The organism is Micromonospora sp. CNZ303 (assembly GCF_004345505.1).
In genome coordinates this window covers 331,153-426,532 of sequence record NZ_SLVT01000002.1, presented here as the reverse complement: position 1 = coordinate 426,532, position 95,380 = coordinate 331,153, and the positions used below count along the sequence as shown (strand labels likewise).

At 73.3% G+C, this 95,380-nt stretch carries 85 protein-coding genes, 1 tRNA gene and 4 pseudogenes (1 of these 90 cut by a window edge); 56 read left to right on the top strand and 34 right to left on the bottom strand.

The genetic code is table 11. The features are described 5' to 3' along the window. A partial coding sequence (locus tag EV374_RS05290) for an SseB family protein (RefSeq protein ID WP_486485592.1) occupies nt 1–1,421 on the top strand: 1,421 nt, incomplete at its 5' end. Then, on the top strand, nt 1,418–1,783 hold the full coding sequence (locus EV374_RS05285) for a hypothetical protein (RefSeq protein ID WP_101413782.1): 366 nt from the start codon (nt 1,418–1,420) through the stop codon (nt 1,781–1,783). The genes EV374_RS05290 and EV374_RS05285, both read left to right, overlap by 4 nt. 1 nt (nt 1,784) lies before the next feature. Here EV374_RS05285 and EV374_RS05280 read toward each other — a convergent pair whose 3' ends face one another. The 4 genes from EV374_RS05280 to acs all read right to left on the bottom strand — a co-directional run bounded on the left by EV374_RS05280 (nt 1,785) and on the right by acs (nt 10,699). Continuing rightward, nucleotides 1,785–2,717, bottom strand: a complete 933-nt coding sequence (locus EV374_RS05280) for an alpha/beta fold hydrolase (protein WP_132232074.1) — start codon at nt 2,715–2,717, stop codon at nt 1,785–1,787. A 139-nt stretch (nt 2,718–2,856) separates the two neighbouring features. Beyond that, nucleotides 2,857–5,253 (bottom strand): immune inhibitor A domain-containing protein, encoded by a 2,397-nt coding sequence (locus EV374_RS05275; RefSeq protein WP_132232450.1) that lies wholly within the window; start codon nt 5,251–5,253, stop codon nt 2,857–2,859. 425 nt (nt 5,254–5,678) lie between these two features. After that, a complete protein-coding gene (locus tag EV374_RS05270) occupies nt 5,679–8,468 on the bottom strand; it encodes an immune inhibitor A domain-containing protein (protein WP_132232072.1) in 2,790 nt (929 codons plus the stop codon). A gap of 266 nt (nt 8,469–8,734) precedes the next feature. Further along, nucleotides 8,735–10,699, bottom strand: coding sequence for an acetate--CoA ligase (gene acs, locus EV374_RS05265; protein ID WP_132232070.1), 1,965 nt, complete (start codon nt 10,697–10,699; stop codon nt 8,735–8,737). 256 nt (nt 10,700–10,955) lie between these two features. Between acs and EV374_RS05260 the strand changes: the two genes are divergently transcribed. Further along, nucleotides 10,956–11,702 carry an oxidoreductase gene (locus EV374_RS05260; protein ID WP_132232068.1) on the top strand — a complete coding sequence of 249 codons (747 nt, stop codon included), beginning with the start codon at nt 10,956–10,958 and terminating at the stop codon, nt 11,700–11,702. 196 nt (nt 11,703–11,898) lie between these two features. On the opposite strand, the gene EV374_RS05255 is transcribed toward EV374_RS05260, so the two are convergent. After that, the gene (locus EV374_RS05255) at nt 11,899–12,705 is read right to left on the bottom strand and encodes an HAD family hydrolase (RefSeq protein ID WP_089002404.1); all 807 of its coding nucleotides are present in this window, start codon (nt 12,703–12,705) and stop codon (nt 11,899–11,901) included. A 571-nt stretch (nt 12,706–13,276) separates the two neighbouring features. Beyond that, on the bottom strand, nt 13,277–13,657 hold the full coding sequence (locus EV374_RS05250) for a VOC family protein (protein WP_132232066.1): 381 nt from the start codon (nt 13,655–13,657) through the stop codon (nt 13,277–13,279). Nucleotides 13,658–13,900: 243 nt separating this feature from the next. Here EV374_RS05250 and ssd point away from each other — a divergent pair, with 243 nt between their 5' ends. The 7 genes and pseudogenes from ssd to EV374_RS05215 all read left to right on the top strand — a co-directional run bounded on the left by ssd (nt 13,901) and on the right by EV374_RS05215 (nt 19,588). After that, nucleotides 13,901–15,004: a septum site-determining protein Ssd gene (gene ssd, locus EV374_RS05245; protein WP_132232064.1), complete on the top strand. Its 1,104-nt coding sequence runs from the start codon at nt 13,901–13,903 to the stop codon at nt 15,002–15,004. Continuing rightward, on the top strand, nt 15,001–16,212 hold the full coding sequence (locus EV374_RS05240) for a TadA family conjugal transfer-associated ATPase (protein WP_132232062.1): 1,212 nt from the start codon (nt 15,001–15,003) through the stop codon (nt 16,210–16,212). The genes ssd and EV374_RS05240 overlap by 4 nt, the downstream gene beginning before the upstream one ends. Before the next feature lie 500 nt (nt 16,213–16,712). Next, nucleotides 16,713–17,609, top strand: a pseudogene (locus EV374_RS05235) (hypothetical protein); the annotation flags it as partial. Between the two features lie 56 nt (nt 17,610–17,665). Beyond that, nucleotides 17,666–18,397 carry a type II secretion system F family protein gene (locus EV374_RS05230; RefSeq protein ID WP_132232446.1) on the top strand — a complete coding sequence of 244 codons (732 nt, stop codon included), beginning with the start codon at nt 17,666–17,668 and terminating at the stop codon, nt 18,395–18,397. A gap of 23 nt (nt 18,398–18,420) precedes the next feature. Further along, complete coding sequence (locus EV374_RS05225; protein WP_076470820.1) at nt 18,421–18,588, top strand: DUF4244 domain-containing protein; 168 nt, start codon at nt 18,421–18,423, stop codon at nt 18,586–18,588. Next, nucleotides 18,585–19,013 (top strand): TadE family type IV pilus minor pilin, encoded by a 429-nt coding sequence (locus tag EV374_RS05220; RefSeq protein WP_486485591.1) that lies wholly within the window; start codon nt 18,585–18,587, stop codon nt 19,011–19,013. Before EV374_RS05225 ends, EV374_RS05220 begins: the two co-directional genes overlap by 4 nt. Before the next feature lie 131 nt (nt 19,014–19,144). Beyond that, a complete protein-coding gene (locus EV374_RS05215) occupies nt 19,145–19,588 on the top strand; it encodes an Rv3654c family TadE-like protein (RefSeq protein ID WP_132232444.1) in 444 nt (147 codons plus the stop codon). A gap of 77 nt (nt 19,589–19,665) precedes the next feature. Here the strand turns inward: EV374_RS05215 and EV374_RS05210 are convergent, their stop codons facing one another. The 3 genes and pseudogenes from EV374_RS05210 to EV374_RS05200 form a co-directional block, all read right to left on the bottom strand. Next, nucleotides 19,666–20,244 (bottom strand): LURP-one-related family protein, encoded by a 579-nt coding sequence (locus EV374_RS05210; protein ID WP_132232060.1) that lies wholly within the window; start codon nt 20,242–20,244, stop codon nt 19,666–19,668. A 397-nt stretch (nt 20,245–20,641) separates the two neighbouring features. Further along, nucleotides 20,642–20,848, bottom strand: coding sequence for a hypothetical protein (locus EV374_RS05205; RefSeq protein ID WP_132232058.1), 207 nt, complete (start codon nt 20,846–20,848; stop codon nt 20,642–20,644). 384 nt (nt 20,849–21,232) lie between these two features. Next, a pseudogene (locus tag EV374_RS05200) lies at nt 21,233–23,611 on the bottom strand (DEAD/DEAH box helicase); the annotation flags it as partial. Between the two features lie 132 nt (nt 23,612–23,743). Between EV374_RS05200 and EV374_RS05195 the strand changes: the two are divergent. From EV374_RS05195 to EV374_RS05165, 7 genes are all read left to right on the top strand, one after another. After that, nucleotides 23,744–24,100 (top strand): anti-sigma factor antagonist, encoded by a 357-nt coding sequence (locus EV374_RS05195; RefSeq protein ID WP_132232056.1) that lies wholly within the window; start codon nt 23,744–23,746, stop codon nt 24,098–24,100. Further along, entirely contained in the window at nt 24,100–24,534 is a 435-nt protein-coding gene (locus EV374_RS05190) for an ATP-binding protein (protein ID WP_132232054.1), read from the top strand. Before EV374_RS05195 ends, EV374_RS05190 begins: the two co-directional genes overlap by 1 nt. Before the next feature lie 345 nt (nt 24,535–24,879). Further along, nucleotides 24,880–27,234, top strand: a complete 2,355-nt coding sequence (locus EV374_RS05185; RefSeq protein WP_132232052.1) for a sodium-translocating pyrophosphatase — start codon at nt 24,880–24,882, stop codon at nt 27,232–27,234. A 115-nt stretch (nt 27,235–27,349) separates the two neighbouring features. Then, nucleotides 27,350–27,892 carry a hypothetical protein gene (locus EV374_RS05180; RefSeq protein ID WP_132232050.1) on the top strand — a complete coding sequence of 181 codons (543 nt, stop codon included), beginning with the start codon at nt 27,350–27,352 and terminating at the stop codon, nt 27,890–27,892. After that, entirely contained in the window at nt 27,883–28,593 is a 711-nt protein-coding gene (locus EV374_RS05175; RefSeq protein WP_486485590.1) for a hypothetical protein, read from the top strand. Before EV374_RS05180 ends, EV374_RS05175 begins: the two co-directional genes overlap by 10 nt. A 344-nt stretch (nt 28,594–28,937) precedes the next feature. Further along, nucleotides 28,938–31,766 carry a type I DNA topoisomerase gene (gene topA, locus EV374_RS05170; RefSeq protein ID WP_132232048.1) on the top strand — a complete coding sequence of 943 codons (2,829 nt, stop codon included), beginning with the start codon at nt 28,938–28,940 and terminating at the stop codon, nt 31,764–31,766. A gap of 142 nt (nt 31,767–31,908) precedes the next feature. Beyond that, nucleotides 31,909–32,871 (top strand): DUF559 domain-containing protein, encoded by a 963-nt coding sequence (locus EV374_RS05165; RefSeq protein WP_486485589.1) that lies wholly within the window; start codon nt 31,909–31,911, stop codon nt 32,869–32,871. A 128-nt stretch (nt 32,872–32,999) separates the two neighbouring features. Here EV374_RS05165 and EV374_RS05160 read toward each other — a convergent pair whose 3' ends face one another. Next, a complete protein-coding gene (locus EV374_RS05160) occupies nt 33,000–34,316 on the bottom strand; it encodes a D-arabinono-1,4-lactone oxidase (RefSeq protein WP_132232046.1) in 1,317 nt (438 codons plus the stop codon). Between the two features lie 222 nt (nt 34,317–34,538). On the opposite strand from EV374_RS05160, the gene EV374_RS05155 reads away from it, so the two are divergent. After that, nucleotides 34,539–35,111 (top strand): TetR/AcrR family transcriptional regulator, encoded by a 573-nt coding sequence (locus EV374_RS05155; RefSeq protein WP_132232438.1) that lies wholly within the window; start codon nt 34,539–34,541, stop codon nt 35,109–35,111. Between the two features lie 61 nt (nt 35,112–35,172). Here EV374_RS05155 and EV374_RS05150 read toward each other — a convergent pair whose 3' ends face one another. Then, complete coding sequence (locus tag EV374_RS05150; protein ID WP_132232044.1) at nt 35,173–36,381, bottom strand: alanine racemase; 1,209 nt, start codon at nt 36,379–36,381, stop codon at nt 35,173–35,175. A 331-nt stretch (nt 36,382–36,712) separates the two neighbouring features. Here EV374_RS05150 and tmk point away from each other — a divergent pair, with 331 nt between their 5' ends. From tmk to EV374_RS05120, 6 genes are all read left to right on the top strand, one after another. After that, complete coding sequence (gene tmk / locus EV374_RS05145) at nt 36,713–38,776, top strand: dTMP kinase (protein ID WP_486485606.1); 2,064 nt, start codon at nt 36,713–36,715, stop codon at nt 38,774–38,776. Then, nucleotides 38,776–40,047: a DNA polymerase III subunit delta' gene (locus tag EV374_RS05140; RefSeq protein WP_132232042.1), complete on the top strand. Its 1,272-nt coding sequence runs from the start codon at nt 38,776–38,778 to the stop codon at nt 40,045–40,047. Before tmk ends, EV374_RS05140 begins: the two co-directional genes overlap by 1 nt. A gap of 182 nt (nt 40,048–40,229) precedes the next feature. Further along, the gene (locus EV374_RS05135; RefSeq protein WP_132232040.1) at nt 40,230–40,559 is read left to right on the top strand and encodes a YbaB/EbfC family nucleoid-associated protein; all 330 of its coding nucleotides are present in this window, start codon (nt 40,230–40,232) and stop codon (nt 40,557–40,559) included. Nucleotide 40,560: 1 nt separating this feature from the next. Next, nucleotides 40,561–40,866 (top strand): hypothetical protein, encoded by a 306-nt coding sequence (locus tag EV374_RS05130; protein ID WP_132232038.1) that lies wholly within the window; start codon nt 40,561–40,563, stop codon nt 40,864–40,866. Then, complete coding sequence (locus EV374_RS05125) at nt 40,866–41,552, top strand: hypothetical protein (protein WP_132232036.1); 687 nt, start codon at nt 40,866–40,868, stop codon at nt 41,550–41,552. The genes EV374_RS05130 and EV374_RS05125 overlap by 1 nt, the downstream gene beginning before the upstream one ends. A gap of 80 nt (nt 41,553–41,632) precedes the next feature. Further along, a complete protein-coding gene (locus tag EV374_RS05120; RefSeq protein WP_132232034.1) occupies nt 41,633–42,493 on the top strand; it encodes a regulatory iron-sulfur-containing complex subunit RicT in 861 nt (286 codons plus the stop codon). A gap of 98 nt (nt 42,494–42,591) precedes the next feature. On the opposite strand, the gene EV374_RS05115 is transcribed toward EV374_RS05120, so the two are convergent. Continuing rightward, the gene (locus EV374_RS05115; protein ID WP_132232032.1) at nt 42,592–46,557 is read right to left on the bottom strand and encodes a S8 family serine peptidase; all 3,966 of its coding nucleotides are present in this window, start codon (nt 46,555–46,557) and stop codon (nt 42,592–42,594) included. A 239-nt stretch (nt 46,558–46,796) separates the two neighbouring features. On the opposite strand from EV374_RS05115, the gene EV374_RS05110 reads away from it, so the two are divergent. Together EV374_RS05110 and EV374_RS05105 are read left to right on the top strand one after the other, a co-directional pair. Beyond that, nucleotides 46,797–47,777, top strand: coding sequence for a helix-turn-helix transcriptional regulator (locus EV374_RS05110; protein ID WP_132232030.1), 981 nt, complete (start codon nt 46,797–46,799; stop codon nt 47,775–47,777). Next, nucleotides 47,765–48,763, top strand: coding sequence for a transcriptional regulator (locus EV374_RS05105; protein WP_132232028.1), 999 nt, complete (start codon nt 47,765–47,767; stop codon nt 48,761–48,763). The genes EV374_RS05110 and EV374_RS05105 overlap by 13 nt, the downstream gene beginning before the upstream one ends. 43 nt (nt 48,764–48,806) lie before the next feature. On the opposite strand, the gene EV374_RS05100 is transcribed toward EV374_RS05105, so the two are convergent. Next, nucleotides 48,807–50,684, bottom strand: a complete 1,878-nt coding sequence (locus tag EV374_RS05100; protein WP_486485605.1) for a metallophosphoesterase family protein — start codon at nt 50,682–50,684, stop codon at nt 48,807–48,809. A 4-nt stretch (nt 50,685–50,688) separates the two neighbouring features. Here EV374_RS05100 and EV374_RS05095 point away from each other — a divergent pair. The 4 genes from EV374_RS05095 to EV374_RS05080 all read left to right on the top strand — a co-directional run bounded on the left by EV374_RS05095 (nt 50,689) and on the right by EV374_RS05080 (nt 52,494). Beyond that, nucleotides 50,689–50,762: transfer RNA gene (locus tag EV374_RS05095), tRNA-Thr, on the top strand. 207 nt (nt 50,763–50,969) lie between these two features. Beyond that, a complete protein-coding gene (locus EV374_RS05090; protein WP_132232026.1) occupies nt 50,970–51,347 on the top strand; it encodes a hypothetical protein in 378 nt (125 codons plus the stop codon). A gap of 112 nt (nt 51,348–51,459) precedes the next feature. After that, on the top strand, nt 51,460–51,996 hold the full coding sequence (locus EV374_RS05085) for a DUF4240 domain-containing protein (protein WP_132232024.1): 537 nt from the start codon (nt 51,460–51,462) through the stop codon (nt 51,994–51,996). A gap of 93 nt (nt 51,997–52,089) precedes the next feature. After that, entirely contained in the window at nt 52,090–52,494 is a 405-nt protein-coding gene (locus EV374_RS05080) for a VOC family protein (protein ID WP_132232022.1), read from the top strand. A 393-nt stretch (nt 52,495–52,887) separates the two neighbouring features. Here the strand turns inward: EV374_RS05080 and EV374_RS33235 are convergent. From EV374_RS33235 to EV374_RS05060, 4 genes and pseudogenes are all read right to left on the bottom strand, one after another. Next, nucleotides 52,888–53,337 (bottom strand): annotated as a pseudogene (locus EV374_RS33235) (SRPBCC family protein); the annotation flags it as partial. A 147-nt stretch (nt 53,338–53,484) separates the two neighbouring features. Further along, nucleotides 53,485–54,777 (bottom strand): MFS transporter, encoded by a 1,293-nt coding sequence (locus EV374_RS05070; protein WP_486485588.1) that lies wholly within the window; start codon nt 54,775–54,777, stop codon nt 53,485–53,487. Beyond that, the gene (locus tag EV374_RS05065; protein WP_486485587.1) at nt 54,774–55,532 is read right to left on the bottom strand and encodes a winged helix-turn-helix domain-containing protein; all 759 of its coding nucleotides are present in this window, start codon (nt 55,530–55,532) and stop codon (nt 54,774–54,776) included. Before EV374_RS05065 ends, EV374_RS05070 begins: the two co-directional genes overlap by 4 nt. A gap of 106 nt (nt 55,533–55,638) precedes the next feature. Further along, nucleotides 55,639–56,256: a pyridoxamine 5'-phosphate oxidase family protein gene (locus EV374_RS05060; RefSeq protein WP_132232018.1), complete on the bottom strand. Its 618-nt coding sequence runs from the start codon at nt 56,254–56,256 to the stop codon at nt 55,639–55,641. A gap of 166 nt (nt 56,257–56,422) precedes the next feature. Between EV374_RS05060 and EV374_RS05055 the strand changes: the two genes are divergently transcribed. Genes EV374_RS05055 through EV374_RS05045 form a run of 3 tightly spaced genes read left to right on the top strand, consistent with a single transcriptional unit; the run spans nt 56,423 to nt 58,645 of the window. Further along, nucleotides 56,423–56,929: a DUF2231 domain-containing protein gene (locus tag EV374_RS05055; RefSeq protein ID WP_132232016.1), complete on the top strand. Its 507-nt coding sequence runs from the start codon at nt 56,423–56,425 to the stop codon at nt 56,927–56,929. Between the two features lie 37 nt (nt 56,930–56,966). Next, nucleotides 56,967–57,515 carry an Hsp20/alpha crystallin family protein gene (locus tag EV374_RS05050; RefSeq protein ID WP_132232014.1) on the top strand — a complete coding sequence of 183 codons (549 nt, stop codon included), beginning with the start codon at nt 56,967–56,969 and terminating at the stop codon, nt 57,513–57,515. A gap of 8 nt (nt 57,516–57,523) precedes the next feature. After that, nucleotides 57,524–58,645: a glycosyltransferase family 9 protein gene (locus EV374_RS05045; RefSeq protein ID WP_132232012.1), complete on the top strand. Its 1,122-nt coding sequence runs from the start codon at nt 57,524–57,526 to the stop codon at nt 58,643–58,645. A gap of 27 nt (nt 58,646–58,672) precedes the next feature. Here the strand turns inward: EV374_RS05045 and EV374_RS05040 are convergent, their stop codons facing one another. Beyond that, complete coding sequence (locus EV374_RS05040) at nt 58,673–59,551, bottom strand: glycosyltransferase family 2 protein (RefSeq protein WP_132232010.1); 879 nt, start codon at nt 59,549–59,551, stop codon at nt 58,673–58,675. Next, the gene (gene rfaE2 / locus EV374_RS05035) at nt 59,548–61,341 is read right to left on the bottom strand and encodes a D-glycero-beta-D-manno-heptose 1-phosphate adenylyltransferase (protein ID WP_132232008.1); all 1,794 of its coding nucleotides are present in this window, start codon (nt 61,339–61,341) and stop codon (nt 59,548–59,550) included. The genes EV374_RS05040 and rfaE2 overlap by 4 nt, the downstream gene beginning before the upstream one ends. Nucleotides 61,342–61,456: 115 nt before the next feature. Between rfaE2 and EV374_RS05030 the strand changes: the two genes are divergently transcribed. Continuing rightward, nucleotides 61,457–62,017, top strand: coding sequence for a type 1 glutamine amidotransferase domain-containing protein (locus EV374_RS05030; protein WP_132232006.1), 561 nt, complete (start codon nt 61,457–61,459; stop codon nt 62,015–62,017). Between the two features lie 108 nt (nt 62,018–62,125). Next, nucleotides 62,126–63,793: an MDR family MFS transporter gene (locus tag EV374_RS05025; protein WP_132232004.1), complete on the top strand. Its 1,668-nt coding sequence runs from the start codon at nt 62,126–62,128 to the stop codon at nt 63,791–63,793. 79 nt (nt 63,794–63,872) lie between these two features. On the opposite strand, the gene EV374_RS05020 is transcribed toward EV374_RS05025, so the two are convergent. Further along, the gene (locus EV374_RS05020) at nt 63,873–64,364 is read right to left on the bottom strand and encodes an NUDIX hydrolase (protein WP_132232002.1); all 492 of its coding nucleotides are present in this window, start codon (nt 64,362–64,364) and stop codon (nt 63,873–63,875) included. Nucleotides 64,365–64,447: 83 nt separating this feature from the next. Between EV374_RS05020 and EV374_RS05015 the strand changes: the two genes are divergently transcribed. Further along, the gene (locus EV374_RS05015; RefSeq protein WP_132232000.1) at nt 64,448–66,097 is read left to right on the top strand and encodes a fatty acid--CoA ligase; all 1,650 of its coding nucleotides are present in this window, start codon (nt 64,448–64,450) and stop codon (nt 66,095–66,097) included. A 200-nt stretch (nt 66,098–66,297) separates the two neighbouring features. Here the strand turns inward: EV374_RS05015 and EV374_RS05010 are convergent, their stop codons facing one another. From EV374_RS05010 to ku, 8 genes and pseudogenes are all read right to left on the bottom strand, one after another. Then, on the bottom strand, nt 66,298–67,314 hold the full coding sequence (locus tag EV374_RS05010; RefSeq protein WP_132231998.1) for an NADPH:quinone reductase: 1,017 nt from the start codon (nt 67,312–67,314) through the stop codon (nt 66,298–66,300). Nucleotides 67,315–67,474: 160 nt separating this feature from the next. Then, nucleotides 67,475–68,128 carry an HAD family hydrolase gene (locus tag EV374_RS05005; RefSeq protein ID WP_132231996.1) on the bottom strand — a complete coding sequence of 218 codons (654 nt, stop codon included), beginning with the start codon at nt 68,126–68,128 and terminating at the stop codon, nt 67,475–67,477. A 46-nt stretch (nt 68,129–68,174) separates the two neighbouring features. Further along, complete coding sequence (locus tag EV374_RS05000; RefSeq protein WP_132231994.1) at nt 68,175–69,065, bottom strand: SCO6745 family protein; 891 nt, start codon at nt 69,063–69,065, stop codon at nt 68,175–68,177. A gap of 172 nt (nt 69,066–69,237) precedes the next feature. Then, nucleotides 69,238–69,925: pseudogene (locus EV374_RS04995) on the bottom strand (FKBP-type peptidyl-prolyl cis-trans isomerase). A gap of 88 nt (nt 69,926–70,013) precedes the next feature. Continuing rightward, on the bottom strand, nt 70,014–70,658 hold the full coding sequence (locus EV374_RS04990) for a DUF4241 domain-containing protein (RefSeq protein WP_132231990.1): 645 nt from the start codon (nt 70,656–70,658) through the stop codon (nt 70,014–70,016). An 82-nt stretch (nt 70,659–70,740) separates the two neighbouring features. Next, complete coding sequence (gene trxA / locus EV374_RS04985) at nt 70,741–71,088, bottom strand: thioredoxin (RefSeq protein ID WP_132231988.1); 348 nt, start codon at nt 71,086–71,088, stop codon at nt 70,741–70,743. Next, nucleotides 71,058–71,450: a MerR family transcriptional regulator gene (locus tag EV374_RS04980; RefSeq protein WP_132231986.1), complete on the bottom strand. Its 393-nt coding sequence runs from the start codon at nt 71,448–71,450 to the stop codon at nt 71,058–71,060. Before EV374_RS04980 ends, trxA begins: the two co-directional genes overlap by 31 nt. A gap of 91 nt (nt 71,451–71,541) precedes the next feature. Next, nucleotides 71,542–72,558, bottom strand: coding sequence for a non-homologous end joining protein Ku (gene ku, locus EV374_RS04975; RefSeq protein ID WP_132231984.1), 1,017 nt, complete (start codon nt 72,556–72,558; stop codon nt 71,542–71,544). Between the two features lie 85 nt (nt 72,559–72,643). Here ku and ligD (EV374_RS04970) point away from each other — a divergent pair, with 85 nt between their 5' ends. From ligD (EV374_RS04970) to EV374_RS04960, 3 genes are all read left to right on the top strand, one after another. Then, complete coding sequence (ligD, locus tag EV374_RS04970) at nt 72,644–73,585, top strand: non-homologous end-joining DNA ligase (protein ID WP_132232430.1); 942 nt, start codon at nt 72,644–72,646, stop codon at nt 73,583–73,585. Further along, entirely contained in the window at nt 73,575–74,489 is a 915-nt protein-coding gene (ligD, locus tag EV374_RS04965) for a non-homologous end-joining DNA ligase (protein ID WP_132231982.1), read from the top strand. The genes ligD (EV374_RS04970) and ligD (EV374_RS04965) overlap by 11 nt, the downstream gene beginning before the upstream one ends. Nucleotides 74,490–74,659: 170 nt before the next feature. Continuing rightward, nucleotides 74,660–76,642 (top strand): family 43 glycosylhydrolase, encoded by a 1,983-nt coding sequence (locus EV374_RS04960; RefSeq protein WP_132231980.1) that lies wholly within the window; start codon nt 74,660–74,662, stop codon nt 76,640–76,642. A gap of 106 nt (nt 76,643–76,748) precedes the next feature. Here the strand turns inward: EV374_RS04960 and EV374_RS04955 are convergent, their stop codons facing one another. Continuing rightward, nucleotides 76,749–77,909, bottom strand: a complete 1,161-nt coding sequence (locus EV374_RS04955; protein ID WP_132231978.1) for a hypothetical protein — start codon at nt 77,907–77,909, stop codon at nt 76,749–76,751. Nucleotides 77,910–78,156: 247 nt separating this feature from the next. Here EV374_RS04955 and EV374_RS04950 point away from each other — a divergent pair, with 247 nt between their 5' ends. From EV374_RS04950 to EV374_RS04940, 3 genes are all read left to right on the top strand, one after another. Continuing rightward, complete coding sequence (locus EV374_RS04950) at nt 78,157–78,921, top strand: TIGR03089 family protein (RefSeq protein WP_486485586.1); 765 nt, start codon at nt 78,157–78,159, stop codon at nt 78,919–78,921. Then, nucleotides 78,922–79,518 (top strand): dihydrofolate reductase family protein, encoded by a 597-nt coding sequence (locus EV374_RS04945; protein ID WP_132231976.1) that lies wholly within the window; start codon nt 78,922–78,924, stop codon nt 79,516–79,518. It abuts the gene before it with no gap. A 252-nt stretch (nt 79,519–79,770) separates the two neighbouring features. Beyond that, nucleotides 79,771–80,730, top strand: coding sequence for a zinc metalloprotease (locus EV374_RS04940; RefSeq protein ID WP_132231974.1), 960 nt, complete (start codon nt 79,771–79,773; stop codon nt 80,728–80,730). Nucleotides 80,731–80,816: 86 nt separating this feature from the next. On the opposite strand, the gene EV374_RS04935 is transcribed toward EV374_RS04940, so the two are convergent. Beyond that, nucleotides 80,817–81,302, bottom strand: coding sequence for a carboxymuconolactone decarboxylase family protein (locus EV374_RS04935; protein ID WP_132231972.1), 486 nt, complete (start codon nt 81,300–81,302; stop codon nt 80,817–80,819). Between the two features lie 167 nt (nt 81,303–81,469). Here EV374_RS04935 and EV374_RS04930 point away from each other — a divergent pair, with 167 nt between their 5' ends. After that, nucleotides 81,470–82,384 carry an RNA polymerase sigma-70 factor gene (locus EV374_RS04930; RefSeq protein ID WP_132231970.1) on the top strand — a complete coding sequence of 305 codons (915 nt, stop codon included), beginning with the start codon at nt 81,470–81,472 and terminating at the stop codon, nt 82,382–82,384. Nucleotides 82,385–82,446: 62 nt separating this feature from the next. Next, nucleotides 82,447–82,941, top strand: coding sequence for a hypothetical protein (locus tag EV374_RS04925; RefSeq protein ID WP_132231968.1), 495 nt, complete (start codon nt 82,447–82,449; stop codon nt 82,939–82,941). A 63-nt stretch (nt 82,942–83,004) separates the two neighbouring features. Here the strand turns inward: EV374_RS04925 and EV374_RS04920 are convergent, their stop codons facing one another. Next, a complete protein-coding gene (locus EV374_RS04920; RefSeq protein ID WP_132231966.1) occupies nt 83,005–83,265 on the bottom strand; it encodes a hypothetical protein in 261 nt (86 codons plus the stop codon). A 69-nt stretch (nt 83,266–83,334) separates the two neighbouring features. Between EV374_RS04920 and EV374_RS04915 the strand changes: the two genes are divergently transcribed. The 7 genes from EV374_RS04915 (at nt 83,335) to EV374_RS04885 (ending at nt 86,625) form a co-directional block, all read left to right on the top strand. Then, on the top strand, nt 83,335–83,544 hold the full coding sequence (locus EV374_RS04915) for a winged helix-turn-helix domain-containing protein (protein ID WP_132231964.1): 210 nt from the start codon (nt 83,335–83,337) through the stop codon (nt 83,542–83,544). A 171-nt stretch (nt 83,545–83,715) separates the two neighbouring features. Further along, a complete protein-coding gene (locus tag EV374_RS04910) occupies nt 83,716–84,264 on the top strand; it encodes a carboxymuconolactone decarboxylase family protein (RefSeq protein ID WP_132232426.1) in 549 nt (182 codons plus the stop codon). A 91-nt stretch (nt 84,265–84,355) separates the two neighbouring features. Continuing rightward, entirely contained in the window at nt 84,356–84,904 is a 549-nt protein-coding gene (locus EV374_RS04905; RefSeq protein ID WP_132231962.1) for a carboxymuconolactone decarboxylase family protein, read from the top strand. An 82-nt stretch (nt 84,905–84,986) separates the two neighbouring features. Further along, on the top strand, nt 84,987–85,520 hold the full coding sequence (locus tag EV374_RS04900; protein WP_132231960.1) for a hypothetical protein: 534 nt from the start codon (nt 84,987–84,989) through the stop codon (nt 85,518–85,520). Nucleotides 85,521–85,629: 109 nt separating this feature from the next. Next, nucleotides 85,630–85,875 carry a toxin HicA gene (locus EV374_RS04895; RefSeq protein WP_486485585.1) on the top strand — a complete coding sequence of 82 codons (246 nt, stop codon included), beginning with the start codon at nt 85,630–85,632 and terminating at the stop codon, nt 85,873–85,875. Further along, nucleotides 85,875–86,219, top strand: coding sequence for a type II toxin-antitoxin system HicB family antitoxin (locus EV374_RS04890; protein WP_132232422.1), 345 nt, complete (start codon nt 85,875–85,877; stop codon nt 86,217–86,219). Before EV374_RS04895 ends, EV374_RS04890 begins: the two co-directional genes overlap by 1 nt. A 52-nt stretch (nt 86,220–86,271) precedes the next feature. Further along, nucleotides 86,272–86,625, top strand: coding sequence for a hypothetical protein (locus EV374_RS04885; protein ID WP_132231958.1), 354 nt, complete (start codon nt 86,272–86,274; stop codon nt 86,623–86,625). 80 nt (nt 86,626–86,705) lie between these two features. On the opposite strand, the gene EV374_RS04880 is transcribed toward EV374_RS04885, so the two are convergent. Continuing rightward, nucleotides 86,706–88,385: a DNA repair helicase XPB gene (locus tag EV374_RS04880; RefSeq protein WP_132231956.1), complete on the bottom strand. Its 1,680-nt coding sequence runs from the start codon at nt 88,383–88,385 to the stop codon at nt 86,706–86,708. Between the two features lie 175 nt (nt 88,386–88,560). On the opposite strand from EV374_RS04880, the gene EV374_RS04875 reads away from it, so the two are divergent. Together EV374_RS04875 and EV374_RS04870 are read left to right on the top strand one after the other, a co-directional pair. Continuing rightward, nucleotides 88,561–89,454: a L,D-transpeptidase family protein gene (locus tag EV374_RS04875; protein ID WP_132231955.1), complete on the top strand. Its 894-nt coding sequence runs from the start codon at nt 88,561–88,563 to the stop codon at nt 89,452–89,454. 129 nt (nt 89,455–89,583) lie between these two features. Beyond that, nucleotides 89,584–89,832: a hypothetical protein gene (locus EV374_RS04870; RefSeq protein ID WP_132231954.1), complete on the top strand. Its 249-nt coding sequence runs from the start codon at nt 89,584–89,586 to the stop codon at nt 89,830–89,832. 10 nt (nt 89,833–89,842) lie between these two features. On the opposite strand, the gene EV374_RS04865 is transcribed toward EV374_RS04870, so the two are convergent. Further along, complete coding sequence (locus EV374_RS04865; RefSeq protein WP_132231952.1) at nt 89,843–92,323, bottom strand: helicase-associated domain-containing protein; 2,481 nt, start codon at nt 92,321–92,323, stop codon at nt 89,843–89,845. Nucleotides 92,324–92,408: 85 nt separating this feature from the next. On the opposite strand from EV374_RS04865, the gene EV374_RS04860 reads away from it, so the two are divergent. Both EV374_RS04860 and EV374_RS04855 read left to right on the top strand, forming a co-directional pair. Then, the gene (locus EV374_RS04860) at nt 92,409–93,032 is read left to right on the top strand and encodes an HAD family hydrolase (protein WP_132231950.1); all 624 of its coding nucleotides are present in this window, start codon (nt 92,409–92,411) and stop codon (nt 93,030–93,032) included. Nucleotides 93,033–93,066: 34 nt separating this feature from the next. Further along, a complete protein-coding gene (locus tag EV374_RS04855) occupies nt 93,067–93,453 on the top strand; it encodes a cold-shock protein (protein WP_132231948.1) in 387 nt (128 codons plus the stop codon). On the opposite strand, the gene EV374_RS04850 is transcribed toward EV374_RS04855, so the two are convergent. Continuing rightward, on the bottom strand, nt 93,414–94,280 hold the full coding sequence (locus tag EV374_RS04850) for a 1,4-dihydroxy-6-naphtoate synthase (RefSeq protein WP_132231946.1): 867 nt from the start codon (nt 94,278–94,280) through the stop codon (nt 93,414–93,416). The two genes, EV374_RS04855 and EV374_RS04850, sit on opposite strands and share 40 nt — an antisense overlap. Nucleotides 94,281–94,804: 524 nt before the next feature. On the opposite strand from EV374_RS04850, the gene EV374_RS04845 reads away from it, so the two are divergent. Beyond that, a protein-coding gene (locus EV374_RS04845) for a GNAT family N-acetyltransferase (protein ID WP_486485584.1) crosses the window boundary here: on the top strand, nt 94,805–95,380 show its 5' portion. 318 nt of this gene lie beyond the right edge of the window; only the first 576 of its 894 coding nucleotides appear in the window; its start codon is at nt 94,805–94,807; the stop codon falls past the right edge of the window.

Below are 95,380 nucleotides of genomic sequence, written 5' to 3'. Positions count from 1 at the left end.
CGGTGTCTCTGGATCCGACCGTGTCCCTGGATCGGACGCAGCCGGTGGCGTCGGGCGACGCGACGGTGTCTCTGGATCCGACCGTGTCCCTGGATCGGACGCAGCCGGTGGCGTCGGGCGACGCGACGGTGTCTCTGGATCCGACCGTGTCCCTGGATCCGACCGTTGCCCTCGATCCCGGGCCGCCTGCCGACGCGGCGTGGCCCGGGGACCCGACCGTGTCCCTCGGAGCCGGGCCGCCCGCCGACGCGTGGTCCGGGGATCCGACGGTGCCGACCGGCATCGCCGCGCCCGCACCGGCGACGGACGGCGCCGCCCGGCAGGGGGCCGCGACCTACGCCGGCGTTCCCGACGCCGGGCCGGTGGAGGACCCCGGTCCGTCGGTCGCCGGCGAGCCGGTCACCGCGCCCCTGACCGGGATCGCGGACGTGGCGTCGGATACCGGTCCCGTGCCGGTCGGCTTCGAGCCGGCCAACGAGGTCGAGGAGAACCTGCTCGACGCCGCCGGTGCCGGCAGCACCGACACCTTCCTGTCCACCCTGCTGCTGGCCCGCGTGCTGCTGCCGGTGGCGGCAGACTCCGCGCCGGGCAGCCGGCCCGGCGAGCCCGGCTTCGTCTGGCGTACGGAGGAACTCGACGGCGAGACGTTCGTGGTGGTGCACACCTCGCCGGAGCGGCTCGCCGACCACACCGACGCGACCGTCGAGACCATCGAGGTGAAGTTCGTCCAGTTGATCCGCCGCTGGCCGGACGAGTCCTGGTCGTTCGCGGTCAACCCGGGCACCCCGGTCGGGGCGAAGCTGCCCGGTGAGCAGATCGTCGGGCTGGCCAACTGGGCGGCGGAGGTGGGGCTCGGCGACGACATCGAGACCGAGCCGCCCGCCGCCGAGGAACCGGTGAGCCGCCCCCGCTACGCCCCGCCCGCGCCCGATCCGGCGCGCCCCATCGTGATGCAGAAGGCGGTCGCGCCCAGCCAGCTCGCGTACTACCTGGAGCGGGGCTACGACCGGGTCTCCGGCTTCGTGCACCGGGCCGGCGAGCTGGCCCACCTCAACACCCCGGCGCAGCTGCACGACGCGCTCGGCCTGGGCTACCCCGATTCCCCCTTCGCCCGCGACGCCGGCGAGATCTACGTGCTGCGCTGGCCGGCGCACCGGCCGAGCCTCTACCGCATCCCGTACGGGGGGCAGAACGAGGCCGCCATGCGGGCCATGGAGGGCTGGGTCATCGAGCGCCCGCCGTTCCGGGGCAACGGGTTCGCGCCGGGCGAGAGCAGCGACGTGGTGGCGGAGTTCAAGGTGGACAGCGCCCGGCTGCCGCACGGCGCGCAGCTGTGGCGGATCGGCGCGGACGGCACCGAACGGGTGGTCGCCATCCTCGACACGGACGCGCTGCGGTGGCGACAGGTCGGTGAGCAGTGACGCGCGACGGCTACGTGGCCCGCTGGAAGGGCCGGGAATACCAGGCGAGCCCGGACGGCGACGACGTCCGGCTCTACCAGCCGGAGCCGGGCGAGGGCTTCGAGGAGATCCGCCCCGGCCGCTACGTCCGGGTGTTGCCGGCCACCGAGCTCGACGACCTGGCGTACGTGCGGACCACCTGCACCTGGCAGGGGCAGCCGTTCATCGTCCTCGGCGAGCACGACGGCTGGCTGCGGGTGGAGTACACGGGCGGACGCTGGCCGGTGGCCCGGGCGATGGGGCTGGAGGTCTTCGACTTCGGCGTCTATCAGGGCTGGGCGCCCGCCGCGGAGGTCGCCGACCTGCGCGAGCAGCGGGTTTGACTCAGGACTTCGCCCAGCGCAGGACCTCGCCCAGCACCAGGTCGCCGGCCTCCACGTGCGGGAAGTGCCCGATGTCGTCCAGGAGCCGCCACTCGTAGGGCGCCACCACGTACCGGCCGGAGCCCTGGGCGGTACGCGGCAGGGAAGCCTCGTCGAGCGCGCCGTGCAGCTGGAGGGTCGGCGTGATCAGCGGCTTCTGCATCAGCCGGACGAAGCGGTAGCCGTGCAGGCGGAGCACCGAGCGGAACGCCCAGCGGTAGCCCTCCAGGGCGCAGAACGCCGCCTGCGGGATGCGCATGGCCTCCCGGCACCGCTGGGCGTACGCCTCGAAGCCCGGCCCCTCGACCCAGCGCGGCCCGCCCCAGCGACGCAGCATCTCCTCGACGGCCGCCGCGTCGTCGCGGGTCAGCACGTGCTCGTAGCGGGGCAGCTGGAACTTCAGGGTGGGCGTGGCGGCGGCGAACTGCCCGCGCGGGTCGGCGAAGATCGCGGCCCGCAGCCGCAGCGGGTGGGGGGCGCCGAGCACCACCAGCCGCCGGACCAGCGACGGGTGGAACGAGGCCACCGTCCACGCGATCATGCCGCCGACGCCGGTGCCGACCACGGTGGCGGAGCGTTCGCCGAGCGCCCGGATCAGGCCGGCGACGTCGGCCGCTAGGGTGTAGCCGTCGTACCCCCGGGGCGGCTTGTCGCTGGCGCCGTAGCCGCGCAGGTCGACCGCGACGGCCCGGAAGCCGGCGTCGGCGACGGCCGGCAGCATCTCGTGCCAGGCCCACCAGTGCTCGGGGAAGCCGTGCAGGAAGAGCACCATCGGGCCGGTGCCGGCCTCCACCACGTGGAAGCGACTGCCGTTGGCGCCGACGAACCGGTGCGTCCACGGCCCCTCGGTGAGGACGCAGGACTCGTCGACGGGCCCGCCGCGCTGCTCGGTCATGGCAGACAGCCTAGGACCCCGGTGCCGGTCATCTCCGACGCCGACCCCACGGGCGGCCGGGAGCGCCCGTGGAAAGGGCGATGCCCGGGCAGGTGGCCTGCCCGGGCATCGCGTGGTGCTGGTGGTGCGGGATCAGCGATCAGGAGATGCGGATCTTGGTGTTGTTGCCGTCCTTCTCCAGAACCTTGATCTTGGTGCCGGTGGCCGGGAGCTTGACGCCGTGGTTCGGCAGCTCCGGGAACCAGTACTGCTGGGTGTCGTCGAACAGCGGCTGCGCCGCCTGGCCACGGATGTACTGCGGCTGGCTGTTGAGGTGCAGCGTGAACGAGTCGGCCTTCTTCAGGCTGAACGGCGCGTCGTAGACCTGGACGCGGGCCCGCCAGGGCTGGCCGGTCAGGTTGTAGATCGGCCGCGGGTGCGCGTCGATGATCAGGTTGCGACCCTCACCCGGGTGCGCGAACGTGTCGTTGTCCGCCCAGCGGGTGTTCCAGTAGGAGATCAGCAGACCCTCCTGGTACGCGTAGTGGTCCACGTAGTCCGGGCGGGTGTTCGAGTAGCCGAAGAAGTACGGGCCGGTCTTCAGGTACTTGTCGTACGAGATGTACTGCCGGGTGCCCGCGATGTAGTAGTTGTCGTAGGCCTTGGTGTAGCTCTTCTCGGCGGTCTCGAAGCCACCGGCGAGCGTCCAGCCCGCGGCGCCGGTCTCGGCGCCGTCGGAGAGGACGGTCTGGCCGTCGGCCGTCACGGTGATCGCGTCACCGTAGAAGCCACCCTCGGAGACGCCGCCGTCGGTCTGGTAGCGCAGCCGGAACTGCGCGACCTTGCCCGCCGCCACGTCCATGGGGATGTTGACGTCGACCCACTCGCCGCCGCTGCTGCCGTCCAGCGCGTAGCGACCGGCGGAGATCTCCTTGAGCGGCTGGCCGTTGGCCGTGCCGGGCAGGGTCACCCAGGACTGGCCGCCGTCCAGCGACGCCTCGAAGAACAGGTAGTCGTAGTCGGCCTCGATGTTGTAGCGGCCCTTCATCGACAGGGCCGCCGACGACTTCCCGGTGAAGTCCAGGGTCCGGGTCATCGTGCTGTTGAGGTCGTCCGCGTTGCCGGAGAAGAACTGCTTGGTGCCCTCGAAGGGCGCGCCGTGCTCGAACGTGTAGTCACGCTTCGGGAGCACCACGACGACGGCCTGCGCCTCGTCGCTGTTGTACTCCTGCGGGCCGAGGGTCATGGTCCGCTTCTGTCCCGCGACGACCACCTCGTAGTCGAGCCAGCCGAGCTGGAGCTTGTTCCACGCGCCGAGGTCGCCGCCACGGTCACCGATGCCGGCGTCGGTCTTGGCGCCGAGCCGGCTCTGGGCCATCAGGGTCCAGTGCTCGTTGTTGTTGTCCCCACCACTGGTGACGTTGTAGTCGTCCGGCAGACCGAGGTCGTGCGCGTACTCGTGGTAGAAGACGCTCCGGCCACCGTTCTCCGGCTGGATGGTGTAGTCACCGATCCAGAGGCCGGTGTTGCCGATCTGGGTGCCGCCGAGCGGGTTGCCGACCGGGCCGGTCGAGCCCTGGTCGGACGCGAAGGCGTACCAGCGGTGGCTCCAGATGGCGTCCTCGCCCTGGTACGGGTCGCCGTCGGCCTCGTCGCCACCGGAGTGGACGATCTGGAAGTGGTCGATGTAGCCGTCGGGCTCGTTGAAGTTGCCGTCGCCGTCGTGGTCGTACCGGTCCCACTGGTCCATCGCCGACAGGTCGGCGGCGATCTGGGCGTCGGTCTGGCCCTTGGCCTTCTGGCTGGCGACCCACTGGTTGGCGGCGTCGCGGACCAGCGCCCAGGTGTTGGTGCAGACGTTCGAGGCGCACGGGTAGCCGCCGGAGCGGCCGTAGCGGGCCTCGTTGTACTGGACCTTCACCCAGTCGGTGACGACGCCGTCGACGCTGTAGCGACCCGAGGACTGGGCCTCGTAGTACTGCTTCACCGACTCGTCACCGGGGTTGGTGCCGAAGTAGAGCTTGCGGTAGTAGTCGGCGTTGTAGTCCGCCTGCCACACCGTGGAGTTGTCGACCGCCCGGTTGGGCTGCGGGATCTCGTTGTGCAGCGGCCCGTCGAACCGGGTCGGGCCCGCGGTGTCCGGGTCGGTGTCCTGGTCCGGGTAGCTCGGGTGCCGGTCGTTGCCGAACTCGGCCAGGATGACGAAGATCTGGTCGGTCTTCTCCCGGGAGAGCTCGACGTACTGGTCCTCGGTCTGGGTGGCGGCGTTGGCCCGGGTCGAGCGGGCGGCAGCCCCCTCGGCCTGGCTCTTGCCGACCTTGACGACCGTGCTGCCGTTGATCTTCTGCGGCTTGGACCGGCCGGAGAGGACGTCGCTCAGGCCCTTCTGGCGCAGGGCGCGACGCTTGTCCTCCATCGGGTTCGGCAGGTCGTGGTCGACATGGGCTGGCTCGGCGACCGACGGAGCGGCCGTCGGCAACTTCGGCTGCGGCGCGGCGGTGGCGGACGAACCGAACGCCAGTCCCGTCGCCGTCAGCGAAAGCCCGAGCAGACCCACTGCGACTTTGCGCACGTGGTACCTCCGGTTTGAGGGAACCGGCCCAACGGGGGTACGGGCCGGTGCTACCGATCCCACTAGTGGGACCAATGGTGAACATAGACACTCGTGTGACCGGTGGGAAGATGCATGCGTCGATTTGTTGCAAAGTTTTGTTGGGAATGCTTTTCACCGTCACATCCCGGCTGTTCACCAACGCGGTGAGCAGGGTGAACGGCCCCACCTGGGGACAAAGAGACGGTTTTCGATAAGCGTGATCGCGTAACGGAAAAGTGGGGCGGCGGCGTGCCCGTCGGCCGTCCCATGGATGGTCCGGCGGGCCTTTACGACCGCCGGCGACGTGTACACGCGGCGGGGCCCGCCCGGGGAGCACGGGTGCTCTCCGGACGGGCCCCGCCCGTTTCTCCGCTCGGCCGACCCTCGGGTCAGTTCCTCGCGGGGGTGACGTACACCGTGGCGTACGAGTTGTCCCGGGCGGTGCGCTTGATGGTGATGGTCACGCCGTAGGACACGCCCTGGTCGCCGGGGTTCCCGGTGCCCAGCACGATGCCGCTGCCCAGGCTGACCCCGTAGTAGGACGTCGCCGGCGTACCGTCCGGGTTGGTGACCCGGGTCGTGTACGGCGCGTTGCCCTTCGACGGGATGACCACGGAGGCGTCGTTGTCCCGCGCGTACGGCGAGCCGTCACGCATCTCGATGCCCGGGTACCAGGTCTTCGCGTCGGTGAAGCCCTTCACGGGCGCCTGCGGACCGAAGCTGGTGCAGTACTCGCTGTACGGCTCGTCCGCCGCCTCCAGGCACTCCTTGAAGGGGTACGTGGGCTTCAACGAGAAGGCCGCGTTGGCGGACTGCGGGCGGCTGGGCAGGTTGTCCAGCACCGACGGGTCCTTCACGGCCGCCTCGCCCTTGCGGCGGTACGGGTCGAAGTGCGAGTCGACGATCAGCAGACCGCCCTTGGCGCCGTAGCTGGGCAGCGCGGTCATCTGCGCCGTGGTGTGGTTGACGTCGCCCCGCTCCGTGTCCCGGTACCAGACCAGCATGCCCGGGGCGTTGTAGGAGACCCGGTCGACCTTCCACGCGTCGCGCGAGTAGATCGTGTCGTAGGTGTACTTGAGGCCCTTGTCGAAGCCGTCGAAGTTGCGCCACTCGGCCAGGTAGTAGTGCGCCTGGGTCGAGGTGCCGGTGTCGATGTGCCAGCCCTGGCCGGTGGTGTCGACGAAGCTGCCGACGGTCGCCGTCCAGCCGTTGGCCCCGCCCTCGACGTCGTCGCTCCACGTGGTGGCGCCGCCGCCGGTCACCGAGAAGTCGTCGGCGAACCAGCCGCGCTCCGCGAACGCCTCGTCCGTGGCGTAGCGGAGCCGGACCTGCACCGTCTGCCCGGCGTACGCCGACAGGTCGACGTAGTCGTGCCGCCAGCCGTGCGTGTCGCCGGTGAGGCCGTACTTCTTGTTGCCGAAGTCCACCATTCGGCCGTTCGGGTCGGCGTAGCCGTCGTTCGTGGTGACGAGGTTGCCGGCCGCGTCGTAGACCTTCTGCTCGGTCCAGGTGGTGCCGCCGTCGGTGGAGAGCTCGACGAAGCCGTAGTCCCAGTCGGCCTCGATGACGTAGTTGCTCCACATCCAGAACTTGACGTCGGCCGCCGCCGGCACGGCCACCTGCCGGGTGATCCTGACGTCCGCCCAGTCCTGGTCGGCGCCGGAGTACCACATGTTCGCGCCGCTGTGCGGCGTGGCGAGCGTGATGACCTTGTCCGGCAGGTCGATCTTGATGCCGTCCTGGGTGCCGCGCGGGGTCCGCGAGGTCTGGCCGAGCTGCACCGCGCGCGGGTCCGAGCCGGGCGCGAGGGTCAGCGGGTCGGCCCAGCCGAGCACCCACTTGTCCCACAGGCCCATGTGCGTCGGCAGCGCCTGGAAGATCTCCCCGGAGTGCGAACCCGAGGCCATCAGGTCCCAGAAGTCCACGTCGGAGTCGGCGTTGCCGGAGGTGTCGTAGAGGTCCGGCAGACCCAGGTCGTGGCCGAACTCGTGGGCGAAGACGCCGACACCGGCGTCCTCCGGCTGCACGATGTAGTTCGAGACCTGGAGGTTGGTGCCGGGGATGGTGTAGCCGCCGGTCACCGTCGACGAGTGCGCCCAGACGGCGTACGTGCCCTCGGCGCCGCCGCCGCGGGACTTGCCCTGGCCGGCGTGCACCAGCACCAGGTGGTCGATCACGCCGTCCGGCTCGAAGAGGTTGCCGTCGCCGTCGCGGTCGCCCTGGTCCTCGATGTCGTAGTCGGCCCACGGGAAGTTCGGGTCCGCCTGCGCGAGGGCGTCGATCGCGTCGGTGGCGAGCCGGCCCGCGCCCTGCGGGTTGTCCGGGTGGCCGTTCATCGACTGCTGGCGGCCGGGGACCCAGTTGCCGTTCTCGTCCTGGAAGCAGCGCGAGGCCGCGTACCAGCCCTCGGAGTGCGGCACGGTGATCCACGGGCTGGCCTGCCCGTCGACCGTGTACGCGCCCTTGGACATCTCCAGGTACATGTTGTGCATCGTGCGGCCGGTCAGGTCGATGCCCCGCCTGCCGTCGGGGCCCTTCAGGTCCTTGCGGACCCGCTCGGTGATGCCCTTCTTGGAGTAGAGCATCTTGTCGTAGTGGGTGGGCGAGAAGTCCGGCACCCACATCGAGTTGTTGTCCTCGTGGGGCAGGTTCGCCGGGTTCGGGATCCTGTTGTGCTTCGGCCCGTTCTGCACGGTGCCGGGGACGCAGGTCCGGTCCTCGAAGACCGTCCTGGGGACCATGACGCCGGTGAAGTCGTCGTTGGCCTGGTCGTTGAACTCCACCAGCAGGGTGAGCAGCTTGGCGGTCTGGGTGCTCGGGGCCTTCTTGATCTGGCGCGGGCTCTTGCCCGTCTTCATCGCCTTGGCCTCGTGCTTCGCCAACTGCTCGGCCGCGACCGGGTTGCCCCGGGCGTACTTGCGGTCGTAGGCGCGCGCCTCTTCGACCGCCGGGGCGTAGACGCCGCCCTTGCCCTTGACCTCGCGGCCGCCGCTGTCCGGCTGGACGGCGGGCTCGGCGTAGTTGATGTAGTGCTCGTCCGCGCCGATCGTGGCTCGGGCGGGGCCGGGCTCCGCCGCCGCCGCGCCACCGGTCACGGTCAGTGACGAGGCGGCGAGGGCGATGGCGGGCAGCGCGACGAGCAGGCGTCGACGCGACCCGGATTGCGTGTTTCTGTTCATGCCGCTCCGTTTCTCGGGCATGGGGAGGAGGATGTCGGTCGGCCTTGATCGATGTGACGTCCATCGAACCGACTCGACTCGCGTGAACCTAAATCAGAAAACAGGGGAGCGACAGGGGTCGACGTCTCCCTGTGACCGTTCAGCTTCACGCGGCTCACCCGACCGACCGATGTGACAGCGCGCATCCGGCCGGTCGTACACCCGTAAGAAACGACGATGGGTGACGGTCCGCGAGGGACCGCCACCCATCGGGGCGTACGCCTGCGTCAGTCCTCGTCGGACTTGCCGCCGCCCATGCCGGACGAGATCAGGTCCATCACGGACGAGTCCTGGAGCGTGGTGACGTCGCCGAGCGAGCGGTTCTCCGCCACGTCCCGCAGCAGCCGGCGCATGATCTTGCCGGAGCGGGTCTTCGGCAGCTCCGGCACCAGCATGATCTGCCGGGGCTTGGCGATCGGGCCGAGCGTCTTCGCCACGTGGTTGCGCAACTCGGCGATGAGCCTCTCACCGGCGTCGCCCGCCGTGTCCGTGGTGCCGCGCGGGATGGCGAACGCGACGATGGCCTGCCCGGTGGTCGGGTCGGTCGCGCCGACCACCGCCGCCTCGGCCACCGACGGGTGGGAGACCAGCGCCGACTCCACCTCGGTGGTGGAAATGTTGTGCCCGGACACCAGCATCACGTCGTCGACACGGCCCAGCAGCCAGATGTGCCCGTCGTCGTCCTTCTTCGCCCCGTCCCCGGCGAAGTACATGCCCTCGAAGCGCGACCAGTACGTCTCGATGAACCGGTCGTCGTCGCCCCAGATGGTGCGCAGCATCGACGGCCACGGCTCGCGCAGCACCAGGTAGCCACCGCCGCCGTTCGGCACCGACTGGCCCTGGTCGTCGACCACGTCGGCGACGATCCCGGGCAGCGGCGTCATCGCGGAGCCGGGCTTGGCCGCCGTCACGCCCGGCAGCGGCGAGATCATGATCGCCCCGGTCTCGGTCTGCCACCAGGTGTCCACGATGGGCAGCTCACCCCCGCCGACGTGCTGCCGGTACCACATCCACGCCTCGGGGTTGATCGGCTCACCCACGCTGCCCAGCAGCCGCAGCGAGGACAGGTCGTAACCGGCCGGGATGTCCTCGCCCCACTTCATCATCGTGCGGATGAGCGTCGGGGCGGTGTAGAGGATGCTGACCTTGTACTTGTCGACGATCTCCCAGAACCGGCCCTTGTGCGGGGTGTCCGGGGTGCCCTCGTACATGACCTGGGTGGCGCCGTTGGAGAGCGGCCCGTAGACGATGTAGGAGTGCCCCGTCACCCAGCCGATGTCGGCGGTGCACCAGTAGACGTCGGTCTCCGGCTTCAGGTCGAAGACCGCGTGCTGCGTGTACGACGTCTGGGTCAGGTAGCCGCCGGTCGTGTGCAGGATGCCCTTCGGGCGGGCCGTGGTGCCGCTGGTGTAGAGGATGAACAGCGGGTGCTCGGCGTCGAACGGCTGCGCGGCGTGCTCGGCCGGGGCGGTCTCGACCGTCTCGTGCCACCAGCGGTCCCTGCCCGACCAGGCCACCTCCTCGCCGGTGCGGCGCACCACCAGCACGTGCTCGACCGACGGGCAGTTCGCCACCGCCTCGTCCACGGTCGGCTTCAGCGCCGACGGCTTGCCCCGGCGGTAGCCACCGTCGGCGGTGATCACCACCTTCGCGCTGGCGTCCTGGATCCGGTTGGTCAGCGCGTCGGCCGAGAAGCCGCCGAAGACCACGCTGTGCGTGGCGCCGATCCGCGCGCAGGCCAGCATCGCGACCGCCGCCTCCGGCACCATCGGCAGGTAGATCGCCACCCGGTCGCCGGCGGTGACGCCCAGGTCGGTCAGCGCGTTCGCCGCCTGACAGGTCAGCCGGTGCAGGTCGGCGTACGTGATGGTCCGGGTGTCGCCCGGCTCGCCCTCCCAGTGGATGGCGACCTTGTCGCCCAGCCCGGCCTCGACGTGCCGGTCCAGGCAGTTGTACGCCACGTTGAGCTGCCCGCCGACGAACCACTTCGCGAACGGCGGCTTCGACCAGTCGAGCACCTGGTCCCACTGCCGCGCCCAGGTCAGCCGCCCGGCCTGCCGCTCCCAGAACGCCAACCGGTCGGCGTCCGCGTCCGCGTACGCGTCGGCGGTGACGTTGGCGTTCGCGGCGAGTTCGGCTGGCGGGGGGAACTGGCGCGTCTCGTTCAGCAGATTGGCCAATGCCTCGCTCATGCCGTACTCCCTCGTCGCTCGGGTGACCTGCGTCTCTCTAGGGCACGAGGTTAGTCGGGGCGGCCGGCACGGGCGACCGCCGGTCCGGCCGACACGTGCCGAGCGGCCCCCACCGCGCGCCGGACGGCGACGCGGGCCGCCGCCTCGACGCCATTTGTCCGGACAGGCTCGCCGGCCGGACGATCGCGGGGGTGGCGGTGGTCGCTTCCGGGCGGCTCGTCGGCGGGGCGCGCCGGGCAGTCGATAGCGTGACGGGGTGACCGCTGACCCGCTCGCCCCGCTGCTCGCGCTCGCCGACGTCGCCCCCGCCGTCGAGCGGGCCCGCGAGCGCTTCGACCAGGCCCTGGGGCACCGCGCGCTGCGCCGGCACGGCGGCCAGGTCGCGGCCGAGGTCAGCCTCCGGTCCGCGGTGGCCAGCGCCGCCCTGGAGGGGTACGCCCGCGAGCGCGAGGCGGTCCGCGCCGGGACGGTGACCGAGCCGGTGGTGCAGGGCGCGCTGCGGGTCGCCGGGGCGCTGCCGGGGCTGTCCGAGCTCTGGCCGAAGGCGCCCCGCCAGGCGCTGGCCAGGCTGCACGTGCTCGCCGCCCGCGACATCGTCGGCGAGGCCGAGCTGGGCCGTCCGGTGGCCGACCCGGTCGTCGCCGCCCGGCTGGACGGGCTGGCCGGGCTCGTCGCCGGCGGCACGAAGGTCTCGCCGCTGGTGCTGGCCGCCGTCGTACACGGGGAGTTGCTGAACCTTCGTCCCTTCGCCGGGCCGTCCGGGGTGGTGGCCCGGGGCGCCGCCCGCCTGGTGCTGCTGTCCAGCGGGCTGGACCCGCGCGGCCTGCTCGCCGTGGACGTCGGTCACCACGAGCGCGAACCGGAGTACGTCGGCTCGGCCGGCGCCTTCGCCACCGGGACCCCGGACGGGCTGCGCTCCTGGCTGCGCCACTACATGGCGGCGGTGGAGGTCGGCGCGGACCAGCTCACCACCATCGGCGACGAGGTCCTCGCGGCGGCCTGAGCTGGCCGGCGCCGGCCCGTCCACGGGCCGCGCGCGGTCGCCAGGTCGGGGCGGTCGCCGGCCTCGCGGCTCGGGCGGACGGGCTCAGGTGGTCCCGCGCGGTCGCCGGGCCGGGCGGCCGCCGCGGCTCGGGCAGGCGGGCGCTCAGGTGGTCGCGCCCCTTCGCCGGGCCGGGCTGGCGCCGGCTCGGGTGGGATCAGGCGGGTGCGGGGGCGGTGCGGGTGCGGCGGTGCCGGCCGTACCAGGCGATGCCGATGGCCACGCCCACACCCACGCCCAGCGCCGCGGCGGCGACCGGGACGGCCGGGCGCTCGCGCAGCCGCCGCCCCAGCGGGATCGGGTGCCGGAACTCCAGCACCGGCCAGGAGTTCTCGACCGCGAGCCGGCGCAGCTGCCGGTCCGGGTTGACCACCGAGGGATGGCCGACGCACTCCAGCAGCGGCCGATCGCTGTACGAGTCGGAGTAGGCGTACGAGTCGGCCAGGTCGTAGCCGCGCTCGGCGGCCAGCTCGCCGACGGCGTCGACCTTGCTCGGGCCGGCCGCGTAGAACTCGACCTCGCCGCTGTAGCGGCCGTCGACCACGCCCATCCGGGTGGCGATCACGTCGGTGATCCCGAGCAGCACGCCGATCGGCCGGACCATCTCCTCACCGGAGGCGGAGACCAGGACGACGTCCCGGCCGGCGGCCTGGTGCTCCTCGATCAGGGCGGCGGCCTCGGCGTACACGTAAGGGTTGATCAGCTCGTGCAGCGTCTCCGCGACGATCTGGCGGACCTGTTCCACCTGCCAGCCCTTGCAGAGCGCGGCGAGGTAGTCCCTGGTCCTGGCCATGGTCTGCTCGTCGGTGCCGCCCAGCCGGAACATCAGCTGCGCGTACGCCGACTTGACCACGTCACGCCGGGTGATCAGGCCGTCCCGGTAGAACGGCCGACCGAACGCCAGGGCGCTCGACTTGGCGATGACGGTCTTGTCCAGATCGAAGAAAGCGGCACTTCGGCCCACGGCGCGAAAGTCTAGCCGGATGGTCTATGGTCGGCGGGTGCCCGGGGCCCGGCGACCCCTCGGACCTGCGGGCCGACCCTCCGCCACCCTCGCTCATCGTGATGATGGTCACACTCTGCGAACATTATTTTGCAGGGAGTGGAGGAGACGCCACTCGACGTATACAGGTTCGCTCAGGCAGACTTGTTGATGCGATGAGTGTTCACATCTCGTACGACAGGCAGACCCTCGGCGGTTGCACCCCCCGTGACCGCTGAGTGGGTTCGGCTCGACCCCCCCGGAGCCGAACCTTCGACGACCCCCGTCTCCCCCCGACGGGGGTCGTCCCTTTCCGGCGGCGGCGCTTCTACGCAGGTCATAGATCCTCTCCGCCACCGTTGAGGCCGCTCATCTGAGGGCTAGTTCAGGGCCGGAGGCGACGAAGCCGCCGACGTTGTCGGGGTCCGACAGAGGAGCCGTCCGGGACGTGCTCATAACGATTGAGTGTCGTTGACGTCGGTTCGTCGCCTGCTCGCTGCGACGGCCGGCGAGCGGGCTCGCCTGGTTGCCTCTCGGCGTGCCGGTACGTGTGTCACGGCCAGGTTCTGGCCTCGGCGTCGAAGACCTCCGGCCGGCTCTCCACCGGCAGCACGCAGACCAGATGCCCACCGGGTACGCGCAGCACCTGGCACTCCTGCCACCGCGCGACCCGCGTGGCACCGAGGGCGACCAGGCGAGCCGTCTCGGCCTCGACGTCGTCGGTCTCGAAGTCGAGGTGGAATCGGGGCTCGTCGTCGACCTCCTGCACGGCGGTGACCAGCCCGGGCAGGGCGTCGTGCAGGCCGATGAACTGCGGGTACGACGGGTCGGGCTCGGCTGGGACGCCCAGGGCTCCCGACCAGAAGGCCGCCGCGCGGGCAGCCTCCGCACGAGGGGTGTCGATCAGGATGGCGTACACGCGACTGCGATGCATGCAGCGCAGGCTATCGATTCGTACGGTCTGTTGAATGCCCGCGCCGCCCCGGCGGTAGGCGGGGTGTTCGGGAGCTGGGAGGCGCTGTGATCCGCCCGGGGCCATAGCAGATCGACTCGCCCGGCGGGCGTTGTCCACAGGGCGCGCGGTTGTCCACAGGCTGTGGGGACGGGGCGGCGTTCGGGGTGGCGTCGGAGCAGGGTCTCGGATCAGCAACCCCGAGCCCGACCGCTGGAGGCCGCGATGCCACCCCGTACCTCCGTCCCGCCGCACCGGCCCCGGCCGCTGCTCGTCACCTCGGACGGCGACCTGCTCGACGACCTGCTGCGGCTCGCCGCGGCGGGCGGAGTCGAGGTGGAACTCGCCGCCGACCCCGCTGCGGCCCGCACTCGCTGGCTGCCGGCCCCGCTCGTGCTGGTCGGCGCCGACCAGGCCCAGCACTGCCTGCGGGCGCGGCTGCCGCAGCGGCCCCGGATGGTGCTGGTCGGGCGGTCCGGGGAGCTCGATCCCGGCTGGCAGGTCGCCGAGCTGATCGGCGCCGAGCACGTGGCGACGCTGCCCGCCGCCGAGCCCTGGCTGGTCGACCGGTTCGCCGAGTGCGGGCCGGAGGGCGTCGAGCGGGGCGGCGCCCGGATCGTCGCGGTCCTGGGCGGGCGGGGCGGCGCCGGGGCGAGCATCCTGGCGGGCGGGCTCGCCGTCACGGGCGCCAGGGCCCGGCTGCGTACCCTGCTCGTCGACGCCGACCCGCTCGGCGGCGGGCTCGATCTGGTGCTCGGCTGGGAGCAGTTGGAAGGGCTGCGCTGGCCGGCGCTGACCGGCGCCGACGGCCGGGTGGACGCGCCGGCGCTGGTACGGGCCCTGCCGAGCCGGGGCGACCTGGTGGTGCTCTCCTGGGACCGGGGCGACCTGCTCGCCCTCCCCGCCCAGGCGATGGCGGCGACCGTCGACGCCGCCCGGCGGGGCCGGGACCTCGTGGTGGTCGATCTGCCCCGGCAGCTGGACGACGCGGCCGTGACCGCGCTGCAGGCGGCGGACCAGGTCTACGTGGTGGTCCCGGCCGAGTTGCGGGCCACCGCCGCGGCGGCCCGGGTGGTGGCGGCCGCCGCCCCGCACTGCACCGCGATGTCGGTGATCGTGCGCGGTCCGGCACCGGGCCGCCTGGGAGCGGCGGAGGTGGCCCGGGCGCTTGGGCTGCCGTTGGCCGGCACGCTGCGCCCGGAACCGGCGCTGGCTCGCGGGTTGGAGCGGGGCGAGGCGCCGGCCGCGCACGGCCGAGGCCCGCTGGCGGCGCTCTGCCAGCGGATCGTCGCCGAACTGACCGGCGCGCCGGCGGCGGGTGCGGCATGACCGGGCCGTCCGAGGGCGACACCCTCGCCGCCCGGGTGCGACAGCGCATGGCCGCCGCGGCGACGCCGGTCACCGCCGCCGCGATCGTTTCTGCCGTACGGGCGGAGCCCACCGCCGCCGTCCTCGGCGACACCGCCGTGCTGCGGATGGCCGTCCAGGTGCACGACGACCTGGTGGGAGCCGGTCCGCTCGCCCCGTTGCTGGCCGACCCGGAGGTCACCGACGTGCTGGTCAACGGCGTCCGGGTCTGGGTCGACCGGGGGCGGGGTCTGCACCAGGTCGCGGTGCCGATCGGCACGGTGGACGACGTACGCCGGCTCGCGCAGCGGCTCGCCGCCAGCGCCGGTCGGCGGCTCGACGACGGTTCCCCGTACGCGGATGCCCGGCTTCCCGACGGCACCCGGCTGCACGCCGTGCTGCCGCCGGTGGCGACCGACGGGCCCTACCTGTCCCTGCGGACCTTCCGGCAACGGCCCTTCACTCTCGACGAGTTGGTGAGCCGGGGGACGGTGCCCAGGCCGGTGGCGCCGGTGCTCTCCGCCGTGGTGGCGGCCCGGCTGGCGTACCTGGTGACGGGCGGCACCGGCTCCGGCAAGACGACCTTGCTGAACACGCTGCTCGGACTGGTCCCCGCCACCGAACGGATCGTGCTGGTGGAGGACGCGGCCGAGCTGCATCCCCAGCACCCGCACGTCGTCGGGTTGCAGGCGAGGACGGCCAACGTGGAGGGCTCCGGCGCGGTCGGGCTGACCGACCTCGTGCGGCAGGCCCTGCGGATGCGGCCCGACCGACTGGTGGTCGGCGAGTGCCGGGGCGGGGAGGTGGTCGACCTGCTCGCCGCCCTGAACACCGGCCACGACGGCGGAGCCGGCACCCTGCACGCCAACGCCCCGTCGGACGTGCCGGCGCGGCTGGAGGCCCTCGGGATGCTCGGCGGACTGCCCCGTGCCGCGCTCCACGCCCAGGTGGCCGCCGCACTCCAGGTGCTGCTCCAGGTGCGCCGGAACACCGAGGGGCGCGTACTGGAATCGGTCTGCCTGCTCCTGCCGGAGGGCCCGGACCGGCTGGTTACGGCGGTTCCCGCCTGGGTACGCGGGCGAGGGCCTGACCGCGCCGCCCAGGCGCTCGCCGACCTGCTGCGGGAGCGGGCCGTACCGGTTCCGCCGGTTCTGACCGAGCCGTGGCCCGGATCGGCGGGACCGAAGTGACCGCCCCGTACGCGCTGGTGGCGCTGCTCTCGGTCCTGGTGACGGCGGTGCTGGTGGCCGGGGCGGTGCGTGGTGGCCGGATCCGGCGGGGCGTGCTTGCCACCGGCGTCGGCGGGAGCGCGCGTTCCGGCGGGGAGGACCCGCTCGTCGCCTGGGTCACCGAGCTGCGCCAGACACCCGGTCGGGGCGTGGACGGCACGGCGGCGCACACCGGCGAGGGTGTTCCTCGCCCGCCGGCCGTCGCTCGTCGCGACCCGCGCGACGAGTCCCGGGCTCGGCTCCGGCAGTCGCCGGCAGGCCCGGACGTCCCGGCCAGCGGGGCTCCCGGAAGTGGGCGCGAGCCAGCGGCCTCGGCCACCGACCTTGACCTGCGCCTTGACGACCACCCGAGCGCCGAGGCGTTCGGCGGGGATCGGTGGGCGTCACGGGACGTGGCCGACCGGTCGCCCTGGCCCTGGGCGGCCGGAGACGACCGTGGCGTTGGGCGAGAAGGGGATGGCGGTCCTCGGCTGACGCGACCTGTGGGCCCGACCCGACCCGAGCGCCACCTCGCCCACCGGGACACGCCGCGCGGTGGCGGAGACCCCGGTCGGGTCCGGCCACCCGGTCGGCGGGACGCCCGGCGACCCGGCGGCACGCCCGCCCCGGCGGCTACCCCGCCGCGCCGGCCCGGCGCGGTGACCGATCCGCCCGGCGAGGGGCGCCGACCGGGGTGGCTCCGGCCGGACGCGCTGGCGGCGTCCCCGAGGCGCACCCTGCTGTTCGCCGCGTCGGCCGGCGCCGGGGTCGGGCTGCTGCTGGCCGGTCCGGTCGCGGCGGTGGCCGTCGGCGCCTACGGCACCCTGGCCGCTCGCGCGCTGCTCCGACGCAGGGACGGCCGGTACGCCGTCCGGGCCCGGCGGCACCGGCTGGACCAGCTCTGCGGGCTGGCCGCGGACCTCCGGGCCGGCCTGCCGGTACCGGTCGCCGCCGAACGGCTCACCCCCGGCCCGGCGGGAACCGATCGCGGATCCCCGGGCGGCGACGCGGCGGCCCGCGACGAGCGGGGCGGGGCGGGGCGCCTGGATCGACTGGCCCGCGCGGCCGTACGCCTCGCCGACCAGACGGGTGCGCCGCTGGCGGAGTTGCTGGAGCGGGTCGAGGCGGACGCCCGCTCGACCGACCGTGGACTGGCTGCGGCGGAGGCCCAGGCGGCCGGGGCACGGGCCACCGCTCTGCTGCTCGCCGCCCTGCCGCTCGGCGGCATCGGGCTCGGCTACGGCATCGGCGTCGATCCGGTGGCGGTGCTGCTGCACACCCCCGTCGGTGGTGCGTGCGCGGTCGTCGCCATCGCGCTCCAGGTCGCGGGACTGTTCTGGGCCGAGCGGCTCGGCGCGTCGCCGGGACGGGTGAGCTGATGCCCCGGATGGCGCTGGCAGTGGGCTTCGTGGCGGCGGCGGTCCTGCTCGCCGCGATGCTCGCGGCGGGGCGGCGGCCCCTGCGCCGGCTGCGCGCGCTGCGCCGGGCGCCGGTCGGCGTGCACCCGGCCGCCTCGCTCCGCCGAGCGGTCGGTCCCGACGACGACCCGACCGGTGGCGTCCCGCCTCGGCGTCGGCCGGACGCCATCCGCGTCGCATCCGGTCTGGGCGGCGTGGCCGTCGCCGTGATCGTCGGCGGCTGGCCCGGGGTGGTGGCGGCCGTGCCGACGACGCTGCTGCTCGACCGGCTGCTTCGTCGGATCGAGCCCCCGGCCGTGCGGAACCGGCGGCTGCGCGAGGCGGCCGATCTTCCGCTCGCCGCCGACCTGCTGGCGGCGGCCATGCGGGCGGGAGCGCCCGTGGACCGGTCGATCCTGGCCGTGGCCGGGGCGCTCGACGGGCCGCTCGCCGCCCGGCTCGCCCGGGTCGGCCGGTTGCTGCGGCTCGGCGGTGGCCCCGAGGAGGCATGGGCTCCGCTCGCGCCGGTGCCGGGGGCCGAGCGGCTGACGGCCGCCGTGCTTCGCAGCGCGAACAGCGGAGCCGCGCTGGCCGGTGCGCTGACCCGACTCGCCGACGACCTCCGCGCCGACCGCTCCACGGCCGCGGAGGCGGCCGCCCGCCGCGCCGGCGTGCTCATCGTCCTGCCGCTGGGGCTCTGCTTCCTGCCGGCCTTCATTCTCGCCGGCCTGGTGCCGGTGATCGTCGCCGTCCTCGGTGACGTGCTCTGACCAGTTCGAGAAAGGACAGGAACATGCGCAAACTGCTCGCCCGCCTGCGCGGGGACGCCGGTATGAACACCGCCGAGTACGCCGTCGGCACCCTAGCCGCGGTCGCCTTCGCCGGGATCCTGCTGAAGGTGCTGACCTCCGGCAACGTGCAGTCCGCGTTGACCGCCGTCATCGACCGGGCGCTCAAGTGACCGGGCGCCGGCCGGTCGGCCGTGACCGGGGTTCCTTCACCGCCGAACTGGCGGCCGGCCTGCCGGCGCTCCTGCTGCTCCTGCTCGCCGGGCTCTCGGCCGTCAACGCCGTCGGCACGAGAGCGGGTTGCCTGCACGCGGCCCGGGAGGCGGCACTGGCTGCCTCCCGGGGCGCCGACGGGGCGGCCGCTGCCAGCCGGGCGGCGCCGCCGGGAGCGGAGGTGACCGTCACCGTCGACGGTCAGCGGGTCGTCGCCACCGTCCGGGCGCCCGTACGCGCGCTCGGCTCCCGGCTGCCCCGGATCTCCGTAGCGGCGACGGCGGTCGCGGCGGTGGAACCCGGTGTCGTGGGGACGGACGCCGTGGGGCCCGGTGTTGCGGAGCCTGCGCCTCCGGGCGTCGAGCCGGCGGAGGAAGGACCGTGACGGGACGGACCGGAGGCCGCTACCGGCAGAACCCTGACCGGCAGAACCCTGACCGGCAGGGCGACGGGAGTGGCTGGCCCGGCTGGCCCGCGACCCTTACCGAGGTGGAAGTCCGTGAGAGCGCGGCGGGAGTGCGGGGAAGCGCGACGGTGGGGCGTGAGGACGCGGTGGCAGCGCGGTGGCAGCGCAGGGGGAGCGCGGCGGGAGGGCCGCGAAGTGCGGCGGGGCGGGCGGGGGAGCGTGGTGGGGCGACCGTCTGCCTGCTCGCCGTGGGGCTGGCTTTCGTCATGGTCGGGTTGTTCGGTGCCGCCGTCGGCGCGGCCCGGACGGCCCGGCAGCAGGCCCGGGTGGCGGCGGACTTCGGCGCGCTGGCCGGTGCCGGCGAGGCACTCCTGGGCGAGCCGGCGGCCTGCGGCCGGGCTGCCGAGATCACCGCCGCCAACGGTGGCCGGCTGCTCGCCTGTCGACTCGACGGCCTCGACATCCTGGTGACCGCAGAGGTGGCCGTCACCCCGCTGCCCGGCCTGGCGCGGGTCGCGGCGGCCAGCGCCCGCGCCGGCCCGGTCCGTGGCTGAGCGGCCAGGATGTCGGGCAGCACCTCCAACACCGACCGGGCCGGGGCGACGGGAGTCGGCACCCCGACCCGGGTGGATCAGCGTCCCTGGAGGGCGTCGAGGGCGACGGCCATCGCGATCACGAGGCGGCGGTCGACCTGCGGGTTGTGGATCTGGACGACGTACCGGTCGCGCAGGCCCCACTGCTTGATGACGGAGAAGACCGGCTGACCGCCCGCGACGAAGTCGAAGTGGTAGGGCAGCCAGGACAGCGAGTCGACGAACCGGCGCAGCAGCGCCACCGGCATGCTGCGCTCCTGGCCGGTGACCTGCGGCAGGCCGGCCTGCTCGACGTGCCAGGTGGACCGCAGCAGGGACTGGGCGAAGTCCTTGCGGAACAGGCCGATCGGGTTGCCGGCGTGGTCGGTCACGTCGTACGTGGCACCGATGTCGAGGCGCTGGCGGGCCTTGAACCCGAGCAGGGGCTGCTGCTTCGAGTCGTCGGTGTAGATCGTCACCTGCTCCTTGAAGGCGAGCCGCTTCTGCTGGGCGAACGCCAGCAGGCCGCCTTCGGAGCCGTCCGGTGCCACGGCGTGGACCTCGTACTGGTTCACCATCATCCGGAGCCGTTGCCGGATGTGGAACTGCTGCTGGGCCTGCAAGTTCTCGAGTTGCATGGGTTCTCCTTCGAGGGGTCGCCGGAGTGTCGCACAGCTTCACCCGTGCCGCCGCCGACAGGTCACGCGTCCCTTCCCGCAGGCTACGCGGCCCGTCCTGCCAGCACACGGCGGTTCCCGCCGGCCTCCGCTACCCCGCCCGGCTCCTGCCTCGCTGCCCGACCCGTACCGTGCCGGCCCGGCGGCGCCGTCCGACGGGCAACCCCGCGACGGCGGCGCCCGTCGTGGTCGGTTCCTCCCCGGGCCGGCAACCCCACGACGGCCGCGTCCGCCGTGGTCGGTTCCTCCCCGGGCCGGCAACCACCACCAACCCCGGGAACCCTGCCGCGCCCCGACCCCGCAGCCCCGCCCCGAGCGGAACCCGGCTGCGGCCATGCTTGTGCGGTGCGGAGCGGGTTCATCGGCCTCCGTCGACCGTGGCCTTGAGCGCCCACGCGTTCAGGACCTGGTGGATGCTGCGCAGCCGCTCGTTGATCTGCTCCAGGCGCTCGGCCTGCGCCAGGCTGGCCAGCGCGGTGCCCAGGGCGATCTGCTGGTCGGGAGTGAGTTCCTCCTGGTTGATCGTGTAGAGCAGGTCGACGGTCTCGGCGATGGTGTCGGCCACGACTCCTCCTTCGACGGGAAGCACGGCAAGGGTCCGCGAGCAGCGATGGAAGCGCTCCCACGTATTCGTTTTGCCCCGAGCGAAGGGTTTCTATGCCTGTCTTCCACCACCCGGGACGGGGGCGGCCTCCGAGCCGGTCTCCACCACCCGGGACGGGGCGCCACCCGGACCTCCGGGGCCGCCCGGGGCGGCGTCGTCGGGAGCGACGCGTTCCCCCGGGACCATAGGCCCGCCCGGAGGCACGGCGTCCCGAACCGCACCGCGTCCCGGAACCGCGACATCGCCGCCGGTCGAGCTGACGGACGCAACCCCGGCCGAGCCGCCAGACGGGCTGACGGACGGAGCGCCGGGCGAGGCGCCGGCCAGGCGGGGTGCCGGTACGCCGTCGGGCAGGTTCGCGAGCACCACGTCCAGCACCTTGACGGCGTCCGGCTTGGAGAGCGGGTTGTTGCCGTTGCCGCACTTCGGGGACTGCACGCAGGACGGGCAGCCCGCCTCGCAGCCGCACTCCGCGATCGCGTCGCGGGTGGCCCGCAGCCAGGCTGCCGCCGTCCCGTACGCGCGCTCGGCGAAGCCCGCCCCACCCGGGTGCCCGTCGTAGACGAAGACCGTCGGGGCCTCGGTGTCCGGGTGCGCCGCCGTCGACAGTCCGCCGATGTCCCAGCGGTCGCAGGTCGCGGTGAGCGGCAGCAGACCGATCGCGGCGTGCTCGGCGGCGTGCAGCGCGCCCGGCACGTCGGCGGGTTCCACGTCGGCGGCCGTCAGGGACTGCGGCGACAGGGTGAACCAGACCGCGACGGTACGCAGTTCCCGGGCCGGCAGGTCCAGCGGGCGGGTGTCGATGACCTCGCCGGTGGCGATCCGTCGCCGCTGGTACGACACCACCTGACTGGTCACGTCGACCTCGCCGAGGAAGAGCCCGACGGGGCCGGCGTCCACGTACGAGCGGACCGACACCACCGACAGCGAGGTGACGTCGCGGGCGTGGGTGGACCAGTCCGGCTCCTCGGGGTGCACCAGCGCGCATCCGTCGGCCAGGTCGAGCGAGTCGACCACGTGGGAGACGCCCTGGTGCAGGTAGACCGCGCCGGGGTGGAGCAGGAAGTGCGACGAGCCGCCGTCGACGGTGCCGAGCAGCCGACCGGTCGCCGCCTCCACCACGCAGACCGGCGCGCCGCCCTCGCCGCGCAGGTCCACCTCCGGCCGCTCCCGGTGCCGCCAGTACCAGCCGGTCGGCCGCTGCCGCAGCGCCCCCGCCGCCACCAGTTGGTCCACCGCCTCCTTCGCCCCGTCACCGAAGAGCGCCAGGTCGTCGGGGGTCAGCGGCGCCTCGACCGCGGCGCAGGCGAGCTGCGGTGCCAGCACGTACGGGTTGGCCGGGTCGAGCACGGTCGCCTCCACCGGCCGTCCGAACACCGCCTCGGGATGGTGCACGAGATAGGTGTCGAGCGGGTCGTCCCGGGCGACCAGCACGGCGAGCGCCTCCTGCCCGGAGCGCCCCGCCCGGCCGGCCTGCTGCCACAGGGAGGCGCGGGTGCCCGGGTAGCCGCAGATCAGCACCGCGTCGAGGCCGACCAGGTCGACGCCCAGCTCCAGCGCGTTGGTCGAGGCCAGCCCGAGCAGGTCGCCGTGCAGCAGCGCCCGTTCCAGTTCGCGTCGCTCCTCGCGCAGGTAGCCGGCCCGGTAGGCGGCCACCCGGTCGCCGAGCCCGGGCACCGCCTCGTCGAGGGAACGGCGGGCGTTCGCCGCGACCACCTCGGCGCCGCGCCGGGAACGTACGAAGGCCAGGGTGCGTACCCCCTCGGCGACCGTGTCGGCGAGCAGGTCGGCCGTCTCCCGCAGCGCCGACCGGCGGACCTGGGTGAGGTCCGCCTGCTGGTCGGCGGCGGAGTCCCGTGGCAGCAGCGGCGGCTCCCAGAGCGCGAACGTCACCCCGCCGCGGGGCGAGGTGTCCTCGGTGACGGCGGTTACGGGCAGCCCGGTGAGCCGTCCGGCGGCCGTCGCCGGGTCGCCGGACGTGGCCGAGGCCAGTACGAAGACGGGTGTGCTGCGGAACCGGGCGCACTGCCGCCGCAGCCGGCGCAGCACGTGCGCGACGTGCGAGCCGAAGACCCCCCGGTAGGTGTGGCACTCGTCGATCACCACGTACGTGAGCCGGCGCAGGAAACCGGACCACTGGGCGTGCCCGGGCAGGATGCCGTGGTGCAGCATGTCGGGGTTGGTCAGCACGAACCGGGAGTGCTTGCGGATCCACTCCCGTTCGGCGCGCGGGGTGTCGCCGTCGTAACAGGCGGGGCGTACCCCCTCCAGCTCCAGCGCGGCGACGGCGCGCAACTGGTCGGCGGCGAGCGCCTTCGTCGGCGCCAGGTAGAGCACGGTGGCCCGGGGGTCGGCGAGCAGGGTGGCCAGCGCGGGAAGCTGGTAGGCCAGGGACTTGCCGGACGCGGTGCCCGTGGCCACCACGACGTGCCGGCCGTCGTACGCCAGGGTGGCCGCCTCCGCCTGGTGCCGCCAGGGCGCGATCACGCCGCGTCGGGCGAGCGCCGCGCGCAGTTCCTCCGGTGCCCAGTCCGGCCACGGGGCGGGCTCGCCGGCCCGTGCCGGCACCCGCTCGACGTGGGTGACCGGGTCGGCGCCGGCGCGGGCGCGCAGCCGGCCCAGCAGGTCGGCGGGCGCCGGGCCGGAGTGGTCGGGCGACGGCTTCAGGTCGTGGCGCGGCGCCGGGTACGCCGAGCTGGAGCCGTCGGTGGTCACGTCCTGCACTCTCGCACTGGTGTTCGGAGATGGAAAGCGGGGGCCCGGGGTAAGGGGAGGCTCCGCCGGTGAGCAGAGCCGGTCTCCGGCGGGGATGGTTAGATGCCCAGGAGAGTTTACGGCTCTTGCGAGGGAGGACCGATGGAGCTGTCGCTGGCGACCCGCACCGTGGGCGAGCACACGGTGCTCGAAGTCGGCGGTGAGGTGGACGTCTACACCGCGCCCCGGCTACGGGAACGGCTCCTCGAGCTGATCGACGGTGGGGCCTGTCACGTCGTGGTCGACCTGGGCCGGGTGGACTTCCTCGACTCCACCGGGCTGGGCGTGCTGGTCGGTGCGCTCAAGCGGCTGCGCGCCGCCAGCGGCTCGTTCGCCCTGGTCTGCGACAAGGAGCCGCTGCTCAAGATCTTCCGGATCACCGCGCTCGACCAGGTCTTCCCGCTGCATCCCACGGTCGACGCGGCGGTCGGCACCGACCCGGCCGGCACCGGCGTCTGATGGCCACGGTCAAGCTCTCCTTCTCGCCGGCCCCGGTGCACGTGCGCACCGCGCGCCTGGTCGGCGTGGCGGTCGCCCGGCGGGCCGGGGTCCGCGAGGAGCTGCTGGACGAGGTACGGCTGGCCATCGGCGAGGCGTGCACCCGCGCGGTCGCCCTGCACCGCCAGTACGGCGTGTCCGAGCCCGTGCTCGTCGAGATGTCCGACACTGGCGCGTACGCGGTGCGCGTCGTCGACCGCGCGCCGATCGAGGCCGGTCTCGGCCTGGCGGCGCTCAACGCCGACCAGCTCGCCAACGAGTCGCTCGACGAGGACGACCTCACCACCGGCGTGGGCTTCGCGCTGCTGGCCGGTTTCGTCGAGGACCTCCAGGTGCGCCCGGTCGACGAGGGCATCGGCACCGAGGTGCGGATGGTCTGGCCCGTCGGCCGGTGAGCTGATCTTCCACCGCCCTCGCCGAGGGCGTCGTACGCCGTGAGAGGCCGTGTCCCGCCGGGGCGCGGCCTCATTGGCATGGATGGGCTCCTATATCAGATTTTTCCTCATAACACAGCGACGAAGATCATCACGGCGCGGTGCCCCCTCGGTGTGACCTCCAACACTGTGGAGGGCTAGAGTACGCGAGTTGTCAGCAAGTGATCCATCCCGCGGCCAGCGGGAACGGTTGTTCATCGCTGGTCCGGCCGGGGTGGAGTGGCGCGCGCTTGCGACTCCGCATCCAGGCGCCGGGTCGGTGCGTCTCCACCGGCCGGCGCGAGCGTTCGGTACAGGAGGACACAGATGTCCGACACCTTGGCCGCCGAGGGCGGCGGGATCTCCCTCACCGGAAACAACGTCACGTACGTCGTCATCGCCGCGGTCATCGCGCTGGTGGCGCTCGCCTTCGCCGGCGCGCTGACGAAGGCCGTACTGGCCGCCGGCAAGGGCACCAACAAAATGCAGGAGATCTCCGGCGCGGTCCAGGAGGGCGCCTCGGCCTACCTGCTCCGGCAGTTCCGGACCCTGGCGATCTTCGTGGTCATCGCCGTGGTGCTGCTCTTCCTGCTGCCGGTGCACGGCACCGACGGCAGCGAAGTGGCGGTGAAGATCGGCCGGTCCGTCTTCTTCGTCGTGGGCGCGCTGTTCAGCGCGTTCATCGGCGGCGCCGGCATGTGGCTGGCCACCCGCGCCAACCTGCGGGTCGCCGCCGCCGCCCGGGAGCGCGAAGGCGGCCGGGAGGCCGCGATGAAGATCGCCTTCCGCACCGGTGGCGTGGTCGGCTTCCTCACCGTCGGCCTCGGCCTCTTCGGCGCCGCGCTGGTCGTGCTGTTCTACCGCAGCGACGCGCCGACCGTGCTGGAGGGCTTCGGCTTCGGCGCCGCGCTGCTCGCCATGTTCATGCGGGTCGGCGGCGGCATCTTCACCAAGGCCGCCGACGTCGGCGCCGACCTGGTCGGCAAGGTCGAGCAGGGCATCCCCGAGGACGACCCGCGCAACGCCGCCACCATCGCCGACAACGTGGGCGACAACGTCGGTGACTGCGCCGGCATGGCCGCCGACCTCTTCGAGTCGTACGCGGTCACCCTGGTCGCCGCGCTGATCCTCGGCCGCGCCGCCTTCGGCGAGCAGGGCCTGGTCTTCCCGCTGATCGTCTCCACCATCGGCGTGCTCATCGCGATCGTCGGCGTCTTCGTCACCCGGCTGCGCGCCTCCGACCGCAACGCCCTGACCGCGATCAACCGGGCCTTCTACATCTCGGCGGTGCTCTCCGCGGTGCTGGTGGCGATCGCCACGTATGCGTACCTGCCGGCCACCTTCGCCGAGCTGGAGGGCGGGCTGACCGACCTCGACGAGAACCCGCGGGTGGTCGCCATCGGCGCGGTCGTCATCGGCATCGTGCTGGCGGCGGCGATCCAGGCGCTGACCGGCTACTTCACCGAGACCAACCGGCGCCCGGTGCAGGACATCGGCAAGAGCTCCCAGACGGGCGCCGCCACCGTCATCCTCGCCGGCATCAGCATCGGCCTGGAGTCGGCGGTCTACTCGGCGCTGCTCATCGGTGCCGGCGTGTTCGGTGCGTTCCTGCTCGGCGGCAGCTCCATCACGCTGTCCCTGTTCGCCGTGGCGATGGCCGGCATCGGCCTGCTCACCACGGTCGGCGTGATCGTCGCCATGGACACCTTCGGCCCGATCTCCGACAACGCCCAGGGCATCGCCGAGATGTCCGGTGACATCGACGAGCACGGCGCCCGGACGCTCACCGAGCTCGACGCGGTCGGCAACACCACCAAGGCGATCACCAAGGGCATCGCGATCGCCACGGCGGTGCTCGCCGCTACGGCGCTGTTCGGCTCGTACACCGACACGCTGCGCACCGCGTACTCGGACGCCGGGGTGGGTGACGTTGGCACCGAGATCCTCAACTCGCTGAACGTGGCGAACCCGCGCAACCTGGTCGGCCTGATCATCGGCGCGGCGGTGGTGTTCCTCTTCTCCGGCCTGGCCATCAACGCGGTCTCCCGCTCGGCGGGCGCGGTCGTGATGGAGGTACGCCGGCAGTTCCGCGAGCTGCCCGGCATCATGGACGGCACCCAGCGCCCCGAGTACGGCAAGGTCGTCGACATCTGCACCCGGGACGCGCAGCGCGAGCTGATGACCCCCGGTCTGCTCGCCATCCTCGCGCCGATCGCGGTGGGCTTCGGCCTCGGGCCGGGCGCGCTGGCGGCGTACCTGGCCGGTGCGATCGGCGCCGGCACGCTGATGGCGGTCTTCCTGTCCAACTCCGGCGGCGCCTGGGACAACGCCAAGAAGCTCGTCGAGGACGGCGCGTACGGCGGCAAGGGCTCCGAGTCGCACGCCGCCACGGTCATCGGCGACACCGTCGGCGACCCGTTCAAGGACACCGCCGGCCCGGCGATCAACCCGCTGATCAAGGTGATGAACCTGGTCTCGCTGCTGATCGCGCCGGCCGTGGTGGCCTGGAGCGTGGGTGACGAGCGGAACACCGCCCTGCGGGTGGGGATCGCCGTGGCAGCGACGCTGATCATCGCCGCGGCGGTGGTGTTCAGCAAGCGCAAGGGCGTGGCCATGTCCGACGCCGACTCCGGCACGGGCGCGGGCAGCCCGGACCAGCGGCCCGAGACGGTCAACGCCTGATCCGTCCGGCATCGGAGGTCCCCGGTCGGCCCGCGCGGTCGGCCGGGGACCACCCCGTGCCACCCGGCAAACCTGTCCGGTGCCCGGACTCGACAGAGGCCGTACGCTGCAACGCATGCGCACGTGCCGGGCGGCAGCCGCCGGAAAGCTCACGGTGGTCCTGGCCACGCTCGTTCTCGTGCTCGCCGGATGCGGCGGCGGCCCCAACTCCCGGTCGTGGGCGGCGTCGGTCTGCTCCGCGCTCACCCCGTGGCGGGCCGAGATCAGCAAGCTGACCAGCAGCACCGACCAGCAGATGACCGCCCAGACCACCCCGGCGCAGGCGAAGGAGAACCTGGTGCGGCTCTTCGGCGGCGCGGAGCAGGCCAGCGAGACCGCCCGGCGCAAGGTCGAGGAGGCCGGCGTCCCGGACGCCGAGCGCGGCGAGGAGGTCTCGGCGGGCTTCCAGGCCTCGCTGGCGAAGGTGCGCGACGCGTACGGCAGGGCCCGCGACACCATCGACGGGCTGGGCACCGGCCAGCCCACCGTCTTCTACGACGGCGTCCGGGCCGCCGTGGACACCCTGAACAAGGAGTACGACGCCAGCGCGCTCGACACCAGCCAGCTCAACTCCGAGGAGTTGAAACGCGCCTTCGACGAGGTGCCGGAGTGTCGCTGAGCGGGACCGGTGACCCGTCGGGCGGCGAAGTGCTGCCGGTGCTCTTCCCGGCCCCCACGGACCGGGTCGCGCCGGTCGCCCGCCGACCCGTACCGCCCCCGCCGGCCGACGCCGACGAGTCCGCCCGGCAGCTGACCTTCTTCGGCGCGGAGGCGGCGGACCCGTCCATCGCCGATCTCGCCGGGCTGCTGGCCGGCCCGGGCGAGGCGGTCCGGATGGGCGGCACGGCCCGGCTCTCGATCGTGGTCGACGCGGCCTGGCGGGTGCACGTCCTCGTCGCCGAGCTGGCGCTGCGCGGGGTGGCGGCCACCTGGGAGGCGACCGCCGACGGGCGGCACGCGGTGCGCACCTCGTACGCCCGCACGCTGAAGCCGCTCGCGGCGGCCTGGCTGCGCGGTACGGGCAAGCGCCCGCCCGCCGGCTTCCACCTCAACGGGCGGCGGCTGCGGCTCTGGCTCGCCGCGGCGGGGGCCGCCGAGCCGTCCGGCTTCCTGCTCCGGCTCGGCGCCGCCGACGAGGAGTGCTGGGGGCCGGTCGGCGGGGCGCTCGACGCGGTCGGCCTGGCCGGGGCGCTGCTCGGGCCCGGCGAGGGCGGGCCCGCGTACCGGATCACCGGCCGGCGGCGGCTCGCCCGCCTGTCCGAGCTGGTGGGCGACCCGCCGCCCGCCGCCCCCGCGACCGACTGGCCGGCCCGCTCCTGACCGCCCGCCGGCGCCCGCCTCGTCGCGCCGGTCGGGCCTGTCCGATGAGGGACAACAAGTGCGCAATTTCGCGGAAAACAGCCGGGTGACGCCTCGGCCGAGGGTCCGCCATCGTCACAGTGTCCCGCCCGGCGGCACACGCACGGTGTACGGTGGCGCCGTCCGGCACGCCCCGCCGCCGGCGGAGAAAGAGGCCGCCCCGCCGGGACGGTTTGCCGCCCGCGAAACCCGAAACGCGGGCGGCGCGTTACGTTGGACATCCGGGCCGCCGGGGGTCGGCGGGCCGAAAGTGGCCCCGAACCGGGCGCCGGTGGCTGCGAGCAGGAGTGAGGTCGGGGAGAGACGTGCCGAGCAACGCTGGAACCACCCGTCTGGTCATCGTCGAGTCACCGGCGAAGGCCAAGACGATCTCGGGCTATCTCGGCCCGGGGTACGTCGTGGAGGCCAGCTTCGGCCACGTCCGGGACCTCCCGCGCAACGCCGCCGACGTGCCGGCCAAGTACAAGGGCGAGTCGTGGGCCCGGCTCGGGGTGGACGTCGACAACGGCTTCCACGCTCTCTACGTGGTCTCCGCCGACCGCAAGCAGCAGATCAGCAAGCTGGTGAAGCTGGCCAAGGAGGTCGACGAGATCTTCCTGGCGACGGATGAGGACCGCGAGGGCGAGGCGATCGCCTGGCACCTGGTGGAGACGCTCAAGCCGAAGGTGCCAGTCAAGCGGATGGTCTTCCACGAGATCACCAAGCCGGCCATCCAGGCCGCGGTGGCCAACCCCCGCGAGATCGACCGGGACCTGGTCGACGCCCAGGAGGCCCGGCGCATCCTCGACCGCCTCTACGGCTACGAGGTCTCGCCCGTGCTGTGGAAGAAGGTCATGCCGAAGCTCTCGGCGGGCCGGGTGCAGTCCGTGGCGACGCGGATCGTGGTGGAGCGCGAGCGGCAGCGGATGGCCTTCCGCACGGCGGAGTACTGGGACATTCTGGCCACCCTGGCCGTGGCGGACGCCGGCGAGGGGCCCCGCAACTTCAACGCCACCCTGGTCGCGCTGAACGGCGACCGGATCGCCACCGGCAAGGACTTCGAGCCGACCACCGGCCGGGTGAAGGCCGGCGCGGGCGTGGTGCACCTCGACGCCGGCGGCGCCCGGGGCCTCGCGGCCCGCTTGGAGGGCCGGCCGTTCACCGTCACCCGGGTCGAGGAGAAGCCCTACCGCCGCCGCCCGTACGCGCCGTTCATCACCTCGACCCTCCAGCAGGAGGCGGCCCGCAAGCTGCGGTTCTCGTCGCAGCAGACGATGCGCACCGCGCAGCGGCTCTACGAGAACGGCTACATCACCTACATGCGTACCGACTCGGTGAACCTGTCGGAGACCGCCATCGCGGCGGCCCGCCGGCAGATCGTCGAGCTGTACGGCGAGCGCAGCGTGCCGCCGGAGCCGCGCCGTTACACCGGCAAGGTGAAGAACGCGCAGGAGGCGCACGAGGCGATCCGCCCGGCGGGGGACAACTTCCGCACCCCGGGCGACGTGGCCAAGGAGCTCTCCGCCGAGGAGTTCAAGCTCTACGAGCTGATCTGGCGGCGCACCATCGCCTCGCAGATGACCGACGCCGTCGGCTCCAGCGTCTCGGTGCGCATCCGCGCCGTCTCCTCCGCCCAGGAGGAGGCCGACTTCGGCGCGACCGGCAAGACCATCACCGACCCGGGCTTCCTGCGGGCGTACGTCGAGTCCAGCGACGACGAGAACGCCGAGGCCGAGGACGCCGAGCGTCGCCTGCCCAACCTGGTCAAGGGCCAGCCGCTCACCGCTGACGAGCTGGCCGCGCAGGGCCACCACACCCAGCCACCGTCGCGCTACACCGAGGCGTCGCTGGTGAAGGCACTGGAGGAGCTGGGCATCGGCCGCCCGTCGACGTACGCGTCGATCATGCAGACGATCCAGGACCGCGGTTACGTGACCAAGCGCGGCCAGGCGATGATCCCGACCTTCCTGGCCTTCGCCGTGATCGGCCTGCTGGAGCGGCACTACCCGCGCCTGATCGACTACGACTTCACCGCCAGCATGGAGAACGAGCTGGACGAGATCGCCGGTGGCGACCACGCCGCCGTCGACTTCCTCACCGCGTTCTACTTCGGCAGCGCCAACGGCGCCGGTGACCAGGACATCGCCCGCTCGGGCGGGCTGAAGAAGCTGGTCACCGAGAACCTCAACGAGATCGACGCGCGCAGCGTCAACTCGATCCCGCTGTTCACCGACGACGAGGGCCGCGAGGTCGTCGTGCGGGTGGGCCGCTACGGGCCGTACCTCCAGCGGGCGGTGCCGGGCGAGCAGCAGGCGCCGGCCGCCGAGGGCGAGGAGGGCGGCGGTCAGGGCGACCGGGCCCCGATCCCCGAGGGGCTGGCGCCGGACGAACTGACCCCGGAGAAGGTGCACGAGCTGTTCCTCGGCGGCGGGGGCGAGCGCAAGCTCGGCGACGACCCGGCCACCGGTGAGCCGATCCTGCTCAAGTCGGGCCGCTTCGGCCCGTACGTGGCCAGCGGCGAGCGCAAGTCGTCGCTGCTGCGCTCGCAGTCGCCGGACTCGCTGACCTTCGACGAGGCGCTGAAGCTGCTCAGCCTGCCCCGGCTGATCGGGGTGGCCCCGGACGGCACCGAGGTCCTCGCGAACAACGGCCGCTACGGCCCGTACGTCAAGCAGGGTGACGAGTTCCGCTCGCTGGACTCCGAAGAGAAGATGTTCACCGTCACGCTGGACGAGGCGCTGGCTCTGCTGGCCGCCCCGAAGGCCCGCCAGCGCCGGGCCGCCGCGCCGCCGCTGCGGGAGATGGGCGTCGACCCGCTGACGGAGAAGCCGTTGGTCATCAAGGACGGCCGGTTCGGCCCGTACGTCACCGACGGCGAGACGAACGCGTCGCTGCGGCGCGGCCAGACCCCGGAGGCGTTGACCATCGAGGAGGCCTCCGAGATGCTCGCCGAGAAGCGGGCGAAGGGACCGGCGCCGAAGAAGAAGGCCGCCGCGAAGAAGGCGCCCGCCAAGAAGGCCACGGCGGCGAAGAAGACGGCTGCGGCGAGCAAGTCGACGGCGGCGAAGAAGACCACGACGGCCAAGGCCACCACCGCCAGGAAGACCCCGGCGAAGAAGGCGGCCCCCCGAAAGGCCACCACCAGCCCCGACTGACACCCGGCTCGCTCGCCGGCTGGCGGTCGCCGCAAGAGATCTTGGCAGGTCCAGGCCCCTCGAAGGGCCACCGTCTGCCAAGATCTTTTGCGTTGTCCACAGGGGCGGCGCGTGGCGGTGCCGCGTGGGCAGGGTGGAGGGCGTGAGACCGCGCTTCACGCAATCCCCGGCGGCCCTGGGCCGGGCGGTGCCTGGCGACGACGCCGACGAGTTGACCTGGCTGCTCTTTCGGCAGGACGAGGTGATCAGCCTCGACCAGGCGCTGCGACACCTGTCCCACAAGGCGATCCGGCACCGGGTGACCAGCAGACGGTGGCGACACGTCCACCGTGCCGTCTTCGTGGCCCACAACGGGCCGATCGGTCCCGCCCAGCTCCGGTGGATCGCGGTGCTGGCTGCCGGGCCGGGCGCGGTGCTCGGTGGGCTCACCGCCGCCCAGGCGGGAGGGCTGCGCGGTTTCTCGGACCTGGCGATCCACCTCCTGCTGCCGGCTGGCCGGCGGCGAGAGCTGCCGCAACGAGTGGTGGCGCACCGGACGACCCATCTGCCGGAGCGGGACGTGCTCGCGGTCGGGCAGCCACGTCGGACGATGCCCGCCCGGTCGGTCGTGGACGCGGCGCAGTGGGCGCGTACCGACGCGGAGGCCCGGGCGATCGTCGCGGCAGGCTTCCAGCAACGGATCGTGTGCGAGGAGGAGTTGCGCGAGGTCCTCGACCGGATGCCGCGGTTGCGTCGCCGGAAACTGATCCTGAGCGTCGCCACGGACGCGGGCGGCGGGGCGCACTCCCTGGCCGAGTTGGACTTCCTGACTCTGACGCGCCGCGCCGCGCTGCCCGAACCCACTCGGCAGAAGATCAGGTACGACGCCACAGGACGGCGCCGCTACCTCGACGCGTACTTCGAGGAGTGGAGGGTGCACGTCGAGATCGACGGCGGTCAGCATCTCGACCCGCGTGCGGCCTGGGCCGACATGCGCCGTCAGAACGACCTGTGGGCCGACGGGGATCGCGTCCTCCGATTCCCGTCCTGGGCCCTCCGCGCCCACCCGGCCGAGGTCATCGCCCAACTCCGTACGGCACTGCGCAGAGCGGGCTGGCCGGGCTGACGCACGCAGCGAGATCTTGGCAGCTCCCAGCCCCTCCAGGGGCCGCCTCTTGCCAAGATCGCGGCGCTCGCTCTCGCGAGCGGCGCTCGCCCGCAGGCGGCGGCCGAGTGGGGTCGGGTGGGGGTGGGTCAGCCGAGGATTCGGGTGAGGTGGGGGTTGGTGAAGAGGTGGTGGGGGTCCAGGCGGGCGCGTAGCGCCTGGAAGTCGGCCCAGCGGGGGTAGGCCGTCGCGAGCGACTCCGCGTCGCGCCAGTGCAGCTTGCCCCAGTGGGGCCGGCCGCCCAGGCTCGCGGCGACCTGCTCGAAGGCCCGGAAGTACGGCTCGTACGGCATGCCGACGAACTGGTGGACGGCCACGTACGCCGACTCGCGCCCGTAGCCGTGGGAGAGCCAGATGTCGTCGGCGGCGGTGAAGCGCACCTCGACCGGGAAGAGCACCTTGAACGGCAGCCCGTCGACGATCCGCCGCAGCGCGTCGAGCGCCTCGGGCAGGGCGTCGCGCGGCAGGGCGTACTCCATCTCCATGAAGCGGACCCGGCGCGGGGTGCAGAAGACCTGGTCGGAGCGGCCGGTGTAGCGGCGTTCGGTGAGCGCGCGGGCGGAGACGGCGCTGATGCCGCGGGCGAGCGCCGGCACGGCGCGGCCGAGCCGGCAGGCCCCGGCGAAGACGGTGTTGGACAGGAACTCGTCGTCCAGCCAGCCGCGCCACCGGGGCAGTGGCCGGTCGTCGTCGGGCACCCGGTCGTTGGCCTTGACCTGCACGCGGGCGGTGTACGGGAACCAGTAGAACTCGACGTGGTCGTGCCTGTCGATCAGCTCGGGCAGCTCGTCGAGCACGGCCGCCAGCGGCGCCGGTCGCTCGTGGGCGCGCAGCACGAAGGCGTCCACGCAGCGCAGGGTCACCTCGACGAGCACCCCGAGCGCGCCCAGCGACACCCGGGCGGCGGCGAAGACGTCGGGGTGCTCGTCGGCGGAGCAGCGCAGCACCTCGCCGGTGCCGGTGACGAGGGTGAGCGCCTCGACGAACGTCGACAGGCAGCCGTAGGCGGCGCCGGTGCCGTGGGTGCCGGTGGAGATCGCGCCGGCGATCGTCTGCGCGTCGATGTCGCCCAGGTTGGGTAGTGCCAGGCCGTGTGCGGCGAGCAGTTCGTTGAGTGCGCGCAGGGTGATCCCGGCCGGTACGGTGACCAGTCGACGGTCGGCGTCGACGCGTACCCCGGTGTCCAGGTGGGTCAGTTCCATGCGTCGTCCGTCGGTGATCGCGACGCCGGTGAAGGAGTGGCCGCTGCCCACCGCCCGGATCCGGTCCCCGGCCGTCGCGGCGGCGCGGACGGCCTCGGTGACGTCGGCGAGGGATGCGGGGCGCAGGATGGTGGTGGCGGTGGCGCGTTGGTTGCCGGCCCAGTTGGACCAGGCTGCCAGGGTGGGCGGTGCGGTACCGGCCATGCGCACTCCTCCACATGAATGTGAACTGACTTCATATCAGCAACGTTGTCGCAGGTAAATACCGCAATCGAGGTTTGCTCGTTGTACCGGTAGTCACGAACCCGTGACGTGCAGATATGTTCATCCGTCGAAGGGGGGTGGCGAGTGTCCACACCAGCCGCCACAGCCGGGCCGCTGCGCCGCGTACCGGTGCAGGGTCGAAGTGTCGCACGGGTCCAGCGGATGCTGGACGCCTGTGCAGAACTCGTCGACGAGGTGGGGTACGAGGGTCTGACCACGACCCTGCTCGCCGAGCGTGCCGAGGTGGCGATCGGGTCGGTCTACCAGTTCTTCCCGGACAAGCGGGCGATCGTGCAGGCGCTGACCCTGCGCACGATGGAGTCCTACCTCCAGCGGCTCGACGAGCGGTTCGCCTCCGACGACCTGACCCACTGGTGGGACGGGGTCGACGCGGGCATCGACGAGTACATCACGATGCACCGCACCGTTCCGGGCTTCCGTACCCTGCACTTCGGCGACGTGGTCGACCTGCATCTGCTCGACGAGCAGCGGGACAACAACGGCGTGATCGCGGACCAGTTGGCCCGCGTACTCGCCGAGCGCTTCGGGCTCGACGTCCCCGACCTCCGGTTCCACCTGGAGATCGCCGTGGAGGCGGCCGACGCGCTGATCAAGTTGGCGTTCCGCCGGCTGCCCGAGGGCGACGACCGGGTCCTGGTCGAGGCGAAGGCGCTGATCCGGGAGTACCTGCACCGCCAGGTCGACGCCCCGGCCGAGGCCAACCAGTCCGGCTGACCAGGGCCGCGCCGGCACCCGGACCGGGCGGGGCCGGCCCGGGGTGCGCCGGGCGCGTGGATCAGAGGAAGGCGTGGCCCTCACCCCGGTAGGTGGGCACGGTGGTCACGACCGCATCCCCCTCGACCAGGTGCAACTCGTTGACGTGCTCGCACAGCTCGCCGGCCTTCGCGTGCCGGAACCAGACCCGGTCGCCGACCCGCAGCGCGTCGGCCGCCGCGCCGGCCAGCGGGGTCTGCACCTCGCCGGCCCCCTCGGTGCCGATCAGCTTGAGGCCCGCCGGCAGCCACGGCCGGGGCAGCCGGCTGTCCTCGGCCGGGCCGGAGGCGGTCCAGCCGCCGCCGAGGACGGTGGCAAGGCCGGGCCCCGGGCGGCGGACCACCGCGCAGGCGAAGGCCGCCGCGGGGGTGGGGCGCCAGGCGCGGTACGCGTCGAACAGCGTCGGCCCGTACAGGCCCGATCCCGCGGTGACCTCGGTGACCGCGGGGTCGGCGCTGGTCGCGGCCACGCTGCCGGTGCCGCCGCCGTTGACGAACTCCAGGTCGGCGTGTTCGCGTACGGCGGCCACCGCCGCGCCCCGGCGGGCCAGCAGCTCGCGGTACGACCCGCGCTGGGCCAGCCGGATCGCGGAGCCGAGCACCGCCCGTCCGGGCGGCGCGTCGCCGAGGCCGGCGATCTGTGCCTCGTACGCCATCAGACCGACCAGCCGGAAGCCGGCGCGGGCCGCGACGGTGGCGGCGAGCGCGCCGGCGGCCCGGGCGCTGTGCACCGGCGAGCGGCGCACCCCGACGTGCACCCGCCCGCCCAGCGGTCGCCAGGAGGCGTCCAGGTCGAGGCAGACCCGCAGCTCGGGGCGGCGCCCGGGCGGGCACACGGCGTCGACGAGGTCGAGCTGGTCGGTGCCGTCGATCATCAGCGTGACGGCCGCGGCGAGCGCCGGGTCGGCGGCGAGCGCGGCGAGCGCCCCCCGGTCGGCCGTGGGGTACGCCACCAGCGCGTCGTCGGTCACGCCGGCGCGGACCAGCCAGAGCGCCTCGGGCAGGGTGAAGGCCATCACGCCCCGCCAGCCGGGACGCCCCAGCGCCCGGCCGATCAGGTCCCGGGCGCGGACCGACTTGCTGGCGATCCGGACCGGCTTGCCGGCGGCCCGTTCTGCCAGCGCGGCGGCGTTGCCGTCGAAGGCCGCGAGGTCGACGACGGCGTACGGCGGGTCGAGGTGCGCGGTCGCCCGGTCGAGGCGGTCACGAATTTTGTCGCTTTCGATGGCCACGTGTGCACGCTAACTGTCTGGGAGGCAATGCGAAATACCCTCGCGTCTGTCCGGGCTGCGGGCGGTGGCCGCGGCGGCCTAGGCTCGGCGAACAGGAGAATGTCGCGGCGGGGTGGGTCCCCGCCGGGTCTAGAGTGTTCCACCGGGACTGCCCAGCGATGGGCCGGCACGTGGAGGTACGGCCATCGAAAGCCAGTTCAACGGCGAGTCGCCCGGCGTGTCGTCGTCCTCGACCAAGCCCGGCGGCGCCGAGAAGCCCGGCCCGGACCACTCCGGCTACGCCGCCATCCGCTCGGTGCTGCGGATCACCCCGTTCCGCCGGCTCTGGATCGTGCTCGGCGCGGCCTCCTTCGGCGACTGGTTCGGCCTGCTCGCCACCAGCGTCTTCGCCGCCTCCCAGGTCGAGGGCAGCACCGCTCAGGGCGCCGCGTTCGGTGGCGTGATCGCCATCCGGCTGCTGCCGGCGCTGGTGCTCGGCCCGGTCGCCGGCGTGTTCGCCGACCGGTTCGACCGGCGCTGGACCATGGTCATCTGCGACGTGCTGCGCTTCCTGCTCTTCGCCTCGATCCCGCTGGTCGCGCTGCTCGGGGCGAGCGGGCCGGTCGTGGTCGGCTGGGCGGCGATCGCCACCTTCCTGATCGAGTCGATCACGCTGCTGTGGATCCCGGCCAAGGAGGCCGCGGTCCCCAACCTGATCCCGCGCGCCCGGCTGGAGGCCGCCAACCAGCTCACGCTGATCACCACGTACGGCCTCACCCCCATCCTCGCCGCGCTGATCCTCGCCGCGCTCGACGGCATCGTGCGGGGGGCCACCGGGGGCTCGACGCCGGACTGGGCCGCGCCGGCCGACCTGGCGCTCTGGTTCAACGCGTTCTCCCGGCTGGCCACCGCGCTGGTGGTGGCGTACGGCATCAAGGAGATCAGCCAGGGGCAGTCCGCCGAGACGGACCGCACCGAGCAGAGCATGATGCGCCAGTTCAAGGAGGGCTGGCGCTACATCGGCCAGACCCCGCTGGTCCGCGGCCTGGTGCTCGGCATCTTCGGCGCGTTCGCCGGCGGCGGCATCGTGATCGGCACCGCCAAGTTCTTCGCCACCTCGCTCGGCGCCGGTGACGCCGCCTTCTACCTGCTCTTCGGCGCCATCTTCGTCGGCCTCGCGCTCGGCATCGGGCTCGGCCCGATGATCGTCAAGGAGATGTCCCGGCGGCGTTGGTTCGGCATGAGCATCGTGCTGGCCAGCGCCTCGGTGATGGCCTTGGCCTTCGCCATCCACCTCTCCATGGCGATGGTCGGCGCGATCCTCGTCGGCGCGGGCGCCGGCATGGCCTTCCTCTCCGGCACCACCCTGCTCGGCGGGGAGATCGCCGACGAGGTGCGCGGCCGGGTCTTCGCGGTGGTGCAGATCGGCACCCGGCTGGTGCTGATCCTCGCGATCGGCCTCAGCAGTCTGCTCGCCGGCGTCGGCGGCTCGCGCCGGCTGGAGCTGGCCGACCTGGGCGTGTCGATCTCCTCGACCCGACTGCTGCTGCTCGCCGCCGGTGCCGCCGGCATCTTCGCCGGCATCAGCGCGTTCGGGCAGATGGACGACAAGAAGGGCGTTCCCGTCCTGGCCGACCTCTGGGGCTCGATCCGGGGCCGCCCGCTGATGCCGGCCGAGCCGTTCGTCTCCGCCGGCCTCTTCGTGGTCTTCGAGGGCGGCGAGGGCGCCGGCAAGTCCACCCAGCTCGCCGCGCTCGCCGAGCGGCTGCGCGGGCAGGGGCGCGACGTGGTGGTGACCCGCGAGCCGGGGGCCACCGCCGTCGGCGAGCGGATCCGGTCGCTGCTGCTCGGCGCGCCCGGCTCCGACGTACCGTCGCCGCGTGCCGAGGCGCTGCTCTACGCCGCCGACCGGGCGCACCACGTGGCCACCGTCGTCCGGCCGGCGCTCGTCCGGGGCGCGGTCGTGATCAGCGACCGGTACGTCGACTCGTCCCTGGCGTACCAGGGGGCGGGGCGGACGCTCCCCGTCGACGAGGTCTCCTGGCTCTCGTCGTGGGCCACCGGCGGGCTCAAGCCCGACCTGGTGGTGCTGCTGGACGTCGAACCGCACACCGGCCTGGCCCGGGTGGCGGCGCGCGCCGAGGCGGCCGACCACCTGGAGGCCGAGTCCGTCGCCTTCCACGAGCGGGTCCGCTACGCCTTCCTCGACCTCGCCGCCGCCGACCCGAAGCGCTACCTGGTGCTCGACGCGTCCCGCCCGGTCGAGGAGATCACCGGGCAGGTGACCCGGCGGGTCGAGGAGATGTTCGGCGCCCCCGGCGGCATCGTGCACCCGCGTCCCGCGCACGGGCCGGACACGTCGGTGCAGCCGGAGTTATCCGAATCGGAGCTGGTACCGATGGAGCACCGGACCTGATGCCCGACGTCTTCGCCGACCTGGTCGGGCAGGACGAGGCGGTCGACACGCTGCGCCGGGCCGCCGCCGCGGCGTCCGCCGTGCTGCGCGCCGCCGCCCCGCCCACGACCGACGCCGCCGGGGACGGGCTCGACGCGCTCGCCGACGAGTCCGACGGCGGTCCGCCGGCAGCCGCCGTCGACGCGGGGGCGGGGATGACGCACGCCTGGATCTTCACCGGGCCGCCCGGGTCGGGCCGGTCGGTGGCGGCGCGGGCCTTCGCCGCCGCCCTCCAGTGCGCGTACGGCACCGGCTGCGGCGGGTGCCCCGGCTGCCACACCACGATGACCGGCACCCACGCCGACGTCCGGATGGTGGTGCCGGACGGGCTCTCCATCGGCGTCAACGAGATGCGGGCGCTGGTGCTGCGCGCCGCCAGCACCCCGTCGGGCGGGCGCTGGCAGGTGGTGGTCATCGAAGACGCGGACCGGCTCACCGAGGCGGCCGGCAACGCGCTGCTCAAGGCCATCGAGGAGCCGCCGCCGCGGACGGTCTTCCTGCTCTGCGCCCCGTCGACCCATCCGGACGACATCTCGGTGACCATCCGGTCGCGCTGCCGGGTCGTACCGCTGGTGCAGCCGGCGCCGGAGGCGGTGGCCGAGGTGCTGGCGCGCCGCGACGGTGTCGCGCCCGACGTGGCGCGGTGGGCCGCGGCGGCGGCGCAGGGGCACGTGGGGCGGGCCCGCCGGCTGGCCCGCGACCCGGAGGCGCGCACGCGCCGGGAGGCCGTGCTCGCGGTGCCGCGCCGGCTGACCGGCGTGGGTGCCGCCTTCGACGCGGCGTCGGCGCTGATCGAGGCGGCCGAGGCGGAGGCCGAGGCGTCCGTGGCGGAGGCCGCCGCGGCCGAGCGGGCGGCGCTGGAGACCGCGCTCGGCGCCGGTGGCACCGGGCGGGGGGCGGCCGGTGCGATGCGGGGCGCCGCCGGGCAGCTGAAGGACCTGGAGAAGCGGCAGAAGTCCCGGGCCACCCGGGCGCAGCGGGACGCGCTGGACCGGGCGCTGGTCGACCTGGCCGGCTTCTACCGCGACGCGCTCACCATGGCGCTGCGTGCCCCCGTCGCGCCGGTGCACACGGACACCGCCGCGCTGGCCGGGGCGGGCGCGCAGAAGTGGGAGGCCGAGGGAGCGCTGCGCCGCCTGGAGGCGGTGCTGGAGTGCCGGGCGGCGATCGAGGCGAACGTCAAGCCCCGGATCGCCGTCGAGGCGATGATGCTCTCGCTCTGGAAGGGCTGAGCCCGCCGACCGATCCGCCCAAGCTGGGGCCTCGGCGGTCGACCCCGCCCCCGGGGTCCCGGCGGCCGGACCGGTTGTCCACAGGCATCGACAGGCGCAATTGCTGTGCGGTACGGTCCGGTGTGCCGCCGTGACGGTGGCGGCACGCACAGTGATTTTCCTGTTCCGGGAGGGGTCCGCCGATGCCGCGGGGGGAGATCGACGAGGCCTGGATCGAGGAGGCGGTGCGGCGCTACCGCCGGATCGAGTCCCTCCAGACCGAGTTCGACCAGGCGGTGTCGACCGTCGAGGTCACCGTGCGATCGCCCGACGGGCTGGTCGAGGTGGTGGTCACCGCCGGCGGGCGGATCACCGACGTGCGCTTCCTGGGCCCGCTGCACACCCGCAACCCCCGCGACGTCGCAAGCTCGGTGCAGGCGGCGGTCACCGCGGCGGCCGACGCCGCCCAGTGGGCCCGGGAGAAGCTGCACAACGAGACCTTCGCCGCCTACCGGCCGCTGGCGGGAGCCTGAGATGGAGAGCCTGCGCGCCCTCGCCGCCCGGCTCGACGAGGCGAGCGAGACCATGACCGCCGTGTCCCGCACGGTCACCGCCGGCGACCCGGCGCAGGCCGCGTTCGGCGTCGACGCCCCCGGCCGGCCCGGGGAGATCGGGCGGGCCCTGCACCGGCAGTGGACCGCCGCCACCGGCGACCGGGCCCGGGAGGCGCACGTCGCCGCCCAGCGGCTGGCCGCCGCCGCGGCGGCCGTGCGGGCCGCCGCCGACCACTACGCGGACGTCGACCGCGCCGCGCGCCACCGGCTGACCGGGGAGGCGTGATGGACGCGCTGGACCGGCTCGCCGAGCCCGGCCTCGACCTGCTCCGCCGGGTCGACACGCTGCTCGCCGCAGGGGCCCCCGAGGGGCACCGCGTGTGGCCGCTGCTGCGCCGGATGCAGGTGCTTCCCGGCGAGGCCGTCCGCAACTTCCTCGACCTGCACCCGGCGCCGCTGGCCGCCGCCGGCCACACCGCGCGCCGCCTGATGCGGGGCTACGACGACGCCTGCGCCGTGCTGACCGACCCGGTGCTCTGGTCCGGCCCCGCCGCGTCGTCCTACGGGCAGGCCCGGGCAGCCCTGCTGCGACACCTCGACGAGGGGCCGGAGAGCCTGGTCGGCCGGCTGGAATCGACGGCCGGCTACGCCGACGCGCTCGCCGACTGGGTCGAAGGCAGCCGGCTCGCACTGGCCCGGGCGCTCGCCGACGTCCTCCGGTGTGCCGAGGCGGTGACCGTGGTCGCCGCGACGTCGACGCCGGGCGGCGCACCGGGGCACCGGGCTGCCGCCGGTCCGGGCGGGAGCGAGGCCGCCGAGATCGCCGCGCGGGTGCTGGCGGTGCTCAGCGTCGCGTACGACGGGGCCGAGACCCTGCTGCGCCAGTGGGCGCCGAGCCTCGCCGAGTCCCGCTGGCGGGCGCCGGTGGTCGACCGCCCCCGCTACGACACCCCCACCCGCATCGGCTGGTGACGGACCCGGGTGCACGCGCGGTAGCCGGATGGCGACTGCTGGCCCGGCCGCCCCGGCCCGCGCGTCGTAGGGTGTGAGGCATGGGCATGCTCTGCGCGGTCAGCTTCCAGCGGTACGGGCGCCTCTACTACCTGGATCCGGGCGAGCTGCGTCCCCAGGTCGGCGACAAGGTGCTGGTGCCGACCGACGACGGGCCCGAGGTGGCCGAGTGCGTCTGGGCGGCGCAGTGGGTCACCGAGGAGACCGAGGGCTTCCCCCGGCTGGCCGGCCTGGCCGGCGAGGACGACCTGCGTCGCGACGAGACGGTACGCCGCCGCAAGGCCGAGGCCAAGGTCGCGGCGAAGCGGCTGATCCGGGAGCACGCCCTGCCGATGAAGGTGGTGGCGATCGACCACGTGCTGGGCGCCGCCGAGGGTGGCGGCGAGCGGAGCACCATCTACTTCACCGCCCCGCACCGGGTGGACTTCCGCGCGCTGGTCCGGGACCTCGGCGCCACCCTGCACTGCCGGGTCGAGCTGCGACAGCTCTCCGCCCGGGACTCGGCGCGGGTGCAGGGCGGCATCGGCTCCTGCGGCCGGGACCTCTGCTGTGCCACCTTCCTCACCGACTTCGAGCCGGTCACCATCCGGATGGCGAAGGACCAGGACCTGCCGCTCAACCCGCTGCGCATCTCGGGAGCGTGCGGCCGGCTGATGTGCTGCCTGAAGTACGAGCACCCGCTCTACCAGCGGTTCCAGGAGTCCGCCCCGGCGGTGGGCAGTCGGGTGACGACGCCCGAGGGCCCGGGCCGGGTGGTGGGGCACAGCGTGCCACGCGACGCGGTGACCGTACGCATGGACGCGGACGGCTCCCGGTGTTCCTGCTCGCGCGCTTCGGTCTGCGGGCCGCGGCAGGCCTACGAGAGCCGTGACCAGTCGGTCGTGGAAGCCGAGGAGAGGTGACTGGCCCCGCCTGACGGGCTGACGTGCGCTCGACGTGAAAAGAGGGTCGCCCCCCGCGTCGGGAGACGCGGAGGGCGACCAGGGTGCGGGGGAGAGGCCTACCGGACGTCGGTGAGGCCGTAGGCGCGGTCGATGGTCTGCACGACGCGGTTGCCCGAGCGGTCCCAGGCCTCGGTGCGCACGGAGACCGCCCCGGTGGTCTTCGCCAGCTTCGGGTGCACGACCAGCGCGTGGTAGCTGCCGCCGAGACCTGGCACGACCACCGCCTGCTTCCAGGTGGCCCCGTCGTCGTACGACACCCAGGTACGCAGCCCGGCGATCCGGGGCGCGTTCGGCGCGGCGTGCGGCGTGACCTCGAACCGGTACGCCCGCCCGGCCTGCGTGGTGTCGGTGAGCGACAGGTCGAAGTCGTGCTCGAGCTGGATCAACGGCTGCCAGTCGCACGCGCCCGTGCCGATGTTGATCTGCGCGGTGTAGCACTGCGCCGGCTCCCGTACCGTGCCGGTCGCGCCGGCCGAGCGGAACGTCCAGTCGGTGGCGATCCGCTTCGCCAGCGTCTGCCCGGAGAACCGGTCCTCGCGGACGGTCCGCAGGGTGTATTGGCCCGGCTCCGGAGACACCGTCCAGTGCAGGAAGTTCCCCCCGCGGCCCGGCGGCGGGTTCGGGGTGATCCGGACGCCGTCCCGTTCGAGCGTCGCCTGCACCCGCCGCGCCCCGGAGACGGAGCTGGTCAGGTCCGCCGCCGACGACGAGCGTTCGAGCAGGTAGATGGTGTCCCCGTCCCGGCACGACATGCAGGTGTGCTGCTGGGGCGGGTGGCTCGGCAGGGTGCCCAGCACGACCGGCGGCTGGTGGATCTTCTCCGTCCGGGACAGCGGCCGGGTGAACGTCCCGACGTGGTCGGTGCCGCGGCTGGCGCCGTCGGCCCGGTTGATTACCGTGAAGTACCGCGCCCAGAGGACGTCCGGTCCGGTGACGTTGTAGTACTCGGTGCGGGCGATCGGCACGTCGTAGTCGTGCGCGGCGTTGGCGCTGAAGGTCTGCCCGGGGACGTAGGTGTGGCTGACCTCGTGCGCGTTCGTCTGGTACTGCGGTGACGGCACCTGGGCGTGCTGCTCGCTGCGCACCTGCACGAGGTCGCGGTGGCGGACGCTGTCGACCGGCTTCGCCGGCATCCGGTCGGCGGTGTGGTGCCGCAACTTGTACTGGTACGGGCTGACGAGCTGCGCGTCGATGTCGACGTACGGCCGCTTCGCCCCGGCGATCACCTTCGCCACCTTCGCCCCCTGCGCGCCGTCGAGCCAGAGCAACGGCAGCCGGGGCTTGACGATGTCGTACGGGGGGATCTGGGCGGGCAGGCCGATGTCGTCGCGGCCGACGAAGTACTGGAGCACGCCGGCCGCGCCGGCCTTCGCGGCCTGCTCGATCTCGTCGACGAACCAGCTGTTGGCCGGGCTGTCGAGGAGCACCAGCTTGCCCTTGACGTCCCGGCCGGCCAGCAGGTCGGCCCGGCTGGCGAGCTGGAGCCGCTGGTCGGTGGCGAACTTCGGCGCGAACTCGCTGTCGGTGAGGTAGGTCGGGTTCACCCGCAGCCGGCCGTTGCCGTGCACGGTGGTGGTTGCCTCCGGCGCGGCGCGGAGCTGCTCGAACCAGGTCCCGTACTTGCCGATCGTCGGCTTGGCCCGGGTCGGTACGACGTGCGTCCGCCAGCTGTAGGCGTGGCCCGGCCCGGTGTACCAGACGCTGGAGTAGGTCAGGCCGGACGCCGTGGAGAAGGTGCTGCCCATGGCGAGGTGCACCGCCTCGCTCGGCAGCGGCGTGTCGATCTTCTCGAGCTCCACCAGGTCGCGGGCGAGGTCGTACTCGAGGGTGGCGTCGCCGCTGATCGTGTACTGCGGGTTCTCCAGCCAGGCCTGGTGGCGGAACGCCTCGGTGTCGCCCCAGTAGGCGCCCCAGCAGCTCACGTGGTATTCGCCGTCCGGGACGTACCCGACGCCCTGGATGACGTTCTGGCCCGGCACACCACCCATCATGACCAGGTAGGACGTGTCGTCGCGCAGGTTGCGGAAGTCGCAGGGGGCGTTGCCCATCGCGATGGGGTCGCCGGGCACACCGACGATGCGGGTGGTGATCGTGCGCATCGGCGGTTGCCGGACCAGTCCGACCGCGAGGGTCAGCCGGGTCCCGGTGGCCTCGTCGGTGGCCACGAGCGAACCGGTGTAGCTGCCGATCTCCAGTCCGGCGGCGTCGAGCGAGACGGTGACCTGCCCGGTGCCGCCGGCCGGCACGGTGACCGTGGCGGGGGTGGTCAGGGCACCGGTGGCGTCGCCACCGGAGATCCTGCGCAGGGCCGGGGTGAGGGTGAGGGTGACCGGCTGCGCGGTGGGGTTGTGGTAGCTGACCTGCCGGTCGAGCCGGGGCTCGGTGTTCGGGGACACGGTGCCGAAGTCGACGTTGACGGTGCCGGTGGTGACCTGCTGACGCACCGCGCGGGCCAGGTCGAGCCGGCCGGCGCCCTGCTCGTAGGCGGTGTGGCCGGCGTCCTTGCTGGTGCCGATCAGCGTCGGCTTCAGCTGGGCGGCGGTCCAGTCCGGGTGCTGCTGGGCCAGCACGGCCGCCGCGCCCGCCACGTGCGGGGTGGCCATCGAGGTGCCGTTCGCCGAGGTGTACCGGTCGTCGACCGGGGTGCCCATCGAGGTGCCGGCGGCGCGGGCCGCGACGATCCCCACGCCGGGCGCGGAGATGTCCGGCTTGATCGCCCGGTCACCGACCCGGGGGCCCCGGCTGGAGAAGTCGGCGAGCTGGTCGGTCTTGGAGGTCGCGCCCACGGTCAGCGCCGCGTCGGCGGCGCCCGGGGCGCCGACCGTGTTCTCCCGGCCGGAGTTGCCCGCGGCGATGACGAACAGGGTGCCCGTCTCGGCGGTCAACCGGTTCACCGCCTGGCTCGCCGGGTCGGTGCCGTCGGTGGGCTCGCCGCCGAGGCTCATGCTGACGACCTTCGCGCCGCTGGTGGCGGCCCACTCCATCGCGTCGATGATCCACGACATGTCGCCGTTGCCGCCGTCGTTGAGCACCTTCGCGACGAGCAGGTCCGCGCCGGGGGCTACGCCCTTGCGCGCGCCGCCCGAGCCGGCACCCGACCCGGCGATGGTGGCCGCGACGTGGGTGCCGTGGCCGTGCCCGTCCGTCACCGACTCGACGCCCGGCACGAAGCTCTTCGAGCCCACGACCTTGCCCCGCACATCCGGGTGGTCGGCGTCGATGCCGGTGTCGAGCACCGCCACCTTCACCCCGCTGCCGTCGAGCCCGGCGGCCCACGCCTGCGGCGCGCCGATCAGGGGCACGCTCTCGGCGAGGTCGACCTTGACCTTCTGGTCCAGCCACACCTTGCCGACCCCGGAGGCCAGCGACGGTCCGGTGCTCCTCGCCGCCGACTTGCGGGCAGCGGCGGCCCGGTCGGCGCCGCCGGTCAGCGCGGTCCAGAAGTCAGCGACCCGGGCCTTGTCCACGGACAACCCGGCGCCGGCCACGCTGGGCAGGTCGCGTCGCACGGTGGCGCCGGGCAGCGCCGCCGGGGAGGCCGCCCGCGCCCTCGTACCCGTGCCGTAGCTCACGATCACCGGCATCGACTGGGCGGCATCGTCGCCGTAGCCGTTGCGGGCCAGGTACCGCACGTCGAACAGTTCCTGGTCCAGCAGGCCCCTGGCCACCAGATCCTGCGCGGACTGGGGGATGACGTAGACCCCGGTCGGGTCCGAGTAGGAACGGAACGCGTCCGTCGCGGCGGGGCCGTCGGGCGAGCTGATCACCGTGGCGCTGCTCCGGCCGTCCGCCCCTTCCGCGTACCGCACCCGGTGGCCGGTGATCAGGGTGACGGTCGCCTCGAGGCCGTCGCCGGTCGCGGTGGTCACGGTGGCCGTGGCGGTCGGGTTCGGCCCCGGCTCGCCCACCGTCGGGGCGGCGGTCACGGGTGCCGGGACGCCGACGGTGGCGGCGGCCACCGCGACGGCGAGGCCGCAGGCGACCCCGCCACGCCGTGATCGCCGTGGGATCAGGCTCGACATGAATATTCCTCTCCGAGGGGGTGTACGCAGGGGGAACGGATGCGTCCCGTGGAGCTTCGCAGCGGGTCCGGCGTCACGGAAGCTGTCCGTCTGCCTGGTTCACGCCACTGGCGTGAATGGGGCACCCTCCGAAGGGGATCCGCGTCTTCGCAGGTGACGGTGGGTACGGATCGGATCACCGGCAGACGGACAGCCGCGCGACCCTTGTCGCCAGCGACGGCCGGGGGCAGCATGACCGGATGCGGGATGATCGACGGCCGTTCCCCGACCTCGGCCTGTCTCCCGGGCAGCAGGCCCTCTACGAGTCGCTGGTCGCCAGCGCGGACCCGGTGTCACCCGACGTCGCGGGAACCGCCGACTTCGCGCGCCTGGCCGAGCTGGGCCTGGCCACGCGGCTGCCCGGTCAGCCTCCCCGATGGACGGCGGTGGCACCCGACGTCGCGCTGGGCTCCCTGCTGACCGAGCGTCGGGAGTCCCTGCGGGAACTGCGCCAGCGGGTGACCCGGATGGCCGACCGGTTCCAGCGGGCCGCGACCGCCGAACACTCGGAACTGGTCGAGGTGCTGCACGGGCGCGACGCCATCCACGCCGCCTTCCAGGAGCTCAGAAGCAGCGCCGAGCGGGAGTTGCTGATCTTCGACGCGCCGCCGTACCTGAACGCGTTCGCGGTGCCCGCCGAGGAGGCGGAGCGTCGGGAGGTGCGGATGCGCACCATCTACGACCGGGAGGGTGTGGCCATTCCGGGGCGGCTCGCCAAGCTCGCCCGCTTCGTCTCGGCGGGTGAGCAGGCCCGGGTCGCGGACGTCCCGATGAAGTTGATGCTCTGCGACCGGCGGGTCGGCCTCGTGCCGCTGCGACCGGACCTCGCGCTGGAGACCTGTCTGCTGGTCCGCGACTCCGTCCTGCTGTCGGCGCTGCTGGCCCTCTTCGAGAGCTTCTGGGAACGGGCCGTGCCGTTGGACGTGGGGGTGCGGCAGCGGGTCGAGTCGGACCCGGACGCGCCGTCGGACCTCGAACGTGACCTGCTCGCCCTGCTGGTCGCCGGGCTGACCGAACAGGACGTCGCCGAGCACCTCGGCTGCCACCCGCGTACCGTCCGCCGGCACATGAACCGGCTGTTCGCCCGGCTCGACGCGGTGACCCGGTTCCAGGCCGGCTACCAGGCCGTCCAGCGTGGCTGGCTGACCGCCGAGGACCGGGAGGAGCTGTGTACGAACTGATCGGCGACGCCGAGGAGACGGCCTACGATCTGCTGCTCGAACGCCCCGGCACCACCCTCGCCGAACTCGCCGCGATGTGGTCGGGGCCGGGCCGGCTGTCCGACGCGCTCGCCCGGCTGGAGGCCGCCGGCCTGGTCGGCGTCCAGCCCGGAAACCCGCCCCGCTACACCGCGTCCGCCACCGACGTCGTCGCCGGGCTCCTCCAGGAGCGCGAGGCGTCCCTGGACCGGACGCACGACCACGTCCTGCGGCTCACGGAGGCGTACCGGGAGGCCCGCGCCGACGTCGACCCGCACGTCGTCGAGGTGGTGCGGGGCCGCCGCGCGATGGAGCAGGCGGTCAACCAGGTGCAGCGCAGCGCCCGCCGGGAGCTGTGCTGCTTCGACAAGCCGCCGTACCTCCACCTGGAGAGCACGGCCGCGACCGACCGGGAGTTGCTCGCCGCCGGAGTGCAGAGCCGCTGCATCTACGACCGGGCGGCCGTGGAGGAGAGCGGTGGCCTGCCCACGATCGAGGAGCTGATCCGGGTCGGACAGCAGGCCCGTGTCCTGCCCGACCTGCCGATGAAGATGTACATCGCCGACGGTCAGCGGGCGATCCTGCCCATGCAGCCCGGCCCGATCGGGCAGGAGAGCGCCATCATCGTCCACCCGTCGGCGCTGCTCGACGCGCTGCGTACGCTGTTCGACAGCCTCTGGCACCGGGCGGTGCCCCTGCACCTGCCCGCCCACCGCGGTGGCGGCGAAAGCCGGAACCGCACCACGGAGATCGACGACGGGCGGCTGGTGGTGCTGCTTCTCTCCGGGCTGACCGACGAGGCGATCGCCCGCCAGATCGGCGTCGGGTACCGCACCGTGCAACGGCGTATCGCCACCCTGATGAGCGACCTGGGCGCGCGCACCCGGTTCCAGGCCGGCGTCCAGGCGGCGTTCCGCCAGCTGTCCTCCCGCCCCGCGGGTGGCGGCAGGCCACCGCTGCCCGACTAGCGGCCGGCACCCCGGCCGCCGGCCGGTGCGGACCTGTTGCGTCTCAGACGATGGTCGTGGGGGGTTCGGCCAGGCGGGGGCGCAGCGGCCGCTTCGGAGCCAGCCAGGAGGACTCCGGGGACTGGTCGGGGTTGACCTGCCAGTCGCGGGACACCCGGTCGACGGCGATCGGGTAGATCGTCAGGGTCCCGTCGGGGTCGATGCGCAGCCGCAGGAACGCCTTGGCGTCCTCGATGCCCTGGCCGGCGAAGAGCTCGTTGAGGTTCACCCCGAACGCGCCCGCCACCAGCAGGTACGCGGCCACCAACTGGCTCGCCACCAGCCCGCTCACCGGGCCGTAGAGCACCGCCGCGGCGACGGCCGGCAGCGGCCACGGCCAGTCGTAGAAGGGCAGGGCCAGCCAGGCCCAGGTGCCGGCGGCGGCCAGCCCGATCTGGGCCAGGCCGTGGCCCACGCCGAGGATCCAGTGCCGGGCGTGCCGTTTGCCGCCGGAGCTGGGCGGCTTCGCGAAGAACGCCGCCGCGAGCATCGTGACGATCAACATCGCCATCAGCGGCACGCTGAACAGCCGCTGGTCCGTCCCGCTCGGGTTGGTCGCGACGCCGGCCATCGCCAGCATCAGCAGCGTCTGCAGGGTGCCCAGCAGGGTGGTGAAGCCCGGGTTGCGCAGCGGCAGGCGGGGGAAGATCCCCCACGCGTACCGTCGGGAGCGGGCCTGCTCCGGGTAGCGGCCGGCCAGCTCGTACGGGTGGGAGGCGCTGGCCCGTCGGGCGAGGGTGTCGCGCGGCGGCACCTCGATGCGCTCCGGGAGCTGGTGCGTCGGGTAGAGGTACGCGCCGCCGCCCCCGCAGGTGATCAGCTGCCGGTCCGGGCCGGCGTAGCGGGCGTAGTGGTGCAGGTCGCCGGAGATCAGCAGCCGCACCTGCGCCCCGGTGGGCGCGACGATCGTGCGGATGAAGTAGTCGATCGAGTCGTACGCCGTGGGATGGTCGACGGCCTTGACCCACGTCGGCGCCGGCACGGCCACGATAACCCGGCTCTGCGGGCCCAGCCGCTCGGCGACCCGGTCGAAGTAGGTGAGCTGCGGGTCGTCGAGGTACGAGCCGGACTGGTCGTCGAGGCCGAGCAGCCACCAGTCGGCGGGCAGCTCCACGGCGAAGTACGAGCGGGACTGCCCGGTCTCCCAGCCGCCGAAGTGCCGGTCCCGGGACCGGACGAAGAGCCGCAGGAAGGCGGTCAGGCCGTCGTACCAGTCGTGGTTGCCGGGCACCGCGAAGAGCGTGGGCCGCTCGGGCGGGGTGACCGGCAGCGCGGCCTGGTAGGGCCCCTTGCACCGGTCCTCGTACGCCTCGAAGGCCGCCGACGGGTAGACCTGGTCGCCGCCCATCACCAGGGTCTGCGCGCGGGGCAGCCGGTGCCCGTCCACCTCCAGCTCGGGCTGGGCGATCAGGTACGCCACCGAGTAGGTGGCGTTGAAGCCGTCGCCCAGATCGGCCACGTAGTCCAGCCAGAGCCCGCCGTCCGGCCCGACCTGCTGCGCGATGTCCGCGTCGAGGGAGTTCTGCAACTCGCGCTTGTCCAGGTACGCCCCGAAGAGCATCGCCAGCAGCGTACGGATGCCGGTGCTGATCAGCAGGAACGGCGCGAGCCACGGCACGGGCTTGCGCGGGGTGAAGCCCAGCTCCCGGGGATCGGTGCCGCGTGGCCGGCGCGCCGCCCGCCCGCCGGCCGACTCGCTCGTGTGGGCACTCTCCGCCGCGCCGTCCTGCGGATCCACGTCGGGGGCGCGATCGTCGTTCACCCGCCGCAGCGTAGTCCCGGCCGGCGGCGGTCGCTGTCCGGCGGACGACGGTTCGGGGCCGGATGTCCGGATGGGGAACCCGCTCGGCTCGTCGGCGGGTCGTGCCGTACACTTGCTGATCGTTGCCGCCTTAGCTCAGTCGGCTAGAGCGACGCACTCGTAATGCGTAGGTCGACGGTTCGATTCCGTCAGGCGGCTCGGTACAGAAGCCCAGGTCAAACGGCCTGGGCTTCTTCGTTTTCACGGCCGGTCGTGCGGTCGTCCGCGAGCGACGGCACCGCGAGGTGATCGGGGAGGTGCGACGTCGGGACCAGGAAGCCGGACATAGGCGCCCGCCCGTAGCGACGAGCCCCCGCCCGAGCGGTCGTCCGGAACGTTGCCGGCCGCGTGTCGTACGGTCGACGCATGCCCGCTCCCGATGACGTCCTGGCCGCCCTCCGCGACTTCGTGGCCCGCGTCGACGCGCTCGATCCGGCCGCCGCGCCGCAGGGCGAGCTGGTCGTCGGCCTGCGGGGCGTGGAGTCGCGGCTGGCGCTGAGCGCCCCGGTCGCCCGCGCCCTGGTGGAGGCGTTGCGGGCGTACCACGACCCGCGCGACCGGGGTCGCTGCGACCACTGCGGCGGCCGGCGACTCGACGACAACTTCCTGTGCGCAGACTGCGGCCGACCCAGCGGGCTGTTCGGTCAGTTGGTCTCCGAGCGGGCCGCCCGGCACACGGAACAGGGCGCGGTCCCGGCGGCGCCCGCCGCGGGCGGCCGGCACGCCCGCGCCGACGGTCGCTGACCCCGGCGGGCCCGACCCGACCGTGCGGCGCCGCGGCCCGGCCGGCGGCGACCAAGGCCGGGAGGCATGGCCGATCCCCGACTTTGTCGGTCGTCGTCGCTACCCTCCCGGCGTGACTGATCTGGTGGATGGCGTGCGGGTGCCGAGCGTCGAGGAGGAGGCCCGGTTCTGGGCCCTCGTCGAGGCGGCCTGGGAGCGGCTCGGCGACGAGCCCGCCGCGCTCCGGCGGACGTTGCCGACGCGGGACCCGGCAGCCGGCGACGAGGGCCTCTACGCCATCGACGCGTGGCTCGACCGGTTCCTCGACAACCTGCGCCAGCTCGCCGAGGGACTGTCCAGCCGGGAGCTGACCGACCTGGACCGGGTGCTCGAGCGCAAACTGCACGACATCGACCGGGCCGACGTGCACGAGGTGACCGACGGCTCCGACGACGGTTTCCTCTATTCCCGGGGCCACATCGTCGCGCTCGGGCGGGATTTCTACGAGGCGGTGCACGCGGATCCGACCGTCGCTCTGCCCGACACCGCCTGCGAGGCCATGTGCTACTTCTTCGCCAGGCTGCACAGGGAGCGCTTCGGTGCCTGGCCGGAGACCGGCTCGGGCATCTCCCGCGAGTCCTGCACCAACCCGGCGGGCTGGAGCGCCTGACACCGCGCCTGCCGCGGCGGGGGCAACCAGAAGTTCCGCGCGACGGCCCGCACACTGACCGTACGCAGTCGTCAACCCTCCGGAGGCAGCCTCATGCAGTACGCACCCGTCGTCGTCGCCCTGCCGATCGCCGACCGCCCCACCTCGTACCGCTTCTACTCCGAGGGGCTCGGCCTGGAGGCCGTCGGCGAGTTGGCCGAGGACGGCATCCCCGAGCCCCTCCAGTACGCCGTCAACGACGGCCTCCGCGTCATGCTGGTGCCCACCGGCGGCTTCGGCTGGGTCATCGGCGACCACGAGGTGGCCCCGCGCGGGCAGAGCGAGTGCCTCGTCAGCCTCCCGGCCGCGACGCCGGCCGAGGTCGACGCACTCGTCGGGCGGGCCCGGGCCGCCGGCGCGCAGGTCGTCGTCGAGCCGGCTGCACAGCCGTGGGGCTACACGGGCACCTTCGCCGACCCGGACGGTCACCTCTGGACGGTGCAGGCCGACGGGCACTGACGCCACCCGGCCCGAGCTGAAGCCGGGCACGGGCGGGCCGAGCGTGCCCAGGCCGCGCACCAGCGGACGGCCCGGTTCGCGGGGAACCGGGCCGTCCGCTGACAGGGTCAGGCGTGCGGGAGATCAGAGGGTGCGGTGCGGGTAGCCGGCGGTGCCGGGCTCCGGAACGACCTCGACCTCGGTCACCACGTACTCCGTGTCGGTCGTCGTGGTGGCCGGCCGGTCGTCGGCGTCGGAGCGACGCTTCGCGGTCGCGGCGGCTCCGGCGGCAGCGGCGGCCCCGGCCACGGCGGCGCCCGCCGCCACGGCCTTGCCGGACACGCCGGCGCTGCCGCTGTCGCCGCGGGTGGCGGCGGCGTGCTCGACGCCCGGGGTGCCGACACCGAGGCCGCTGTCGACGGTGCCGCGCCAGGCGCCGGTCTCGACGCCGCGCTCCTCGATGTACGTCTTGAACTTCCGCAGGTCGGATTCGGCCTGCCGCTCGATGATGTTGAGCTTGTCGCCGGCCTTCTCGAGCAGGCCCTCGGGCTCGTACTCGAGGTGCAGGCTGACCATGGTGCGGCCGGCGTCGACGGGCTGGAAGTAGACCGCGCCGGCGTTGGTCACGCCCTCGGTGGCCGCCCAGGCCACCTTCCGGTCGGGCACCTGCTCCAGCACCCTGGCGTCCCACTCGCGCTGGACGCCGCCGATCTCGGCGACCCAGTGCATGCGCCTGTCGTCGAGCTGGCGCACCTCACGGACGCCCCCCATGAAGCGGGGGAACTCCTCGAACTGCGTCCACTGGTTGTACGCGGTGCTGACCGGAACCTGTACTTCGATGGACTTCTCGACCTTCGTGGTCATGGGCGATCCTCCTCGTCAGGTCGAACCTTCTCGTTCGGCAGTAGAGCCTTCATCGTCGACAAAACTCCTACCCCCGCCGAGGGCACTCAATCGCCGGACCTGCCGAGACACCACATCGGAGGGTCGCCGATCGCCCGTCGGCGCCGGTCAGCCGGCCTGTTCGGGGAGCCCGCGCAGGCGGCGTACCGGGGAGAAGGCGACCCACAGCACCCCGGCCAGCGCGCCCGCCGTCGCGATCCACAACGCCGGCCGTACGCCGAGGGCGCTGCCGAGCGCGCCGCCGAGCAGCGCGCCGATCGGCCGGATGCCGTAGTTGATGGTGCGCCGGGCCCCGGCGATCCGCGCCAGCAGCGCCTCCGGGGTCAGCGCGGTCTGCACCGAGCCGACCGTGATGTCGAGCAGCATCACCCCGACGGCGGAGAGGAACTCGGCGGCGAAGAGCATCCCGACCACCAGCGGTGTCGGCCCGCCGGCGAGGGGGATGAGCACCAGGGGGGCGGGGAAGAGGACGAACCCGGCCAGCAGCGTCGGGCCGACGCCGAAGCGGCGGACCAGCCGGCCGGTGAGCGCCGCCCCGATCAGGCCACCCACCGCGCCCGCGCCCAGCACGGCGCCCAGCAGGCCGGGCGCGAGGCCCAGCTCCTGCGTCGCGTAGAGCACGAAGAGCGCGATGAACATGAAGTTGAACAGGTTGATCGTGGTGGTGCCGAGCACTGTCGCGCGCATCATCGGCGTCCGTGCGATGAACCGCAGCCCGGCGCCGAGGGCCAGCCCGCCGCCGTGGGCGGGCGCCGGCTCAGTCGGCCGGATCCGCACCAGGAAGTACGCGGACGCGACGTACGACAGCGCGTCGGCGACCAGGGCGATCGGCGCGGTGAGCACCTGCACGAGGACGCCGCCGATGCTCGGCCCGGCCACCAGGGACATCGCCCGGCTGCCGTTGATGAGGGTGTTCGCCTCGACGTAGTCGGCGCGCCCGACGACGGAGACGAAGAGCGGCCCCCGGGCGACCTCGAAGATCACGGCGAGCGTGCCGACCGCGAAGGCCGCCAGGTAGAGCTGCGGCATCGTCAGCAGGTCCAGCACGTACGCCACCGGCACGGCGGTGAGCAGCAACGCCCGCCCGAGGTCCGTCAGGATCATGAGCCGGCGCTTGCGCGGGTACCGGTCGACCCAGGCGCCGGCGAGCAGCGAGAAGAGCAGGTTCGGGGCGAGCGCGGCGGCGGTCAGGTAGCCCATCTCGGCGGGGGTCGCCTCGAAGACGAGCACGGCCAGCAGTGGCAGGGCCAGGGTGGAGATCTCGTCGCCGAAGTACGAGACGGTCTGCGCCGACCAGTACCGACGGAACACGCGCTCGCGCAGCAGCCGGGGCAGCGGGCCGTGCCGGGCGGGATCGCCGGGCGGGGCGGCGACCGGGACGCCGGTCGCCTGACCGCTCACCGGTCGCCCCGCTGCTCACCGAGGTCGCGGGCAACCGGTCCGCTGACCGGAAGCTGCCCGTCCCCGTCCCCGCCGCTGCCGGCGCCGGTGGTGGCCGCGTTGGCGTGGTCGGTGGTCGGGCTGGCTCCAGCGCCGGCGGTGGCCGTGTCGGCGTTGGGCGCGGTGGCGTCGGCGAGGGCACCGGTGGGTGGCGGGTCGGCGAGGAGCGCCAGTCGGACGAGGCTGACCTTCCGGCTGCCGGCCGGACGCTTCGCCGGGTCGGCGATCCGATCGTCGTACTCGGTGATCAGGGCGTCGATCCGTGCTCTGAGCACGGCCATCTCGTCGACGGTGACGTAGACCGGCCGGTCGGTGAAGCCGGTGACCGCCCGCCAGGCCGTCGGCTCTTCGGCGCGTCGGGCCAGGAACTCCTCGGCCTTGCGGACGTAGAGGGCGAGCTGGACGGCGCTGAGTTCGTCGACGGCCGCGCGGGTCTGCGGGTCGTCCGAGACGTCGTCCCAGGAGGTGTTGAGGGCCGTGGCCCGCCAGGGCCGCTCGCGGGCGTCGGCGCCGGGTGCCCGCTCGGCGAGCCCGTACTTGGCGAGCTGCCGGAGGTGGAACGAGCAGTTCGGCACGCTCTCGCCGAGCCGCTCGGCAGCCTGGGTCGCGGTCATCGGACCCTGCTGGCGCAACAGACCGATCAGCGCCATCCGCAGCGGGTGCGCGTACCCGCGCAGGGCCTTGGGGTCGGAGAGTTTCACCTCGGGTAACGACACACCCTAAAGCTATCTTTATAAAGAACCCTTTAGCAACACCCTCGGCCGCCATCACGCATGACCCGACACGTGGGCGGGGGGAGGGTCCGGGGATGGCGACGAGGGGTCAGGTGTAGATGGTGGTGGCGTAGTTCGGGCCGTAGTGGCGTTCCAGGTCGGCCAGGCTCTCGGCCGGGTTCTCGACCTCCTTGATCAGCCGGGCCCGGGACGGCAGCGCGTCCGGCTGCCAGCTCTCCGGCTGCCACAGCTCAGAGCGCAGGAACGCCTTGGCGCAGTGGTAGAAGATCTGCTCGATCTCCACCACCACGGCGAGGATCGGGCGGTGCCCCTTGACGACCATGTCGTCGAACCACGGCGCGTCGCGGACCAGCCGGGCCCGGCCGTTGATCCGCAGCGTGTCCGTACGGCCGGGAATCAGGAAGATCAATCCGACGTGCGGGTTGTCCAGGATGTTGCGGTAGCCGTCGGCGCGCCGGTTGCCTGGCCGCTCCGGAATGGCGATGGTCCGCTCGTCCAGCACCAGCGCGAAGCCGGGCGGGTCGCCCTTCGGCGAGACGTCGCAGCTGCCGTCCGCGCCCGCCGTCGCCACCAGGCAGAACGGCGACGCGGCCAGCCAGTCCCGGTCCCGGGCGTGCAGGACGGGTCGCTCCTTGGTCACCGCGCGCGGCATCGGCGCCCCCAGCAGCTCGCGCAGTTCCTCGTGCGAGGTGATGTCCACCGTCACGTGATCCTCCCCCGTGCGTTGACTCCGGTGGCGGGGTGCCCGCCACGAGTCAGCCTAGAGCGCGACCAGCGCGAGGTTTGTTCCTCCAGGGCGGGGGTACCGCCTCACCCGACCCGCCCGGAGAGACCGACCGACCCGCCCGGAGAGACCGAGCAGTGGAGGCCCGATGGAGAGCCGGCTCAAGGTGCTGGGCCATCCCGTCCACCCGATGCTGGTCATGTTCCCGGTCGGCCTGCTGGTCACCGCGGTCCTGTTCGACCTGGTGGACACCGTCGGCGGGCCGGACTTCCTCGGCGAGGTCGCGTACTGGAACATCACCGTCGGCCTGATCGGCGGCCTGCTGGCCGCGGCGGCCGGGACGTTCGACCTGCTGGCCATCCCGTCGGCCACCCGCGCGAAGCGGGTGGCGCTGACGCACGCCGCCGCCAACGTGGCGGTGATCCTGCTCTTCGCCGCGATCTGGGTGGTCCGGCTCAACGCCGAATCCCGGGCCGCCGGGGGCGCGCTGATCGCCATCGAGGTGGTCGCGCTGGCCATCCTCGGCGTGAGCGCCTGGCTGGGCGGGGAACTGGTCGACCGGCTCGGCGTCGGCGTGGACCGGGAGGCCGGGCTGGACGCGCCCAGCTCACTGCGATCTCCGGCGGCCACCCAGCGGATCGGAGAGGTGCAGTGAGCGAGCGCAGCGAGCGGGTCGTCAGCGGAGGGCCGGCATGAGCGAGCAGGGCGGCGGGGCCGGCCGGGGTTGGCGCGGCCGGCAGCAGGGCTGGGATCCGATGGGCGAACTCCAGTCGCTGCGCTCGGAGCTGCGCCGCCTGGTCGGCGGCCGGACCGGGCCGCCGGACGTCGAGATGGCCGAGACCGCCGACGGCTGGGAGGTCGTGGTGCGGCTGCCCGGGGTGGCGCCGGAGGAGGTGGCCGTCGAACTGGACGACCGCGAGCTCTGCGTCCGGGCCCGCTCCGAGGCCGAGGTCAACGCCGACCACGGCATCCCCGGCGGCTTCGAGACCCGGGGCTTCGAGTACCGGGTCGACCTGCCGTCCCGGGTGGACCCCGACAGCATCGACGCGGTCATGGACCACGGCCTGCTCCGGGTGCGGCTGCCCCGGGCCGCCCGGCCCGCGCCGCGCACCATCACCGTCGGCCGCACCGGCCCCCGACCCGCCGGCCCCGACGGGGGTACGCCGAGCGTCCTCGACCCGGCCGCGGACCGGGAGATGCACCACCCGGACATCGCCGTCGGCGAGACCGACCGGCCGTAACGAGCCGCGTGGGCACCCCGCACCTGCTCGGCCCGGCCACCGGCCGCGTGCCCGACGTCGAGCGGATCGCCGTGCTGCGCGCCAACGCGCTCGGGGACTTCATCTTCGTCCTGCCGGCGCTGGACGCGCTGCGGGCCGCGTACCCGGAAGCGGAGATCGTGCTGCTCGGCGCGCCGTGGCACGCGAAGTTCTGGCGCGACCGGCCCGGGCCGGTGGACCGCGTGCTCGTGGTGCCGCCCGCGCCGGGGATCCGGGGTCCCGATCCGGGCGAGCCGGAGTCGACGCCGGACGACTTCCTGGCCGCGGCCCGCGGGGAACGCTTCGACCTGGCGTTGCAGCTGCACGGCGGCGGGGCCAACTCCAACCCGTTCGTCGCCGCCCTCGGGGCGCGGGTCACCGCCGGGCTGCGCGCCGACGACGCGCCGCCGCTGGACCGCTGGATCCGGTACGTCTACTACCAGCAGGAGGTGATCCGCTACCTGGAGGTGGCCGGCCTGGTCGGCGCGGGCGCCACCACGATCGTCCCGACGCTGACCGTGACCGACGCCGACCGGGCCGAGGCGGCCGAGGTGCTCGGCCCGGCGGAGCGGCCGAGAGTGGCGCTGCACCCCGGCGCCACCGACACCCGCCGCCGGTGGCCCACCGAACGCTTCGCCGAGGTGGCCCGCGAGCTGGTCGGCGACGGGTACGAGGTGCTGGTCACGGGCACGCCCGCCGAGCAGGACGTGGTGGACCGGGTGGTCGCGGCGGCCGGGGTGCCGGTCCGGCCGCAGGTGGGCACGCTCAGCCTCAGCGGCCTGGCCGGCTGCTACGCCGGCTGCGAGCTGGTGGTCTCCAACGACACCGGGCCACTGCACCTGGCCGCCGCCGTGGGCACCGCGACCGTCGGCATCTACTGGGTCGGCAACCTGATCACGGTGGCGAACCTGCTGCGCGGCCGGCACCGGCCGATCAGCTCGTGGACGGTGCTCTGCCCGGTCTGCGGCGTGGACTGCACCCCGGGCATCTACCCGCACCGCCCCGGCGACGGCGAGTGCCCGCACCGGGACTCCTTCGTCACCGACGTGCCGGTGGTCGAGGTCCTGGAGGCGGCCCGCGAACTGCTCCGCCCGGAACCCGGCGCCCCCTGAGCGGCCCCGGGGCGGGTGCGGACCGGCTCAGGCCGGCTGGGCCGTCTCCTCCTCGGCGAGCACGACCTCCCACGCTTCCACGTCCCGGTCGGTGACCGTGGTGGGCGACTCCAGGTGGTAAGCGCCGCTGGGCAGGACGCCGGCGCCGCCGAAGCGCGCCAGCACGGCGAGCTGGGCGGCGACGTCCTCGCCCTGGTGCTTCTCGTGCACCCGCCGCCAGAAGTCGAACCCGCCGGAGTCGACCAGCTTCGCCCGGTCGTAGAGCACGCAGCCGCCGATCCAGGACACCTTGTACGCCCGCCAGGCACCCGACGGCAGGTCGAGCTGTCGCGTGACGTGCAGCAGGTTCGCCGCCGAATGGATCGACGCCCGCTCCCACTGCGGCGTGCCGGGGCGGATCCGTTCCGGGGTGGGCGGGCCGGTCCACTCCTCGTAGTGCCGGTGCGTCTCCGGCCGGACGTCGTCGGCGTACGACAGCCCGTGCACCGCGTTGCCGACGAAGCCGCAGCCCAGCTCCTCGATGGCGGTGACCAGCCGGCGCAGCGTGCCCGGCTCCAGCCAGACGTCGTCGTCGAGGCAGAGCACGTACCGGGCGGCGGACGCGGCCAGCAGGTACGCCCGGTGCTCGGCCAGCCCGCGCCGGGGCAGCCGGCGGGTCAGCAGCACGGGGTGCCCCCGGTGGCGCAGCGCCCGGACCATGGTGGCCGCCGCCGGATGCCGGTACGCGGCGTCGCCGTCGGACTGGTCGCTGACCACCACGCCGAAGCCGGGCACGCCCTCCTGGGCGGCCAGCCCGGAGAGGGTGACCGCCAGTTCGGCGGGGCGGTTGCGGGTCGGGATCAGCACGTCGAGCAGCCGATCCGCGCGGAACCCGCCGGCAGTGCCGAGGTCGAGCGGGCGGTTCACGACGGCTCGGGCGTCAGGGAGGTGTCCTCCTGCGGCTCCTGGCCGTGCGCCCGGATCCGGTCGATGATCGCCGAGGTGGACCGGTCGGGGACGTACCCGAGGGTGCGGACCTGCCCGCCGAGGCGGCGTACCAGCGGCGCCTCGGGCACCATCTCCGGCGGGTAGTCGCCGCCCTTGACGTACACGTCGGGGCGGACCGTCTCGATCAGCTCCGCCGGGGAGTCCTCCTCGAAGACCACCACGTGGTCGACGCAGGCCAGCGCGGAGAGCAGGGCGATGCGGTCCTCGACCGGGTTCACCGGCCGGTCCGGGCCCTTCAGCCGGCGTACGCTGCCGTCGGAGTTGACCGCCACCACCAGCAGGTCGCCGAGCGCGCGGGCCTGCTCCAGGTAGCGCACGTGGCCCCGGTGGAGTACGTCGAAGCAGCCGTTGGTGAAGACGATCGCGCGGCCTGCCCGGCGGTGTTCCTCGACGATCGCGGCCAGCTCGTCGGTGCCGACCAGCGCCCGGTGGCCCGCCCCGTCGACCGGTGCGTCCAGCGCGACGAGCAGGTCCTCCCGTCGGCACACGCAGGTGCCGGTGTCCGAGACGGTGATGGTCGCCGCGAGCTGGGCCAGCTGGGCGGCGGTGGGCAGCGGCGCGTCGGCCGCCAGCGCCAGCGTCATCGCCGCCAGGTACGCGTCGCCCGCTCCGACCGCGTGGCTGGCCGGCACGGGGGTGCTGTGGCTGCGCCGGGGCTCGCCGTCCGCCCCGCCGACCACCGCGCCGTCGGTGTCCAGGGTCACCGCCACCACGTCCGCGCCGGTGTGCGCGCGCAGCTCGGCGAGGCGGGACTCAGCCAGTACGGCCCGGTCGACGCCCTCGCCGGCCGTGGCGTTGACGGTGACGCCGGTGCCGGTCACGGTGAGCCCGTTCCCGGTCATCGCCACGCGGCCCTCGCCGGCCGTCGGCTCGCCGGTCGGGTTCGTCGGGCCGGGGCGGTGGGCGGCGTGGTGCGGCGCGAGACCGCCGGGGGAGACGCCCACCGTGAGTTCGGAGGGGCCGTCGGCCGGGTCGCCGTCCGGGTGGTCCAGGTGCAGCCCGGCACCGGGCGCCGGGCGGGCGCCGGCGGCCCGGGCGAGCAGCCGGGTCGCCTCGGCGAAGCTGGGGGTCACCACCGTCGGGGCCAGGCCGCGCCAGTCGGCCAGGTCGTGGGCGTCCAGCGCGACCGTCGCGTACCGCTCCCGGTGGGTCACCAGCCAGGCGCGCACGGGCGCGGGCAGCGCGCCCAGCCCGTAGTCGCAGACCACCAGGGTGGGCGCCTCGCCACCCGCGGCGCGCAGCTCCTCGGTGGCGCAGTCCAGCGCGGTGAGCAACCGGGCCACCCCGTCGGCGTCGAGCACGTCGTCGGGGTCGCCGGAGTCCTCCCGGAGCAGGATCTGGTTGCCCGCCAGCATCCGCCGCTTGACCGGCGTCGGGCGTGCGGGCTGGTTGACCGTACGGTCCCAGACGCCGGCCCGGTCCAGACAGTCGTGCAGCTCGTCGCCGGCGACGTCCGCGCCGACCGGCGCCACCAGCACCGCCCGACCCCCGAGCGCGGCGACGTTGACGGCGGTGTTCGCCGCCCCGCCGGCCGCGGAGATCCGCCGGCGCAGGGTGAGGACCGGAGCCGGCGCCTCCCGGCAGAGCCGGTCGGACTCGGCGAAGCGCCACTCGTCGAGCATGGCGTCCCCGACGACCAGGACGGGACGACCCAGCCAGCCCTCCACCACCGCGGCGAGCCGGCGCTGTTCCGCTGCTCCTCCTGCCATGCCGTCCCGGGTCCCCCGGGGCATCCGGGCCAAACCTGCCGCCGCCGGGGAGGGGTTTCGGGCACCGGGCCCCGGGAAGGGACGGACGGTACCCCCGGAGAGGAGAGAGACCGAGATGGCAGCGACGACACTTCAGGGCAAGCGGATCGCGTTCCTGGCCGCCGACGGCGTCGAGGAGGTCGAGTACGTCCAGCCCCGCGAGGCGGTGGAGCAGGCCGGTGCCACGGTGGAGCTGGTCTCGCTCAGGCCCGGCACCATCCAGTCCTTCAACCACCTGGACCAGTCGAAGACGTACGACGTGGACGTGACCGCGGCCGACGCGGACGCGGCCGGCTACGACGCGCTGGTGCTGCCCGGCGGGGTGGCGAACCCGGACTTCCTGCGGGCCGACGCGGACGCGGTGCGTTTCGTCAGGGCGTTCTTCGACGCCGGCAAGCCGGTCGGGGTGATCTGCCACGGGCCGTGGACGCTCATCGAGGCGGACGTGGTGCGGGGCCGCCGGCTCACCTCCTGGCCCAGCCTGCGCACCGACCTGGCGAACGCCGGCGCGGACTGGGTCGACGAGCAGGTCGTCACGGACGGCGGCCTCGTCAGCAGCCGCAAGCCGGACGATCTGCCGGCCTTCTGCGCCAAGATCGTCGAAGAGTTCGCCGAGGGCCCGCACTCGTCCCGCTGACCGATCGTTGGTCGTGAGGTCGGTGACCGCAGCGCCACCGGCCCCACGATCGACGAGGTGCCCTACGCTCCGCACGCATGTTTCGGGTGAGCGGGGAAAGGAGGCGGGATGACCACGGAAGCCCCGGCGCTCGGCGGGCGACAGATCCGGCTGCTGATGTTCGGCCTGATGACCGGCATGTTGTTGGCCGCGCTCGACCAGACCATCGTCGGCACCGCGCTGCCGACCATCGTCGGCGAGCTGGGCGGGATCAACCACTACTCGTGGGTGGTGACCGCGTACCTGCTGGCCTCCACGGCCTCGACGCCGCTCTACGGCAAGATGGCCGACCTGTACGGGCGACGACCCGTCTTCCTCTTCTCCATCGGCACGTTCCTGCTCGGCTCGCTGCTGGCCGGCCTGTCGCAGGACATGACCCAGCTCATCGTCACCCGGGGGGTCCAGGGCCTCGGCGCCGGCGGCCTGATGACGCTCGCGTTCACCATCATCTCGGACGTGGTGTCGCCCCGGGAGCGCGGTCGCTACCAGGGCCTGTTCGGGGCGGTCTTCGGCCTCTCCTCGGTCGCCGGGCCGCTGGTCGGCGGATACTTCGCCGAGACCGACTGGCGGTGGATCTTCTACATCAACGTGCCGCTGGGGATCCTGGCGATCGTCGTGTGCTCCAGGGTGCTGCGGCTGATCCCGTTCACCAGGCGCGACCACTCGATCGACTGGCTCGGCGCGGCGCTGCTGGTCGCCGGGGTGAGCAGCCTGCTGCTCGCGCTGAGCTGGGGCGGCAACGAGTACGCCTGGGGCTCCGGGGTGATCATCGGCCTCTTCGTCGCGGGCGCGGTGCTCGGCGTGCTCTTCGTGCTCCAGGAGGCCCGGGTGGCCGAGCCGATCCTGCCGCTGCGGCTGTTCCGCAGCGCCACGTTCGCGCTGGCCAACTCGGCCGGCTTCGTGCTCGGCCTGGTGATGTTCGGCTCGATCATCTTCATCCCGCTCTACCTCCAGATCGTCCGGGGCGCCTCGCCCACCCGCAGCGGCCTGCTGATGCTGCCGATGATGGCCGGCATCATCGTCACCTCGGTGCTGACCGGCCGGGCGATGAGCCGGATCGGCCGGTACAAGTGGTTCCCGGTGTCCGGCGCGGCGGTGCTGCTGGTCGGCATGCTGCTGTTCACCCGGCTGGAGGTGGACACCTCGCTCTGGGTGGCCTTCGGCTTCATGGTCGTGATCGGGGTCGGGCTGGGGCTCTGCATGCAGTCGCTGATCCTGGCCGTGCAGAACTCCGTGTCGATGCGCGACCTGGGCGCCGGCACCTCGTCGGCGACGTTCTTCCGGTCGCTGGGCGGCTCGTTCGGTGTCGCCATCCTCGGCGCGGTGCTGTCGTCGCGGCTCACCTCGGAACTCGCGGACCGGCTGCCGGGCGCGATCGCCGTACTGCCGCCGGAGCAGCAGGCCGCCGTCGCGGCGAGCGGCGGGGCGGACGTCTCGGTCAACGATCCGGCGACCATCCTGGCGCTCCCCGCCCCGGTACGCGCGGCCGTCCAGGCGGCGTTCGTCGAGTCGCTGCACCTGGTCTTCCTGACCACCGGCCTGATCGCGATCGTGGCGGTGCTGGTCACGCTGGCGCTGCCGAACGAGAAGCTGCGCGGTGCGGGCCCGGGCGGCGCCACGGGCGGCACGGACGGCCTCGGCGGCGAGGGCCCGGCGCCCGGCGGCAAGCCGCTGGACAGGGAGTCGAAGCAGGAGGCCGCCGCCGAGATGGAGGCGAAGAGCCAGACGATGCTCTGACCGACCAGATCTCGGCCTCGGCTCCGGCCCCAGACCTGGGGCCCGGGTCGGGGCCGGTCGGGGCCGGGGTCGGCGCGGCCTACTTGAGGATCAGCCGGTTGGTCTGCTCGAAGACGTCCAGGTCGGCGACGGTCTCGGCGACGCTCGCGGAGAGCGGGGCCGGCAGTTGCGCCCGGTGGAAGAAGCCCGCGTCGGTCGTCTCGTCGGTGATCCGGGTCAGCTCGCCGTCCCACTCGTCGACGCGGAACGCGGTCGTGAAGATCTGGTACGTGTGGCCGTACATGTTGGTGTGGGTGCGGTCCGGGCCCGTGTAGAGGGCGAAGGCGCTGACCCGCAGCGCGCGCAGCCCGGTCTCCTCGCGTACCTCCCGGACGGCGCAGTCGGCGATCGACTCGCCCAGCTCCATCGCCCCGGCGGGCAGGGCCCACTGCCCGTTGTCGGAGCGCTGGATCAGCAGGAGACGCCCCGCCTTGTCGCGGACCACGGCGCGGGCGCCGACGAACATCAGCGTCCGGTCACCGGCGAGCGCGCGTAGCTGTCCCACGTACGAATCGGCCCAGGAGATGCTCACCCGGACAATTTACGGTGCCGTTACGGTCTCGACCGGCATTCCAGGGTTCCCAACCTGTGACCGCCGACACTACTTTGTTACCCATGCGTAGCACGATGATGGACGCCCCTCTCCAGGTCTCCCGGATCCTCGGTCACGGCGCCACCGTGCACGGTACGGCGGAGGTGGTCACCTGGACGGGCGGCGAGCCGCGCCGGATGACGTACGCCGAGGTCGGGCGCATGGCGGCCCGGCTGGCCCATGCGCTGCGCGACGAGTGCGGTGTCACCGGCGACGAGCGGGTCGCCACCTTCATGTGGAACAACGCCGAGCACCTGGTGGCGTACTTCGCGGTGCCCAGCATGGGCGCGGTGCTGCACACCCTCAACCTCCGGCTCTTCCCCGACCAGGTCGCCTACATCGCCAACCACGCCGAGGACCGGGTGGTGCTGGTCGACTCGACGCTCATCCCGCTGCTGGCCCGGGTGATCGGCGAGATGGGCACCGTGCGGCACGTGGTGGTCGTCGGCGGCGGCGACCCGGCCCCGCTCACGGCGGCGGCCGGCGACCGGATCGCCGTGCACCACTGGGACGCGCTGCTGGCCGACCGCCCGGACGTCTTCGACTGGCCCGAGGTGGACGAGCGCGACGCCGCCGCCCTCTGCTACACCTCGGGGACGACCGGCAACCCGAAGGGCGTGGCCTACTCGCACCGCTCGATCTACCTGCACTCCCTCCAGGTCTGCATGCCGGAGGGCTTCGGTCTCGGCCCGACCGACCGCGAGCTGGCCATCGTGCCGATGTTCCACGCGATGTCCTGGGGCCTGCCGTACGCGGCCTTCCTCTCGGGGGCGTCGCTGATCATGCCGGACCGGTTCCTCCAGGCCGCGCCGATCGCCGACATGATCGCCGCCGAGCGGCCCACCCTGGCCGGCGCGGTGCCGACCATCTGGACCGACCTGCTGGCCCACCTGGACGCCCACGACGTGGACAGTTCCTCGCTGCGGGAGGTGATCGTCGGCGGCTCGGCCTGCCCGCCGGCGCTGATGCACGCGTTCGCCGAACGGCACGGCATCGACGTCATCCACGCCTGGGGGATGACGGAGATGTCCCCGCTGGGCTCGGTCTCCCGGCCGCCGGCCGGCGCGACCGGCGAGGAGGCCTGGCGCTACCGCTACACGCAGGGCCGGGTGCCGGCCGGGGTCGAGGCCCGCATCGTCGGCCCGCTGGGCGAGCCGCTGCCCGCCGACGGGGCGTCGGTCGGCGAGCTGGAGGTCCGCGGGCCGTGGGTGACCGCGCGGTACGTCGGCGACGACGTGCCGGACGAGGAGAAGTTCCGCGACGGCTGGCTGCGTACCGGCGACGTCGGCACCCTCTCGCCGGACGGCTACATCACGCTCACCGACCGGGCCAAGGACGTCATCAAGTCCGGCGGCGAGTGGATCTCCTCGGTCGAGCTGGAGAACGCCCTGATGGCCCACCCGGCGGTGCTGGAGGCCTGCGTGGTGGGGGTGCCCGACGAGCGCTGGGGTGAGCGGCCGCTCGCCACCGTCGTGCTCCGCGAGGGGGCGTCGGCGACGGTCGAGGAGCTGCGGGAGTTCCTGGCCGGGTCGGTGGCCCGCTGGCAGTTGCCGGAGCGCTGGGCCGTCATCGACGCGGTGCCGAAGACCAGCGTCGGCAAGTTCGACAAGAAGGTCGTCCGTTCCCGGTACGCCGGGGGCGAACTGAGTGTCCGGGAGCTGACCGCCCCGTAACGTTCTCAGGCGCATTGTCGCCTGTTGGGGTAGGGAACACTCCTGACTTCCCTCCCCAGGGGCGGCCCCGGCGTTCGCACCGCGCCGGGGCCGCCCGCTCCATGCGGGGTACCCGCACCGTCATTGTTGCGAAGCTTGTTCGCCTCTGTGCCCACTACGGGGAAATCCGCCCAGCTCAGAGGGCTTACGGCCGCCGGCCGTCACTCGTCCCCGCTCGTGGTGATCAGCACCTTCCCGACCACCGAGTTCTCGACCGCCTCGTGGGCCGCGACGGCCGCCGAGAGCGGGTGGCGGTGCAGCGGCAGGCCCGCGTCCTCGCCCACCCGGATCCCGCCCTGCGCCGCCGCGGCGGCCACGTCCACCACCGCCTGGGCCTTGGCCGCCTTCGGCTCGGTGTAGACGAGGACGAACTGGAACCGCGCGTTCGGTGCCAGCAACGGCCGGATCGGCAGGGTCACCTCGTCCCCGCCGTCGTCGGCGTAGACGCAGACCGCCCCGCCGCGCCGGAGCAGTTGGACGTCGGCGGCGGCGTTGCGCGCCGCGGAGACCTCGACGATCGTGTGCACCCCGTCGGGCGCGATCTTGCGGACCTCCTCGACCACGTCCTGCGTCCGGTAGTCGACCACGAAGGACGCGCCGGCCGCCGCCGCCAGCTGCGCCTTCTCCGGGCTGCTGACGGTCGCGACCACGCAGGCGTCCGCCCAGCGGGCGAGCTGGATGGCCGCGTTGCCCACCGCGCCCGCCCCGCCCTGCACGAGCACCGTGTGGTCGCTGAGCGCGCCCGCGTGCAGCCGGTCCGGCGTGTACTCGCCGGCCGTCAGGCAGCGGTGCGCGGTGAGGAAGGGGATGCCCAGGCAGGCGCCCAGCTCGAAGGAGGCGTCGCCGAGGGGCACCGCCTGCCGGACCGGCACCACCGTGTACTCGGCGGCGGTGCCCCAGGGCCGCTGCCACGCGGCCTCCCACAGCCAGACCCGCTCGCCGATCAGGTCCCGGTCGACGCCCTCGCCCACCGCCTCGATCACCCCCGCGCCGTCCTGCCCGGGCGTCTGCCAGTCACCCGGCATCGGCCCCTGCGAGCGGGCCTTCCAGTCCGTCGGGTTCACCCCGGAGAACGCCACCCGCACCAGGACCTCGCCGGGGCCGGGCTCCGGCACCGGCCGGTCGAGAAGTTGCAGCACCGAGGCGTCGCCGGTGCGCTCGTACACGATCGCCTTCATCCCCGTCTCCTCACCCGGCGGCCCCGGCCGGGGCGCCGTGGCTGCGGTACCCGGCGGATCCGCGCTCATGCCCGCGCCGGCCGGGTGGGCCCGGGGTTGGGCTGGCGTTGGCTTCGGGGTCGCCCGCGTCAGGCGTGGCGTGCCGGCCCGGTGGGGCTGCCTACCCGAGGCGGTCCACGGTCTGCGGGGTCAGCTCCCCGACCGTGCCCAGGAGCAGCGTCGCCAGGCGTTCGGCGTCCGGGTCCAGCGGGTACGCCCCGTGCGGCACCGCCACCACCGTCATCCGGGCGGCGGCGGCCGAGCGGACGCCGTTGGACGAGTCCTCCACGGCCACGCAGCGGGCCGGGTCGACGCCCAGCCGCTCGGCGACCGCCAGGTAGACGTCGGGCGCCGGCTTGCCCCGTTCGGTCTCCTCGGTCGACAGCGTGGCCCCGAACGCCCCGGTCAGGTCCGTCGCGGCCAGCGCCGCCCCGATCAGCCGGGTCGGCGACGAGCTGGCCAGCCCCAGCGGCCACCGTTCGGCCAGCCGGCGCACGACCTGGTCGGCCCCGTCGATCAGCGGTACGCGCTCCGCGTACCGCCGGGTCATCTCCTCGATCACCTCGGCGGCGACCTGCTCGGGGCTGCGGCCGACGCCCAGCTCACCGCTCAGGTAGCGGGCCCACTCGCCGGTGCTCATGCCCATCAACCGGCGCTGCGTGTCGGGCTGCCAGGTGCCGCCGTGCGCCGCGACGTACGCCCGCCGGACCTCCTCCCACACCGGCTCGGAGTCCACGATCACGCCGTCCAGGTCGAAGACCACCGCATCCGCCACGAACCCATCCTGCCCCATCGGCGGCGTCCGGGCCGGCGGGCGGGGGTCAGCTCCGCAGCGCGGGCAGACCGATCGGGTTGCCCTCCGGGATGACGGTGTGGGCGGCGCGGGCGATCGGTTCGAGCAGCTCCCGCAGCCGCTCGGTGCGCTCCTGGCCCAGCGTCCGCCACGGGCGGGCGGCGGCGGCGTCGGTGGCGTCCTCGATCGCCTGGAACCGGGCGAGACCTCGCTCGGTCGGCTTCCCGTCCGGGGTGAGCCAGCCCCGCTCGGCCAGCCGGGCGCGGGCGGCGGCCCACTGCTCCTCCGACCAGCCGCGCCCGAGCAGGTTCAGCGGCGAGATGTCGACCGCGACCCGCCAGGCCAGCGTCTCCACCGGGTCGAGGTCGGCCGCGACCAGGGCGGCGACGTGCCCGTCGCCGCGCTGCTCGCGCAGGGTGGTGGCGGCCTGCCAGAGCCGGGCCAGCGGGTACTCGCCGCGCGGCAGGGCCGCGTTGGCGGCGCCCAGCACCCGGCCGGCGGGCTCCGCCTCGGCGGCGGCGGCCTCCAGCAGTTCGGCCGCCTCGACGAGGTGCGACTCCGGCAGCTCGTAGGTCAGCTCGGCCAGCGCCTGCACCGCGCCCGTGAGCCGCGCCCGCAGCGCCTCCTGCGGGGTGGCCAGCCGCCAGACGGCCGGCAGCGCCCGCGCCACCGTGTGCGGGGCGAAGTTGAAGAACGCCGCCGTCACCGGGGCGGGCTCGGCGGCCCCCAGCGGCGCGGCCCGGCCGGCGAAGTAGCCGCGCCAGAATCCCCGCAGCCCGACCGCCTCGAAGGCGGCCCGGGCGCGGGGGTGGAAGTAGGTGATCGCGTGGACCGGCTCGTAGTGGGTCCACAACACCCGGGCGGTCCGCCCCGCGTCGTCCAGCGCCGTCACGTGCACCTCCGCGTCCGGTCCGGTCATCACCCCGGACGGTCGGACCGCCCGGGGTGACGCTGAACCTACTGCCGGTGGCGGAGGGGCCGGAAGCCCTCTGTGGGCTACTGCATCAACGACGGGCGACATCCCGGGCGAACCGGGCCGCTATCGCGGGGCAACGGCCCGGTCACGGAGCTCGACCCGGCCGGTTCGCGGGTCACTGGGCCGCGAGCACGTCCACGACGAAGCGCAGCGGGCCGGCGGGACGGCCGCCGGGGGGGTTCTCGCCGTACGCCAGCTTGGCCGGGAGGTCGAGCTGCACGCGGCTGCCGACGGTCACCCCGACGAGGCCCTGGTCCCAGCCCGGGATGACCTGGCCGACGCCGATGGCGAAGGAGGCCGGCTGCCCGCCGTTCCACGACGAGTCGAACTCCTTGCCGTCCTTGTAGAAGACGCCGACGTAGTTCGTGGTGATCGTCTGACCCTTCTTCACCGCCGGGCCGGTGCCCTTGATCAGCGGGGTCACGACGAGCTTCTTCAGCTCGCCCTCGCCGGCGGTGACCTTCGGCTTGGTGCCCAGGGCCGGGTCGGCCCCTTCCGGGAGCTGCGGGGCCGGGGGCGCGTCGGCGGCGGGGGCGCTGGCGGACGGGCCGGCCGAGGGGGCGCTGGCCGTCTGGTCCTTGTCGCCGTCGCTGTTGCGCCCGATCGTGACGAAGACGGTGATCAGCACCGCGACCACGGCGACCCCGGCGAGCCCGCCGGCCCAGGCCTGCCGGCGGCGCTTCGCCTCGGCCGCCTTCTGCGCGGCCAACTGGGCGGCCAGCCGCCGCTCCGACTTCTGGGACCGGTTCTGCGTACGCTCGCTCACGGCGTCGACTCCCTGCTGCGAAGGTGGTGGCCGGCATCGGAGTGCCGGGGGGAAAGCCGACGCACACGGTACCCGCCCGGCCGCCCACCGCGCCGCCTCGACCGTGGCCGCTCCCGCCGCACGGGTCACGCCGGCCCCGGCACCACCATGAAGTCGGTCACGAACGAGGTGACCCGGCCGTCGGCGGTCCGCCCGATCCAGGTGCCGTAGCAGCCGTCGCCCCAGCCCGACCAGACCGTCACCACGTTGGCCCCGGTCGCCTCGTCGAGCACCGCGGCGACGTGCCCCGGCACCGGCCCGCCCGCGGGCTCGTCCGCGACGAAGACGTCCGTCACCGCGCCCTCGTCCCACGTTTCCAGGGCGGCCAGCGCGGTGGGATCGGCCAGGGTGCCGATGCCGGTGTCCACCCCGTAGCCGAACCAACCGTCCGGCTTGAGGGCCGAGACGTCCTGGTCGCCGACCAACGCCATCTCCCAGCGGGCCGTCGGCTCGTCGTGGACCACCAGTTCGAGGGCGGCCACCCGCCGGTCCGCCTCGGTGTCCTCGCCGCGCACCACCGCGACCCAGGCCCGCGCCGGGTAGCTGCCGGGCGCCACCCCGACCGTGAACGGTTCGTCCTCGGGGCAGGCCACCGGGTCGCAGCCGACCACCCGCCCCGTCGGCAGCACGACGTCGCCCAGCGCGTGCACCTCCATGACGTACGTGGCGTGCTCGTCGGCGAAGCGGGCACCGGGTGTCAGCAGCCGGTCCAGGTCGGGGGTGTACGGCATGGCGTTCCTCTCGCGGCGGGGGCCGGCGGAGCGTACCCGCGGCGATCCGCACCTGCGAGACCGCACCGCGCCGGCCGGCGGTTCAGCCCTCGAGATGCCGCACCAACCCCTGCCGCAGGTGGTGCTTCGGGCGGGAGCCGACGATCGAGCCGACCACCTGCCCGTGGCGGAAGACCAGGAGGGTGGGCAGGGACATCACGCCGTAGGTGCGGGTGGCCGTCGGGTTCGCGTCGGTGTCGATCGTGGCCACGACCAGCCGACCGGCGAACTCCTCGGCGAGTTCGGCGAGGCTGCGGGAGATGGCCCGGCACGGCGGGCACCAGTCCGCCCAGAAGTCGACCACCACCGGCCGGTCGGCGGCGAGCACCACGGTGGCGAAGGTGTCGTCGGTGACGGCGGTCAGCGAGCCGTCCGGCGCAGTCTCGAGCATGTTTCCTCCCGTTGGGTGATGGCGTGGGCGAGCTGGTCGCGCAACTCCTGGCGGACCGCGTGCAGCCGGTCGATGCCGGCGTCGACCTCGGCCAGCTTGCGCCGCAGCACGGCCACCGAGTCGGGGCAGACGTGACCGGAGGCGTTGCCGGCCCGCAGGCAGGCGACGAACGGGCGGATGTCGTCGAGGCCGAAACCCACCGCCAGCAGCGCCCGGATCTCGCGTACGACGGGCAGCTCCGCCTCGTCGTAGACCCGGTATCCGTTGGCCGAGCGGGCCGCCCGGACCAGGCCGTGCGTCTCGTAGTAACGCAGGGCCCGGGTGCTCGTGCCGGCGCGCTCCGCCAGCTCACCGATCAGCATCCGACCTCCCTCGTCCGACCCGACCGACGCTAGACCTTCCCACCGGCGTCAAGGCAACCTCAGATGAAAGGAAGGGCACCTTGGCCAGGGGTCAGGCCGTCTTGCGGGCCGTCTTCTTCGGGGCGGCCTTCTTGGCGGCGGGCTTCTTCTCGCCCTCGGCGGCCTTCTTCGGGGCGGCCTTCTTGGCGGCGGCCTTCTTCGGCGCGGCCTTCTTCTCGGCGGTCTTCCTGGCCGGCGCCTTCGCCGCCTTCTTCTCGGCGGCCTTCTTCTGCGCGGAGCGGGCGGCCGAGATCGGGGTCGGCTCCCCGCCGCCGCCGGCCGGCGCCTCGCCCCGGGCGGACCGGGCGCGCTCGACGGACGCCTTCAGCGCCGCCATCAGGTCCACCGCTGCGGCCGGGGCCTCCTCGACCTCCTCCGGCTGGACCACCTCGCGACCCTCCACCTTGGCGTCGATGACCTCCTGCAAGGCCGCCCGGTAGTCGTCGGTGAAGGCGTCCGGCTCGAACTCGCCGGCCATCGAGTCGATCAGCGAGCTGGCCATCGCCAGCTCCGGCGGGCGGACCTTCAGGTCCTCGTCGAGGAAGCCGAAGTCGGGCTTCCGGATCTCGTCCGGCCAGAGCATGGTGTTGAGCAGCAGCACGCCCTCGCGGACCCGGAGTGTCGCGAGCTGTTCCCGCTGGCGCAGCGCCACCTTGACGATCGCCACCCGCTCCGAGTCGGTGAGGGCGTCGCGCAGCAGCAGGTACGGCTTGGTGGCGGTGCCCTCCGGCTCCAGGAAGTACGCCTTGTTGTAGAGGATCGGGTCGACCTGCTCGGCGGGGACGAACTCCAGCACGTCGATCGCGCGCGAGCTGGACAGCGGCAGCTCGGCGAAGTCCTCGTCGGTGAGGATCACCATCTCGCCGCCGCCGATGTCGTAGCCCTTGGCGATGTCGTCGTAGGTGACCTCCTCGCCGCAGACCTGACAGGTGCGCTTGTAGCGGATGCGCCCGCCGTCCTCCCGGTGCACCTGGTGGAAGCGGATGTCCTTCTCCTCGGTGGCCGAGTAGAGCTTGACCCCGATGGAGACGAGCCCGAACGAGACGGCTCCCTTCCAGATGGCCCGCATCCCCGTGCTCCTCTCGCCGGTACAGCCAGGATCGCAAATGATCGAAGGCCGCGCGAGCGCTTCGGTGCGCAAGTACAGTCGGGACGTGCCCGGCGCGCCGCTCAAGCCGATGCTCGCGATGACCGGGCAGCTCCCGGCGGGTGCCGGCTGGGCGTACGAGTTCAAGTGGGACGGCGTCCGCGCGCTCGCCGACATCTCCGGCGGCCGGCAGCACCTGTATGCCCGCAGCGGCGTGGAGATCACCGCCGCGTACCCCGAGCTGGCCACCCTGCACGAGCAGGCGGGCGACGCGCTGCTCGACGGCGAGGTGGTGCTGCTCGGCGAGACCGGCCAGCCATCGTTCACCGCCCTGGCGGAGCGGATGCACGTGCGCGACCGGAACAAGGCCGCCCGGCTGGCGGCGGTCGCCCCGGTGACGTACATGATCTTCGACCTGCTCCGGCTCGACGGCGAGGACCTGACCGGCCGGTCGTACGCCCGCCGGCGGGCGGCCCTGGACGGCCTGGCGCTCGGCGGCGCCCGGTGGGCGGTGTCGCCGCTCTTCGGCGACGGCCCGGCCACCTACGAGGCGGCCGGCGAGCACGGCCTGGAGGGGGTGATGGCCAAGCGGGTCGACTCGGTCTACCGGCCGGGCGTGCGCTCGCCGGACTGGGTGAAGGTCAAGCTGGAGGTCACCGGCGACTTCGTGGTCGGCGGCTGGCGGCCCGGGGCGCGCCGCGTCGGCGGCCTGCTGGTCGGGGTGCCGCGCCCGGACGGGCGGCTCATTTACCGGGGGCGCGTCGGCGGCGGCATCGGCGCGGCCATCGAGCGGGAACTGCTCCGCGAGCTGGAGCCGCTGCGCACCGGCGCGTCGCCGTTCGCCGGGGACGTGCCGCGCGAGGATGCCCGGGGCGCGATCTGGGTAACACCCGTGGTCGTGGTGGAGGTGAAGTACGGCCAGCGCACCCCGGACGGGCGACTGCGGTTCCCCCGGGTGCTCCGGCTGCGGCCGGACAAACCCGCCGAGGAGGTCGACGATGCCGGCTGAACGGTTCAAGGTGGACGTGGAGGGGCGCGCGCTGGAGCTGTCCAACCTGGACAAGGTGCTCTATCCCGAGGCCGGGTTCACCAAGGGCGAGGTGATCGACTACTACACCCGGATCGCCCCGGTGCTCCTGCCGCACCTGGCCGACCGGGCGCTCACCCGGATCCGCTTCCCCAACGGGGTCACCGGCGGCTCCTTCTTCGAGAAGAACGCCCCGGCCGCCACCCCCGGCTGGGTACGCACCGAGACGCTGCCCGCGCCCGGGTCCAGCAAGGGCCGGGACACCATCGACTACGTGGTCGCCGACGACCTGCCCACCCTGGTCTGGCTGGCCAACCTAGCCGCGCTGGAGCTGCACACGCCGCAGTGGAAGGTCGGCGAGCACCCCGACATGATGGTCGTCGACCTCGATCCCGGGCCGCCGGCGGCGCTGCGCCAGTGCTGCCAGGTGGCGCTGCTGATGCGCGACCGGCTCGCCGACGACGGCATCGACAGCTATCCGAAGACCTCGGGCAAGAAGGGCATGCAGCTCTGCTGCCCGATCGCCGGCAGCCAGTCCTCCGACCACGTGTCCGACTACGCCAAGCGGATCGCGCAGGAGCTGGAGCGGGCGCACCCGAAGCTGGTCGTGTCGAAGATGGCGAAGAACCTGCGGCCGGGCAAGGTCTTCATCGACTGGAGCCAGAACAACGCCGCCAAGACGACCGTGTCCCCGTACTCGCTGCGGGCGCAGTCCGTGCCGTCGGTCTCCACCCCGCTGACCTGGGACGAGGTCGAGGCGGGTGCGGCGGGGAGGCGGCCGGCGACGAAGCCGTACACGGCGGGGGAGGTGCTCAAGCGGGTGGAGAAGCAGGGCGACCTGCTGGCCCCGCTGCTCGACGGCGGCCCCGAACTGCCCGCCCGCTGACTGCGGGGCACCGGACCACGTCCGCCGGCTCCCGACGCCGACGAGCAGGCGTCTCCGACGACGACCGCATCGACCGCCATGATTTTGGCTGTTAGTATCCGACGACATTCGCGTCCGGCGTGAAAGAAATCTCAGCCGAGGTCGGCGCGCGTCCAGTCGGAGGATCGCCCATGAAACGGCTCATCGCCCGCCTCCTGGCCCTCGCGTGCGTCCTGCCGCTGCTGGCCCTGCCGGCGCAGCCAGCCGCCGCCTCGACCCTGTTCCGCGGCCAGCTGAACGGGGGCGCCGACCCCACCATGACCTACTTCAACGGCGCCTACTTCCTGTCCACCACGCTCGGCGACCGGATCGGCATCTGGACCTCCCCGACGCTGGCGGGCCTGGCCACCGCGCCCGAGCGGACGGTGTGGCGGGACCCGGACCCGAGCCGCAACAAGCAGGTCTGGGCCCCCTCGATCCACCGCTTCGTCCGGCCCGAGGGGCCTCGCTGGTACATCTACTACACCGCCAGCGACGGCGTCGACGCCAACCACCGCAACTACGTCATCGAGTCCGAGGGCGACAACCCGCTCGGCCCGTACCACTTCAAGGGGCGGATCGCCGACTACGGCGAGTACGCCATCGACGGCGAGCCGGTGACGCACAACGGCCGGTCGTACTTCGCCTGGACGGGCCCCGGCCGGGGGATGGGCGGGCCGGCGCAGCTCTACCTGCGGCTCATGACGTCGCCGTGGACCACCACCGGCAACCGCGTCGCGCTGCCGGCCGACGGCGGCTGCCACGAGGTACGCGAGGGGCCGACCGGCCTGCGCGGCCCGGGGCGGCTCTTCCTCGTCTACTCCGCCTGCGACACCGGCAAGCCGGACTACCAGCTGTGGATGAAGTCCATAGCGGACGGCGCGGACCCGCTGGTGGTGTCGAACTGGCGCCAGCACCCCGGACCGGTCTTCTCCCGCAACGACGCGGCCGGCGTCTTCGGCCCCGGGCACAACGGCTTCTTCCGCTCGCCCGACGGCACCCAGGACTGGATCGTCTACCACGGCAAGACCAGCTCGGCGTACACCTACGACGGCCGCACCACGCGCGCCCAACCGGTCGTCTGGAACGCCGACGGCACGCCGAACTTCGGCCGTCCGGTCGCCCTGAGCACGCCGCAGGTGCCGCCCGCCGGGGACCCGTGGGCCAGCCAGGAACCGGGCGCGTCGCGCGGGTACGTCTCCGGCGAGCAGCGGCACCACTTCGAGCGCACCCCCGACGGCATGCTCTCGCACTGGTGGCGGGAGCCGGCCGACGGCTCGATCCACCGCGACACCTGGGGCGGTCCGATCGCGGGCCGGCCGACGGGCTACCCGGTCGGCGGCGAACAGCACGTCTTCGCCCGTACCCCCGAGGGGAACCTGCGGCACTGGTGGTGGGCCCCGGGCGGCAGCGTCCGCCAGGAGGACTGGGGCGCGGGCCTGGCCGGCGACCCGACCGGCATGCTCTACCTGAACGGGCAGAAGCACGTGTTCGGCCGCGGCACCGACGGCAGGCTGCACCACTGGTGGCAGGAGCTCGACGGCACGGTCCGCCGGGACGTCTGGCACGGCGGCGACGTGGTCGGCAACCCGGTCGCGTACGCGTTCCACGACGAGCAGCACGTCTTCGCGCGCGGCAGCGACAACACCCTGCGCCACTGGGTCTGGTACCCGAAGATCGCGAACAACCTGCCCAGGCTGGACGACTGGGGCGGCGTCGGGAAGGTCCACTCGGACCCGACCGGCTTCGCCTTCGGCGACCAGCAGCACGTCTTCTACCGGGCCGCCGACGGCAGCATCGAGCACCGCTTCTACTCCCACGACCTGGACCGGGTCTTCACCGACAACTGGGGCGGCAACGTCGTCGGCACGCCCTGGGCCATCCGGCAGGGCCAGACGCAGCAGGTGTTCGCCCGCTCCGCCGACGGCACGCTGTGGCGCATGTCGTGGCGACCGGGCGGCACGGTGACCACCGACAGCGGCGGCACCGGCGCCACCACCGATCCGGTGGCGCTGGCCTGGCGCGACGAGACCCACGTCTACACCCGGGGCGCCGACGGGACGCTCGTCGACCGGCACTGGCAGCCGGCCGGCGGCGCGGTCCCCACGTCGTGGGGCGGCCAGGTCGCCCCCTGAGCCGCGCGGCGGCGTCACCCCGGCCGGCCGGTGCGGCCCGGGTGACGCCGCGCCGCATCGGGTGGGCCCGCGCGCGGCGGCGTCGCCCGGCCGCCGAGGCGGTCGGTCAGGCGGCCGGCCAGGTGGTGTACGAGATCCGTGCGTTCAGGTTGGCCGGCACGCCCAGCCAGGTGTAGCAGTTGACCGAGACGACGGTGTCCGCCCCGGACGGGGACCACCCGGCCAGTACGCAGTAGCCGCGCGGCGGACGCTGGAGACTGGTCACGAACGAGTTCACGAAGGCGGTGCCGTAACCGGTGCCCGTGCCGGCGAAGCGCGCCTGGTAGCGGCCGGTGCCGAGCACCGTGCCCGTCGCGCCGCCGAAGCCCGGGATCGTCGAGTTGTAGCTCTCGCCGCCGATCCAGGTGCCGCTGACGTTCTCACCGTGGAACACGCCGCTGGCGAAGCGCGGCCCGAACGCGCGGCCCAGGAGGTCCACCCGGGAGCCGTACGTGACCACGAAGCGGGCGTCCACCGGCATGCCGGCGGCGTTCGCGCAGTGGACCACCCACCCGTCCGGCGGATCGAGCTGGCAGTGCACTGCGGTGCCGCCCAGCGCGGTCACGTGCGCCATCGGGAAGATCGCTCCGCCCTCGCTGGGCGGGTTCGGGTTCATCAGGAAGCGGTACCGGCCCTTGTCGAGGCGCTCGTAGGCGACCGTCCCGCCGGTCGAGTCGTACCGGTAGGCGGCGGGCAGGGTGCGTACGCCGGTCGGCTGCGCCTGGTCGGTGACGAACCACGCCAGCCGGCCCTGGCCGACCTGCCGGACGTTCGTGAAGGTGGCCACGAAGCGGCTGTCCGCCGGGCTGCCGGTCGCGGCGAAGCAGCGCACCTGGATCAGCAGGTCGGGGGCGCCGATGGGGCTGCGGTACCAGCTCGCCACCGTGCAGAGAACCGGCCCGCCCCCGTACGCCACCGCGTGGGCCACCCCGCCGCTGGTCGCCGCCCCCTCCAGCGCCACCGTGTACGCCCCGGTGCCGGTCCGCCGCACCACGACGTCGCCGTCGCCGGAGTGGGCGCTGTAGCCGCCGGTGATGCGGTACTCGGTCGTGGTCGGGGCGTGCGCCCAGACCGTGGCGGTGACCGTGGGGTCGGGGCCCGGCAGCGGGTCCGCCACGGCGGGCACCGGCCGGGCCAGCGTCGCCCCGGCGAGCAGCACCGCCAGAGCCACGGCGCCCCGCAGCGTCCCGCCCCGCCGGGTCCGGGGCACACGTTCGTCTGTCTGCATGACGCAGCCTCCCTGGGCCTCGGCGGACCGTCCGCGCCACGAGTGTGGCAACGCCGGTCAATGCCCGTACCGGTGCGGCGGCGCCGCCTGCCCGAACCACCGCGCCCGGGAGTGTGACGTCCGGTGCGGTGCCAGTGCCCGCGCGGTGCCCCTGGGTGTCCGCGCGGGTGCCCGGAACCGCGCATCGGTGCCCTACCGGCCCGTAGCCCGTTGAGTAGGCTGACCGCAGCCTGCCGAGGAGTGCGACATGAACATGACCGATGCCCTCGTCCGGGAGCCGCTGACCGGGGGCCGGGCGGCGGAGGTCGACCGGCCGCTGCTCACCTACCTCGACGACGCGACCGGTGAGCGGGTGGACCTGACCGCGACGGAGCTGGGCGGCTGGGCGGCGCGGGCCGCCGGGTTGCTGCGCGAGGGCTGCGGGCTGGGCGTCGGCGACCGGGCAGCCGTGCTGCTCCCGGCCCACTGGCAGAGCGCCGCCGTGCTGCTGGGCGCCTGGTCGGCCGGGGTGGCGGTGTCCTTCCGACCCCGGGCGACCGCCGGCCTGCCGCCGGTCGAGCCGGGTGCCGACGAGCCGTACGACGCCGTCTTCGTGAGCGCCGAGCGGCTCGACGACTGGCTGGAGGACGTGCCCGAGGCGCGGCACCGCTTCGTCCTCGGCCTCGGCGTCACCCCGCGCGCCCCGGCCCCCGAGGAATACCGGGACTGGCTGGCCGAGGTGGGCCGGCACACCGACGCGCTGCCCGCGTCCGCCCCGCTGACCAGCGCCGACGCCGCCAGCCCCGACGGCACCAGCTACCGCGAGTGGGGCAGCGTCGCGCTGGCCGTCGCGGAGCGGCTCGACCTGCGGGCGGGCGACCGGCTGCTGGTCGACGTCGCCGAGCACGAGCAGCCCGTGTACTGGCTGCTCGCGCCGCTGGCCGTCGGCGCGTCGGTGGTGCTCTGCGCCAACCTGGACCCGGCCCGGTCGGACGCCCGGATCGCCGCCGAGCAGATCACCCGGGTGCTGTAGATGGCCGGGATCTACACCGAGGCGAGCATGTCGCTGGACGGCTACATCGCCGGCCCGGGCGAAAGCGGCTTCGACCAGCTCTTCCACTGGTACGGCAACGGCGACGTCGCCACCGCCACCGCCAAGGCGGAGATGACGTTCCGCACCTCGCAGGCGAGCGCCGGGCACCTGCGGCACACCCTGGACGACACCGGCGCCCTGGTCGTCGGCCGGCGGCTGTTCGACCTCGTGGACGCCTGGGACGGCCGGCACCCCATGGACAAGCCCGTCGTGGTCGTCACCCACCGCGTGCCGGACGGCTGGCCCCGGCCGGGCGCGCCGTTCACCTTCGTCACCGAGGGCGTGGAGGCCGCCGTCGCGCAGGCCAGGGAGCTGGCCGGCGACCGCTGGGTCGCGGTCAACGGCGGCAGCATCGCCCGCCAGTGCCTGGCGGCCGGGCTGCTCGACGAGATCCGGGTCAACCTGGTGCCGGTGCTGCTCGGCGACGGCGTGCCGTTCTTCGACCACGTCCGCGACGCCCCCGTCGAGCTGTCCGACCCGACGGTCGTCGAGGGCGACCGGGTCACCCACCTCTACTACCGGGTCCGCCGACAGTAACCGTCCGAAAGGACGAAACGAGCCTCTTCCGGTACGCCCCGAACAGGCGCGGCGCGGGCCGCGGAACGCCCCGCGCGCCTTCGATCAGCGCTCCCCGGCCCCGTGGCGTTACAGGGAGAACAGGCCCTTTCCGCAGGTCTGTTGCATGCGCGATCGACGTGGTCTCATACCGGGGAGACGACGTCATCGACCCTGGTCATGACAACCCCGCGTCGACTTCGCACCGCCTCCGTACTCCTGAAAGGTGCACCGATGCACAGGAGACCCATCTTCCGACTCGCGGTCCTCACCGCCACCGCCGCGACGCTTCTGGCGTCCGGCGGCGCCTACGGCGCGGTGTCGGCGGCGCCCGTGCCCGTCTCCCCGGGCGCGGCCGAGTGCGAGCCGGACGCCCACGGGCACGGCGCGGCCCGGCTCGCCGAGGGCGCCACGGCCAAGGAGCCGGAGCTCTACGCCAAGAACGAGGCGAACGCCTACGGCGTCATCAAGGACGCCCCGCGCCTGGCCAACGGCAGCGTCACCGTGCCGACGGTCTTCCACATGATCTCCGACCACCCGCTCACCGCAGCCGAGACGACCAGGTGGAACACCCTGATCGCGGCCCAGATGAAGGTGCTCAACGACTCGTTCGCGGGCCGTACCGCCGCCAACGCCTCCGACACGCCGTTCCGGTTCGACCTCGTCGACACGACGTGGACGGTGAACAGCGACTGGTACACCGTCGTGCCGGGCAAGAACGAGCGCGACATGAAGAAGGCGCTGTACACCGGCGACTCCGAGACCCTCAACGTGTACGCGGCCAACATCGGCGACGGGCTCCTCGGCTGGGCGTACTTCCCGAAGGGCTACAACAACGGCCGCGACTACATCGACGGCGTGGTCATGCTCGACGAGTCGATGCCGGGCGGCACGGCCGGCAAGTACGCCCTCGGCGACACGCTGACGCACGAGGTCGGGCACTGGCTGATGCTGGAGCACACCTTCGCGCACGGCTGCTCCGCCTCCGGCGACTTCGTCGCGGACACCCCGCGCGAGGCGGCGCCGCAGTTCAACTGCCCGGTGGGCGCGGACACCTGCACCGCACCCGGGCTGGACCCGATCCACAACTTCATGGACTACACGCAGGACTCCTGCATGAAAATGTTCACGCCGGGTCAGGCGGACCGGATGAGCGACGCCTGGGTCGCGTTCCGGGCCGGCGGCGCCGGCTGACGCAGGGCGCGGGTGGCGGCCGGTCGTCGACCGGCCGCCACCGTCGGCCCCGGACCGGCTGATCCCGGGCCGGGGCGGATCTCGATTCAGTCGAACGCGGCGGCGAACATGCCCGGCTGGTAGGAACCGCCCCGCTGGTGCACGATCACGGCGAGCCGATTGGCCGCGTTGATCAGGGCGACCAGCGCGACCAGCGCGGCGACCTGATCGTCGTCGTAGTGCTTGCGCACCTCGGCCCAGGTCTCGTCGGACACGCCCTGGTAGGCGTCGGCGAGCCGGGTACCCTCCTCGGCGAGCGCCAGCGCGGCCTGCTCGGCCTCGGTGAAGACGGTGGACTCGCGCCAGGCGGCGACCAGGTTGAGCCGGACCGCGCTCTCGCCGGCCGCTGCGGCCTCCTTGGTGTGCATGTCGATGCACCAGCCGCAGCCGTTGATCTGGCTGGCCCGCAGCGACACCAACTCCTGCGTGGCCTTGGGCAGCGGCGACTGCTGGATCACCAGGCCGGCGTTCGCGAACCGCTTGGCGAACTTCCCGGCGATCTCGTTGTCGAACAAGTTGAATCGGGCGTCCATGCTTCCGTCCTTCACTCCTGGTGTTCGGGTGGACGAACACGAGATGCCGGCGAGCAGCGCCGTGTGACGGCGCTGCCGGGGTGACGACTGCCACAACCGGAGGTGTCACAGAACGGTCCGGTCCGGCATCTGATGGGTGACGCAGTCGCGAGGAACAGGAGCCACCCATGGTGGGTACGCCGCAGACCGCCGCCGACGATCGCCCGGACCCGGCCACCGAGGCGTTCCTCGCCCACCGCAACCTGCTCTTCACCGTCGCGTACGAGATGCTCGGCTCGGCCGCTGACGCGGAGGACGTCCTCCAGGAGACCTGGCTGCGGTGGGCGGGCGTCGACCTGGGCACGGTCCGGGACCGGCGCGCCTACCTGGTCCGGATCACCACCCGCCAGGCACTCGTCCGACTGCGTACGCTCAGCCGCCGCAGGGAGTCCTACGTTGGCCCCTGGCTGCCCGAGCCGCTGCTCACCGCTCCGGACGTCGCCGAGGACGTCGCGCTGGCCGAGAGCGTCTCGATGGCGATGCTGCTGGTGCTGGAGACGCTGGCGCCGACCGAACGGGCGGTGTTCGTGCTACGCGAGGTGTTCGACCTCGGTTACGACGAGATCGCCGAAGCCGTCGACAAGAACCCCGCCGCTGTCCGGCAGATCGCCCACCGGGCACGGGCACACGTCGCGGCGCGCCGGCCCCGCCGCGTCGTCTCCGCGGCCGAGACCCGGTACGCGCTCGACGCGTTCCAGCGGGCGGTCGAGACCGGCGACCTGCAGGGCCTGCTCGACATCCTCGCGCCGGACGTGGTCCTGCTCGGCGACGGTGGCGGCATCAAGCAGGCAGTCCCGCGGCCCATCCTCGGAGCCGACAAGGTGGCCCGCCTGCTGGCCGGCGGGTGGGGCAAGGTCGCGGACAGCACGTCGTGGCGGCCGACACAGGTCAACGGCCACCCGGCGCTGATCGTCCAACTCGAGGGTGAGATGGACACGGTCCTGGCCGTGCGCATCGACGGCGGCCTCATCACCGGAATCTACGCCGTACGCAATCCCGAGAAGCTGTCCCACATGGAACGGGAGACCGTCCTGAGCCGGTGAGCCGGAAATCCTCGTCCACCATGGACGCGGTTCGATCCCGGTCCAGCTTGGTAGCGTGCCCCGTGCGTCCTTCCCTCCTGCTGTTCGCCGGTGGTGCGCTGGCTCTCGCGCAATCAGCAAGCGGAGCCCGCATCGTCCTTCGTGACGCGCTTGACGCGGAGGCGATGTACGGCGGCGGATTGGATGTCGTCCTGCTGCTGATGCTGGTGGTTACCTCGGTGACCGGTGCGGCCGTTCTGTTCGCCGCCGGTGGGCTGCTGGTTCGTCACCGGGTCAGGCCCGGCCGCGCCCTGCTTTATCTGTGGACCGGTCCGATCCTCGTCCGGTCGGCATATGGCGGCTTTCTCGTGAGCGTCCCGAACGACGGTGGCCCGTTTCCGGCCTGGGCTGTCGTAACAGAGGTCGTCGCCGGTCCAGCTCTGGTTCTGACGGTGATCGCAGCAACGTGGTTGCTGTCTTGCGGTCCAGCCGCACCCAGCGAGTACGTGACGCACGTCCGTACCAGTGCGACCCGCAACCGCCCGCACATCGAGAAGTCGGCATCCGGGCCACGGTGAGCACGGCAGTTCTCACGCGTCGATCTGGGGCGGAAGCTCCCGATCTGGTTCACCAACTACGGATCAGATGCCCGGCCGGACCCGCCTCGTGCAGGGCGAGAGGTGGTCGGTGGGCAGCGCACACCGCGCGCTGCCGGGCAGTGGCCGGTCACAGAAGACCCAGTGTCGTACGCCCTGCTGGTCCTCGGCCGAGACGGTGACCCCGCCGGGCTCGACGCGGGCGCTGAGCCGGGCCAGCACGCGGGCGGCGGTCCGGGCGAGGATCCGGGCCCGGAGCAGGTCGGGCGCGGTGACCGGCAGGTGGATCACCCAGCGGTCGGTCATCGGTCCAGCCTGATCGATACTGGGCGGCCAACCGACTGCAAGGGGCCCGACGTGCCTATTCCGCCCGCGATGGACGAGCTACTCGCCGATCTGCTGAAAAAGATCAAGGATGGGGCGTATCCGGCCGGCTCGCAGCTACCCTCCGGTCGGGTGCTGGCGGCGGAGTATGACGTCTCGCAGTCGACGATCAGCCGCGCCGTGGCGAGGTTGCGGGGGCAGGGTGTGCTCGTTGGTCGTCCGGGGCGCGGCGTTTTCGTCGCGGAGTCCACCCGGCCCTGAGCGTGTCGCTCGGGCGGGCCGCTGTCCTCGCTCAGGCTCCGGCGGTCCGGCGAGCATCCCTCATGGATATGACCCGTCGGTGCGCAACATGCTCTTGAGATGCCGCAATCGATTTACTAGGTTCGATTGGTAGGCGCGATCAGGGACCGTCGGATCCGGGAGAGTGACCCCATCGCACACATCGAACTAGGGGTGGACGAGGCCGAGTTCCCGGGCATCCGTGGGCCGTTGAGCTTCCGGCCGGAGACCGGTCGACCGTTGCTGGAACTGGTCGAGGTGCTGCTGCGGGGGCCACACCCGCTCACAGCCGGGGAACGGGAACTGATCGCCGCGTACGTCTCCGGCCGCAACGAGTGCACCTACTGCTGCTCGGCGCACTCGGCGTACGCGGCGGCGCAGCTCGACGAAGGCATGACCCTGGTCGACCAGGTACGCGCCGACCTGGACAGCGCGCCGGTCTCCGCGAAACTGCGTGCCCTGCTGCACATCGCGGGCGCCGTCCAGGTCAGCGGACGTGCGGTCACCCCCGAACTGGTCGAGGCCGCCCGCGCCGGGGGCGCCACCGACCTGGAGATCCACGACACGGTGCTGATCGCGGCGGCCTTCTGCATGTTCAACCGGTACGTCGACGGCCTCGGCACCCGACCGGCGGCCGACCCCGGGTGGTACGCGAAGGCGTCCGAGCGCATCGTCCACGCCGGCTACCGCCAGGTCGTCTGACCACGATCCGACCGGCGCCACCGGACCGAACCGCCTGCCCACGAGCAGAACCCGGAGCATCAGGCCGCTAGCCGAATGGGGGCGTGACGTCTTGGCACACATCGACCTGGGCGTGGACGAGAACGAGTTTCCCGGGGTCCGAGGCCCGTTGAAGTACCGGCCGGTGACCGGCAAGCCGATGCTGGAACTGGCCGAGACCCTGCTGCGCGGGCCGCTCAGCCTGCCGACGGCCGACCGCGAGCTGATCGCCGCGTACGTCTCCGGCCTGAACGAGTGCACCTACTGCTGCTCGGCGCACTCGGCGTTCGCCGGCGCCCTGCTCGACGAGGGCATCACCCTGGTCGACCAGGTACGCGCCGACCTGGACAGCGCCCCGCTCGGCGCCAAGCTGCGCGCCCTGTTGCACATCGCCGGGGCCGTGCAACGCAGTGGACGCAGCGTCACCCCCGAGCTGGTCGGGGCGGCCCGCGCCGGGGGCGCCACCGACGAGGAGATCCACGACACGGTGCTGATCGCGGCGGCCTTCTGCATGGTCAACCGGTATGTTGACGGCCTCGGCACGTTCGCCCCGAGCGACCCGAAGTACTACGACGAGACGGCCCGGCGGGTCATCAGCGCCGGCTACCGCAACACGGTCTGAGTCTGGTTCTCAACCCGTACGCCGCTTGGGACGGCGACCGGGCATCTCGCGGTCAGTTGATTGGATCATGCACACTGCGAGTTTGCGCGCCTGCGCGGTGCTGGCTGTCGGTGTCCTGACGGTGGGTGTGGCCGGATGCGGAAGTGGTCCCGCCGCGCCTGCGGCACTTCCCGATCCGTGCGAATTGATCACCGGCGAGGTGCTGGATCGGCTCGCCCCCGGCTCGAAGCGGGAGCCCCGAGAGCAGTTGGGCGACGGCAGCGGTAGTAAGAGCTGCGACGTCGACCTCACTGCCGGCACCGGTTCCCTGCGCGGCGACCTGGAGGTGACGGTCGCGGTCGACGGCAACGAGACGTACGACGGCGGCTGGCAGGCCCGACAGTGCGCCGAGATCGGGGCCAAGCCGACGTCCGGCGGGCCCGGTGACGCCTCGTGTCTGGTGATCTCTCCCTGGGCGAACGGTGAGGCACGCATCGATGGCTGCGCCTGGGTCGACGGCGACTACGAGGTACGCGTGACCTACCAACTGGTTGAACCCCGGAACTTTCCTCCAGGCGCGGAGCAGGACTTGCGCAACCTTCTCGCGGCCGCGGTCGATTTCCTGCCCGTCGGGTGACCGCCGTCGGTGGCGGCGTACTCGGTGTCGATGGCGGCGCCAGAGGGTGATCGCGTAAGACTGGGAAGTCGATCGCCCCGGTGGTACCGCTCGTAGTACCATTCACCCTGTGTCGTCCATAGACAAGGTCGTTGCAGCGATGCGGACAAACCAGCAGAACATCGCATACGGCGATCTCTATCGGGCATGCGAACACTACTTCGGGAAGCCGCGCCAAGCTGGCAGCTCTCACGCGGTGTTCAAGACGCCCTGGGCCGGCGACCCACGTGTGAACATCCAGAACGACAAAGGTAAGGCGAAGGCGTACCAGGTCCGGCAAGTGCTCAAGGCGGTCGACAAGAAGGAGGCCATGTGATGCAGCCCGACCCCCGCCCCGAGATCACCCACTACACCTACCGCGTCACCTGGTCCGCCGAGGATCGCGAATTCGTCGCCACCTGCGCCGAGTTTCCCTCACTCTCCTGGCTGGCTTCCTCCCAGATCGAGGCTCTGCAAGGGCTTCAGGATCTACTGCGTGAGGTGATCGAGGACATGCAGGAGCAGGGCGAAGCGGTGCCGCAGCCCTTCGCCGAGCGCAGCTACTCCGGCAAGTTCAACCTGCGTGTCGGCGAGAGCCTGCACCGGGAACTCGCCATCCAGGCAGCCGAGGACGGCATGAGCCTCAACCAGTACGTCCTCCGCAAGCTCCGAGCCGCCTGAGGTCGAGGTTGGCCTTCGCCGCCTCCTGCTGCGTGGCTGACAGACTGCCGAAATGAGTTACGACCTGGCGGTGTGGGAGGGTGTGCAGCCTGGCGACGACGGAGAGGGTGGCGTTGTCTACGAAAGGCTCTATGAGGAGTACATGGAGGGTGAGGAGCGCGCCCCGACGCCGAGCATCCTTGCCTATGCCGAAGCGCTGGCTGAGCGTTGGGCCGTCATGACCGAAGGCAGGTCCTCCGGCTGGGGGGCGCTGCTTAACGACGCCTCCGGTCCGATGATCTACCTGACCATGCCTTACGGGCTGGCTGGGAAGCTGTCGGCCGAGGCCGCCCTGCTGGCCGACAGGCATGGACTTGTCTGCTACGACCCACAGTCGGAGCACCTCCGGCCAGTACACGACGACTAGGTCCGGCCGGAGGCACCCACGGCTGAGTCGTTTACGACATCAGCTCTACAGCGAGCGCGAGGTGTATCGGGCCCCGGAGGTCAGTCGACCGTGGGCAGCTTCGGGCCGAGGACGTCGTCGGCGTCGACGATCGTGTACGCGTACCCCTGCTCGGCGAGGAAGCGCTGCCGGTGGGCGGCGTACTCGGTGTCGATGGTGTCGCGGGAGACGACCGTGTAGAAGTGCGCCTGCCGACCATCGGCCTTCGGTCGCAGGACCCGGCCGAGCCGCTGCGCCTCCTCCTGCCGGGAGCCGAACGTGCCCGATACCTGGATCGCCACGGCCGCCTCGGGCAGGTCGATGGAGAAGTTGCCGACCTTCGAGATGACCAGGGTGCGGATCTCGCCGGAGCGGAACGCGTCGAAGAGCCGCTCCCGTTCCTTGTTCGTCGTGGAGCCCTGCACGATCGGCGCGTCCAGGTACTCGCCGAGCTGGTGGAGCTGGTCGATGTAGCCGCCGATGACGAGCACCTGGTCGTCCGGGTGCCGGTCGACAAGCGCCTTCACCACGGGCAGCTTCGTGCGGGCGGTGGCCGCCATCCGGTAGCGCTCCTCGGCCTCCGCCGTCGCGTACGACATGCGCTCCGCGTCGGTGAGCGTCACGCGTACCTCGGTGCACTCGGCCGGGGCGATCCAGCCCTGCTGCTCGATGTCCTTCCACGGCGCGTCGTACCGCTTCGGGCCGATCAGGCTGAACACGTCGCCCTCCCGGCCGTCCTCGCGTACCAGCGTCGCCGTGAGGCCCAGCCGGCGACGGGCCTGGAGGTCCGCGGTGAAGCGGAAGATCGGCGCGGGCAGCAGGTGCACCTCGTCGTAGACGACCAGGCCCCAGTCTCGGGCCCCGAACAGGTCCAGGTGGGTGAACGTGCCCTTCTTGCGCGAGGTGAGCACCTGGTACGTGGCGATGGTGACCGGGCGGATCTCCTTGCGCTCGCCCGAGTACTCGCCGATCTCCTCCTCGGTCAGTGACGTGCGCGCGATCAGCTCGCGTTTCCACTGCCGGCCCGCCACCGTGTTCGTGACGAGGATCAGGGTGGTCGCCTTCGCCTCGGCCATCGCCGCCGCCCCGACCAGCGTCTTGCCGGCGCCGCAGGGCAGCACCACGACGCCCGACCCGCCGGCCCAGAACGCCTCCACGGCCTCCCGCTGGTACGACCGCAGCGTCCACGGCTTGCGGCCGTCCTTGCCGGCCTCGGCCAGCTCGATCGGGTGCGCCTCGCCGTCGACGTAGCCGGCCAGGTCCTCGGCCGGCCAGCCGAGCTTGAGCAGCGCCTGCTTGAGCCGGCCCCGCTCCGACGGGTGCACCGCGAACGTGTCGTCGTCGAGCTTCGCGCCGAGCATCCCGGCGAGCTTCTTGCTCTTCGCCACCTCGATCAGCACCAGCCGGTCCAGCGCCCGCAGGACGAGGCCGTGCGCCGGGTCGTTGGCGAGCTGGAGGCGGCCGTACCGGTCCATCGTCTCGGCCACGTCGACCAGCAGTCCGTGCGGCACCGGATAGCGGGAGTACTTGATCAGGGAGTCCACCACGCCCTCGGCGTCGTGGCCGGCGGCGCGCGCGTTCCACAGCCCGAGCGGGGTCAGCCGGTAGGTGTGCACGTGCTCCGGGGAGCGCTCCAGCTCGGCGAAGGGCGCGATGGCCATCCGGCACGCCTGCGCATCCGGGTGGTCGATCTCCAGCAGCAGGGTCTTGTCCGACTGCACGATCAGGGGTCCACCGCTCACGCCAGTGCCTCTCCTCCACCTCGGGTCGCCGGCTGTCCGGGAGGCGACTGACCCGCCCAGGCCGACCCACCAGTGTTGCACGCAGCCGGGTGACGGCAGAAAATTCTGGTCACCTGGAGCAACCGGAGCGGCACTCGCAACGTCTAGCAAAGGGAACACCTGTCAGGGAGGCAGCATGAAACACGTCCGGATCAGCAGCCGGCTGCTCGCCCTGGCAGTGGTCACGCTGGTCGGTGCCGGTGCGTGCACGTTCGATCCGCAGGCCGGTGGCGGTGGGGGCGGGGGACCCGTCGCGGCCGGGGCTGCGGAGCGGGCAACGGGGGCGAGCGGCGCGCCCGGGCCGGACCAGCGGGCGCGGCCGACCACGGCGCCGCCGAAGCCCAAGGTCAAGCCGACGCGGAACACACCGCAACCGACGCGCCCGACGGTGAGGCCGACGCGCCCCGCGACGAAGCCCACCGCGTCGCCGTCCGTCGCCGGGTGCCCGCAGGGCGAGCACCAGCGCGAGGTGGAGGCATACCTGGCCCGGCTGGGCGGGTTCGGGCGGGTGACAGTCGACGGCCGGCAGTCCGCCGCCGACTGCGACGCCATCAGGAAGTTCCAGAAGCGGTACGACATCCGCCCCGCCCACGGCCGCGCCGGGCCCACGACGTACGACGTGGCGAAGCGGCTCGCCACCACCGACACGGCGCGCTGCCGGGCCGGCTCGGGCACCACCTTCTGCATCGACCTGACCCGGCAGACCACCTGGGTCATGCGCAACGGCAAGGTGCTCGTGCAGCCGACCGTCACCCGCACGGGCATGCCCGGCTACCGCACCCCCGCCGGCACGTTCACGATCAACTACCGCAACGTCAAGGAGTGGTCCGACCCGTACGAGGTGTGGCTGCCGTACTGGCAGCACTTCACCCAGGGCATGGGCTTCCACCAGACCACGACCTACCTGCACGAGAAGTCGATCGGCTCGCACGGCTGCGTCAACCTGCTGCCCGGCGACGCCGTCCGCTACTGGGAGCTGGGCAAGGTCGGCAGCAAGGTGGTGCTGGTGGGGCGGCGCCCCGGCACCTGAGCCGCCCGACCGCCCCGGCACGTCTCCGAGATCGCACAACTCGTCCGATCCGGGTTTTATCCCCTGTCACTCCCGCCACCGGGGTGTCACGCTGGATGCCAGACGTCGCACCGGACGGGGAGGTCGGAGATGACGGTCGATCGCGAAGTGGCCCGGGAACACACGCTCGAGCGCGACCCGTCCCCCGCCGAGGAAGTCTCCACCGCCACGGTCGTCGCGTACGCGGTCGCCGGGGTGGTGCTATTCGGCTGGTTCCTCTTCGGCTGGCTGGTGCTCCAGCAGGGCTTCGTCGCCTCGGTCGGCGAGTCGGTCGGCACCGGGTTCGCGCTGCTGCTGATCGTCTCCGTCATCGGGACCGTACGCCGCAGCCGGCGCTGACCCGACCCGCTCAGTCCTCCAGCACCGCCGCCGTGATCCGGTGCAGGGCGAACGTGTGCAGCATCTCCGTCCGATCGTCCTCGGCGCGCAGGTAACCCGCGCCCATCGAGACCGGCCGGACGAGCCGGGACGCCGTCGCCCCGTGCGCGTCGACGTACCCGACCCAGACCCGCGCCCGGTCCCGGATCGCCTGCTGGAGCACCGCGAGGGCGTCGCTGTGGGAGGGCACCGGCGCCGGACCGGTGCGCCCGACCCCGCCCCGGACCACGGCCGGCGCCCGTCGCGCGGCCCGCGCCGCCGCGTCGCCCCGCCGGATCTGCTCCACCACGCCGAGCAGGCGGGGCATGGCCAGCTTCGGTGTGGTCAGCGGGTCGAGCGTCCGGGTCGTCACCGGCACCCGGGCCGGCGCCCGCCGGTTCTTCGGGCGGGCGAGCACCGCCGACCCGCTCGCGTCCTCCGGCACCGGGGCGTACCCGGCGTCACGCAGCACCATCAGCATCCGACCCACCTGGTACGGCGTCGACAGCACCGTCGGCGCCAGCCGGCGCAACGCCAGCGGCTCCAGCCGCCGGTCGGCGAGCACCTCCGTCAGCAGTGCCTCGTCGTCGCTGCGCACGTACGCCCCGGCGGAGCCGACGCGCAGCCCGCCGTGCTTACGGGCCACGTCATCCACCAGGTACGTCAGCCCCTGCGGGACGGGGGTGCGGGACCGCCGGCGGAACAGGGCGTGCAGGTCGTCGGCCGAGTAGCCGGCGTCCAGGGCCCGGCGCACGCTGGCCGGGGTGACCCGGTGCACGCTGGCCCCGCCGGCCGACTCGTGCTCCGCCACCACCTCCAACTCGGCGGCCAGCGCCGGGTCGGGCGGCCCGGGCACCACGACGGTCAGGTCCGCCTGCACGAGGAAGTGGTCCACCGGGGCGGGCAGCAGCGCGTCCAGCGCGCGTACGGTGCTGGTCGGATCGCCGCTCTCGGTGTCCGCCCGCAGCCCGAGCGGGTCGTCGCCGCCCCGCTCGTCGGCGGCGGTCACGTCGGCGAGCAGCAGCCGCCCGTACGAGGTGAGCGCCCCCAGCCCCGTCACGCCCAGCGTGGCCGCCTCCACCAGCACCTCCCGGTGCGCGGCCTCCCGCCCCCGGCTGCGCCGCGGCGCCCGCCAGTCGAGCAGGGCCAGCACCTCCTCCGGGGTGGGCCCGGTGGCCGGCTCCAGGTCGGCGAGGACCTCCAGCACGGCCCGTCGGGCGGCCGGCGCGCCGGCCCGTTCCGCCTCGGCGGAGAGCACCGTGATCGGCCGGTCCCGGTCGTCGCGCTGCCCGACCAGCCCGGCCTGCCGGGTCATGGTCAGCCAGGCCCGGGCGAGCTGCTCCCAGCGCTGCGCGAGCGTCCCCGCCCGCCACACCTCGTACCCGGCGGTGGGCAGGACCTGCTGGTCGGCGCCGTGCCGGGTGGTGGTGGCCCCGGGCAGGTCGACCTCGCCGACCAGCCCGCCCGCGTACGCCGCCTCCAGCAGCAGGGCCGCCGTCGACTCGTCCACCCCGACGGCCTTGGCGAGCCGGCGCAGGTCACGCACGCCCAGGCCGCCCGAGCGCAGCACCGGCGCCGGTTCGGCGGCGAGCTGCTCCAGCAGCGCCTCGGTGTGGCGTACCACCTCCATCGTCTGCCCGGCCCCGGCGGAGTCGGCGGCCTTCGGCTCGCGCGGCGCGGTGGCCACCGGCGGGGGGCTGCTGCGCAGCGGGCCGAGCGGACCGTTGTCGCGGCGCAGCAGCAGGCCGACCTCGCGGGGCAGTTCGACGGTGCCCGTGGCGCCGGCCCGGCCGCCGGAGACCGGCACCAGCAGGTGGTGGTCGACGAGCCAGCGCACCGGCGAGCCGGTCGGCACGCCGCCGTTCGTCGGGTCCGGCGGCAGGTCGGCCTCCGCGCCGAGCGGGGGCGCCTGCAACGCGCCCGCCGGCACGCTGCCGACCGGTGGACCGGCGGCCAGCCGGTCCAGGATCGCCCGGGCCGAGGGCGGCGCGGCCAGCAGCGTCCGCCGCAGCTTCGCCGGGTCCGCGCAGAGCGCCGCCGCCCGCGGGCCGAGCTCCGTCGCCGGTCGACCCAGGCCCGCGGGGTACGGGGAGACCTCGTCGACGCTCGCCACCACGCGCAGGGCGCTCTCGGGGCCGTACAGCACGAAGAGCGCGCGCAGCCGGTTCACGGCGGCACGGACGGTGGTGGGGGCGGGCGGCTGCGGCCCGGCGGTCGCCATGGCGAGCACCGCGTCGGTGGAGGTGGTCTGCTCGGCCGCGTCCCTGGTCAGCCGGGCGGCGTCGAGCATCAGCAGGGTGAACTGGTCCAGCGCGTCGAGGGCGCGGGCCACCGAGACCCGCGACTGGGCCCGGGTGGCGAGCGCGGAGACGTCGGCCGGCACGGGTACGACGAGGTCCGGCCGCAACTGGAGGAGGGCGGCGAGCGACTCGTCGGGAAGTGACCGCAGGTGGTCGGCGAGTGAGGTGGTCATCGTCGTTCCACGCTAGCCCGGCAGGGGGTCCTCCCGCCCCTCGGACGTCCGGCTGACCCGGGGTCGGGCGGGTACGTTCTCCCGCATGGCAACGCTGACGGTCGGCTTCGACCTCGACATGACCCTGGTCGACTCGCGTCCCGGCATCGCCGACACGTTCCGGGCGTTGACGGCCCGCACGGGGGTGCACGTGGACGCGGCGGCCGCCGTGGCGCGGCTCGGCCCGCCGCTGCGTACGGAGATCGCCCGCTGGTTCCCGCCGGAGCAGGTCGACGAGGCCGTCCTGACGTACCGCGAGCTGTATCCGGCGTACGCGATCACACCCACCGTCCCGCTGCCCGGGGCGGTCGCCGCGATCGACGCGGTACGCGAACGCGGCGGGCGGGTGCTGGTGGTCACCGCCAAGCAGGGCCGCCTGGCCCGGCTGCACCTCGACCACCTCGGGCTGGTGGTCGACGAGGTGGCCGGCGACCTGTTCGCGGAGGGGAAGGCGACCGCCCTGCGGCAGCACGGCGCGACCCACTACGTCGGCGATCACGTGGCCGACATGGTGGCCGCGGGGGCGGCGGGCGTACCCGGCATCGGGGTCGCCACGGGCCCGTGCACCGCCGACGAGCTGCGCGCGGCCGGGGCGGAGGTGGTGCTGGATGATCTCACCGGATTCCCGGCGGCGCTGGACGGCATGATCGGGCTAGCCTTGGAGCGGTAGACGTCTCAAGCTCAAGCGAAGCAGGGGTTCTCAGGTGCCGACGGGTCGAGTGAAGTGGTTTGACGCGGCCAAGGGATACGGGTTTGTCACCAGTGACGAGGGTGGCGACGTGTTCCTGCCCAAGGGCGCGCTACCGACGGGTGTCACCGACCTCAAGGGTGGTCAGCGGATCGACTTCAGCGTGGTGGACAGCCGCCGGGGCGCGCAGGCGATGGGGGTCAAGCTGCTCGACGCCCCGCCGTCGATGGCGGAGCTGCGTCGCCGGCCGGCCGAGGAGCTGCACGGCCTCGTCGAGGACATGATCAAGGTGCTGGAGGCGAAGGTCCAGCCGGACCTGCGGCGGGGTCGCTTCCCCGACCGCAAGACGGCGCAGAAGATCGCTCAGCTGGTCCACGCGGTCGCCAACGAGCTGGAGGTCTGAGGCACCAGCCCGGCGTCGGCGGCCCGGCCGAGCAACGCCTCGACGGCGGCGAACCCCGCGTCCCCCAGGTCGGCGGTGAACTCGTTGACGTAGAGCCCGATGTGCCGGTCCACCACGTCGGGCTCCATCTCCTGCGCGTGGGCCAGCACGTACTCCCGGCTGGCGGCCGGATCGGCCCAGGCCCGGCGTACCGACTCGCGGACCCACCCGGCGGCGGCCTGCGGGTCGACCGCGCCGCGCCGGGCCAGGATGGCCCCGAGGGGGATGGGCAGGCCGGTGTCGGCCTCCCACCACTCGCCGAGGTCGACCAGGGCGGTCAGGCCGTGCCGTGGGTAGGTGAACCGGGCCTCGTGGATGACCAGCCCGGCGTCGTACCGGCCGGCCGCGACGCCCGGCATGATCTCGTGGAACGGCACGACCTCGATCCGCGCCGGGGGCCGGTCGGCCGCCCAGAGCCGGAAGAGCAGGTACGCCGTCGTCCGGTCGCCCGGCACCGCCACCGTGGCGCCACTCAGGTCGGCGCGCCCGGGCTGGCCGAGGGCGTCGGGCCGGTCGGGGTGGTCGCCGCGGGTCAGCACCAGCGGGCCGCAGCCGCGGCCCAGTGCGCCCCCACAGGGCAGCAGGTGGTAGTCGTCCAGCAGCCACGGCAGCGCCGCGTAGCTCACCTTGACCAGGTCGAACGCACCCCGCTCGGCGGCCGTGTTCGTGACGTCCACGTCGGCGTACGTGACGTCGACCGGCGGTGCGCCGGGCACGAGACCGTGCACCAGGGCGTGGAAGACGAACGTGTCGTTGGGGCAGGGCGAGACAGCCAGCGAGAGCGCCACGCCCTCACCGTATCCCCGCCCCGGGTGGGGCGCCCGACCGCGGCGTGCTCGGTGTGACCTGGGCCCACTGCGCCGAGCCAGCGTCCACCGGGCCAGGTGGTTCCGCCCGGCCCTCCGCACGGACGGAACGTGCCCCGCGGACGGGTGCGCCGTGTGCCGCGTTACCGGCAGACCTCGTCTAGTGGCCCCTTTCGAGCTGATGTCGTAGACGATTCACCCCCGCCCGCTCGCCTGCGGCGTGTGGCTGTGACCCTCTGGGTGTGACGGGGATCCACGGGCACCCGTCACGTGGCACGGGCGGCAGGCGGCACCTGATGTCGTAGACGATTCAGCTCGACAGCGTCGGAGCAGGGTCCTCGTTCCTGGCCAACCGTCCCTGGCTAGCCGCCCTGGCCGGTCGCCCGAGCCCGTGCGATGGCTCGATGCGTTGATGGCCGATGTTGCCCACAGGTTTGTCCACAGGTTTGTCCACAGGTGGCGAGTGGGTGTTGAGGACATCGCGCCGTGTTGGGAAGCATGTGCTCGTGACAGAGCTGACGGAAGCGGTGGACCTTGGCGCAGCCCTGCGGGCCCTACGACGCCGGGCGGATCTGAGCCAGCGCGAACTGGCCGAGCGGTCCGGTGTGCCCCAGGCGACCCTGGCCCGGATCGAGTCGGGCCGGGCCGCCGATCCACGGTTCCGCACGGTGGAGCGGCTCGTCCGGGCCGCAGGTGGGGAAGTGCCGATTCGCGTGAGCGGCACCTCCGGCACCGCCGCAACCTCCGACGCCGCCGTGACCGCCGACCTGTCGCTGCCGGCGGTGCCGCATGACGCGCTACGGGACGGAGCAGGGCGTCGCTACCCGGCGCACCTCGACGCCTGGGAGGTGAAGGAGCCGAAGGACTGGCCGGGCGCCTGGTGGGCGAACTGGTACAACCTGCCGCCGGCGCTCTGGCCGTTACCGGTACCCCCCGCCACGTACCAGCGGAATCGTCGATACCGGGACCGGCGCCGACGGGCCGAGGAGATCCGGCGGACGGTACGGCTGCGTCGGGTGACGGGCGGCGGCCTCCCAGCGACATCGTGGCGGTTCGTGGCCGAGCTGCCGGGCGGCGGGCTG

Excerpts from the sequence above, each read along its gene's own strand:
- EV374_RS04945 (WP_132231976.1), top strand. The coding sequence starts at position 78,922 with ATGGCCGGGATCTACACCGAGGCGAGCATGTCGCTGGACGGCTACATC.
- EV374_RS04915 (WP_132231964.1), top strand. The coding sequence starts at position 83,335 with ATGGACGAGCTACTCGCCGATCTGCTGAAAAAGATCAAGGATGGGGCG.
- EV374_RS05050 (WP_132232014.1), top strand. The coding sequence starts at position 56,967 with ATGAGCGAGCAGGGCGGCGGGGCCGGCCGGGGTTGGCGCGGCCGGCAG.
- EV374_RS05015 (WP_132232000.1), top strand. The coding sequence starts at position 64,448 with ATGCGTAGCACGATGATGGACGCCCCTCTCCAGGTCTCCCGGATCCTC.
- EV374_RS04940 (WP_132231974.1), top strand. The coding sequence starts at position 79,771 with ATGCACAGGAGACCCATCTTCCGACTCGCGGTCCTCACCGCCACCGCC.
- EV374_RS05230 (WP_132232446.1), top strand. The coding sequence starts at position 17,666 with ATGCTCGCGGCGGGGCGGCGGCCCCTGCGCCGGCTGCGCGCGCTGCGC.
- EV374_RS04980 (WP_132231986.1), bottom strand. The coding sequence starts at position 71,450 with ATGCTGATCGGTGAGCTGGCGGAGCGCGCCGGCACGAGCACCCGGGCC.
- ssd (WP_132232064.1), top strand. The coding sequence starts at position 13,901 with ATGCCACCCCGTACCTCCGTCCCGCCGCACCGGCCCCGGCCGCTGCTC.
- EV374_RS05180 (WP_132232050.1), top strand. The coding sequence starts at position 27,350 with ATGCGCACGTGCCGGGCGGCAGCCGCCGGAAAGCTCACGGTGGTCCTG.
- EV374_RS04935 (WP_132231972.1), bottom strand. The coding sequence starts at position 81,302 with ATGGACGCCCGATTCAACTTGTTCGACAACGAGATCGCCGGGAAGTTC.
- EV374_RS04930 (WP_132231970.1), top strand. The coding sequence starts at position 81,470 with ATGGTGGGTACGCCGCAGACCGCCGCCGACGATCGCCCGGACCCGGCC.
- EV374_RS04885 (WP_132231958.1), top strand. The coding sequence starts at position 86,272 with ATGAGTTACGACCTGGCGGTGTGGGAGGGTGTGCAGCCTGGCGACGAC.
- EV374_RS05025 (WP_132232004.1), top strand. The coding sequence starts at position 62,126 with ATGACCACGGAAGCCCCGGCGCTCGGCGGGCGACAGATCCGGCTGCTG.
- EV374_RS05280 (WP_132232074.1), bottom strand. The coding sequence starts at position 2,717 with ATGACCGAGCAGCGCGGCGGGCCCGTCGACGAGTCCTGCGTCCTCACC.
- EV374_RS04890 (WP_132232422.1), top strand. The coding sequence starts at position 85,875 with ATGCAGCCCGACCCCCGCCCCGAGATCACCCACTACACCTACCGCGTC.
- EV374_RS05140 (WP_132232042.1), top strand. The coding sequence starts at position 38,776 with ATGCCCGACGTCTTCGCCGACCTGGTCGGGCAGGACGAGGCGGTCGAC.
- rfaE2 (WP_132232008.1), bottom strand. The coding sequence starts at position 61,341 with ATGGCAGGAGGAGCAGCGGAACAGCGCCGGCTCGCCGCGGTGGTGGAG.
- EV374_RS04870 (WP_132231954.1), top strand. The coding sequence starts at position 89,584 with ATGACGGTCGATCGCGAAGTGGCCCGGGAACACACGCTCGAGCGCGAC.
- EV374_RS05030 (WP_132232006.1), top strand. The coding sequence starts at position 61,457 with ATGGCAGCGACGACACTTCAGGGCAAGCGGATCGCGTTCCTGGCCGCC.
- EV374_RS05115 (WP_132232032.1), bottom strand. The coding sequence starts at position 46,557 with ATGTCGAGCCTGATCCCACGGCGATCACGGCGTGGCGGGGTCGCCTGC.
- EV374_RS05160 (WP_132232046.1), bottom strand. The coding sequence starts at position 34,316 with ATGGCCGGTACCGCACCGCCCACCCTGGCAGCCTGGTCCAACTGGGCC.
- EV374_RS05225 (WP_076470820.1), top strand. The coding sequence starts at position 18,421 with ATGCGCAAACTGCTCGCCCGCCTGCGCGGGGACGCCGGTATGAACACC.
- EV374_RS05125 (WP_132232036.1), top strand. The coding sequence starts at position 40,866 with ATGGACGCGCTGGACCGGCTCGCCGAGCCCGGCCTCGACCTGCTCCGC.
- EV374_RS05110 (WP_132232030.1), top strand. The coding sequence starts at position 46,797 with ATGCGGGATGATCGACGGCCGTTCCCCGACCTCGGCCTGTCTCCCGGG.
- EV374_RS05190 (WP_132232054.1), top strand. The coding sequence starts at position 24,100 with ATGGCCACGGTCAAGCTCTCCTTCTCGCCGGCCCCGGTGCACGTGCGC.
- acs (WP_132232070.1), bottom strand. The coding sequence starts at position 10,699 with ATGAGCGAGGCATTGGCCAATCTGCTGAACGAGACGCGCCAGTTCCCC.
- EV374_RS05185 (WP_132232052.1), top strand. The coding sequence starts at position 24,880 with ATGTCCGACACCTTGGCCGCCGAGGGCGGCGGGATCTCCCTCACCGGA.
- EV374_RS04865 (WP_132231952.1), bottom strand. The coding sequence starts at position 92,323 with ATGACCACCTCACTCGCCGACCACCTGCGGTCACTTCCCGACGAGTCG.
- EV374_RS05155 (WP_132232438.1), top strand. The coding sequence starts at position 34,539 with ATGCTGGACGCCTGTGCAGAACTCGTCGACGAGGTGGGGTACGAGGGT.
- EV374_RS05135 (WP_132232040.1), top strand. The coding sequence starts at position 40,230 with ATGCCGCGGGGGGAGATCGACGAGGCCTGGATCGAGGAGGCGGTGCGG.
- EV374_RS05270 (WP_132232072.1), bottom strand. The coding sequence starts at position 8,468 with ATGAACAGAAACACGCAATCCGGGTCGCGTCGACGCCTGCTCGTCGCG.
- EV374_RS05240 (WP_132232062.1), top strand. The coding sequence starts at position 15,001 with ATGACCGGGCCGTCCGAGGGCGACACCCTCGCCGCCCGGGTGCGACAG.
- EV374_RS05130 (WP_132232038.1), top strand. The coding sequence starts at position 40,561 with ATGGAGAGCCTGCGCGCCCTCGCCGCCCGGCTCGACGAGGCGAGCGAG.
- EV374_RS04875 (WP_132231955.1), top strand. The coding sequence starts at position 88,561 with ATGAAACACGTCCGGATCAGCAGCCGGCTGCTCGCCCTGGCAGTGGTC.
- EV374_RS05210 (WP_132232060.1), bottom strand. The coding sequence starts at position 20,244 with ATGCAACTCGAGAACTTGCAGGCCCAGCAGCAGTTCCACATCCGGCAA.
- EV374_RS05195 (WP_132232056.1), top strand. The coding sequence starts at position 23,744 with ATGGAGCTGTCGCTGGCGACCCGCACCGTGGGCGAGCACACGGTGCTC.
- EV374_RS05000 (WP_132231994.1), bottom strand. The coding sequence starts at position 69,065 with ATGACCGGACCGGACGCGGAGGTGCACGTGACGGCGCTGGACGACGCG.
- EV374_RS05010 (WP_132231998.1), bottom strand. The coding sequence starts at position 67,314 with ATGAAGGCGATCGTGTACGAGCGCACCGGCGACGCCTCGGTGCTGCAA.
- EV374_RS04955 (WP_132231978.1), bottom strand. The coding sequence starts at position 77,909 with ATGCAGACAGACGAACGTGTGCCCCGGACCCGGCGGGGCGGGACGCTG.
- trxA (WP_132231988.1), bottom strand. The coding sequence starts at position 71,088 with ATGCTCGAGACTGCGCCGGACGGCTCGCTGACCGCCGTCACCGACGAC.
- EV374_RS04990 (WP_132231990.1), bottom strand. The coding sequence starts at position 70,658 with ATGCCGTACACCCCCGACCTGGACCGGCTGCTGACACCCGGTGCCCGC.
- ligD (WP_132231982.1), top strand. The coding sequence starts at position 73,575 with ATGCCGGCTGAACGGTTCAAGGTGGACGTGGAGGGGCGCGCGCTGGAG.
- EV374_RS05080 (WP_132232022.1), top strand. The coding sequence starts at position 52,090 with ATGCAGTACGCACCCGTCGTCGTCGCCCTGCCGATCGCCGACCGCCCC.
- EV374_RS05055 (WP_132232016.1), top strand. The coding sequence starts at position 56,423 with ATGGAGAGCCGGCTCAAGGTGCTGGGCCATCCCGTCCACCCGATGCTG.
- EV374_RS04860 (WP_132231950.1), top strand. The coding sequence starts at position 92,409 with ATGGCAACGCTGACGGTCGGCTTCGACCTCGACATGACCCTGGTCGAC.
- EV374_RS05090 (WP_132232026.1), top strand. The coding sequence starts at position 50,970 with ATGCCCGCTCCCGATGACGTCCTGGCCGCCCTCCGCGACTTCGTGGCC.
- EV374_RS04950 (WP_486485586.1), top strand. The coding sequence starts at position 78,157 with ATGAACATGACCGATGCCCTCGTCCGGGAGCCGCTGACCGGGGGCCGG.
- EV374_RS05250 (WP_132232066.1), bottom strand. The coding sequence starts at position 13,657 with ATGCATCGCAGTCGCGTGTACGCCATCCTGATCGACACCCCTCGTGCG.
- ku (WP_132231984.1), bottom strand. The coding sequence starts at position 72,558 with ATGCGGGCCATCTGGAAGGGAGCCGTCTCGTTCGGGCTCGTCTCCATC.
- EV374_RS04920 (WP_132231966.1), bottom strand. The coding sequence starts at position 83,265 with ATGACCGACCGCTGGGTGATCCACCTGCCGGTCACCGCGCCCGACCTG.
- EV374_RS04960 (WP_132231980.1), top strand. The coding sequence starts at position 74,660 with ATGAAACGGCTCATCGCCCGCCTCCTGGCCCTCGCGTGCGTCCTGCCG.
- EV374_RS05120 (WP_132232034.1), top strand. The coding sequence starts at position 41,633 with ATGGGCATGCTCTGCGCGGTCAGCTTCCAGCGGTACGGGCGCCTCTAC.